We start from the raw sequence: 115,343 nt of genomic DNA, 5'->3' as shown, positions 1-115,343 counted from the left end.
GCCGATAAAACCCCCGACCCCGTCAGCTCTGAAGACGCGCAAAAAGGTAATGCCGAGACCACAAAAGGGCAGACGCTTGAACCTGCGAACCCCAAGACTGAAACCATCGACAAAGTCGTGACGCCGACCTCGATCAAGGACATTGAACGGCAAACGGATGCAATCAACGAGAAACTCAACAACGGGCGTTGAACCTGCTGAGTTGATCGGTGGAAAAGGAACGAGATCCTGTGGCGGCCTGAAAGCTGCCACTGCTATTTTTTATAAAAAAATATAATAATTAGCTTAGATTAAAATGTGCTTTTTATTATTTATGACCATCCCCTAGTCTTGCCTGGAAGTCCCTTAGGTCATCCAGGAAGATTTGCCATGAGTAGCGTCACGCCGATTTCCAGTGTCTTGAGCAATGTGCGCCAGCGGGTCACACCGCAAGAGTGGGAGGTGCGGGTCAAGTTGGCCGCGGCCTACCGACTGGCGGCGTTGTACAAGTGGACCGATCATATCTACACGCATTTCTCGGCGCGGGTGCCAGGGCCCGAGGCGCATTTCCTGATCAATGCTTTCGGGCTGTTGTTCGACGAAATCAGCGCCTCCAACCTGGTCAAGGTCGATCTGGACGGCACCCTTGTCGATGACCCTACGGGCCTGGGGATCAACTACGCCGGCTATGTGATCCACAGCGCCATCCACGGCGCACGCCATGATTTGCAAGCGGTGCTGCACACCCACACCCGCGACGGTATTGCGGTGTCGGCGCAGAAGCAGGGGTTGTTGCCGATCTCCCAGCACGCTATCGCATTCTCGGGGCGTGTGGCTTACCACGGTTACGAAGGGGTGGCGCTGGACCTGGACGAGCGTGAACGGCTGGTGGCGGATTTGGGCGACAAGAGTGTGATGATCCTGCGCAACCACGGCTTGTTGACTGGCGGCGTCAGCGTCGAGCATGCCTTCCAGCAACTACAAAGCCTGGAGCGGGCCTGCAACATCCAGATTGCGGCACAGGCAGCGGGGAATGCCGAGTTGATCTTCCCACCCGCAGAGGTGGTGGCCAAAGTCGAGCAGCAGGCCAAGGTGTTCAGCAATGGCGAAGGCCCGGGCGTGGCGCGGCATTGGAATGCGCTGGTGCGCCAGCTTGAGCGTACCGATACCGACTACAAGAACTGAGTCGAATGGATTGTTCCCACGCTCTGCGTGGGAACACAGCCCAGGACGCTCTGCGTCCCTAAGCGCGACGCGGAGCGGCACACGAGGCATTCCCACGCAGAGCGTGGGAACGATCATCAAAACCTCACGTCAAGGCGATAGTTGACACGTTGCTGTGCGGCCCGACGGTACTGGCTCGGTCTGCCAGGTAACGCGCCGGCGGTTGGCCCATGGCCTTGCGGAACATGGTGATAAACCCGCTGGCATTTTCATAACCCAGGTCCAGCGCCACGCTCTGCACACTCTCGCCGTTGGCCAGGCGCTGCAGTGAAAGGATTACATGCAACTGCCGGCGCCAGCGACCGAAGCTCAGGCCGATCTCTTCCAGCAGCAGGCGGGTCATGCTGCGTTCGCTCATGCCGATGCGCACGGCCCATTCGCCCAGGGTCGATTTGTCGCCGGGGTTGGCCAATAAGCTGGTGGCCAGCCGATGCAAGCGAGGGTCCTGGGGCATGGGCAAATGCAGGGCCTCGAGGGGGGCCAAGGCCAACTCGTCGAGTAACGTCGCCACCAGCCGGCCCGGGGCGCCGTCTTCGTCGTAGAGCTGCGGGAAGCTGACCGCCTTGCCGATCAATTCGTGCAGCAATGGCGACACCGACAGCGTGCAACATTGCCGGGGCAGGGCGCTGGCGGCGTCCGGGCTGGTCAACAGGCAATATACATCTGCTTCGCCAGCGCCACGGGCCGCGTGGGTCACACCGCCGGGAATCCACAATGCGCATTGCGGCGGCACGATCCAGATACCCGCCTCGATCACACAATGCACCACGCCGCGCAAGGTGTAGATCAATTGCCCGTGTTGATGGTGGTGAGGGGTATGTTCCCAGCGTTCGGACGTACTCGAGGCGCCCACTGCAACAATCGAGCGAGGGATCGCGGCGGCGTCCCGGACCCGGCAGGGGTCGTATTGGTCGAGGCGGTGATGAACCATGCTGATAACTGCCTTGGCTGGATTGCGAAATATTCTGGCTATTCTATGCAATGCTGTCCAGCGTCATGCGCCCTATGATGAGAACCAATCTCATCAAAGGAGCTTTGCCATGCGACTCGACAGTTCAACTTTCCCGGTGGTGAAAATCTTTTTCGACGCGCCTAGCGAGGGAGCGCCGGAAGACGCCTTCCTGACATTCGAACGTCTGCTGGCGCGTGAGCAGCCCTTCTTGCTGCTGCACGAAAAGGCCGTGGATGAGAACAATCACGAACACGCCCACGAAGAGCGCAAGCGCGCTTCTATCTGGATGAAGAAAAACAAGGCTGCCTTGCGCGCTTACGTCAAAGGCATGATCCAGGTGGAGCCCAGCGCTGCCAAGCGCCTGGCCCTCAAGCCCTTTGCCGTGACGTTCGGCAAGGCCTGGGGTTACCCGCTGCTGGTGGTGGAGTCCAAGGATCGCGCCTGGGCGTTGGCCCAGGATGTGTTGGATGCAGAAGTGTCGGATGTGGCGTATTTCTGAGCCTGGCCAAAGCTCGACAGCGTCCACAATTGAACTACCTTGATTGACGAGCCTTCCCACTCGGTACTCAAGCATGCGCACTTTATGGACGCGGTACCTGGCGTTGCTGGAAAACGACCTGAGCACGCAGATTTTCGACAATGTTAAAAACCTGTTGGTCTGCGCGTTGTTGTTTGCGGCGGGGACCAACGCGCTGGTGGGACCGCACGAGTTGCTGATCGGTATCTTCGCCTCCAGCGTCGCGGGCTGGGGCTTGATTGTGCTGTCCACGGTGCTGATGCTGTTGAACGTCAGCGACGGCATCCGCCGCCTGGCCAAGTTGCGTTATCACTTGGCGTTGCAACTGTTGTTGATCCTGATCTACGTGGTGATTGCCGAGCGGGTGGTAGAGATTGTGTGGGTGTTGCGCGCCCATTGACGTATCCTCCGCGCCTCGTTTACCACTGATTCGAACAAAGATGACAGGACAAGCTATGCAGGCGCTGCTGGAGTCGATCCTCGCCGAAGTGAGCCCCTTGATCGGCCTCGGCAAAGTCGCCGATTACATTCCCGCGCTGGCCGACGTGCCCGCCAACCAACTCGGCATCGCGGTATACGGCAACGACGGCACGGCCTACTGCGCTGGAGATGCAGACACGCTGTTTTCGGTGCAAAGCATTTCCAAGGTCTTCAGCCTGGTGCAGGCCATCGACCATGGCGGCGAATCCATCTGGGAGCGCTTGGGCCACGAGCCCTCGGGGCAGCCGTTCAACTCCATGGTGCAGCTGGAATTCGAGCGTGGCCGCCCGCGCAACCCCTTTATCAACGCTGGCGCGCTGGTGATCTGCGACATCAACCAGTCACGCTTCGCCGTGCCGATTCTGTCGATGCGCGACTTTGTACGGCGCCTGTCGGGCAACCCGCAGATCCTGGTCAACAGCGTCGTGGCCGAATCTGAAGCCCAGCATGGTGCGCGCAATGCGGCCATGGCCTACCTGATGAAGTCGTTCGGCAACTTTCATAACGATGTGGACGCGGTGCTGCACAGCTACTTCAACTATTGCGCGTTGCAGATGAGCTGCCTGGACCTGGCCCGAGCGTTCAGCTTCCTGGCCAATGAAGGCGTGAGTGCCCACAGTGGCGAGCAGGTGCTGACGGCGCGCCAGACCAAGCAAGTGAACTCGATCATGGCCACCAGCGGGCTTTATGACGAGGCGGGCAATTTTGCCTACCGCGTGGGCCTGCCGGGCAAGAGCGGGGTCGGCGGGGGGATCGTCGCGGTGGTGCCGGCGCAGGTCACGGTGTGCGTGTGGTCGCCGGAGTTGAACGCAGCGGGGAACTCGCTGGCGGGGATGAAGGCGTTGGAATTGTTGAGTGAGCGGATTGGGTGGTCGGTGTTTTGAACTCGGTCCCCCTGTGGGAGCTGGCTTGCCTGCGATAGCGGTTTTTCAGTGCTGGATGTGCTGGCTGACACAGCGCCATCGATCACTGTAGGAGCGAGCTTGCTCGCGAAAAACGCCCAGGCTCTGCGGTCATCCAGGTTGCCCGCGTCATCGTTGACGATCTTCGCGAGCAAGCTCGCTCCTACAGTAGGTCAGTCGCGGGGCCTGTTGAGACGCGGCACGATCATGCCCACCTCACTCTGATAGCACCGATACCGCTCACCAAACAGCGCCACTAAATCCCGCTCTTCGAAACGGGCGCCAATGAACAGATACACCGACATCCCCAGCGCAAACAGCAGATGCCCCACGGTCATATGCGGCGTTGCCCAAAAGGCGATCAGGAAGCCCAGGTACAGCGGATGACGCACGACTTTGTAGAGCATCGGCGTCCTGAATGTCGGGCCCGATTGTGGGGCGTTGCGCCAGCGATCAATGGCCTGTTTCAGCCCGAACAACTCGAAGTGACTGATCAAGCAGGTTGCCAGCACCACGATGCCCCAGCCCAGCCAGAACAGGCCGGTCAGCAGTGCCTTGGCCCAGGCGGCGTCAACCTCCCAAACGGTCTGTGTAATGGGCCGCCACTGCCAGAACAGCAGCGCGAGCATCAGGCTGGAGAGCAACACATAGGTGGAGCGCTCTACCGCTGCCGGGGCGAAGATTGCCAGCCAGCGCTTGAAGCGTTTACGTGCCATGGCGCTGTGCGGGATGCCGAACACCATGATCAGTGACGCGTTGATCAGGAGTGCCTGCGCCCAGTCGATGCGCGCGCTGGAGTCGATGTGTTTGGGTACGACCACAGCCCCCACGAAGCCCATCATGTAAAGCAAGGTGAATAAGAAAACCAGGTAGCAGCAGGTGCTATAGGCCAGGCCAGCCAAGCGTGCCGTGAGGGTGTTTGAAGAGGTCTGCCGTTTCATGGACGATTCCTTTCGCACATGGTGAATGGGTGAGCCAGTCGATGGCTGGCTCGCTCAGACTAACGGCATTCAAGTAGGCAGTAACCTGTTGGAATTGACAGTTGCAAGAGCGATTGGCGATTAACCGACGTTCAACCGATCCAACAAGCTATACCAGGCCACGCCTGCGCCAATGTAGAACCGCTGCAAGCGATGCAATGGCAAGCGCTGCAAGGGCGTTATCGGGTAGGCGAAGTCGGCCGTGCTGTCGCATAGCCGCCCAGCCAATTGCTGACCCAGGCTGGTACACAACGCGATCCCGCGCCCATTGCAACCCAACGCCAAGGTGAGCCCCGGCGCCGGTTCGTGGACATGGGGCATGAAGTCCCGCGTGATCGCGATGCGGCCGGCCCAGCGGTAGTCGAATTCCAATGGCCCCAGTTGCGGAAACAGCAGTGCCAGGGAGCGCTCCAGGTGGGCAAAATCGGCCGGCCCGGTGGGGTCGTTGAACAGACCGCGGCCGCCCATCAGCAGGCGTCCATACGCGTCTTTGCGAAAATACAGTAGCAAGCGTTGCGCGGTCGACACGGTCTCCTGCCCTGGCAAAATGCTTTCGGCTGCGCGGCCACTCAATGGCTTGGTGGCGACGATAAAACTATTGGCCGCGAGAATGCTCTGGGCCATGCCTGGCCATAAGTGATCGCTGTAGCCATTGGTGGCCAGCACCACTTGATCTGCCGTGACCTGCGCGCCGCCGGCTGTCTGCAATTGCCAAACCGAGCCCTGGCGCTGCAAGCCTGTCACCGCACTGTGGCCATGCACCCGTGCGCCGGCCGCCAACGCCGCTGCCACCAACCCGCGGGCATACGCCAAGGGTTGAATGGCCCCGGCACGTCCATCCAGCCAGCCGCCGGCAAACGCCGAGCTGCCCATGCGTGACGCCACCGCAGTGGCGTCCAGGCGCCGTACTGGCACGCCGCGTCGGGCCCATTGTTCGGCCCGTGCATGTAACCCGGCCACCGCCTTTTCACTGTACGACACCTGCATCCAACCCTTGCGCACCGGCGCGCAATCGATGCCATGGCGTTCGATCAGCTTGAACACCAGGTCCGCTGAGTTCGACACCGTGGCGATCAACGGCTCGGCGCGTTCCGGCCCGTACTTCTGTACCAGCTGCTGCGGGTCATATTTGAGCGTGGGGTTGACCTGCCCACCGTTGCGCCCCGAGGCGCCCCAGCCTGGCTCATGAGCCTCCAGCACACACACGCACACGCCACGCTCTGCCAAGTGCAGCGCCGTCGATAAACCGGTATAGCCGGCTCCGACAATCGCCACGTCGACCTTCACCGACTCGTTCAATGCCGGTGTTGGCACCACTGACGGCGCAGTCGCCGACCACAACGACTTCATGGCAGGCTCCGCGTGTTGCCTGTGGGGTGCAGCACGCGCCGCAGGAAGTCCTGGGTACGCGCATGCTGCGGGTTGCCCAGCACCTGTTCGGCGGGGCCGCTTTCGACTATGTAACCGCCGTGCAGGAAGCACACGCGGTCGGCCACTTCGCGGGCAAAGCCCATTTCGTGGGTGACCACGATCATGGTCATGCCTTCATCGGCCAGGGTGCGCATTACCGCCAGCACATCGCCGACCAGTTCCGGGTCGAGGGCTGAGGTGGGTTCGTCGAACAACATGGCGTCGGGTTTCATCGCCAGGGCGCGGGCGATGGCAACGCGTTGCTGCTGGCCGCCGGAAAGTTGTTCGGGGTAGGCGTCGGCCTTGGCGCTCAGGCCGACTTTTTCCAACAGCACAAGGGCTTCTTCGTGGACTTGGCGGGGCGGTTCGCCTTTGACGTACACCGGGCCTTCCATTACGTTTTCCAGCACCGTGCGATGGGGGAACAAGTTGAAGCGCTGGAACACCATGCCCATGCGGCTGCGCAGAGCGTGTACGGTCTTGCTGCCACGTTGTACGGTTTCGCCGAACACGTTGATATGCCCGCCGTCGTAGGCTTCCAAGGCGTTGATGCAGCGCAGCAGGGTGGATTTGCCCGACCCGGAGGGGCCGATCAGGCACACCACTTCGCCCTTGGCCACGTCAAGGTCGACGCCGTGCAGGACGCGGTGATCACCGTAGTGTTTTTGCAACTGGCGAATCTCGATCATGCTTTTTTCCTCCGGCCCAGGTACTGCTCCATGCGACGCAGGCCATACACCAGTGGCAGGCTCATCAACAGGTAGAGCAGGGCGACCAGGGTGTAGACGGTCATGTTCTGGAAGGTCGACGAGGCGATCAGTTGGCCCTGGCGCGTCATCTCGGCGACGGTGATGGTCGACACCAGTGACGAGTCCTTGAGCATCATCACCAGGGTGTTGCCGTAGGGCGGCAGGGCGATGCGAAAGGCCTGGGGCAGAATCACACGGCGCATCATCAGCCCCGTGCGCATCCCTAAGGCTTCGGCGGCTTCACGTTGGCCTTGTTCGACGGCGATGATGCCGGTGCGGAAGTTCTCCGCCTGGTACGCCGAGTAGGCGATGCCCATACCGATCACTCCGGCATAAAACGCGGTGAGATGGATGCCCATGTCTGGCAGCACGAAGTAGATGTAGAACAGCTGCACGATAATCGGCAGCCCCCGGATTACGTTGATGATGGTGCTGGCGGTCCAGGACAGCGCGCGAATCGGCGACAGCTTGAGCAGTGCCAGCACCAAGCCGAGGGCGCTGCTGAGCAGGAACGACAGCACGGTGATCTGGATCGTCACCCAGGCGCCTTGCAGCAGGATCGGCAGGAAGTCCTGGGCGTTCTGCAGAAACTCAGCCAGGTTCATGGGCGCTCCTGGGCGTCCAGCCCCCATTTCTTGAGGATGCTGTCCAGCGTGCCGTCGGCCTTGATACTGGCGATGGCGGTGTTCAGGCGCTCAAGGGTTGCGGCATCGCCCTTGCGCACCACCAGGCACACTTCGCCGACGTTAGTGGGCTTGTAGTCAGGCGCCAGTTTCACGCCTTTGAACAGCTTTTGACGGATCTGGTAGGCCACCACCGGCTGGTCACCCACGGCGGCCTTGATGCGGCCCAGGGACAGGTCGCGAACCATCTCACCGATGGAGTCGTAGGTGCGGATCTCCTTGAAGATGCCCAGCTTGTTCAGTTGGTCGTAGAAGATTGTGCCGGCTTGCACGCCGACGACCTGGCCTTTGAGCGGCATCAGGTCAGGGTAGGCGGCATCGTCGTCGGCGCTGATGATCAGCCCTTCACCATAGGCGTAAACCGGGGCGCTGAAGTCGACCACTTGGGTACGCTCCGGGGTCTTGAGCATGCCGGCGGAAATAAAGTCCAGCTTGCCGGACGTCAGGGACGGGATCAGCGCGGCAAAGTTGGTCTGCTCGATCTGGCTGCTGAACCCGCCGGCCTTGCCGACGGCTTCGGTCACGTCGACCATCACGCCCTGGATGCTGTTGCTCTTGATATCCAGGAAGGTAAACGGCGAACCACTGGCGGTTGCACCGACTTTGTACGAGGACGCACTGCCTGCGTGCGCGACACTGATGCAGAGCGTGGCGCACAGGCCGAAGGCAAGGCGGCGGAACAAGGGCGAAAGACTGTTCATCGGGTTACTCCAGACGGAAAACGGAAAGCCAGTACCGCAAGCGGCTGTCGATGAAATCGCAAGCTCTATGCCATTTCGAATCAAATAAATCGTAAACGATGATAAAAATATTGGAAAATGAACCTGTCGTATCGATATGCGATATTTTATGGTCATTAATCTGCTTTTAAGGTAGAAATATCACCACGCCTGAGCCACCTGCCCGCGAGTTCGCCATGCCCGAAGACCGCAACAGTTTGCACAACCAATCCCTGGAAAAAGGCCTGTCTGTGCTCAAGGCTTTCAGCGCACAGCGCCGTAGCATGAGCCTTGCAGAGGTGGCAGAGGCCGCTGGCATGACCAAAAGCTCGGCCCAGCGCATGGTGTTTACCCTCGAAAGCCTGGGTTACCTTCGGAAACACTCGCGCACACGCCATTACCAACTCACCCCTCGGGTATTGGAGTTGGGCTTCAGTTACCTGGATGCGCATTCGTTGATTGAAGTGGCCAACCCGTTCTTGTCCGAGTTGACCCGATTGACCGGCGAGACGTCGTGCCTTACCGAGCCGGCGGGCTACGACATGACGTACATCGCGCGCTTTGTCAGCGCAGGGTTCGTGCCGGTGCACATGCCGATTGGCTCACGGGTGCCGATGTATTGCACGGCGTCGGGGCGGGCGTATTTGAGTGCGTTGCCGCAGGAGGAGGCGTTGGCGTTGATCGAGAACAGCCAGCGAGTGGCGCATACCAGCCGCACCCTGACTGACGTCGAGGCGATCATGGCCTCCTTGGAGCAGGTGAGGGCGCAGGGCTATGCGGTGAACACTCAGGAACTGTTCCTCGGCGACATGACCATCGGCGCGCCAGTGCTGGGTGGCAATGGCCGGCCCGTGGCCGCAGTGCATGTAGTGGCGCCGACCAGTCGCTGGAGCAGGGCGGATTCTGAGCAACAGTTGGCGCCTGCGCTTTTGCAGTGCTCCAGAGCATTGAGTAACTCTGCGCGGAATCTCGAATAACAAAAGTCTGGGCTGACCTGTGTTTTATCGCCCCTGTTTTTGCGCAAGCCACCTTTGGTCAACAGAGTCCAAGACGTTCCTGCAAGTGATTTTGCATTGATAGCCTTTTGCCAACTGGTAGTCTTTCATATCCTGACTAATCAAGTAGAATTCTCGGCGTTTGTCACGTCTCGATCATGCAAGACCTTTTTTGTTGTACGCCTTGGAGGCTTGTTTGAAAGGATTTCCTATCGACCTTGATCGTCTCAAGGGCTTGGCCGCCACCCGGGGTGGGCGTGTAGCGTTGGCCGGGTTCGAGTATCAGCGTGCCTTTGCGACATTACGAATGGTATCCATGCTGATTGGTCACGTCGTCAAAGGTTCTAGTACGCAAATTCCGGCGTGGATACGTTATGAGTGGGCGGAAGATATCGACGAGTTGGACACCAATGGTGGTGTCACCTTGTGGCAATGCAAGCAAGGTAACGATTGGACCGAACCCGCAAAATTGGCCAAAGTTTTTTCCGGTTTTGCGCCTAAGTGGTTATGGACAGCGGACACGCAGCGCGAGCGCCTGAATCTGCGCCTTGTGACCAACGACGTTGCCTACGCTGAGTTTCGCGACTTGCCAGGAGCATTGAAAAAAAAGACTGAAGTGTATGCACATTTTTTGAACGCTGTTCGGGAGACTGCCGGAAAGGGCAGCGATCTTGCGCAGTGGCAAGATGAGGCTCAAGCGTTCGGCCTTAGAAAATTGTTCAATGAGATGTGGTCAGCAACGCAGGTTCTGTTTGTGCCCGATGAAGCAGCCGCGAGTACGGCAGCACTGTGGCCAGCCGAAGATGATGCTGTGAATGCATTGGCCAGGGCGCACTGGCTGGCACCGGATCAAAACCCCCAGGACGTTATTCACTGCTTGCATGCATTGCTGGGACTTGCGCCTTCGAACACCGGTCTCGGCGGGCAGATTGACCGATTGACTACCACTCCGCTGGGCATCAGGCCGATTGATGTTAACGATCGGCTCGATCCTTTCCGTCGAGAACATGTGAGCTCAAGCTTGTTCCTGCCATTGATTGACCGCACCGCGCTGCAGCAATTGCGAAAACTCCCCCAGAAGCGATATGTCGCACGTCGGCCGGAATGGAAGGATGTGGTGCACGGTAGTGACGCTACCATAGGTTTTTTTGAGCGCAGCATTACATCCGATGTTGTTGATGGTCTGCGCAACGCATTGAACGATTGCCTCCAGTCTCAAGAGAAACTGCGCTTGCAGTTGCTGGTCGGTGCACCAGGTAGCGGCAAAAGCACGCTGGCTATACGTGCAGCGGCACAGTTGGTAGACGAGGGCGTCTGTACTGCTATCGACGCTCGTTTTGCAGTGAATGACGAAGAAGAAGTCCTTGCGGTGGTCGCTACGTTGCAAGGGCGGCAGGATCCCAAGCGGGCCTTGTTGCTGGTGCTGGATGACCCGCTAGGTGTTGCCAGCCTTTGGCCACGTGTGCTGGACAAATTGTCCAAGTTGCGACCGAGAATGGTGGTGTTGGCCGCGACACCTGAGTTTTTGCTGGATCGATATAGTCAGCAACTAAGCAGTTTGCGCTTATTGCCTCCCAGGCGAGTGGAGCGCCCTGACTGCTCCGAGCGTCTAACGCTGGCCCGCTTTTATCCAAAGTCGGATATGACGGAGCTGTCATCGGGTAATGAGGAACTGCTGGTGTTAACGATGCTAGCCGCCACTAATACCCCGTTCGATGAGATCATCGATGGGCTATGGGACAACTTGGCAGAAGGTGCTCGATTGCCACGGACAGTCCTGGGGCGTGAGCTACCGTGGCAAGTAGCAGCACTTTGGCTGGTGGTGTTCTTTAATCGCGCCTACGGTGCGTGCCCGCTACTTCTACTTAAGGCATTTCTGGCTCCGTGGTTTCGTGATGACGAAGAAGTGGGTGAGCGGCTGGCACAAATGAAAAGTGCTCACGGTTGGGGGGTGTTTCAGATCGAGGAATCACCTGCGAGTTTCGCATCCCAAGGCGGTGTGGTTCGTACCATGCATACACTGGTTGCACAAGCTGCCTGGGATCGGCGACCTGCCGCCAGTTGGTCGGTGACCGAGTCTATCGCGAAGGCCAGCTTGCGTTTTCCAATGGCGGCACGGCCTCTGGCGCAAGCGCTGGTAGCACTTCATGAGTTTTCTGCGGCGGAGGCTAAACCGTTGCTCACCGCAGTGGCCAATGCCTGGTGTGCCGCCGATGTAGTCACGCTGGAAACGCGTTACCTGTGTGAGCTTTGTTGGATATGGAAACGTAGTGCGGTGCCAATGCCGCCCTGTATCAATGGGGCGTTACTGCACCGAATAGCGTTGAATGATGAGCAGAGTTGGTTGGCGGCTTACCACGTCCTTTATCTGGGCTCCACGACACAGGTACGCAGTTTGTCCCATGCGTTGCCCTATCGGGACGTGCTGGACTCAGCCGATTTTTTTATCGAGCAGAGTCGCGCAATGGCTCTGTGCAGCGCACTTGTAGATCAGCCTACGCTGCAGGCAAGGTTGCTGGATCACATCTGGTGTGCTTTCGACGACACCAAAGGCGCGAGAATCAGCAGCAATTTTCTCAACTGGATGATGATCCATGGTGGCGCCTGGTCGGTAGTCTCACGCAAAGACGTCATTCGTGCTTGGATCGCACAACACCCTGACGACACTCACGTGCGTGTCGCCTTTATGATGCACCTTAAGCGACTCACTCCGGCTGATTGCACTGCGACGCTCAATGATTTGCGTCGATGGTTAGCCGAACACCCCGAGGATATGGATGTACGCAATAGTTTTCTGGCCCATCTTGGCAAATTCAGTGAGATCGACCAGGCTGCCATTCTAGACGACTACGTGAGCTGGCTTGCCGTTCACCCTAACGATTCAAATGTACGTAATGGTTTTCTCAAGCACATCGACAAGCTCAGTGTTGCGGAGCAGATATTGGTGCTTGATGCTTATTGGGAATGGCTGGCCGACCATCCTGAAGATACGAATGTGCGCGCCGCTTTTCTAAGTCATGTACACAAGTTCAGCGAAGAGAAACAGGCGTTTATTTTCAGTGAGTATTCCGAATGGCTGACTCGTCACTCTGATGACACCAACGTACGTTCAGCTTTGCTGAAATGTTTGCACCAGCATGCACACCACACGTTGCCGAAAGTTATTGAGCAGACACTTGCCGGGCTAAGCTACGAGACACGAGACTTCCACCCTGCTGGAGCCGTGCTTCTGGCTGTGGGGGGGCTTGGCATAGAGCATCTGCAGCTTATTGTTCGCTGGCTTCAATGGCTTGCACAGGTGCTTGAACGCTACAAAGGGATTAAGTCAGCAGCATTTTTCATGAGGGGCTCTCTCACCAACGTTCTCGAGCAGGCACGTGGGCATGCGCAAAGCGATGAATGCCCTGAGCATGACAGGGTATACGCATTACTAGCCATTGAGCATTTGGAGAACTCAATCCGACAGTGGAGAGAGTCTGTCGGTCGACCCGTAACAGCATGAAAAAAATGCGCCCCTGAGGGCGCATTTTTTGCTCGGTCAGCTATGGCCTGTCAGGCCGTCGCATCCCAGGCCCGATCACCGTTCTCGTCTTTGATCCGAGTCGGTAAGCCCATCACATCCAGCGCTTTCAGGAACGGCTCGGCCGGTAGTTCCTCGACGTTGGCCATGTGTTTCACATCCCACTCGCCACGCGCCACCAGCAGCGCAGCGGCTACCGGTGGTACGCCTGCGGTGTAGGAGATGCCCTGGCTGTCGGTCTCGGCATAGGCCTCTTCATGATCAGCCACGTTGTAGATGAACATCTCGCGCGGTTGGCCATCCTTGGTGCCTTTGACCAGGTCACCGATGCAGGTCTTGCCGGTATAGCCCGGGGCGAGCGAAGACGGGTCGGGCAGCACGGCCTTGACCACTTTCAGCGGCACCACCTCCAGGCCTTCGGCGGTCTTGACCGGCTGTTCGGAAAGCAGGCCGAGGTTTTTCAGCACGGTGAACACGTTGATGTAGTGTTCGCCAAAGCTCATCCAGAAACGCACGTTGGGCACGTCGAGGTTTTTCGACAGCGAGTGCACTTCATCGTGGCCGGTGAGGTAGAGGTTCTGCGAACCGACTACCGGCAGGTCGTCGGTGCGTTTGACTTCGAACATGGTGTTGCTGGTCCACTGGCTGTTCTGCCAGCTCCACACCTGCCCGGTGAATTCGCGGAAGTTGATTTCCGGATCGAAATTGGTGGCGAAGTATTTGCCATGGGAGCCGGCATTGACGTCGAGAATGTCGATCGAATCAATGCGGTCGAAATGCTGTTGCTGCGCCAGCGCGGCATACGCGTTGACGACACCTGGGTCGAAGCCCACGCCAAGGATGGCGGTGATGTTCTTCTGTTTGCACTCTTGCAGGTGGTTCCACTCGTAGTTGCCGTACCACGGCGGGGTCTCGCAGACCTTGCCCGGCTCTTCGTGGATGGCGGTGTCGAGGTAAGCCACGCCCGTGTCGATGCAGGCACGCAGTACCGACATGTTGAGGAAGGCGGAGCCGACGTTGATGACGATCTGCGAATCAGTCTCGCGGATCAGGGCCTTGGTCGCTTCCACGTCCAGGGCGTTCAGCGCGAAGGCTTGGATATCGGCGGGAACCTTGAGGCTACCCTTGGCCTTGACGCTGTCGATGATGGCCTGGCATTTGGAGATGTTGCGCGACGCGATAGCAATACGACCGAGTTCGTCGTTGTGCTGCGCGCACTTGTGGGCCACCACCTTGGCGACACCTCCTGCACCAATGATAAGAACGTTCTTTTTCAATTGCTTTATCTCTCCTTTATCCGCCAGCTCAGGACAGGCTGGACAGGTAGTCGTCGTAACCAAATTCACGAACCACCTCGACTGTACCGTCGAGTTGTTTCACTACGATGGACGGCATTTTCAGGCCGTTGAACCAGTTTTTCTTGACCATGGTGTAGCCTGCGGTGTCGATGAACGACAGCCGATCGCCGATGGCCAGCGGACGATCAAATTGATACTCGCCGAAGATGTCCCCGGCCAGGCAGGATTTGCCGCACACCATGTAGGTGTGTTCACCCTCGCTCGGCGCCAGTTTGGCGTTGAGGCGGTAGATCAGCAGGTCCAGCAGGTGGGCTTCGATGGAGCTGTCGACCACGGCGAGGTTCTTGCCGTTGTAGAGAGTGTCGAGCACGGTGACTTCCAGGGAGGCGCTGTTGGTGATCGCCGCTTCGCCGGGTTCCAGGTAGACCTGCACGCCGTACTTCTCGGAGAACGCTTTGAGCCGTGCGCAGAATGCATCCAGTGCATAGCCTTCACCGGTGAAATGGATGCCGCCGCCGAGGCTGACCCACTTGACCTTGTGCAGCAGTTCACCGAAGCGTTCCTCGATGGTGCCGAGCATCTTGTCGAACAGGCTGAAGTCACCGTTCTCGCAGTTGTTGTGGAACATGAAGCCGGAGATCTGATCGATCACGCCATCGATCTTCACCGGGTCCCACTCGCCCAGGCGGCTGAACGGGCGCGCCGGGTCGGCCAGCAGGTAGTCAGAGCTGCTCACCTGCGGGTTCACACGCAGGCCGCGGGTCTTGCCTTCGCTGCGTTCGGCAAACCGCTGCAGCTGGCTGATGGAGTTGAAGATGATCTTGTCGCAGTTCTCCAGCATCTCTTCGATTTCATCGTCGGCCCAGGCCACGCTGTAGGCGTGCGCTTCGCCTTCGAACTTCTGGCGACCGAGCTTGAGCTCATACAGCGACGACGAGGTGGTGCCGTCCATGTATTGCTGCATCAAGTCGAATACCGACCAGGTGGCAAAGCACTTGAGCGCCAGCAGAGCCTTGGCGCCGGACTGTTCGCGCACGTAGGCAATCTTCTGCATGTTGACCAGAAGCTTCTGTTTATCGATGAGGTAGTACGGCGTTTTGATCATTTTTGAGAGCCTGCGGCGGTGCCTGCCAAAAAAGGACACGCATTGTGCCCGCACTTGGAACAGATCGAAAGGTTAGCCGGCGGATTTTGCGCGCCACGTTAAGCATAGGGCGTAAGTATGACCGTTCATAAGAACCATGCCGCCTCCTGTGGGAGCGCTCGAGCCTCAGCGAGGCCGCGATGACGGTGCCCCTGGCACCCCACACATCAACAATAGCGCCGCGAATATCCTGCTTACCTGAACATGAGTAAATCTTGTGATGATCTAGAACAGAATGAGTTTGTCTCAAGACACCCCTCTGCCGACAATGACCGCCATTAATCACACCATCGGAGTTGTAAGTCATGGCAGTCGCTCATTCCCTCGGGTTTCCACGCATTGGACGCGATCGTGAACTGAAAAAAGCGCAGGAAGCGTTCTGGAAGGGTGAGCTCGACGAAGCCGGCCTGCGCGCCGTTGGCCGTGATTTGCGCAGCACCCACTGGGCCTTGCAACAGCAAGCCGGTATCGAACTGTTGCCGGTCGGTGATTTCGCCTGGTACGACCAGGTGCTGACCCATTCGTTGATGTTCGGTGTGGTCCCTGAGCGGTTCCGCCCGGCGGATGGCCAGGCCACGTTGCATACCTTGTTCGCCATGGCCCGTGGCGTCAGTGACAGCTGCTGCGGCGGTGCCCATGCCCAGGAGATGACCAAGTGGTTCGACACCAACTATCACTACCTGGTGCCGGAGTTCAGCGTCGATCAGCAATTCCACCTGGCGTGGGACCAACTCTTCGAAGAGGTTCAGGAAGCCCTCGACCTGGGGCACAGCGTCAAGCCCGTGGTGATCGGCCCGCTGACCTATTTGTGGCTGGGCAAGGCCAAGGGCGCTGACTTCGACAAGCTCGACCTGCTCGAGCGACTGCTGCCGCTGTATGGCCAGATATTCCAGCGCCTGGCCGAATTGGGCGTGGAGTGGGTGCAGATCGACGAGCCAATCCTGGTACTCGATCTGCCCCAGGACTGGAAGAACGCTTTTGAGCGCGCCTATAACCTGATCCAGCGGGACCCGCTGAAAAAATTGGTGGCCACTTACTTCGGCGGCCTGGAAGAAAACCTTGGCCTGGCTGCCAACCTGCCGGTGGATGGCCTGCATATCGACCTGGTGCGTGCGCCGGACCAGTACCCGACCATCCTCGATCGCCTGCCAGCGTACAAGGTGCTGTCCCTGGGCGTGGTCAACGGCCGAAACGTGTGGCGTTGCGACCTGGAAAAAACCCTGGCCACCTTGCAGCATGCCCATGAGAAGTTGGGCGATCGCCTGTGGGTCGCGCCGTCCTGCTCGCTGCTGCACAGCCCGGTGGACCTGGAACGGGAAGACCATTTGGATGCCGAACTGAAAAGCTGGCTGGCCTTCGCCGTGCAGAAGTGCGCGGAAGTGGCGCTACTGGCCAAGGCCGTCGATCAGCCCCAAGCCCCTGGCGTACTCACCGCCCTGGCTGAGAGCCGCGCAGTACAGGCAGCTCGCGCTGCATCGCCACGTATTCACAAGCCTGCCGTTCAAGCTCGTGTAGCGGCCATCACTGCACGGGACAGCCAGCGTCAGTCGCCGTTTGCCCAGCGCATCGTGAAACAGCGAGCCGGGCTTGATCTGCCATTGTTCCCGACCACCACCATCGGCTCGTTTCCACAGACCGCTTCGATCCGCCTGGCGCGCCAGTCCTACAAGGCCGGCAAGTTGAGCCACGCCGAATACGTCGAAGCCATGCACAGTGAGATCAAGCACGCTGTCGAGGTGCAGGAAAACCTTGGCCTGGACGTGTTGGTGCACGGTGAAGCCGAGCGTAACGACATGGTCGAGTACTTCGCCGAACAACTGGATGGCTACGCGTTCACCCGGTTCGGCTGGGTGCAGAGCTATGGTTCGCGCTGTGTGAAACCCGCAGTGATTGTCGGTGACCTGAGCCGCCCGAACGCCATGACCGTGGAGTGGATTCGCTATGCCCAAGGCCTCACCGACAAGGTGATGAAGGGCATGCTCACAGGCCCGGTGACCATGTTGATGTGGTCGTTCCCACGGGAAGACCTGAGCCGCGAAGTGCAGGCCCGGCAACTGGCCCTGGCGATTCGTGACGAAGTGGTGGACCTGGAAGCGGCCGGCATCAAGATCGTGCAGATCGACGAAGCGGCTTTTCGTGAGGGCTTGCCGTTGCGCCAGGCGCAGTGGCAGCACTACCTGGACTGGGCGACTGAAGTGTTTCGTTTGTGCGCGAGTGGCGTGGGCGATGAAACCCAGATCCACACCCACATGTGCTACAGCGAGTTCAACGATGTGATCGAGTCTATCGCCGCCATGGATGCCGACGTGATCACCATCGAAACCTCACGCTCGGACATGGAGCTGCTCGACGCGTTCGAAGCCTTCGCCTACCCGAATGAGATCGGCCCGGGGGTCTACGACATCCACTCGCCACGGGTGCCGGATGCGTCGGAAATGGCCAACTTGCTGCGCAAGGCCGCCAAGCGGATTCCGGCAGAGCGCTTATGGGTGAACCCCGATTGCGGCTTGAAGACGCGGGGCTGGCCGGAGACCGAGGCGGCGCTCATTCATATGGTCACCGCCGCTCGGCAACTGCGTGCCGAACTGGCCTGATTCCTGAGCCTGGCGCGGTTAAAACTGTGGGAGCGGGCTTGCCTGCGAAGACGGCCTGACAGTCAACACAGTTGGACCGTGTACATATCCATTGCTGCGGTAACGGCCACTTAGGGTTCCGCCCTGACGGCGGCTCACTTTCGAAAAGCGCGAAAGTAAGCAAAGCGCTCTTGCCCCACCACTCGGCACCTCGCTTAGGCTCGGTGTGCCCGTAATCCGCCAGTGATTTGGGGGGCCGCCGCCACGCGCCATCCATGGCGCGGGGCGGCTAAACCGGCATCCCTGCCGGTTTACCCCCCAAATCCCTGTCGAATTCCGGCCAGCGTGGTTTAACGGGGCGCCTAAGATCAAAAGCAGATCAAGAGCGGCTCGCTTCGCATCGTGGTTACCGTTGAGCTAACAGAGTTATGTAGATACCTATGCTGCGATAGCGGTAGTCCAGTTAAACATTCAGTGACTGACACACCGCCCCGCACAATTAGCCTGCATCAGGTCAGAGGTATTTGAGCCACGCCAGATCCCGCCGCCGTGCTTTCAGGCCGGCGAACCAACGCACGGGCAAGTACAGGGCAATCGGCAACAGCAGCGCTGCCAACCACACCGCACCGATATCGTCGAAGCCAAAGTAAGTGCCATGGTTGAGGCCAAACAGCGCAACGCAGGCTACATAGAGGATTTTCAATACATAGAGGTGCAACAGATAAAAGAACATCGGCGCCGCGCCGAACACCGCCAGCACGCCGATCCAGCGCTTATGCCCGGCGCGTTCAAACGCCAGCAGCAACAGCAAGCCAATCCCCAGGGTCAACGCCAGGAACAACAGCGAAGGCGGGTACTTGGTGATATTGAAAAAGCTCATCAGCGTCAGCACGCTGCTGTCATACGCCTGCCAAGGCTGCTCGCCATAGCCGTTGAGCGCTCGCAACAACCCAAAGCCCACCAACGCGCCCACCCCTGCGACCAGTAAATAACGCTGACGCACAGCCGGCAGCGTGGCATTGGCAAACCATGGCCCGAGGCCGTAACCCAGGGCAATCACACCGATCCATGGCAGCACCGGGTAGGTGGTGCGCAGGCGTAGGTTTTCAGAGACTTCAATCCAGTTGCGTTCATGCAGGATCGTCCACGGCACATGCAACATCGAACCCGGTGCGAAGTGCAGCCCATCGAGCAGGTTGTGCCCGGCGATAATCACCAGCGCCAAGCCGATCAGCCAGGCACGCGGTAGCCAGACCAACGCGGCGAGGGCGATCATGCTGATGCCGATGGCCCAGATCACTTGCATGTAGATCACGCTGGGCGGCAGTTGGAAGGTCCACGCGAAGTTGACCAGGGTGAATTCCAGCACCGCCAGGAACAGCCCGCGCTTGAACAAGAATGCCGACACGTCGCGACGACCTTGATATTTCTGACCGTACAGCCAAGCCGACAAACCGGTGAGCAGCACAAACACCGGCGCACACAAGTGAGCCAGGGTGCGGCTGAAAAACAACGCAGGCTCGGTGCTGTCTATGCTCATGGGGTCGCTGACCTGGCGGTGCAGCAGGAAGGTTTCACGCACGTGGTCCAGCAACATGAACAGGATCACCAGGCCGCGCAGGGCGTCGATGGACAGCAGGCGTTTGCGTAAAGTCATAGCGTCAGTCATAAGTTAAGGATCACACGCAGGCAAAATATTGACGTTATTCTATAACATTAAGCGAGGCGCTGATGACAAGCATGACCCCACACTCGGCCGAAGCTGTAATCGCGTTCTGGAAACAGGCGGGGCCCAAGCGTTGGTTCGCCAAGGACGAGGGGTTCGATAGGGACTTTCGCGATAGATTCAACGCGGTTCATATGCAGGCTGCACGGCGTGAACTCGAAGGTTGGTTGACCACGGCGGATGGCGCGCTGGCGTTATTGATCCTGCTGGATCAGTACCCGCGCAACGCCTTTCGCGGCACGGCGCATATGTTCGCCACCGACCCGCTGGCGCGGTTTTATGCGCGAAAGATGGTGGACGCGGAATTGGATCAACAGGTTGAACCTCAGTTGCGCGCGTTCTGCTATTTGCCTTTTGAACATTCGGAAGACCCGCAGGACCAGCAACGCTCCCTGGCCCTGAACCAGCAGTTGGATGCCCGCACCTACCACTGGGCCAAGGAGCATGCCGACATCATCGAGCGGTTCGGGCGGTTTCCCCATCGTAATGGGGTGTTGGGCAGGGCGAGCACCGATGAAGAACTCGCCTTCCTCAAGGCCGGTGGCTTCGCCGGTTAGGCGTGTTCTGGCGCCAGGCTCTGCTGGGTGGCGACACGGCGAAACCGCCGCACGCCCTTGAGGTCTATCGCCCACCGCAACGCTTCAGTGGCTGAAGGACGCGGGCCTTGGGTGATCGCCTGTTCATCCTTGCCCAGTGCGTCGAGGTAACCCTGGGCACCGCCGCGTTCGCTCCAATAGTGAGTATGGCTGAGCCAGGACTTGGCCAGCCAGCCTTTGCCGTTGCCCACGGTCACCGGCAAGTCCAGCACGCCGCCGCCCATCACGGGCTTGACCGGGCCGCTGACGATGTCGCCGAACAGGCCGAAGGGGGCAGGGAAGTACAGGTTGGTCCAGCGCGTGACGGCAAAGGCTGCGGCGTGGTGCAGGTAGTGCGGGGTGAAGGGCTTTTGGCCGAGCATCAGCGGTTGGCGAGCGTTGTAGCCGTAGCCTTGGGTGTCTTCGGTCGGCGGGCAGGCCGGGGCTTCGCGGCGTTCCATGCGCTGTTTGAAGTCACTGACGCTGCGGCCCAGCAACAGGCTGGCGTGGGCCATCGGGCTGCCGACCGTGACTAGGTCGGTGATGCGCCAGGGGTTGCCCAGGCCGCGCTGTTCGGCAAAAGCTTCGGTCTGTTGCTGACGAAAATTCAACAGGCTGCTTAGGCTGCCGTCCAGCAAGGCGCCGGCGGCCGGCAGGGCATCCTTGACCACCGGTTGCAGCGGTTCGCGGTTGGCATAACGGGCTGCCAGCTCACGGTTGCTGGGGGTCAGTTGGGTCAGTTTGTCGTGGTACTCATGCCAGAGGTAGCCGACGATGTCGTAGGCAATCACGCTGCCCAAACTGTGGCCCACGACGATGATGCGCTCGTAGTCACCCTGATTGTGCAGAGCGCGCAGCAGGTCGACACCATCAGCACGGATCTGCTCGCGCACCATCACGTTTTGCGGGTTGGGGCTGAGGTAGCGTGCGGCGTCTCCCAGGTAGGCCAGCGCCGAATAGCGCAGCGCCAGCCCCATGGCCGCGAGCAGCAGGGGGATCAACGCGAAGGGGTTGTCGCTGGGGGGCAATTGGCCCCAGGCCGTGGCCAATGTACCGCTGGCAACCAGCAGCAATAACACCAGCACCGTCCAGCGCGTGCTGCGCCAGATCGGCACGATGGCCTCGGGAATGTCGCGACGCGGGCGCTTGAAGATGTCCCACAGCCAGCCCAGCAGATGGCCGAACTTGGTGCCCTGCATCTTGTGGGCCCAGTAGTACTCATAGAAATCCGTCGAGGTACGGCCCGAGGCCTTCAGTACGCGCAGGTCGAAGTTGCGCGACAGCCGATCCGGCTTGCTCCAGTACAGAGGTGTGCCATCGGGGGTGTCCGTGGGGATCATCGCCTCGACAAAGCCGCGCAAGGTGTCCATTGGGCGCTGTTCGCCGATGCCGTGGATAACCACAACTGCTTGTTTCATGTGCTGTTCCTTCCTTGAAAATCAGCGTGAGCCATAATATTGCCACTAGCCGCGCTATTCCTGCCAGGAATGCCCCCATAAAAACCCTGCATTGTCTTTATCGGCCCTGATCTCGTAGCGTGATGCCTCACACCAGGAGATTGTCCATGAGCCAAGGCCCGCTGCACCTCTACGTTGATTCGCTGTTCACCAGCCCCTATGCCATGTCGGTGTTTGTCGCCTTGCGCGAAAAAGGCCTGGCGTTCGAGACCCTCACCCTGGACCTCGATGCCGGGCAGAACCAGGCGGCAGATTACGTCCAACGCTCCCTGACCCAGCGAGTGCCGACCCTGGTAGACGGTGATTTTGCGCTGTCGGAGTCTTCGGCCATCACCGAGTACCTGGACCAGGCCTACCCTGAGACCCGCGTGTACCCGGCGGATGTGCAGCAGCGGGCGAGGGCGCGACAGGTTCAAGCGTGGTTGCGCAGCGACCTGCTGCCGATTCGCCAGGAGCGCTCGACGCTGGTGGTGTTCTGCGGGCAGAAGAGGCCGCCGTTGTCAGCAGAGGCTCAAGCCGCCGCGACCAAGTTGATCACCGCGGCGCAAGCCTTGCTGGCGGATAACCGCGAGTACCTGTGCGGCCAGTGGTCGATTGCCGATGTGGACCTGGCGGTGATGCTCAATCGCCTGATCCTCAACGGTGACGCCATGCCAGCGCAGCTGGTGGCCTACGCGCAACGCCAGTGGCAGCGGCCGTCAGTGCGCGAGTGGGTCGAGCTGCGACGGCCCGCGCTCTAGCTCTGCCTGCTGGGCAACGCGCCGGTCGAGGTCTTCCCAATCGGCCATGCCCAACACGCGCATGGTGTTCAAACCACGCAAGTAGCCGCGCAGTTGCTCGGCGCTGGCGCTGCCTTTTGCGGCGTCGGCGTGTGAGTCCAGCAGCACGGTTTCGTACTCGACCAGGTAGTCGGCGACTCGCTCGCGAAACTCTGGCAGGACTGCCTCGCGGATACGATCGAAGATTTTCTGGTAGGGCTTCATGGCGGGTCCTTATAGATTTTATGGGCGGCCTGACACTATCGGTTCAAATGATAGTCACCATCAAGGATCACAAGTTCTGTTTTTTCGCCAAACGCGCAGAATCTGCACATCTAGACGCAGCCCAAGGAAAATGCGCGATGAGGACGATTATCCAGTTGGCTTTGATGGCCCTGATGCTGGGCACCGCGGCCATGACCACCCCGGCGATGGCCGATGACGTGCGTACAGGCCATTTGCTGCCACTGGTGGGTAGCGTAGACTCTCTGCAGCGTGCCCAGTCGGTGGGGGTGTTGTTCAGCGAAAACACCCGCGACAACCTCAGCTACCTTGAACGCTACCACGCCATGGCGCTGAACGGCGCCCAGGATGCCCTGGATGGGCGGATTCGCGAGGCGTTCGTCAACAGCTCCGACCCGGAACTGGCGATCGACTGGTTGATGCACTCGTTGCAGGGCACTTTTTTCTCGGTGACGGTTTATAGCAGCCTGGATGCCCTGGTGCAGGCGCACCCGGATGTGGTGGTGGTGCTCGATACCCATAACCAATTGCTGACCCAGCGTAATGACCGGGTCGAAGCACGCTTTGTCGCACGCTTCTACGACGCGAACCTGCAGTTTATCGCCAAGGCCGAAGGCTCGGTGGACAAGCACGTGCCGTCAGTGTGGGTGCACGACAAGGCGCCGCCGGAGATTGCTGCACTGATCGAGCAACAACGCGATGTACAGCAAGATGCCCTGAAGCAGTTCGATGCGTCGCTCAAGGCCCTGGTTCGCGCAGGTTGACCCGCGAATGGTTGTGAACCCTATTTGGTTATTTTCAGGAATGTTTATGCGCTCTTTCTTCGCCCCGGCCCTGGCTTGTGCTTCGTTATTGCTGACCGGCTGTATCACGGCGCCCAATGCCCCATCACTGACCCTGCAAACCAACAAGACCCCCGACGGCTATGTGCAATGCGTATTGCCCAAGCTGGAAAAGCACGGCATCACCTCGACCGTCACCCAGAACTCGCGCCACGCCAAGGTGCTGTTGACCAGCAAGGTTGCCGCCGATGATGTGCTGGAGGCCTACAAGTCCCAGGACGGCACCAAGGTCTTCCTGTACGAGCGCAAGCCGCTGGCTTCGGCGATCAAGCCATCGCGGCTGGAGCAGGCCGCACAGGATTGCAGATAAACCCAGGCACAACGCAAATCCAAAGGTGGGCGGGGGCAACTTCTGACACCCTGTAGGAGCGAGCTTGCTCGCGAAAGACGTCAACGGTAACGCGCGCCCCCTGAATAAACGCGGCGCCTATGATTTTTTCGCGAGCAAGCTCGCTCCTACAGGGTATTGGCCCCATTTGGATCAGGGGTTGGCTTCGTTGCTGAAGCTGTCGACAGTCTTGACCAATCCCTGCGCCGCCAATGCCACCAACTCACCGCCTTTCTCCACAGTAGCCAACGCCGGGTCCGAGCCCATGCGGCCGTCAGGGAAGCGCGCCCGGAAGTCCAGGGCCTCGCGGATCGGGCCGGTGTTGGCAATTCGTGGTGAGTAGTCGGCAGACTTGATCGCGTCCGGATACGCCCACTGCGTCACAGCAATTTCCGACGGCGTGGCGTGGCTGCCATGCCCGACCGGGAATTGACGCTGGGCCAGGTCAGTGACGCCTTCCAGGTCCCACCAGTTCACGAGCTTCAGCGCGAACCCGGCCGGGCGGCGGGCGAAGCTGGCTTCGGCGTACAGCTCGGAGAACGCCGCTTCAATCGTGGCGATGTTGCCGCCGTGGCCGTTCAGGAACAGGATCTTTTCGAAACCATGCCCGGCCAACGAGCGCACCCAGTCGCCAATTGCGGCGATAAAGGTGGAAGGGCGCAGGGAGATGGTGCCGGGAAAGCCCAGGTGGTGTTGAGCCATGCCGATATTGAAGGTCGGGCCGACCAGGATGTCGGCGTGCTTCTGGGCGTGGTGGGCGATGATCTCCGGGCACATCCAGTCAGTGCCCAGCAGGCCGGTGGGGCCATGTTGCTCGTTGGAACCGATGGGAATCACCACCGTGCGGTTGCGTTCCAGGAACTGCCCGATTTCGATCCAGGTGGAGGTGTGTAGAAGCATGCGACGCTCTCTTTTATCTATGGGGACAGGCTATCCGCCACGGATTGTACGACTACTCGCCACCTGTTGGGGTTTGCAATTGAGGTAGGTCGACGACTTCAGCCAGCGCTGGTCGGGGTACCACGAAAACATGAACTGCCCGTCCTTGAGCTTGTCCACCACTTGACGGGCAACTTGCGGGCGCACGGCCGGGCAACCCTGGCTGCGGCCGATGCGGCCTTCGCGCTTGCTCCACAAGGGGCTGACGTAGTCGGCGGCATGAATCACGATGGCGCGGTCGCGGGCCTGGTCATTGAAACCGGGTTCCAGACCGTCCATGCGCAGCGAGTAGCCATGGGTGCCCAGGTAGCTTTCTTGGGTGCGGAACAACCCCAGGCTCGACTGGTGGCTGCCCTCGAGGTTGGAGAACTGGGTAGCGAAGTTTTCCCCGGACTTGGCGCCGTGGGCCACCAGGTCGCGCAATACCAGGGTCTTTTTGCGCAGGTCGAAGATCCACAGGCGACGGGCGGTCGAGGGCTGTGAGTAGTCAATAACCGCTAGGCGATCGGAACGTTCCTCGCCGTTATTGACCGCGCACTGCACGGCGCTCAGGGCGCTTTTCAGTACGGTGGGATTGAGTTCTGGAGCCGAGCGCGCCAGGCTGCTATACAGGGAAGGAGAGGTGCCATTGGCGGCGAGCGCAACATTGCTCAATAAAGCCAGGCACCCAGTGATCAAGCCCAGGCTGGTTAGCCTGAGCAGGCGTATAAAAGTCAGCATCTACAGTCGAGTCCCCGCTGTGGAGTGGAGCTAAGTCAATTGTTCAAAAAACACGCATGTTACTTGAGCATTTGCCTGCTCGTTGCACCATTGGTCGCTACAGCCGAAACGCTGCCGGTGGAGCCATTACCCGTCACCACCCCTGCACCGGTCGCGCTGGCGCCACTGCAACAGGCGTTGGCGCAGTTGACCAGTGTCTGCCCGCACCTTGCGCCGCGCATAGATGCCGCAGCGTTGGTGCGCCTGCAAGCCTTTTACCAGCAGCAGGGCGATGCGCCGCTATGGTCGGCTGATGAACGCCGGCAAGCCTTGCACAGCCAGTTGCTGATGCTTGCCGACGATGGCCTGGACCCCATCCACTATAGCTTGCCCGCGGCGGATGCCACGGCCAACGTGCTGTGCAGCGATATCGCCAACAGCCAGCAGTACCTGCAAGCCCTGCAGGATTTGCATTACGGGCGTCTACAGCAATCGCGCTTTGAGCCTCTATGGCATTCACAGCCGCCCAGTGGCGATCCTAATGCCGAGGTACTGGCGTTCGCCGCCACCGGCCTGCAAGACATGGCCCAAGCCTTCGATCAGGCGCGGCCCAGCGCCGATTTGTACCGCAGCCTGCGCAATGCCTACGCCAGCGTGCGCCAGCAACCGCTGCCCCACTGGGACCCGGTCGCCGAGGGCGCGTTGTTGCGCCCGGGGATGAACGACCCCCGCGTGCCGGAACTGGCGCGGCGCCTGCACAGCGGTGGCTACCTGGCTCAGTTGCCCAGTGGCAACGGCAAGCAATACCAGGGCGAACTGGTCAAAGCGGTGAAAGCGTTTCAGCTCAGCCACTCGTTGCAGGCCGACGGCGTGGTCGGCGCCGGCACCGTGGCCGAACTCAATATCAGCCCGGCGGTGCGTCGTGAACAGCTGCGCATCAACCTGGAGCGCTTCCGCTGGCTGGCCCAGGACCTGGAGCCTGAAGGCGTCGTGGTCAATGTGGCCGCCGCGCAGCTGAGCGTGTATCAGAGCGGCATCCCGGTGTGGCAAACCCGCCTGCAAGTGGGCCGGGCCGAACGCCAGACGCCATTGCTCAAGTCGCGCATCACCCGGCTGACCCTCAACCCCACCTGGACCATCCCGCCGACAATCATGCGCGAGGACAAACTGCCCGCCATCCGCCTCAACCCTGAATACCTGCGCCAGCAAAACCTGCAAGTGCTCGACGCCGAAGGTCACCCATTGACCCCCGACCAAGTCGACTGGGCACGCCCCGGCAATATCCTGCTGCGCCAGCAGGCCGGCCCGCGTAATCCGCTGGGCAAGATTGTGATGCGCTTTCCCAATCCGTATTCGGTGTACCTGCATGACACCCCCAGCCAGCCCTTGTTCACCAAGGGCCCACGGGCGTTCAGTTCGGGATGCGTGCGGGTCGAGCAACCGTTGTTATTGCGCGATCTGCTCGTAACGCCCGCCGAACGCACCCGCACCGATGAGCTGCTGGCGACCGGCGAAACCCATGAATTCAGGCTGGCTACGCCGGTACCGGTGCTGTTGGGGTATTGGACGGTAGAAGTGGATCGCCAGGGCGAGTTGGTGTACGCGCCGGATATTTATGCGCGTGACCCGGTGTTGATCAAGGCCATGGGCAGCGTGTTATAGCGTTCAGATGGCTTGATATGAATGTAGGAGCGAGCTTGCTCGCGAAAAACGCCAACGATAACGCGTGCTTCCTGAATGAACGCGGTGTCTGTGAGTTTTTCGCGAGCAAGCTCGCTCCTACGTTCTATTCCGGCATCAGTTGCTGGCGGCATTCCAGCACCAGGCGGGCGCCGCCCAACTCACTGGTGCCGACCTCCAGCTTGAAGCCATGCAAGTTGATAATCGCCGCCACAATCGACAGGCCCAGCCCAAAGCCGCCTTGCTGATCACTCTCATCGACCCGATAGAAACGCTGGAACACCGACGCGCGCTCGGCAGCCGGAATGCCTGGCCCGGAGTCGAGCACTTCGATGCGCGTACTCCCAAGGTCGTTGACTGCTCGCAGGATCACCTTGCCATTGGGCGGGGTGAACTTGATCGAGTTACTCAGCAGATTGGCCAGGGCTTCAAACAACAGCGCACGGTCACCGGTAACCCACGGCAGTGAATCAGGCGCCTGCAGCACCAACTCCAGTTCGCCTTCTTCGGCCAGGGGCAGGTAGAAATCATGCAGTTCGCGCAGCAACGGCAGCGGGTCCAGCACCAGGAAGCCTGAGCGACGCTGGTGGTCTTCCAGTTCCGAGATGCGCAGCAGCCCGCGAAAACGCGCCATCAGCGTGTCGGTTTCGGCGATGGCGTCATCGAGTTTTACCGCGTGGGCCGAGTCTTCCTCGGCTTGTTGCTTGATGCGGTAAAGCTGGGCGCGCAAGCGAGTGAGCGGGGTGCGCAGGTCGTGGGCGATGTTGTCGCATACGCCCTTGACCTCGTTCATCAGTTTTTCGATGCGGTCGAGCATGGCATTGACGATGGCGGCGAGCATGTCCAGCTCGTCGCGCCGGTTGGACAGCGGCAACCGGTGCGTGAGGTCGCCGGCGACGATGGCCTCGGCGCTGGCCTGAATCCCGCGAATGCGCCGCAACGGGCGACGGCGCAGCAGGTGCCAGCCGGCAGCGCCAGGAATGATGGTCAAGGACAGCGCCCACAGCAGGGCGTGCCAGATAATCCGCGTTACCCCGAACAACGAGCCGTTGGCGCGCACCAACACCAGCCAGCGGCCGTCTTCGGTGTGGGTGGCCACGGCATCGCAGCTGTCCTTGGGCAGTTTGGGGTCATCGGATTGCACGCAATTGGTAAGGGAGTAGATCTTGCCATCCAGCGGCAGGTCGGGTGGCACGGCACGGATCGGCCCGCTCAAGGGGCGAAATTGCTCATCGAACAGGCCGTAGGCGTCCACGCCCTTCATGTCGAAGGTCATGCTGGTGGTCAGCGCTTCCACCAGTTCTTCGCCGTCGAAACGCTGGAAAAGATGCTGGCGCTGCAACAGGGAATGGCGCGACAAGTCGCTGAGGTAGCCTGAGACCTCGTAGTACAGCACCCCCATGAGGATGCAACTCCACGCCACGAACAACGAACTGTACAGCGCCAGCAAGCGGCTGCTGGAAGAGCGCCAGCCTTTAGAGGGGTTCAGCAATGACATAGCCCGAGCCTCGTACCGTGCGGATCAGCGGCGTGAGGCCCGGTGGGTCGATTTTCTTGCGCAGACGGCCGATGTGCACGTCGATCAGGTTGGTGCCGGGGTCGAAGTGATAACCCCAGACTTCCTCGAAAATCATCATCCGCGACAGGATCTGCCCGGTGTTGCGCATCAGGAATTCAAGCAGTTTGTATTCAGTGGGCAGCAGGGTCAGCGGCTGGTCGGCGCGGCTGGCTTCGCGGCTGATCAGGTTCAGTTCCAGGTCGGCCACGCGCAGGGCGGTTTCGAATTCCTGGACCGTGCTTTTACGCCGCAGCAGCACCTCGACACGGGCGGCCATTTCATCCGAGGCGAACGGCTTGGTCAGGTAGTCATCGCCGCCGGCACGCAGGCCGCGCACGCGCTCGTCGACATCGGAGAGGGCGCTGATCATCAGGATCGGCGTAGACACCCCAATAGTTCGCAACGTGGTGACGATGGCCAGGCCATCCAGTTCCGGCAGCATGCGGTCGAGGGTGATCAGGTCGTAATCACCACTTACGGCACGGACCAGGCCCTCGCGGCCGTTGTCCACCCAATCTACGTCCAGTCCATGGCTACTCAGCTCGGCGACAATCTCGCGGGCCGTTACGGCGTCATCCTCGATGGTCAAAATGCGGGTCATAGGATTACCTGGTGAGCGTTCACACTAGAAGTGGCGACATTTTGCCAAGAAGTTGCTGAATGTTTCCTAAATAAAACTTCATCTTCTTCAAACCGACATCGCCCTGTGGGAGCTGGCTTGCCTGCGATGGCGGCTTACCTGCTGGCATATTCGTTGGCGGTCATGCCGCTATCGCAGGCAAGCCAGCTCCCACAGGGGAGTGCATTACGCCCGCCTAATATCGCCGTTTATTGCAACCTGCATGATCTGGCTAAGTTCAATTTCAATAAATCATTGAAATTAAAGGAATTTAATTTTAATCGCCGCTGGCACGCTGCCTGCACTGTCCGTTTTGAGACTTGTAACATCATTTTTCGTGCCTGGAGCAAAACAACAATGATCACATCCTCATCCACGCTGCAAGAGTCAAGCACGCTCTCCGGGGTTTCCTGGGGGGCGATTTTCGCCGGTGCCGCTGCGGCGGCTGCATTGTCATTGATCTTGGTATTGCTGGGCTTCGGCCTGGGCTTTTCGGCGGTGTCGCCTTGGACTGACAGCGGTATCAGCGCCAAGGGCCTTGGCATTTCCACAATTGTCTGGCTGGCGTTCACCCAGATCGTTGCGTCGGGCCTGGGCGGTTATATCGCCGGTCGTTTGCGGGTGAAGTGGGCCAATATGCACGGGGACGAGGTGTACTTTCGCGACACCGCCCATGGCTTCCTGGCGTGGGCAGTGGCCACATTGATCACGGCGATGCTGGTGGTTGGCTCGGTCAGCAGTGTGGTCAGCGGCGGCGTGAAAGCTGGCGCCAGCGTGGCATCGGGCGCCGCCAGCGGCCTCACCCAAGCTGCGGGCAGCGCGGCAAAGGGTGCCGACAGTGGTGACTTCGGTTACTACGTCGACAGCCTGTTCCGCGATGATCGCCCAGCGGCGGTCAGCGATGATGCAGCCCACGCCGTGGTCGGTCGTATCCTGACGCGTACGTTGAGCAACGACGGCCAACTGGCAGCGGAAGATCGCGCCTACCTGGCCCAACTGATCAGCCAGCGCACCAACCTTAGCCAGGCCGATGCCGAAGCCCGTATCGACAAGGTCTATGGCGACGCGCGCAAGGCCGTTGAAGACGCCAAACTCAAAGCCAAGCAAGCCGCTGACACCGCTGCGAAAGTAGCGGCCTACACCTCGCTGTGGACCTTCGTGGCCCTGCTCATCGGTGCGTTCTTCGCCAGCTTTGCCGCCACCTTCGGCGGTCGCCGCCGGGATGCCGTGGTGTACGTCGAAACCGAAAACTACGTTCGTTAATTCAAGGAGAACATGATGCGCTCATTACTGCTGTGGTTCCTCGGCGTGCCGATTCCGGTGATCATCCTGATCGCGATTTTCATGCACTAATTGTAGGAGCGAGCTTGCTCGCGAAGAACTGCTAGGCGCCGCGTTCATTCAAAATGGCCGCGGCGTTCTTGCGTTTTTCGCGAGCAAGCTCGCTCCTACAGGGGCAGGGGTAGGGCAGGCCCCGTCAGTCGTCGAACCCAACCTGCTCATGAATCTCATCCACCTTCAATTCCAACCGATACGCCACCGCAATGAACAACGCCTGGCACAGGCACAGCGTGGCGCTCAGCGAGCGGAAAGCAAACGAGGAACCTTCATTGACCAACAACACCGCATTCGCCCGCTTGGCCAGGGGCGACAGGTTGCTGTCGGTGATGATCAGGGTCTTGGCCTGGTGATGCTGCGCGATGCGCAGGCAGTGCTGGGTCTCTTTGCCGTAGGGCGTGAAGCTGATGGCTATCACCAGGTCATTGGCGCGCACGCTGCGCATCTGCTCGCGATAACTGCCGCCTAGCCCCGAGATCAGGTGGATGCGCTTGTTGGTGTGCTGCAGGTTGTAGACCAGGTAGTCGGCCACCGCAAAGGAGCGGCGCACGCCGACCACGTAGATGTTGTCGGCATTGACTACCAGGTCCACGGCTTTCTCGAAGGCAGCGTCGTCCAACTCCAGCCCCAAGCGTTCGATGCCCGACAGGGTGGCGTTGACGCACTCGCGCGCCAGGTCGCCGCCGCTGGCCTTCTGGGACTTGTTGGCGATCATGCTGCGAATGCGCTGCTGGTAGTTTTGCACCGGCGTGGTCTTGTGCGTATACGCCTCGCGAAACAGCGCCTGCATCTCACTGAACCCGCTGAAACCGAAGCGCTGGGAAAACCGCACGATGGCCGAAGGGTGCACTTCGCATTCCCGGGCGATGTCGCTGATCCGGTCGACCATGATCCGGTCACTCTGCTGACTCATGTAGCTGGCGATACGCTTGAGCTGGCGCGGCAGGCTCTCGTATTCGTCGGTGATCAGCTGCAACAGGCGTTCGGCATTGATCGGAGGGCTGGCGATAGTTTCTTCCAGGGTAGTCTCGGGACCGGTGCGGGACATGGGCAATCCTTCTGGCGTGTTCGTCTGATGCGCTGATAGGTGGCGCAAGTCTACAGGGTAGGCACAAAAAAATACCCCGGCATCGCGGCCCGCGTGGCCTGCTGAAACGATGCATGGGCGCTGGCGTGCCACTATCCTGAGGTATTGGAAAAAATATTCCACTAAAAATAATTATGGAATAAATATTGATTGCTGCCAGCGGACGTTCTAGTCTGCTCCCACCAAGAGCGTTTGCCGTCGCCACGGCGGCACAACGCAGGCTGATAAAAATAACAGGAGCCAGCATGGGCCAGACTCGTTTTGCCAGTGGGCGTCAATTGGATCTGATTTGCCTCGGGCGCCTGGGCGTCGATCTTTATGCGCAGCAAGTCGGTGCGCGGCTTGAGGATGTGTCCAGCTTCGCCAAGTATCTGGGCGGTTCTTCCGCCAATATCGCTTTCGGCACGGCCAGGCTTGGGCTCAAGTCGGCGATGCTGAGCAGGGTGGGTGATGACCATATGGGCCGTTTCCTGGTGGAATCCCTGGCCCGTGAAGGCTGTGATGTCAGCGGCATCAAGGTCGACCCGGAGCGCCTCACCGCCCTGGTGCTGCTGGGCCTCAAGGACCGCGAAACCTTCCCTCTGGTGTTCTACCGCGAAAACTGCGCCGACATGGCCCTGCGCGCCGAAGACATCAGCGAAGCCTTTATTGCCTCCAGCAAAGCGCTGTTGATCACCGGTACGCATTTCTCCACCGACGGCGTGTACAAAGCCAGCCTCCAGGCCCTGGATTACGCGGCCAGGCACAACGTCAAGCGCGTGCTGGACATCGACTACCGCCCTGTGTTGTGGGGCTTGGCAGGCAGGGCCGATGGTGAAACCCGTTTCGTCGCCGACCAGAATGTGAGCCAGCATGTGCAGAAGATCCTGCCGCGTTTCGACCTGATCGTCGGCACCGAGGAGGAGTTCCTGATTGCCGGCGGCAGTGAAGACCTGCTCACCGCCCTGCGCACCGTGCGTGAACTGACCCCGGCCACCCTGGTGGTCAAGCTCGGCCCCCAGGGCTGCACGGTGATTCACGGCGCAATTCCGGCGCGCCTGGAAGACGGGGCCATCTATCCTGGCGTGCGGGTTGAAGTGCTCAACGTGTTGGGTGCCGGTGATGCGTTTATGTCGGGCTTCCTCAGCGGCTGGATCAATGACGCCAGCGATGAGCGTTGCAGCCAGTTGGCCAATGCCTGTGGCGGCCTGGTGGTGTCGCGCCACGCCTGTGCGCCAGCGATGCCGACCCCCGCCGAACTCGATTACCTGTTCAACAGCCCCGTGCCCATCACCCGGCCGGACCAGGACGTGACCCTGCAACGCCTGCACCGTGTCACGGTGCCGCGCAAGGCCTGGAAGCAACTGTTCGTCTTTGCCTTCGACCACCGCTGGCAATTGGTGGAGCTGGCGCAAAAAGGTGGCCAGGCCCCTGAGCGTATCAGCGACATCAAGCAGTTGTTTATCCAGGCCATCGAACGCGTGGAGCGCAACCTCAGCGAGCAGGGCGTCGAGGCGGATGTGGGCCTGCTCGCCGACCAACGCTTTGGCCAGGATGCACTCAACGCCGCCAGCGGTCGCGGCTGGTGGATCGCTCGCCCGGTGGAAGTGCAGAACTCGCGGCCCCTGGCGTTCGAGCACGGGCGTTCGATCGGCAGCAACCTGATTGCCTGGCCCCAGGAACAGATCATCAAGTGCCTGGTGCAATTTCACCCCGATGACGAGCCGATGCTGCGCCTGGAACAGGAAGCGCAACTCAAGGCGGTGTACGAGGCGTCGCTGGTCAGTGGCCACGAACTACTGCTGGAAGTCATCCCACCCAAGGATCACCCGTCCACCTACCCGGACGTGCTCTACCGCAGCCTCAAGCGCCTGTACAACCTTGGCATTTACCCGGCCTGGTGGAAGATCGAAACCCAATCGGCCGCAGACTGGAAAAAGCTCGACGAACTGATCCAGGAACGCGACCCCTACTGCCGTGGCGTGGTGTTGCTGGGCCTGAATGCTTCCCCCGAGTTTCTCGCCGATGGCTTCAAGCAAGCCAGCCAGAGCAGCACCTGCCGTGGGTTTGCCGTGGGCCGCACGATCTTCCACGAGCCGAGCCGGGCGTGGATGGCGGGGGAGATTGATGATGAAACGCTGATCCAGCAGGTGCAGGCGACCTTCGAACAGCTCATCAATGCCTGGCTCAGCGCCCGACGGTAAATACGATCAAATGTTGGAGCTGGCTTGCCTGCGATAGCAACCTATCAGTTGCAAATGTACTGCCTGACACACTGCTATCGCAGGCAAGCCAGCTCCCACACAAAGCAGATCCCAGTGAATTCTGAAGATAAAAACAAAAGGTGCAGCCATGCCCGCAATCCGAATTGGCATCAACCCGATCTCCTGGAGCAACGACGACCTCCCGGCCCTCGGCGGTGAGACCCCGCTGAGCACGGCCCTGAGCGAAGGCAAGGACATCGGCTACGAAGGTTTTGAACTCAACGGCAAATTCCCCAAGGATGCCAAGGGCGTCGCTGACGTGCTGCGTCCTTATGACCTGGCGCTGGTGTCCGGTTGGTACTCCAGCCGCCTGGCCCGCCGTTCGGTGGCTGAAGAAATCGACGCCATTGCCGCCCATGTCGAACTGCTCAAATACAACGGCGCCTCGGTGCTGGTATACGGCGAAGTGGCCGACTCGATCCAGGGCTCGCGCATCCGCTTGATTGAGCGCCCGCGTTTTCACAGTGAACAGGCCTGGCAGGGTTACGCCGACAAACTCACCGAACTGGCGCGCTTCACCTTGTCCCAGGGCGTGCGCCTGGCCTATCACCACCATATGGGGGCGTACGTCGAATCCCCCGACGACATCGACCAGTTGATGAAACGCACGGGCCCGGAAGTTGGCTTGCTGTTCGATTCGGGCCACTGCTACATGGGCGGCGGCGAACCCATCGAGGTGCTGCGCAAGCATATCGACCGCGTCTGCCATGTGCATTTCAAGGATGTACGCAAACCCGTGGTGCAACTGGCGCGTAACCAGATGTGGAGCTTCCCGGACTGCATCGTCAACGGCACTTTTACCGTGCCCGGCGATGGTGATATCGACTTCGCACCGTTGCTGGATATGTTGCTCGCGGCGAACTACAAGGGCTGGCTGGTGGTAGAAGCCGAGCAGGACCCGGCCGTGGCGCCCAGCTATATCTACGCGAAGAAGGGTTACGACACCCTGCGTGCGCTTCTCAACCAGAGGACTTGAGTGATGAGCTTGTTGGTCAAAAGCAGCAAACGCGGGCAAACCATGGTAGCGTTGGAAGCCGGGCGCCTGGAATACGTGGGCTTTGCCGCGTACCGCCTGAGCCTGGGCGAAACCCTGCCGGTCAGTGCGGGCGATCAGGAACTGTGCCTGGTGCTGCTCAGCGGTCGAGTGAATATTGAAGGCGAAGGCTTCAATTGGCAGAACCTGGGGGATCGCCAGTCGGTGTTCGAAGACAAGTCACCGTTCGCCGCCTATTTGCCGCCGGGCACTGACGCCCGAGTCACGGCCCTGAGCGATGTGCAGATTGCCGTCTGCGCAGCGCCGGGTGCTACGGGTTTTGCCCCGCGCTTGATCCGCCCCGAGCAGTGCAAGCGCAGTGTGCGCGGCAAAGGCGCCAACACTCGCTACGTCTGCGACATCCTACCCGACAGCGAGCCGGCCCATTCGCTGCTGGTGGTGGAAGTACGCACGCCGTCGGGGCATTCCTCCAGCTACCCGCCGCACAAGCACGACACCGACGACCTGCCGCACCAGAGCTTTCTGGAAGAGACCTACTACCACCAGGTCAACCCGCCTCAGGGCTTCGTGTTCCAGCGCGTGTACACCGATGATCGCAGCATCGACCAGGCCATGGCCGTGGAAAACAGTGACCTGGTGGTGGTGCCCAAGGGCTATCACCCGGTCAGCGTGCCGTATGGCTACGAGTCTTATTACCTGAACGTGATGGCCGGCCCCAAACGTGCCTGGCATTTCCATAACGACCCGCAGCACAGCTGGCTGCTGGACCTGTAAACGGTGTTGCACGGAGAACAAAAACAATGAAGTCGCCGCTACGTTTTGCCCTCAACCGCATGGTCGCCCCCAACCTGTCCCTGCCGGATTTCATCCAGTTGGCGGCGGCTCTCAACTGCGAGGCCATTGAGATCCGCAACGACCTCAAGAACCGTGAAATCGAATACGGCACACCCGCCAGCCGCGTGCGTGAATTGTGCGCAGCGCAGGGCATCAAGGTGTTGTCGATCAACGCGCTGTACCCCTTTGATGTGTGGAATGACCAACGCCGTGCCCAGGCAATCGAACTGGCCACCTACGCCCGTGAGTGCGGGGCCCAGGGCATGGTGATGTGCCCGTTCAATCAGCCTGGCGATACGCGCAACGACGCGCAGCGCGCGGCTGGTTTGCGCACGGCGTTGAGCGAACTGGCGTTGATCCTGCGCGAGTACGGGATTCTGGGTTTTATCGAGCCCCTGGGCTTCACCGTATCCGCCCTGCGCCGCAAGCGCGTGGCAGTGGATGCAATCAAGGCCATCGGCGGCCTGGATGTATTCCGGGTGGTGCACGACACCTTTCACCATCACCTGGCCGGCGAGCATGAGTTCTTCCCGGAACTGACCGGGCTGGTGCACATCTCTGGGGTGGAAGACCGCGAGGCGCCGCTGGAGTCGATCCGCGACGGCCACCGCGTGCTGGTGGGCGAGGACGATATCCTCGGGAATGCGGTGCAGATCGACACCTTGCTGAGCACCGGCTACAGCGGCTATTTGTCGTTCGAACCGTTTGCCGAAAGCGTGCACGGGTTGGCGGATATCCGGCAGGCCTTGGGCAGCAGCATGGCGTATTTGCAAAAGCCCTTGCCATAACGCGATCAAAAATGTGGGAGCTGGCTTGCCTGCGATAGCGGTGTGTCAGGCAATACCTGTGCAACTGATAGACCGCTATCGCAGGCAAGCCAGCTTCCACAGTGAATCGGTGTTGAACATTCCAATTGCATTCATACAAGGTGCAAGTGATGACCACAACAAGATTGACCATGGCCCAGGCCCTGGTGAAGTTCCTGGACAACCAATACATCGAAGTAGATGGCGTACAGAGCAAGTTTGTCGCCGGGGTGTTCACTATTTTCGGGCATGGCAATGTGTTGGGCCTTGGCCAGGCCTTGGAGCAGGGCAGCGGCGACCTGGTGGTGCATCAGGGCCGCAATGAGCAAGGCATGGCCCACGCCGCCATCGGGTTCGCCAAGCAGCACCTGCGCCGCAAGATCTATGCGTGCACGGCCTCGGTCGGGCCGGGCGCGGCCAATATGCTCACCGCCGCAGCGACTGCCACCGCCAACCGCATCCCGTTGCTGCTCTTGCCCGGCGATGTCTATGCCAGCCGTCAGCCCGACCCGGTGTTGCAGCAGATCGAGCAGTTCCACGACCTGAGCATCAGCACCAACGATGCCTTCCGCTCCGTGAGCAAATACTGGGACCGCATCAACCGCCCCGAGCAACTGATGACCGCGGCGATCCATGCCATGCGCGTGCTGACCGACCCGGCTGAAACCGGCGCGGTGACCCTGGCCTTGCCCCAGGATGTACAAGCCGAAGCCTGGGACTACCCCGACTATTTCCTGCAAAAACGCGTGCACCGCATCGACCGACGCCCGGCCACCAGCGCCATGATCGGTGACGCGCTGGCTGCGTTTCGCGGCAAGCGCAAGCCGCTGATCATTTGCGGCGGCGGGGTCAAATACTCCGCCGCCAACCAAGCACTGCAAGCCTTTGCCGAGCGTTTCGATATTCCTTTCGCGGAAACCCAGGCGGGCAAGAGCGCCGTGGTGTCCAGCCATCCGCTGAACGTCGGCGGCATCGGCGAAACCGGCTGCCTGGCGGCTAACCTGCTGGCGCCTGAGGCGGACTTGATCATCGGTGTCGGCACCCGTTATACCGACTTCACCACCTCCTCAAAATCGCTGTTCAAGCACCCCGAGGTGAAGTTTCTCAACCTCAATATAAGCCCCTGCGATGCGTTGAAACTGGACGGAGTGCAAGTGCTGGCCGATGCAAAAGTCGCCCTTGAAGCACTGGCCGATGCCCTGGGCGATTACCGTTCGGGCTGGGGCGAGCAGATCGCCGACGCCAAGGCGCAACTCGACGCTGAAGTGGACCGCGTGCATCAGGTGCACTACCAGGGCGATGAGTTTGTCCCCGAAGTCGACGACCACCTGGACCGTGCCGTGCTGCGGGAATTCATCGAGCTGACCGGTTCGTGCCTGACCCAGAGCGCTGTGCTCGGCGTGCTCAATGCACGCCTGGCCGATGACGCAATCATCGTGGCCGCCGCTGGCAGCCTGCCCGGCGATTTGCAGCGTGCCTGGCGCAGCAAGGGCGTCAACACCTACCACGTCGAGTATGGCTATTCATGCATGGGCTACGAGATCAATGCCGCCCTGGGTGTGAAGCTGGCCGAGCCGAGCAAGGAGGTGTACGCCCTGGTCGGCGATGGCTCCTACATGATGCTGCACTCGGAGCTGGCCACTTCGATCCAGGAGCGCCGCAAGATCAACGTGGTGTTGTTGGACAACATGGCATTCGGTTGCATCAACAACCTGCAGATTGGCAATGGCATGGACAGCTTCGGCACCGAGTTCCGCTACCGTAACCCCGAGAGCGGCAAGCTCGACGGTGGCCTGGTGCCGGTGGACTTCGCCATGAGCGCAGCGGCCTACGGTTGCAAGACCTACAAGGTCAGCACGCTGGAACAGCTGGAAGCGGCGTTGGCGGATGCCCGCACGCAAAGCGTCTCCACGCTGATCGATATCAAGGTGCTGCCCAAGACCATGATCCACGGCTACCTGTCGTGGTGGCGGGTGGGTGTGGCGCAAGTGTCCACCAGTGAACGTACGAATGCAGCGGCAAAAAAACTCAATGAACACCTGGCCCAGGCCCGGCAGTACTAACAACAAGAGGAGTGTTTGCATGTCTTTGAAACTTGGAGTGATTGGTACGGGCGCCATTGGCCGGGACCATATTCGTCGTTGCAGCCAGGCCTTGCTCAACAGCCAGGTGGTGGCCGTCACCGACATCAACCTTGAGCAGGCGGCCCAGGTGGTGGCCGACTTGAAGTTGGACGCCGAGGTGTACCCGGACGGCCATGCGTTGATCAACGCGCCAGAGGTCGAAGCGGTACTGGTGACGTCCTGGGGGCCGAGCCACGAAGAGTTTGTGCTGGCCGCGATTGCTGCCGGCAAACCGGTGTTCTGTGAAAAGCCGCTGGCGGTGACGGCCGAGGGCTGCCGCAACATTGTCGAGGCCGAAGTGGCACACGGTAAGCGCCTGGTCCAGGTGGGTTTCATGCGCCCGTACGACCAAGGCTATCGTGCCCTCAAGTCTGTGATCGACAGCGGCCAGATTGGCGAGCCGTTAATGCTGCACTGCGCGCACCGTAACCCCACGGTGGGCGAGAACTACAACACCGGCATGGCGATCACCGACACCCTGATCCATGAGTTGGACGTGCTGCGTTGGCTGCTCAACGACGACTACGTGTCCGTGCAGGTGGTGTTCCCGCGCAAGACCAGCAAGGCGCTGGCGCACCTGCGCGACCCGCAGATCGTGCTGCTGGAAACTGCCAAAGGCACGCGTATCGACGTGGAAGTGTTTGTGAACTGCCAATACGGCTACGACATCCAGTGCGAAGTGGTGGGGGAGAGCGGCATCGCCAGGTTGCCGGAACCATCTCAGGTGCAACTGCGCAGCGACGCGAAGCTTTCCAACGCGATCCTGATGGATTGGAAGGATAGGTTTATCGGTGCCTATGACGTGGAGTTGCAGGCGTTTATCGACAGCGTGCTGGCCGGGCAGGTTGGCGGGCCGTCGGCCTGGGATGGGTTTGCGGCGGCGGTGGCGGCGGATGCGTGTATTGAAGCCCAGGGCAGTGGGCAGATTGTGAAAGTCAGCCTGCCGGATCGCCCGCGCTTCTACGGCTAACTCACTGCAGAAAAGTGGTTGACACTGTGGGAGCTGGCTTGCCTGCGATAGCGGTCTATCAGTGACAGATTGATTGCCTGACTCACTGCTATCGCAGGCAAGCCAGCTCCCACAGTTGATTGGGTTTCCAAATCAATTCTGGAGTTGAACATGCGAATCGGACTAGTGGGCTACGGCCACGGCGGACGCTTTTTTCATGCGCCGTTGATCGCCACCCTGCCTGGCGCCACCTTTGTCGGCGTGGTGACGCGTTCACCCGAACGTCGCAAGCAACTGAGTACTGACCTTCCGGGTGTCAAAGCCTTCGACTCCATCGGCCAGATCGTCGAAGCCGGCGTCGATGCCCTGGTGATTTCCACCACCCTCAAAGGTCGCCCGGCCCTGGTGCTGGAAGCCATCGAGCACGGGGTGGCGGTGGTCAGCGATAAACCCTTTGCCGCCAACGCCGAACAAGCCCAGGCCCTGATTACCGCTGCCGAACGTCAGGGCTCGTTGCTCAGTGTTTATCAGAATCGGCGCTGGGATTCGGATTACCTGACCCTGCGCAAACTGATCGACGCTGGCGCCCTGGGCACCATCACCCGCTTTGAATCCCGTGTGGAACGTTACAGTCCGCAGGCCGTGGGCAATGCCAGCGGTGGAGGATGGCTGCGTGACCTGGGCAGCCATCTGGTGGACCAGGCGTTGCAACTGTTCGGCCCGGTGGAGCGGGTGTTCGCTCAATTGCACTACACACCAGAACATCCCACGGTGGACCACGGCTTCTTTGTCTCCCTCACCCATGCCAATGGCGTGATTTCGCACCTGTGGGGCAACGCGTTGCAGAACAGCCAGGCGCCGCGATTTCGCGTCAGTGGCAGCCTGGGCTGCTACACCGTCGACGGATTGGATGGCCAGGAAGAAGCGCTGCTGGCCGGCAAGTCACCGAAAACCGAAGGTGAACACTGGGGCGCCGAGGAGCATCGACGCTGGGGCTGGTTTGAGCAAGGGCCGGAGCGTGAGCGGGTGCCGTCGGAGAAGGGCTGCTGGCCCCAATTCTATCGGCAGTTGCAAGCGGCCGTGGTGGGGCAGGGACCGCTGCCGGTCAATGCCTATGACGCCCTGGAAACCACCCGTATATTGGACGCCGCGCGCCTGAGTGCCGAGCGTCAGCAGGTGGTTTCGACGAAAATAGAATAAAATTCTAAAACAGGTTGATATGGAAATTATTTTCTAATACAGTCTTTTCCAGGTTGCATAAAGTACGTCCCGGAACCTACGGGCGACTCAACAAAAACAAGATCAAAAACAACCAGGTACCGTCAGATGAAAATCTTCAACGCTGTACTGCGAGTTTTACGCCCCCTCCAAGCGCCACGCGGACTGCCCCGCGCCCGGCCGTTCTACTTCTCCTTCCTGAATGTGCTGTGCGTCGAAAACCAGGGCGCGCTGGTGTGCTGCATTCCAGGTGCGCCGGTGGTGCGACTGACAGCCGAGTCCTGATCAACGCAACGTCGAAAAAAACCAACAAGAAAGTGGAGACAGACCGTTCATGAAGACCCCGACCCGTTTTACCGCCCTGGCCTTGTCCATGCTACTGGCCAGTGGTGTGGCCGGCGCCGCCGATCTCAAGGTGGGCGTGACGATGTCCGCGTTCGATGACACCTTCCTCACTTACCTGCGCGAGGACATGGACAAGCAAGCCAAGTCCTATCCAAAAGGCGATGGCGTGCAACTGCAGTTCGAAGATGCCCGCGCCGATGTGGTCAAGCAGTTGAGCCAGGTCGAGAACTTCATCAGCCAGAAGGTCGACGCGATTATCGTCAACCCGGTCGATACCGCGTCGACCAAGAACATCATCAGTGCCGCCACAAAGGCGGGTATCCCGCTGGTGTTCGTCAACCGCCGCCCCGACCAGAAAGACCTGCCCAAGGACGTGGTGGCCGTGACCTCCGATGACGTCGAGGCCGGCCGCCTGCAAATGCAGTACATCGCCGAAAAGCTCGGCGGCAAGGGCAAGATCGTGATTCTTTTGGGCGACCTGGCGAACAACTCCACCACCAACCGCACCAAGGGCGTGAAGGAAGTGCTGGCCAAGTACCCGGACATCAAGATCGAGCAGGAGCAAACCGGCATTTGGTTGCGTGACAGGGGCATGACCCTGGTCAACGACTGGCTGACCCAGGGCCGGGAGTTCAATGCGGTGCTGGCCAACAACGATGAGATGGCGATCGGTGCATCCATGGCCCTGAGATCGGCCGGCAAGGAAAAAGGCAGCGTATTGATTGCCGGTGTCGACGGCACGCCCGATGGCTTGAACGCGATCACCAAGGGCGACATGACCGTGTCGGCCTTCCAGGACGCCAAGGGCCAGGCGGTAGGTTCGGTAGAGGCAGCGCGCAAGATGGCCAAGAAGGAGCCGGTCGAGCAGAACGTGGTGATCCCGTTCCAGTTGATCACCCCGGACAACGTCAAAGACTTCAAGTAGCCCCGACATAACAACAAAAGCTGGCAGGGCGGTCACGGCCGCCCTGCAGATGGAGTACCTCCCTATGCTTGCTCAAGCCGCCACGTCTCAGCCCGCCGCCCACCCGGCGCTGGCGCTGGACGAACCCTACCTGCTGGAAATCCTCAACATCAGCAAAGGCTTTCCCGGTGTCGTGGCCCTGGACGATGTGCAACTGCGGGTGCGCCCCGGCACGGTGCTGGCGTTGATGGGCGAGAACGGTGCGGGCAAGTCGACGCTGATGAAGATCATCGCCGGCATCTACCAGCCCGACGCCGGCGAAATTCGCCTGCGTGGCAAGCCGATCACCTTTGAAACGCCGCTGGCCGCGCAAAAGGCCGGGATCGCGATGATCCACCAGGAACTCAACCTGATGCCCCATATGAGCATCGCCGAGAACATCTGGATCGGCCGCGAACAGCTCAACAGCCTGCACATGGTCAACCACCGCGAAATGCACCGTTGCACCGCCGAGTTGCTGGCGCGCCTGCGCATCAACCTCGACCCGGAAGAACAGGTCGGCAACCTGAGCATTGCCGAACGGCAGATGGTCGAGATTGCCAAGGCAGTGTCCTATGACTCCGACATCCTGATCATGGATGAACCCACCTCGGCCATTACCGACAAGGAAGTGGCCCACCTGTTTTCGATCATTGCCGACCTCAAGTCCCAGGGCAAAGGCATCGTCTATATCACCCACAAGATGAACGAAGTGTTCGCCATCGCCGATGAAGTGGCGGTGTTCCGCGACGGCCAATACATCGGCTTGCAACGGGCCGACAGCATGAACAGCGACAGCCTCATCTCGATGATGGTCGGGCGTGAACTGAGCCAGCTGTTTCCGGTGCGCGAAACGCCTATTGGCGAGCTGCTGCTGTCGGTGCGCGACCTGAGCCTGGACGGCGTGTTCAAGGACGTATCGTTCGACCTGCACGCCGGGGAGATCCTCGGTATCGCCGGGCTGATGGGCTCCGGGCGCACCAATGTGGCGGAAACCATTTTTGGCATCACCCCAAGTTCCAGCGGGCAAATCACCCTGGACGGCAAGGCGGTGCGCATTACCGACCCGCATATGGCCATTGAGAAAGGCTTTGCGCTGTTGACCGAGGACCGCAAGCTCAGCGGCCTGTTCCCGTGCCTGTCAGTGCTGGAGAACATGGAGATGGCGGTGCTGCCGCACTATTCGGGCAACGGTTTTATCCAGCAGAAAGCCTTGCGTGCCCTGTGTGAAGACATGTGCAAGAAACTGCGGGTGAAAACCCCGTCCCTGGAGCAATGCATCGACACCTTGTCCGGTGGCAACCAGCAAAAGGCCTTGCTGGCGCGCTGGCTGATGACCAACCCACGCTTGCTGATCCTCGATGAGCCGACGCGTGGTATCGATGTGGGCGCCAAGGCTGAGATCTATCGCTTGATCGCCTTCCTCGCCAGCGAGGGCATGGCGGTGATCATGATTTCTTCCGAACTGCCCGAAGTGCTCGGCATGAGCGACCGGGTGATGGTAATGCACGAAGGTGAACTGATGGGCACCCTGGATCGCGCCGAGGCGACCCAGGAAAAAGTCATGCAGTTGGCTTCCGGGATGACCGCAGTCCACTGATCTACAGAATAAGAAGGTGATGGGTTATGAACGCAATAACAGACAACAAGCCGGCAACCGCACCGGTCAAGAACCGTCGACGCATGCCCACCGAGCTGAGTATCTTCCTGGTGCTGATCGGTATCGGCCTGGTGTTTGAACTGTTTGGCTGGATCGTGCGCGACCAGAGCTTTCTGATGAACTCCCAGCGCCTGGTGCTGATGATTCTGCAGGTGTCGATCATCGGCCTGCTGGCCATCGGTGTGACCCAGGTGATCATCACCACGGGCATCGACTTGTCGTCCGGCTCGGTGCTGGCCTTGTCAGCGATGATCGCCGCCAGCCTGGCGCAGACCTCCGACTTTTCCCGGGCGGTGTTTCCGTCCCTCACCGACTTGCCGGTGTGGATCCCGGTGGCGATGGGTTTGGGCGTGGGGCTTTTAGCGGGCGCGATCAACGGGAGCATTATTGCGGTCACCGGCATTCCGCCGTTTATCGCAACCCTGGGCATGATGGTCTCGGCCCGTGGCCTGGCGCGCTATTACACCGAAGGTCAGCCGGTGAGCATGCTCTCGGACTCCTACACGGCGATCGGCCATGGCGCGATGCCGGTGATTATCTTCCTGGTGGTGGCGGTGATCTTCCACATTGCCCTGCGTTACACCAAGTATGGCAAGTACACCTATGCCATCGGCGGCAACATGCAAGCGGCGCGCACTTCGGGGATCAACGTCAAGCGTCACCTGATCATCGTCTATAGCATCGCCGGTCTCCTGGCGGGCCTGGCCGGCGTGGTGGCCTCGGCACGTGCAGCGACGGGGCAGGCCGGCATGGGCATGTCTTACGAGCTGGACGCGATTGCCGCCGCAGTGATCGGCGGTACCAGCCTGGCCGGTGGAGTAGGGCGCATCACCGGCACGGTGATCGGCGCGCTGATCCTCGGCGTCATGGCCAGCGGGTTTACCTTTGTCGGGGTGGATGCGTATATCCAGGACATCATCAAGGGCCTGATCATCGTGGTGGCGGTGGTGATCGATCAATACCGCAACAAGCGCAAGCTCAAGCGCTGAGTACCTAACCCTGTAGGAGCGAGCTTGCTCGCGAAAGCTGCAAAGATAACGCGGGCTATCTGATTGAGCGCGGTGTCCTTGAGTGCTTCGCGAGCAAGCTCGCTCCTACAACCGTTTGTCTTCTATATAGCTCCACAACACTGAATTTCTTGCTATAAACGCACTCCGATGACCGTTCGCCAAGCCCGTCCTGGTGCTTTTGGGGGTTGATCGGGAAAAAATGCCTGTCTTTTCAGTTGCTGCGCCCTCAAGTCGGCCTTAGACTGCCGCCCCTCGTAAATTGAGTGCCGGGTGGCGCTTGGAATGGATGGCGCCCTTCCGAGACCTGCACAGGTCGGCCGGAACGCTCCCTAATTCGCCTTAATGCACGTATTTTTTATAGAGAAATCAATGACAAAGGAAAAGTTGCTGGCCATGCCGGCGGATGACTACATGAATGCCGAACAGCACGCTTTTTTCGAGAAGTTGCTGCAAGACATGAAGGTGGAGCACCACGAGCGCATTGAGCAGAACCGTATCGCCATTGAGAGCCTGGACACCCCGGCCGACCCGGCTGACGCGGCTTCTGTCGAAGAAGAGCGCACCTGGCTGGTAAACGCCATTGACCGCGACCAGCGCATGCTGCCGCAACTTGAGCGTGCTCTGGAACGCATCAAGGAAGATTCCTTTGGCTGGTGTGACGACAGCGGCGAGCCTATCGGCCTCAAGCGCCTGCTGATCAGTCCTACCACCAAGTACTGCATCGAAGCGCAAGAGCGCCACGAGCAGATCGACAAGCACCAGCGTCAAGCCTGATGCGGTGAAGGGGGCGGCTCTCTAGCTGGCCGCCCTGGATCGGCATTGTTGCTGTTTATGCAATGAAGCTATTCCGTGGATAGCTTTTTCCAACTGGAATAAAGCCGTAGCATGGCCAACATTGTTAGCCAGCTAACTAATGCTGCGGAGAAGCTCCATGCAAAACAAAGTCGATGTGGCCGTAATGATCGGCAGTGGCGTACCCCAAACCCTGCGTGCCCTGGGCCAGCGAGCTTGCTGGGTGGTGTTGCTCAACGGTGAGCAGCGCGGCACTGCATTCGCCAGCCGGGACGAGGCGCAGGAATGCCAGGCTGCCTGGCAAGCGCTATTGCGCAGGGAAGCGTCAGACAGCCTGCATTGATCAAGCGCGGGGAGGCTCATGCAGCAGCGCATTGAGGTCATCCACTGCGGGAGCCCATTCTGCGTCGACCTGCAATTGTTCCCTGAGGAAGTTCGCCTGCTGTTCGCTCCAGAATGGCGCGTCGATGAGTTTTACATCATCGGGCAGTCGATGTTCGGCGGTAAAACGTTCGATGGCTTCCTGGCTGGAATCCAGCCCCAGTTGTTCGAACAGGGTTTCAAGAGTTGGGGTGGTGGTGTCCATAGCGTTCTCCATGCGGGCTTATCGTCATGCATGTGAGGGGCAGGGCACGCCAGAGTTCTATCGGATTGTCAGGTATTGAGCGCGCCGCAATCCACGGCGGTTTTCAGTGCCTTGGCCGCCTCTTTGCCAGCCACGGCCGCTGCGTCGGCGGTTTTGAACCAGCGGTCTTTCTCCACCTGGTGCGCGGTGACCTTGTTCAGCGGTGGTTTGGCTCGCATGATGATGACCGCTTGAAACTCACCGTCTACTTCCCTCGCATCGCCGTGGATAATAAATTCGCCAATATCAAATTCCGTCACGTATGGCTTTCCCTTCAAGGTAACTGCGTTGATGAAACCTGACCCGCGGGGGGCAAACTTCCATGGACAGGCCAGTATGGCAGTTGTTGAGGGGCAGTGGCGCGGTAAAGTCATCCAGGCGACGAAACGATTCCGCCGCCTGAGGCGTATAGCTTGGCTTCAAGGGACTTGGCCAGTTCGCAGGCTTTGATGTGATCGCTGCGAAACCCCTTGATCTTGCCGCTGGGCACTTCAAGAATATGAAAAAAGTTCTTTCCTGCGGGTACAACTTGGTAAAGCACCGAATTGGAGTACCCATTCAGGTTCAGCAGGCAGTAGTATTGCTGTTCGTCGGGACATGGTGAACGAGTGTGGAAAGACGTAGCGTCGTGTTGACGTCGTTGCATGCTCAGCTCCTGTCGATCGATCCGGTTAGCTTGTCTGCGTTGTTTCGGGTGGTTTTCACCCTGGTTGCTGTTCTAGTATTGTCGTCGGTAGTTCGTGACTGGTTCCATGCCCAGATGTTTTTTTGTGTTGGGGTGTCGGAAAACTGCATTTTTAACTGGGTTATTCTCTGAAGTCGGCAGACCCGTATTCTCGGGTCGTTGAACCTGTGATTTGCTGTATCGCGGTTGACTTCCCATGAGGTCCGCCGTTGAGGTTTGTACTAGCCTTACGAGTTCTCTTCAGTTTTTTAATGACTCTGTATCGTGTCGTAACGGCCATTTTTTGTGCTGTTCGCTTTGGCGGCCAGTGCTTTTTTGATGTGGGGGCGTTTCCTTGGCAGTCAGTAATCTGGATATGCACGCGTTATTCGTGCTGGGTGATTTGCGCGCAAAGTTGGTCAAACAGTTTCAATCTCGGTTTGTCTACGTCACTGAACAGACGCCGGAAGGTATTTATATCGCCGAAATCGATACCGAAACGGCGCTGGTCGTGGACGACAAGCCACGTCTGGAACTCAAAGTAGGTGACCATTTTCGCGCAGCGGTATTGCCCAGCCGCGAAGGTGGCAAGTTCGAATTGAGGTTTCGCGATATCAAGTTGACCGTCTACGGCCTCGGCGACTATGCCTTTGTGTCGTCGAACGAAGGCCAGGGTATTGTGTTCAAGGAAGGCCACAGTGTGATGCTGGTATTCGCCGCCCATGAGCAATTGCAGGAAGGGTTGACCAAGACCCTGAAGGCCGTGACTGGCAAAGCCGCCAAATGGCGCAAGGGTGAACTGGTGACCTTCAAGGCCAGCGAGTAGGCGATAAATACGCTGTGCATCTTTGTCTTTTGGAACCTCTACTACAGTTGAGTTGACTTAACTATTCAGAGGCTTCGCGCATTCGCAGCAAAGCCGTTCGCCATGACTGCGAAAACGCGAGGTGCACAGGCATGAAAGGATTGAAGTCACTGCTGGCGGCGGGCCTGACGACCCTGAGTCTGTCATTGCCGGTATCGGCTGCCCAGGCACCGGTGCATTTTGCCGACCTGAACTGGGAAAGCGGCAGCCTGATCACTGAAGTACTGCGTTTTATCGTCGAGAAGGGCTATGACCTGCCCACCGACACCTTGCCTGGTACCACTATTACCCTGGAAACCGCCCTGGCCAAGAATGACATCCAGGTGATCGGCGAGGAATGGGCAGGCCGCAGCCCGGTATGGGTCAAGGCTGAAGCCGAAGGCAAGGTGGCGGGCCTGGGCGATATCGTCAAAGGTGCGACCGAAGGCTGGTGGGTGCCGGAATACGTGATCAAGGGTGACCCCTCCAAAGGGCTAAAACCCCTGGCTCCAGACCTCAAAAGCGTGCAGGACCTGGCGCGCTACAAGGACGTGTTCAAGGACCCTGAATCTCCGGGCAAGGGGCGTTTTCTGAACAGCCCCATTGGCTGGACCTCCGAAGTGGTCAACAAACAGAAGCTCAAGGCTTATGGCCTGGACGACAGCTATGTGAACTTCCGCAGCGGTTCGGGGGCGGCGCTGGATGCGGAGATTGCCTCTTCGATTCGCCGGGGCAAGCCCGTGCTGTTCTATTACTGGTCGCCGACCCCGTTGATGGGGCGCTATAAATTGATCCAGCTGGAAGAACCGCCATTTGATGCAGATGCGTGGAAGACCCTGACTGACGCAGACAATCCGAACCCGAAGCCGACACGCTCATTGGCTTCCAAGCTGAGCATTGGCGTGTCGACGCCGTTCCAGCAGGAACATCCACAGATTGCCCAGTTCTTCGAGAAGGTCGAGTTTCCCATCGAGCCGCTTAACAAAGCCTTGGCGACGATGAGCGAGCACCACACGCCGCCTCGGGAGGTGGCCCAGGCGTTTCTCAAGGAACATCCGCAGGTGTGGAAGGCCTGGTTGACGGAAGATGTGGCGCAGAAGGTCGAGGCGAGCCTCAAGTAACCGGCGGTCTTTGTATCGAGTGAAGATCAAGATGTGGGAGCTGGCTTGCCTGCGATGACTGAGTGTCAGACAACACTTTTTGAAGCTGGCCCACCGCTATCGCAGGCAAGCCAGCTCCCACATGTGACTGTATTCAAGCTTTAGAATTTGGTCTGTACGGCCAGCTCAAAGGTCCTCGGTGATCCCAGATAGTACGCCGGCGACACATGGGCAAACTCGGCATACACCTCGTTAGTCAGGTTACGTACGCGCCCGGTTACCGAGGTATGCGCATCCACCTTATAGCGCAGGAAGGTGCCGAACAGCGTATAGGCCGGTACGGTCTGGGTGTTGGCATTGTCCGCATACACCTGAGCGACATAACGCGCATCCACCCCGCCTTGCCAATTCTCGGCAAAGTCATAGGTCAACCACAGGTTGCCCACGCGCTTGGGCACGTTGGTTGGCGTATTGCCCTTGCGCGACACCACGGCGCCGCTGGCGATTTTCTCGTTGAACTCATCGTACTGCGCGTCCACCCAGGCGAAGTTGCCTTCGGCCAATAGCCTCGGCGTGATGCGCAACGAACTGGCCAGTTCGATGCCCTTGGACGACTGCGCGCCCACCGGGATGCTGCTGGTCGGGTCCAGCGGGTCGGTGACGGCGAAGTCCTTGCGCTCGATCTTGTACGCGGCGACCGTGGCGGAACCGCGGCCTTCCAGGTAATCGAACTTGCTGCCGATTTCCCATTGCTTGCCGGTGGACACGTCGAACACCTGGGTAGTGGTGTTGGGCTGTTCGACGGCGGTGCTGTATTGCACATAGACGTTGGCGGAGGGGATGAACTGATAGGTCAGGCCCACCCGGCCCGTTACCGGCTCCCAACTGCGCTTGAAGTGTCGCGGGTTGGTGGCGGTGATCATACGATGGTTGGTCACGTCCAGATCAATGGCGTCATAGCGCAGGCCGGTCAGCAGCGAGAGCTTATCCGTCAGTCCCAGACGGTTTTCCACGAACAGTGCCTTGGTCGTCACCTGATTGGTCTTGTCCTTGACGAAACCTGGCCGGGTACCGGGAATATCATAGAAGTGCCCCGGGTCGTAGTGGTTTGGGTCTACGGTACTTTTGCCCGGCACGTTCAACGGGCTGTTAGTGGTGCTGTTGATCTTGTACTCAAAACCGCCGGACCAGGTGGTGGCGAGGCCGAAGACGCTCGTGTCATGGCGCAGTTCGAACTGGTTGCCGTCCTGCTCGCCCTGATGCCGCACCTGATAGGCCGTCGAGCGGTTCACCGCGCTGTTGTCGGCGTTGTATTGGTAGGTCTCCAGGTTGCGGTAGTCGCGCTGGCTGTCGAGGTGATAGAGGGTGTTTTTCAGTGTGGTGCTGTCGTTGATCCGGTAGTCGATGATCGAGCGTGCCCAGATCGTACGTTGCTCATAACGGCCGTCGGCAACGTTGTAGTTATTGAAGCGGTTGTGCTTGTCGATCTTCAGCTCACCGGCCTTGGGGTTGAGTACCGGCGTGCCCCAATACGGGCTGTCTTCATGCTCGTCCTGATACTCCAGCGCCAGGGTGTGGGACAGGTTCGGGGTGAGGTCGCTGAGCAGGGAAAACGCCACGCTCCAGGCATCGCGCTGGTCGCGGTCGATGTAGCTGTGATTGGTGTTGCGGCTCACATCCAGGCGGGCGTAGTGCTGCACCTCGGTGCCGGGTTCGGTCAGCGCATGGTTGAGGCCGAACGCCATACCGGCGGTGTCGTAACTGCCATAGCTCAGTTGGCCCTCGATGGCCTGTTCCTCGCGGCTTGCCAGCTTGGTCACGTAGTTCAGCGAGCCACCCACTGAGCCTGCGCCGTTGATCAGGGAGGAGGGGCCGCCTACCAGTTCGACGCGGTCATAGATCCACGCATCCACCGGTCGCGCCAGGCCCGTGGCGACATTGATGCCGTTGAACATCTGGGTGATCTGGCTGCTGGTAAACCCTCGGTACGAGACAAACCCGCCAAACCCAGGCGGCGCGCTGGCGTTGACGCCGGGCAGGGTATTGGCCGCATCGCGGAAGGTCTTGGCGCCGTGGCGCTCGATATCGTTGCGGTTAGCAATGGCCACCGACGCCGGGGTTTCCCGCACGCTCAGGCCCAGGCGCGAGGCCATGCCGCTGGATTGGTCCAGGGCCAGCCCAGGCTCGGCACTTTGCTCGCCGTCAATGGTGGTTGGCGCCAACTCAAGGGCCGAGGCGCAAACAGGCAGGCAGCCGAACAGGCCCGCCAACAGGGGTAAATGTTTCATGGTTGAATCCTGAAAACTTGGCTCGAAAACAACGCACTGCTCCCCGTACTCCTTACGGAAACGAAGCGGTGCAGATCAGAACGCGCAGGGATCAGGCGAAGGCAGGTGGCGCGCGCGGATTAGCCGCAGGCCAGGTGAAGCGGGCGGGAATGTCGGCGGCGAGCACCACCGCTGCGGGTGGCGCATGGGGTTGCGGCAGGACTGCCACATTCAGGTGGGAGTTGAGCGCCGGGCCCATGCCGCCGGTAGAACACAGCGGGCAACCAAACGCCTTCGACAGCGTTGGCAGGCTCTCATCCGTAGAATTGCTGGGCAGGGGCGCCTGGGTACGTGGGTCCACCGTACAGAACTGGCCGCTGATGCCGTTGAGCTGCATCCCCACCATCTGCCCATGACCAATGCTGCAGGCGAACACATTGAACAGGACGCAGCAGTAGAGCGTCCAGGCAATGAGTGAGCGGTCGGCACGGGCGAGTTTCATGGGGCGGCACTTTATCATCAGCGACCGACGAAATGCCTGCAAAAAAACTCAGGGCGGCTATCCTCATTCGCACATTTTTGTGGAGCGCCGACCATGAGCTTTGTGATTGCGCGGTGGATCGTCGGGGTATTTACCTTCATCAGCATGGTGCACCTGTATTGGGCTGCGGGTGGCAAGCTCGGCAGCCTGGCCGCTATCCCGCAACTGCCCGGAGAGTTTGCCAGCGGGCCGCGACCGGCGTTCAAGCCGTCGGCGCTGGGTACTTTTCTGGTGGCGATGGGGCTGGTGGCGATTGCCTTGCTCGTGTGTCTGCGCGCCGGGCTGTATTTCTCGCCGGTGTCCCACGGGGCGTTGCAGTGGGGTATCAGCGCGATTGCCGTGCTGATGTTTGCCCGGGCGATTGGGGATTCGGAGCTGGTGGGGTTTTTCAAGAAAGTCGGCGGGTCGAGGTTTGCTCGCCTGGATACCTATTTCTATTCGCCGTTGTGCCTGGTGTTGGGCGCCGGCTTGCTGGTGGTGGCGTGGAGCTGAGCCTGAGCCCACAGATACCTGGCTGACACCGCGCAATCCAAATGTGGGGGCTGGCTTGCCTGCGATGCAGACACCTCGGTCTACCAGCCAAACCGGGTTGATCCCTTCGCAGGCAAGCCAGCTCCCACCTTCAACCACGCTCGACAGGTAAGCCCGAGCGCCACCAAGCCCCTGTGGCCGCCATTTGATTCACCTCCAAGTATTTCCCAGACAAAAACACACCCCCCGGTTTTATAGCGCTTGACCTTCCCAGTATGGCAAGCCGGATAAAAACCCCACGTGTCGGTTTGTCTTGAAAATTCCAAGGAGGGTGAACGATGTGCACCAAACCAGTAAGCCTCATTACCGGGGCGTTGGCCGTAGCATTGATGCTCGGCGGATGCTCGGACAATGCGACGCCAGCTGCAGCAGCCAAGCCACCCGGCGTGCCGGTCGCCCAGGTGGTGGCGCGTGCGGTGACGCCGTTTGTGGAGTACACCGGTTCGTTGACCGCCATCGACCAGGTTCAATTGCGCCCGCGAGTCAGTGGCTATCTGCAAAGTGTCAGCGTGCCCGAAGGGCAGTTCGTGGCCAAGGGCAGTCCACTGTTTGTGATCGATCCGCGTATGTTCCAGGCGGCAGTGAACGCAGCCAAGGCACGTCTGCGCGAGGCCGAGGCCAATGCGTTGCTGGCCCAGGCCGAGCATGGCCGTGCCGAGCAGTTATATGCCAAGAAGGTGGTGGCACGTGATCGTCTCGACACCGCCGTTGCTTCGTTGAACGCCGGCAGAGCGCAGGTGGAGGCCGCCAGGGCTGCGTTGGATACAGCCCAACTTGACCTGAGTTACACCCGCGTCACCGCGCCTATCAGCGGGCGCATCGACCGCGCATTGGTGACGGAAGGCAACTATGTGACCCGCGGGGAAACACCCCTGACCACGATTGTCTCCATCGACCCCTTGCATGTGTATTTCGATGTGGATGAACGCACCTACCTGCATTCGTTGGCAGCGACGCGGCAACACGCCGGGTCCAAGGGCGAACAAGCCGCCAAGGTCATGGTGGCGATGCTCAACGACACCACCTATGCACGGGCCGGTCGCGTGGATTTTCTGGCCAACTCGGCTGACCGCAAGACCGGCACGGTGCGCGTGCGTGCGGTGGTGGAGAACCCGGATGGGCGCTTGACGCCGGGGCTGTTCGCCAAGGTCAAGCTGGATACCGGCTCGGCGCAACCCCGGGTGTTGATTGCCGACCATTCCATCGGCACCGACCAGGGCCGCCGTTATGTGCTGGTTGTCGGTGAGGGCGACAAGACCGAGTACCGCCCGGTGGAACTGGGCCCGGTGGTCGACGGCCTGCGGGTCATCGAACAGGGCCTGCAACCGGGCGAGCGCATTGTCGTCAAAGGCCTGGTGCGCCCCGGCATGCAGGTAACACCACTGGCTGCCAGCATCGAGGGCAAGCCGCTTGAAGCACCGCTGGCGGTGGGGGGCGTGCAATGAGCTTCCCACGCTTTTTCATTGACCGACCGATCTTCGCCATTGTCCTGTCGGTGTTGATGATGATCGGCGGCATCGTGGCCTTCTTCCATCTACCGTTGAGCGAATATCCCGCCGTCACGCCGCCCACGGTGCAAGTGACGGCGTCGTATCCGGGGGCCAACCCGCAGGTGATTGCCGAGACGGTGGCGGCGCCGCTGGAACAGGTAATCACCGGGGTTGAGGGCATGCTTTACATGACCTCGCAGTCGGCCACCGATGGCCGCATGATCCTGACCGCAACGTTCGCCCAGGGCACCAATGCGGACATGGCCCAGATCCAGGTGCAGAACCGTGTGTCGCGGGCTTTGCCGCGCTTGCCCGAAGAAGTGCAGCGCCTGGGCGTGGTCACGCAGAAAACCTCGCCGGACATCCTCATGGTGGTCCACCTGCTGTCCCCCGACCAACGTTATGACCCGCTCTACATCTCCAACTATGCCTACCTGCAGGTGCGCGATGAGTTGTCGCGCCTGCCGGGGATCAACGATGTGCTGGTGTGGGGCGCGGGTGAATACAGCATGCGCCTGTGGCTCGACCCGGACCTGATCGCCGCCCGTGGCTTGACCGCCGGCGATGTCATCACCGCCGTGCGCGAGCAGAACGTGCAAGTGGCGGCCGGCTCGGTCGGCCAGGCACCGGATTCCACTGCGGCCTTCCAAGTCACGGTCAATACCCTCGGGCGCCTGACGGATGAAGAGCAGTTTGGCGACATCATCATCCGCACCGGCGATAACGGCCAGGTCACGCGCCTGCGTGATGTGGCCCGTATCGAGATGGGCGCCGATGCCTACGCGCTGCGCAGCCTGTTGGACGGCGAACCTGCGGTGGCCTTGCAAATCATCCAGAGCCCGGGGGCGAACGCGCTGGATGTGGCGCAGTCGGTGCGCGATACCATGCAGCGTCTGCAAACCAACTTCCCCGAGGGGTTGGTGTCGCGGATTGCCTATGACCCCACCGTGTTTGTGCGCGCTTCACTGGAGTCGGTGGCCATCACGCTGATGGAAGCGATCCTGCTGGTGGTGATCGTGGTGGTGGTGTTCCTGCGCAATTGGCGCGCGTCGCTGATTCCCTTGATGGCCGTGCCGGTATCGATCATCGGCACCTTTGCGGTCATGCACCTGATGGGCTTCTCCCTCAATACGTTGTCGCTGTTCGGCCTGGTGTTGTCGATCGGCATCGTGGTCGACGATGCAATCGTGGTGGTGGAGAACGTCGAGCGGCATATCGAGAACGGCGAGGAGCCGATGCAGGCTGCGCGACGGGCGATGAGCGAGGTCACCGGCCCTATCATTGCGATCACCTCGGTGCTGGCGGCCGTGTTCATTCCCACCGCGTTTCTCAGTGGCCTGCAAGGCGAGTTCTATCGGCAGTTTGCGCTGACCATCGCGATTTCCACCATCCTCTCGGCGGTCAACTCGTTGACCCTCAGCCCGGCGCTGGCCGGCCTGTTGCTGCGGCCACGGCATGCCGCTGTGGTGCATGACCCGCGCAGCCTGCGTGGTCGTGCCGCACGGCTGTTGGAGGTACTGGGCCGGCCGTTCCAGCGTGCGCCGCAAGCCTATGGCAACACTGTGCGCAAGGTCGTCGGCCGTCGTGGCGTAGCGCTGTTGGCTTACGGCGGTTTGCTCGCATTGACCTGGTTCGGCTTCAACGCGGTACCGGCCGGCTTCGTGCCGATGCAAGACAAGTACTACCTGGTCGGTATCGCCCAACTGCCGAACGCGGCCTCGTTGGAGCGTACCGATGCGGTGGTGCGGCAAATGTCGAAAATCGCCCTGGATGAGCCGGGGGTCGAGAGTGTCGTGGCGTTCCCGGGACTGTCGGTCAACGGCTTCGTCAACGTTCCGAATGCGGCGGTGATGTTCGTCATGCTTGATCCGTTCAAAGAGCGCACCTCGCCGGATATGGCGGCGGTCGCCATCGCCGGGCGTCTGCAGGCCAAGTTTGCGAGCATCCCCGACGGCTTCCTCGGCGTGTTCCCGCCGCCACCGGTGCCGGGGCTCGGGGTAACCGGGGGCTTCAAGCTGCAGGTCGAGGACCGTGGCGGCGTCGGGCTGGAGGCGCTGGTGCAGCAGACCCAGGTACTGATGACCAAAGCCACTGAGTCAGGTCAGGTAGCCGGGCTGATGACCAGCCTGGACGTCAATGCGCCGCAACTGAATGTCGACATCGACCGCACCCAGGTCAAGAGCCAGGGCGTGCGCCTGGCGGATGTGTTCGAGTCGCTGCAGGTCTATCTGGGGTCGCTGTACGTCAACGACTTCAACCGGTTTGGCCGCACCTACAAAGTCACGGCCCAGGCCGACGCGGACCATCGCATGCAGGCCGAAGCCATTGGCCGCCTGCAGGTGCGCAATGCCGCCGGGGACATGCTGCCGTTATCAGCGTTTGTCACGGTCACGCCGAGCTCCGGGCCTGACCGGGTGATTCACTACAACGGCTATCCCTCGGCGGATATCTCTGGCGGCGCGATGCCAGGGGTCAGCTCCGGGCAGGCGGTTGCGCTCATGGAGCGCCTGGCCCAGGAGGTACTGCCCGAGGGCGTGACCTATGAATGGACAGACCTGACCTACCAGCAAAAGCTCGCCGGGTCATCGGCCCTGTTTATTTTCCCGCTGTGTGTGCTGCTGGCTTATCTGATCCTTGCCGCGCAGTACAACAGTTGGCTGCTGCCGTTGGCGGTGTTGCTGATCGTGCCCATGTGCCTGCTCAGCGCAATCCTCGGCGTGTGGCTGGTGGAGGGCGACAACAACGTGTTCGTGCAGATCGGGTTGGTGGTGCTGGTGGGCCTGGCTGCGAAGAACGCCATCCTGATCGTCGAGTTTGCCCGCAGCCTTGAAGCCGAAGGCGCCAGCCCATTGGAAGCGGTGATCCACGCCTGCCAATTGCGCCTGCGCCCTATTTTAATGACGTCCCTGGCGTTTATCGCAGGCGTAGTCCCGTTGGTGTTTGCCAGTGGCGCCGGGGCCGAGATGCGCCATGCCATGGGGGTTGCGGTGTTTGCCGGGATGTTGGGCGTGACGCTGTTCGGTCTGTTCCTGACGCCCGTTTTCTATGTGGTGATGCGCAGCCTGGCGCTGCGCGTGCAGCGTCAGGGGGCGAGTCCGACGGTGCAGCTAAAGGAGAGCGCATCATGAAACAGGCGTATCCAGCTTTTCTGTTGTCGTTGACCCTGCTGGCCGGTTGTGGCTCGGTGGGGCCGGATTATTCCGCGCCAGTGCTGCCCGCTGCGCAGCGGGCGACGAGCTTCGGCGCGCCCATCGCCGGGCTTGGTCCGGGCGAGGTCGAAGTGCAGTGGTGGCAAGTGTTCGACGAGCCGGCATTGAGCCAATTGATCCAACAGGCACTGGCGGCCAACCACGACATCGGCATCGCCGCCGCACGCCTGGACGAAGCCAAGGCGCTGTTGCGCGAAAGCCGCCAAGGCTTCCTGCCCAGCGGCGGCGCCGCCCTGGGCTACGAGCACCGCCAGCGCAGCGAGGTCGAGACTCCCTTCGGCGAGCAGCGCTCTATTGAAACCACCCGTGCGGCGGTGGATGCAGCCTGGGAAATCGACTTGTTTGGGCGCGTGCGTCGCTCGGTGGAGGCGGCCCAGGCCCAGGCGGGGTCGCGTCAGGCGTTGCTGCGCAGCGTGCAAGCGAGCGTCGCGGCGACGGTCGCGGCAACCTGGTTCGAGCTACAAGGGATCGAAGCCGAACAGGCGGTGGTCGCGGATATCAGCCAGAGCCAGCGCGACAGCCTGGGCCTGGTGGGGCAGATGGTCAGCGTCGGCGCCGCCACCGAATTCGACCGGCTGCGTGCCGAGGCCTTGTTGCGTAATGTCGAGGCGGTAGCGCCTGACCTGGAGCGACGTCGCGCCAAGTCAACCAACGCGCTGGCGGTGCTGCTGGGGCAAGCGCCCCAGGGGTTCAAGCCACCGCTGGCCCGGCCTGGGCGTGAAACCTTGAACCTGCGCACGTTGCAGGTGGGAGACCCGGCCGGCTTGCTGGCGCGCCGTGCCGATATTGCCGCGGCCGAACGCACGCTGGCGGCTGCGACCGCGCAGATTGGCGTGGAAACCGCTGGCTTGTATCCGGATATCCAGGTGCAGGGTTCCATCGGTTTGCTGGCCGGAAGTCTCAGCGCCCTGGGCGATGCGGGCATGCAGTCGAACTTTATCGCGCCGGTGATTCGCTGGTCACTGCTGGACACCGGGCGCGTACGAGCGCGGATTGCCGCCAGCGAGGCACGCACCCAGGCGGCATTGATCGCTTATGACCAGACCGTGTTGCGGGCCCTGCAGGAAACCGATGATGCGTTCCAGGCCAACCGTACGGCCGGCAACGCCCTGGGCTTGCGGCTGTTGGAGGCGGCCGCCAACCGTGAGGCAGCCAGCTTTGCGCGCGAGCGGTTTGCGCAAGGCGAGGGCGTGTACCTGGATGTGCTTGAGGCCGAGCGCGCGGACTTCACCAGCCGCCGGGCGTTGACGGCGGCGCGCACGGAACAGCGCTTGGCGGTGGTGGGGATCTATAAGGCGCTGGGTGGTGGGTGGGAGATCTGTGAGAGGGCGGGGCAGGCGTGCAAGGGGGCCACGGTGTTGCGCTAACGTGGACCTGTGGGAGCTGGCTTGCCTGCGAAGGCGGCCCGCCAGCCGACGCCTATCTACCCGACACCCCAACGATCCAACTGTGGGAGCTGGCTTGCTCGCGAAGGCGGCCTGGCAGTCAACACAGCTGGATTGCGTACATATCCATTCCTGCGGTAACGCCCACTTAGGGTTCCGCCCTGACGGCGGCTCACTTTTGAAAAGAGCCCAAAAGTAAGCAAAAGGCTCTTGCCCCACCACTCGGCACCTCGCTTAGGCTCGGTGTGCCCGTAATCCGCCAGTGATTTGGGGGGCCGCCGCCACGCGCCATCCATGGCGCGGGGCGGCTAAACCGGCATCCCTGCCGGTTTACCCCCCAAATCCCTGTCGAATTCCGGCCAGCGTGGTTTAACGGGGCGCTTAAGATCAAAAGCAGATCAAGAGCGGCTCGCTTCGCATCGTGGTTACCGTTGGCAGGCAAGATTTCGCGCCTGGACAGCTCTGCGTCCGTCATACTGGCAAGCATGACTTTCGACTCGCCTCTCGCCGCTTATCAACATGCCATCGCCCAACCAGGTTTCGTCGCCGACGACGCCCAGCGCCGGGCGGTACAAGCCTTGCAAGCCTGTCACGAGGCCTTGCATCAAGGGCGTTCGTCGATTGCCGGCGTTTACCTCTGGGGGCCGGTGGGGCGTGGCAAGACCTGGTTGATGGACCAGTTCTACCAAAGCTTGCGCGTGCCTGCGCGGCGCCAGCATTTTCACCACTTCATGGCGTGGGTGCACCAGCGCTTATTCCAGCTCACGGGGACCCAGGACCCCTTGCAGGCGTTGGCCAGGGAGCTGAGCCAGGCGGTGCGTGTGCTGTGCTTCGATGAGCTGTTTGTAAATGATATCGGTGACGCGATCATTCTCGGCCGCCTGTTCCAAGTGATGTTCGAAGAGGGTGTGGTGATGGTGTGCACGTCCAACCAGCCGCCCGACCAGTTGTATGCCGGTGGCTTCAACCGTGAGCGTTTCCTGCCGGGTATCGACGCGATCAAGCAGCATATGCAGGTGGTGGCCGTGGACGGTGGCGAAGATCATCGCTTGCATCCCGGCGTGGGCATGCAGCGCTATTGGGTGAATCAGCCCGAGGCACTGGCGGCGGTGTTCCGACAGTTGAGCCAAGGCCAAACCGTGACCAGCGGGGTGGTAAGCGTAGGGTACCGCACCATCATGACGGTGCAGGCCAGTGACACCGTGCTTTGGTGTCGCTATGCCGACCTGTGTGAGCAGCCCCTGGCCGCGATGGATTTCATGCTGTTATGTGATCGCTTCCACGCCATCCTGCTAGGAAACGTCCCCAACCTCAGTGCACAGAAACGCCCGGGCCGGATTGCGCGTGGCACTGAGGACAGCGCCGAGCGCGTAGTAGCCGGGGATCGAGAGTTGCCACAGTTGTCGGTGCATGACGACAGCGTACGGCGTTTTATCGCGTTAGTGGACGAATGCTACGACCGCAAAGTGCCACTCTTTATCGACGCCGAGGTGCCGTTGCACAGCCTGTACACCGAAGGCTACCTGGAGTTTCCTTTCCGCCGCACGCTGAGCCGTCTGCAAGAGATGCAGTTGGAACGCTTCGCCACCTAGGAAAAATCGCCGCTCCAAAGCTCTTTGCACGCTTTGATGCGCGCAACCTTCGCATTTTCTGTCAGCGATTTGTCGCTTATCTCCTTCATCTACTGCCGACTCCACGCTTACAATCGCAGCTCTCAAAGGGAAACGATTCCCTGGTTGTCGCTATCGAGGAAGGAAATGGACACCCCAGACATCCTGGTGCTGCAAGCCAGCTATACCAACGCCGTGCACGCCGACGCCATTGGCCTGTTGCTCAACCATTACGCTGAAGATCCGATGGGCGGCGGCCACAGCCTGCCAGCCGATCTCTTGCAGCAGTTGCCAGCCGAACTGGCCAAGCGCCCACACGCGTTCAGTGTGCTGGCGTTCGTCGGGGGGGAGCCAGCGGGATTGGTCAATTGTTTCGAGGGCTTTTCGACCTTCGCCTGCCGGCCCTTGGTCAATGTCCATGATGTGGTGGTGAAAGAGCAGCTTCGGGGGTTGGGGTTGAGCCAGAAGATGCTGCAAAAGGTCGAGGAAATCGCCCGGCAGCGCGGTTGCTGCAAGATTACCCTCGAAGTGCTGGAAGGCAATACTCTGGCGCAGGCGGCGTACCGCAAGTTTGGTTTTGACGACTCAGTGTTTGATCCGGCCCATGGGCGGATGTTGTTCTGGAATAAACCGTTGTAATAAATAACCGGCAAAAAAAAGGCGCCATTAAATGGCGCCCAATAAACCTTTGCCAACGGAGCAGAATGGCGCAGGGTGCTACGGATTAAGTAAGCATTAACTCAGCTGTTCGGTTGCGCCTGTTCAACCGTGTCGGCCTTGACCGACTTGCCATCGGCGCTGGCAACTTGTTGCTCAGCCTTGCCGTGGGTTTTTTCCTGAATGAAGCTGAAGTTGTTGTAGAACTCCTTGGAGCGCTCTGCGCCGCCCTCAGCAAAGGCAGCGGCAGAGGTCAGGGTCATCAGGCTGGCCAGCATCAAGGTCGAGAGTTTCATAGTGGTATCCCCATTAAAGTGATAGGTGTCTGGTCGCTTCGTGATCAGATCATGGGGCGACTATGGCGTTATCTTATTAAGTGGGAATTAACGGGAGATGCCGTTGAAGTTAACAGTTTTGTTAACTTCAATGTGCGAGGCTATAACTTCCAATCCAACGCCAGCGTGACGGAACGCGGCTCGCCCCAATACACCCCGTTATAAAAACCCACGCGCTCGTAATATTTCTTATCAAAGAGATTATTCACGTTGACCGACGCCGAAACCTGTTCGTCGAACTGGTAGCGCGACATCAGGTTGACCACGGTGTAGCCCTGTTGCGTGATTTTCGCCCGGGTGGTTATTGGCCGGCCTTCGCTGTTGCGCTGCCCGGTCGGGCGGTTGCTGAAGTCGTAGGTTTCGCTCTGCCAGTTCACGGCGCCGCCCACCGTCAGTTTGCGCCAGGCGCCCGGCAGGCGATAGGCGCTGGAGATCTTCACCAGGTTCAAGGGTTGGCTGGTGTTGTTGCGTTTGTCAGAGCCATTGACCGAATGGGTGTAGGTGTAGCCGGCGGACAGGTTCCAGTCCGGCGTGATTTCACCGGCGGCTTCCAGCTCGAAGCCGTTGACCTTGTTACCTTTGCCGCCGGATTTGTAGTACTCCTCTCCCGTGACTGGGTTGGGCGGGACTGAGTCATCCCGCTCGGCGACGTTGTCCTGGGTACTCCAGAAGTACGCGGCGGCCAGGTTCAAACGCTCGTTCAGCACACTGCCCTTGAGGCCCACTTCGTAGTTAATGCCGACCACGGGCTCCAGGTACTTCTTGTTGGCATCACGGTAGTCCTGGGGTTTGAAGATGTCGGTATAGCTGGCGTAGACGGTGTACTGCGGCGTGATGTCGTAGAGCAGGCCGGCGTAGGGCGTCCACATATCATTGTGGGTCTGGCTGGTTTTGCCCGAAGCGGTCAGTTGGTCGTTGGCATCGTATTTGGGCTCTGCGCTTTCCAGCTCCCAACTGCCGTAACGGCTGCCCAGTACGGCGTGCAAGCGGTCCGTGAGGCTCAGCCTTGTGGCCAGGTAACCGGCTTTCTGTTGTTTCTTGCTGTGCTCGCCTTTCAGATCGGTCACCTGGTCGGTGAACTTGCTGATGCCGCCCATGTGCTTCCAGTCCTGAATGGGGTAGTAGCTGGCTGGCAGGTCGCTGCGCATGAAGGGCGAGACATCCCGTTGTGCGGCTTCGCCATAGCCCATCATCAGCGCGTGTTCGCGGCCCAGCAGCGTGTAGCTGCCGGCCAGGTTGAGGTCGATGGCCTCCATGCGCGAAGTGCCGCGCATATGGCTGGCCCAAGCCGTCATGCCGCTGCGGTCGGGGTTGGGGAAACCGGCGCCGCCGTAATACACCTTGCCATCGGTGTCGCTCTGGCGATGGGTATAGGCGGCCTTCAGGTGCCAGTCGCCGCCGAGCCGATGGTCGAGGGTGGCGAAGGTGGTCTTGTCGGTCAGCGGCCAGGAACTCCAGTGCGCCGCCATGTTGGTGGAGCGGGGTAGCCTGGCCTTGCCGCCCTGGCTGTTCCAGTAGGGCACGGTGCCCCAAGACGTGCCTTGCACCTGTTTGTCCTGGTAATCAAAGCCTGCGGCCAGCACGGTATCGTCGGAAAGGTCAGCCTCGAGAATGCCGTAGCCCACCGCCCGCTGCAGCCCATAGTTGTCACGAAAAGACTTGCTGTCGCGGTAAGCCAGCACGCTACGCCCGCGCAGTTTGCCGTCGAACGCCAGCGGGCCGCCCACGTCAACGTAGCTGTAGTAGTTGTCATGGCTGGCGCCACTGATGCCGGTCTTGGCCTGCCACTGGGCGGTAGGGCGCTTGCGCACCATGTTGACGGTGGCCGAAGGGTCGCCTGCGCCCGTGGTCAGGCCCGTCGCGCCGCGCACTACTTCGATGCGGTCGTAGATGATGGTGTCGGCGTCGGTCTTCATGTAGCCGAAAGTGTTGAGCATCCCGTCAACCTGGAAGTTGCTGATGCCATAGCCTCGGGCGGAGTAGTAGACACGATCGGAGTCGTAATGCTGAACGTTGACGCCCGTGGTCTGGCGCAACACATCCGTCAGGGTATTGAGATTGAAGTCGTCCATCTGCTGGCGTGTGATCACCGAGATCGATTGCGGGGTTTCCTTGACGGAGAGGTTCAGCCGCGTGGCGGTGCTCATCGAGCCAGTAGTGTAGGCGCCGGTGTGCTCGGTGGTGGCGCCCAGGCCGTCGGCGCTGATAGTGGTCGCGCCCAGTTCCAGGGCTTTGGCGGGGGCTGTATCGGGGTCGGTGTCGGCCCGCGAATCCGGGCTCAGCGCCAGGCTGAACAGGCCGAGGGTGAAGGTCATGGAACGGGTGAAGGGCGCAAACATCGCTGCAGACTCCTTGTCGTCTTTGATACCTCCCCAGGCGGGGAGGGCTTGGTTCAAAGACGAAAGGAACTGCGGAACTTTAGGCTCAAACGAGAATGATTGTTATCTTTCTGTTACAAGGCCCTGGCTTACTTGGCCACCACTTCGGCGCCGTCGGCCTTCTTGGGCTTGATCAGGCTGAAGTCGATCAGTGCCTTCTGCTTGGTCTCGTAAGGGTTGCCGATCAACAGGGGGCGTGGCTTGAAGCTGTCGCTCACCAGGCTCTTGCTGTGGTCCAGCTCATCGAAACTCAAGCCTGCCATGTCGGCCCAGGTGTGGATCAACTGCGAACTGCTGTAAGGCCGCTGCAAGTCGCCGGCGAAGCTCCAGTCGTGACTTTCGCGCCATTTTGGCGAGGCGTAGGCCATGAACGGGATGGTGTACATCGGCGCGGTCGGCTTGCCTTCGTTACGGCCCAAAGTGTCGTGGCCGGCCGAGTCGAACACGTCTTCGCCGTGGTCCGAGAGGTACAGCAAAAAGCCGTTGGGGTCGGTCTTTGCGTAGTCCTTGATCAGGCTGGAGACTACGAAGTCGTTGTACAGCACCGCGTTGTCATAGCTGTTGTAGGTCGGCAACTGCGCATCGCTGACACCCGCCGGCACGCCCTGGCGGTCGGTGAACTTGTCGAAGGTCTGCGGGTAGCGGTACTGGTAGCTCATGTGGGTGCCCAGCAAGTGCACCACGATGAACTTGCGTTCGGCGGTATCGGCCAGGGCCTTGGAAAACGGCGCCAGTACATCGCCGTCGTACTGACGGGCGTTCTGGTTGCGGTTGTTGTTCAGGTACACCTGCTCGTCGGCCTGTTCGGAAAAGGTCGTGAGCATGGTGTTGCGTTTGGTCATGGTCTGCTGGTTGGTGATCCAGAAGGTCTTGTAGCCAGCCTGTTTCATCACGCTGACAATCGACGGTGTCTTGAGGTACAGGTCCGGGTTTTCTTCGTCAGCGAAGGTCAGCACCTGTTGCAGCGCTTCAATGGTGTAGGGGCGCGGGGTGATGACGTTATCGAACACGGCCAGTTGGTCGCGCAGCTTGTCCAGCTCCGGCGTGGTGTTGCGCGGGTAGCCGTAGAGGCTCATGCGCTGGCGGTTGGTCGACTCGCCGATGACCAAGACAAGTGTGGACGGCTGGCCGGCCATGCTGTCCTTGAGGTTGTTCAAGGGCGGGATCTTGCTTGCACTGGTGAGCATGCCTTGCATGTTGTCCAACTGCTCGGTGTAGCGACGATAGGCGACGATCATCTGCCAAGGCACGGCAGGCTCGATGCGGGTTTCGAAACGGTCGATGGCCAATTCCATGGTTTCGCTGGTGGCGATCTGCTTGACCAGTGGGTAGCCCACCACCGCCAGGACGATGGCAATGGCTGCCACGATGGACTGGCCGCGAGGCAGATACACCGGGCGCAAGCGCGTCCACAGGAAGATGGCGAAGGCGGTGTGGGCAATGAACGCCAGCACGATCCACCAGGCAAAGTATTGGGTGGCGTATTCGCCGGCTTCAGAGATGTTCGACTCGAACATGATGAAGATGACGCTCTGGGAGAATTCCTGCTGGTAAATGAAGAAATAACCCAGGCTCGCCATGGAGCAAGCCCACAGCACCACGCCGATCAAGGCGGCGAGCAGGCGCGTACGACGCGGGAACAGCAGCATCGGCGCCAGCCACAGCGCACTCATAAAGAAGGCCTGGCGGAAGCCACTGAAGCCGGAGGTGCCGGTCAGCTGGATAAGAAGTTGGGTAATACCCGAGAAATACCAGAAAAACAGGAATAACCAGCCAAGGCCGGCCCAATCAAAGCCTTTCGCAGTCGTCGTGCTGCGTTTGAACATCGCCATCCAGCGCCCCATCAGAAAAAGATTGTCGCGCGCAGGCGCGCAACATCGGGCCGCCCAGGAAGTGAGCGGCATCGCGGAACGGGAGTATCAAGAGGGGAATGTGAAAACTTTGTGAGTTTTCTGTAGGTATTGCCTTACAACGCGTTCGGCACGGGCATCAGCACAGGGCTGGCTTGGCATCCGACGGCTGATCGAGATGGGCTTGAAGGTGCAAGCGCAGGCGCAGGACTTCCTGTTGCAACTGATCGCGCTCGTCTTTCAACTGGCGCAGTTCATCGCGACGGAGGGTGACGTAGAGGGTCTGTGGCGGACGGGTCATCTGTGCTGTGCTCATTGCTTACCTCGCAAATAGCCGGTAGATCGCGGTGCCAAAACAGGTTTCTGGCAACAGTCGGAAGCAAGTTTGAATTCTTTTTCGCAGCAAGGGAACTTTTTTATTTTTGGTGGTCGTGTGACTTTTGCCGGGGTGATGGTGAAACGATGGCAACTTTTTTGCCATGAAACTACACGGATCCGCTCTGGACTAACCCTCATTAGCCTCATTGCGCTATAAACTATGTCACACATTTTTTAGAAGTTAGGAGCATCAGCACATGCAACTGGGGATTATCGGACTAGGCCGCATGGGCGGTAACATTGCGCGGCGCCTGATGCTCAATGGGCATACCACCGTTGTATACGACCGTAACGAAGCCTTCGTCAAAGCCTTGAGCGAGGAGGGCGCCACCGGCGTCGCCGACTTGAAAGCGCTGGTGGCCGGCCTGCAAAAGCCCCGTGCTGTCTGGGTCATGTTGCCGGCGGGCGCGCCCACCGAAGACACTATCAACGCACTGAGCGAACTGCTGGAAGACGGCGATGTGATCATCGACGGCGGCAACACCAACTACAAGGACGACGTGCGTCGCGGCAAGGCCCTGGCTGAAAAGGGCCTGCACTATGTGGACGTGGGCACCTCGGGCGGCGTCTGGGGCCTGGAGCGTGGCTATTGCATGATGATCGGTGGCGACACCGAGACCGTGAATCGCCTCGACCCGATCTTCAAAAGCCTCGCGCCGGGCCTGGGTAACATTCCGCGCACCAAGGACCGTTCGGCCTCTGCCGACCCACGTGCCGAGCAGGGCTACATTCACGCCGGCCCAGCGGGTTCCGGGCACTTCGTCAAGATGATCCACAACGGCATCGAGTACGGGATGATGCAGGCGTTTGCCGAAGGTTTTGACATCCTCAAGACCAAGAACTCGGAAAACCTGCCGGAAGACCAGCGCTTTGACCTCAACGTTGGCGACATCGCCGAAGTCTGGCGTCGTGGCAGCGTGGTGTCGTCCTGGCTGTTGGACCTGACCGCCGACGCCCTGGCCACCGACCCGAAACTCGACGGCTACTCGGGTTCCGTGGCCGACAGCGGTGAAGGCCGTTGGACCATCGAAGCAGCCATGGAGCAGGCGGTGCCGGTTCCGGTGTTGTCGACCTCGCTGTTCGCGCGTTTCCGTTCCCGCCAGCAGAGCACCTACGGTGACAAAATGCTGTCTGCCATGCGCTTCGGCTTTGGCGGCCATGTGGAGACTTCCAAAAAATGACCGCCAACGGCAAGAAACCCAAGGCCGAACCTGCTCCACCCACCACATTGTTTCTGTTTGGCGCCCATGGCGACCTGGTCAAGCGCTTGCTCATGCCGGCGCTGTACAACCTCAGCCGTGACGGGTTGCTCGGTGATGGCCTGCGTATCGTCGGCGTTGATCACAACGCCATCAGCGATGCGGACTTTGCCAAGAAACTCGAAGATTTCATTCGTACCGAAGCCTCCAGCAAAGTCAGGGGCAATGCCGAGAACGCCCTCGACCCCGCGTTGTGGGCGCAACTGGCCAAGGGCATCAGCTACGTCGAGGGCGATTTCCTCGACGACAGCACCTATGCCGATATCGCCAGCAAGATCGCTGACAGCGGCACCGGCAATGCGGTGTTCTATCTCGCCACTGCACCGCGCTTCTTCAGTGAAGTGGTGCAGCGCCTGGGCAGTGCCGGTTTGTTGAATGAAACGGACGAGGGCTTTCGGCGCGTAGTTATCGAGAAGCCGTTCGGCTCCGACCTGGCCACCGCCGAGGCGCTCAACGCCTGCCTGCTCAAAGTGATGAGCGAGAAGCAGATCTACCGCATTGACCATTACCTGGGCAAGGAGACGGTGCAGAACATCCTGGTCAGCCGTTTCTCCAACGTGCTGTTCGAAGCGTTCTGGAACAACCACTACATCGATCACGTGCAAATTACTGCCGCTGAAACCGTCGGCGTTGAAACCCGGGGTAATTTTTTCGAAAAAACCGGCACCTTGCGCGACATGGTGCCCAACCATCTGTTCCAGCTGCTGGCAATGGTCGCCATGGAGCCGCCGGCAGCCTTTGGTGCCGACGCGGTGAGGGGTGAGAAGGCCAAAGTGGTCGGTGCGATCCGCCCCTGGTCGCTGGAGGATGCGCGGGCCAACTCGGTGCGCGGCCAATACACCGCTGGCGAAATCGCCGGCAAGCCATTGCCCGGCTATCGCGAAGAAGCCAACGTCGCGCCGGACAGCAGCACCGAGACGTTCGTCGCGCTAAAAGTGATGATTGATAACTGGCGTTGGGTCGGTGTGCCGTTTTACCTGCGTACCGGCAAGCGCATGAGCATCCGCGACACCGAGATCGTGATCTGCTTCAAGCAGGCGCCTTATGCACAATTTCGCGATACCGAAGTCGATGAACTCAAGCCCACTTACCTGAAAATCCAGATCCAGCCTAACGAAGGCATGTGGTTCGACCTGTTGGCCAAGCAGCCTGGGCCGACCCTGGAGATGGCCAATATCGAATTGGGCTTTGACTACAAGGACTTCTTCGAGATGCAGCCGTCGACGGGTTACGAAACCCTGATCTACGACTGCATGACCGGCGATCAGACCCTGTTCCAGCGCGCCGACAACATCGAGAACGGTTGGCGTGCGGTTCAGCCGTTCCTGGATGCGTGGAAGGAAGATGATGGTATCCAGGCCTACAAGGCCGGTGAAGATGGCCCAGCGGCGGCCGATGCCTTGCTGGCCCGCGATGGCCGCGCCTGGCATAGCCTCGGATGAGTGACGTGACGATTCATCCCATCCGGTTTGTCCTCAGTGATGTGGACGGGACGCTATTGCATCCCGACCACAGCCTCAGCCAACGCACCGCCGATGCCATTCGCGCTATGCGCGAGGCTGGGGTGATTTTCAGCCTGGCCAGCGGGCGTCCGCCCAAGGCCATGCGGCATTTGATCGAGACCTTTGGCATCGATGTGCCGGTGGCTGGCTTTAATGGCGGTACGTTGGTCAACCCGGATGGCAGCATCCTGGTTGCTCATCATCTGCCGGCGGAAGCTGCACTCATCACCCTGGCGCTGTTTTCCGCCGAGCCGGACGTGGAAGTCTGGGTGTTTGCCGATGGCGACTGGCTGCGCCGTGATCCGCCCGGGCCCATGGTGCAGCGCGAAGCCGATGGCTTGGGCTATGGGCCGATAGTGGTGGAGAGTTTCGAGCCTTACCTGGACAGGGTCGACAAGATCGTCGCCGCCAGCAACAACACCCAGTTGTTGGTGGAGCTGGAAGCACAATTGCAGCCGAAAGTGCAGGGGTTGGCCCAGGTGTCGCGTTCGCAGCCGGTGTATCTGGACGTGACCGCGATGCTGGCCAACAAAGGCGAAGCCTTGAAAACCCTGGCTGAACACCTGGGCGTACCGCTTGCACAAACGGCTGCGATTGGAGACGGTGGCAATGACCCGGCGATGTTTCATGTGGCGGGGTTGTCGATTGCCATGGGCCAGGCCGAAGAAACCGTCAAGCGCCAGGCCAATGTGGTAACCGGCAGCAATGTCGAAGACGGCGCTGCCGAGGCGTTCGAACGCTTTATTCTCGCCGCACGTTAAGCGTGCAAGTATGACTGTACAACTTCCAGCTCAAGTTTTACTTGGGCTGGAAGTTGCTGCATTGCATTACTTTGGCATCGCCCAGTGTTGCAACTGGTGGCCATCTTTATCGAGCTCGGCACGGGCCTGCAATAGCAGGTTTTCAAGTTGGGCCGGGTCGGTATAGGCAGTCGACGGCAACTGTTTGCTGCCGATGCGGGTGTTGGTGCGGTCGATGACGCTCAGGCTGAGGGCGCCGACGCCATCGTGCCAGGCCACGCATTGAAAAGGCTGGAAGGCACGGTCTGCAATCAAAAGAGCTTCGTTGATGCGCAGCGGAGCGTTCATTTGGGTCTTCTCTCTGTATGCCCATTCAAGTGAGTACCGGCGGTTGGGCGGACCGTGCGGTGGGTTACTTGTACTGATGCACGATGGTGGGGTGCGGGTCACATGCTAGGGCAAGAAATTTTAATGTTCCCTGATTGACGTCATGTAAGCGGCTGTTTTGAAAGCGCAATAAACCTTTGACTGGCGAGCAACTTCTGGCGCGCTACGAAACAGGCATGGCTTTTTGCCCACGCTTATAGCGAAAGGGTACAAGGTAAGCGTCAAGATCTTGCTAGGGTTACCAACAGTCGACACAAACTGTTGTTTCTAAATAACTTTAACAATATTGGCGCCAAGGAACAGTCATGGTTGCGACACCCGCCCAACGCCGCTTACTGGTGGTCGACCCCTGTGACGATTGCCACGGGTTATTACCCGGCTTACGCACCGCCGGCTGGGAAGTGGACAGCTGTGCCTTGGAGGCGGTAGGTGAGCGCTCCTGCGATGTGGGCCTGCTGCGTTTGCAACGCGATCACCTGGAACGCCCTGAAGCAGTCAAGGAGTTGATTGGTCGCAGCGGCACCGAGTGGATCGCCGTGCTCAGCCAGGATGTACTGCGTTTGCAGAACGTCGGCGATTTTGTCTGCGAATGGTTTTTCGACTTTCACACCTTGCCCTTCGATGTATCCCGGGTGCAGGTGACCCTGGGCCGTGCGTTCGGCATGGCGCGCCTGCGTGGCAAGGGCTACGCCCCGGTGGATGAGCCCCATGAATTGCTGGGCGAAAGCCGTCCCATCCGAGAGTTGCGCAAGTTGTTGTCCAAGTTGGCGCCTACTGAGTCCCCGGTGTTGATCCGCGGTGACAGCGGTACGGGCAAAGAGTTAGTGGCCAAGACTTTGCACCGCCAATCCCAGCGGCACGCCAAGCCGTTCGTCGCGATCAATTGCGGCGCCATTCCTGAACACCTGATCCAGTCCGAGCTGTTCGGCCACGAAAAAGGCGCGTTCACCGGCGCCCACCAGCGCAAGATCGGACGTATTGAAGCGGCCAATGGCGGCACCCTGTTCCTCGATGAAATTGGCGATCTGCCGATGGAGCTGCAAGCCAACTTGTTGCGCTTTCTTCAGGAAAAACACATCGAACGCGTTGGCGGCAGCCAGCCGATCCCGGTGGATGTACGCGTGTTGGCTGCCACCCACGTCAACCTCGAGGCCGCGGTGGAGAAGGGCGCTTTTCGCGAAGACCTGTATTACCGCCTGAATGTGCTGCAAGTGGTCACCGCGCCGTTGCGCGAACGCCATGGCGACGTGGCGATGCTGGCCAACCACTTTTCGCGTTTCTACAGCCAGGAAACCGGACGGCGCCCGCGCAGTTTCAGCGAAGAGGCCTTGGTGGCGATGGGGCAACACCCGTGGCCGGGCAATGTGCGTGAACTGGCCAACCGCGTGCGGCGCGGCCTGGTGCTGGCCGAAGGGCGGCAGATCGAAGCGGTTGACCTGGGGCTGCAAGGCCAGCAAGTCATTTCGGCGCCGATGGCGACATTGGAAGACTACAAGCACCGTGCAGAACGTCAGGCGCTGTGCGATGTGCTCAACCGGCACAGCGACAACCTCAGTGTCGCGGCGCGCGTGCTGGGGATTTCCCGGCCAACGTTCTACCGGTTGCTGCACAAACACCAGATCCGCTAGGGCGGGTAAACCCAATGTGGGAGCTGGCTTGCCTGCGAAGGCGGTGGTTCAGCTAGAGATTCAGTGACTGACACTCCGCCTTCGCGGGCAAGCCCGCTCCCACAGGTGATCTGTGCCAGGCGTTGATTCTGTGGGCAATACATGGCCAATGTGGGAGCTGGCTTGCCTGCGAAGGCGGGAGTGCAGTCACCGATGCAGCAACTGACATACCGCCCGCAGGCAAACCAATCAGAAGTAATACGGGAATTTCAGGCTGAACGTAAAGTCCGGTGCATCATCGGTCATCCCAATCGCCAGGTTCGGCACGATGGTCAGGTTATCCGAGGCGGCAATCGTCATACCCACGTTGAAGTAGCCCGCGTTGGCATCGCTGGACACCACCGATTGCCAGTCGCCGCCATCCGGCTTGAGCTTGCTCTTGCGCTGCACCAGGTCGGAAACCGAGAACGACATGCTCATCTTCTCGTTCAGGGCAAAGGCGACGCCGACCCCGAATTGGAAGCTGTCGCCCAGGCGCACCTTGCCTCCCACCTTCTGATTGACTTGACTGCTGATGTCATCGAACGAGTCTTCAAAGTTGTGGGTGTACGACAACGAACCGAACAGCACGGCCGGGTCGAAGGTCTTGACCAGGGAAATGCCCGGTGTGACCGACCAGACCCCGTTGCCCGTGGGCAGGCTTTCGGGCACGTAGAGGTTGTCGTTGTTCGGTTGCTGGACCAGTTTGATACCAAAAGGCTCCTTGCCCGTCGGTGCCTTGACGCGCACGGATACCACCGCGTCCGGCAAGGTCGAGGTTTCGTCGAGGAACTTGTACGCCACGCCAAAGTTGACATCGCCGATGGTCGGGTCACGAGTCACGGAACCTTCGGAGGTGGCGGTGGCGTCGTTGCCGGCGCCGCCCGACTGGTAGGTGGACTCGCGGTACACCACCGGCACGTTCAGGTCGAACTGCCAGCGGTTGTCGACGTTGTAGCGCCCGGTGAGGTCCAGGGTCCAGCTGTCGGACTTGATCCGGTCCAGGTTGATGTTGCCGAGGAAAATCGAGTCCAGCGCCAGGAAACCATTGAGCGTCAACTGGCGCGCGTCATAACGGGCATAGGTGATGCCGGTTTCCACGCTGAACTTGCCATTGCCGAAAAAGCCGCTGGCTTCGTTGTACAGGTTGCTCACACTTTGCGCAGGGGCCGAGTCGTCCTTGAGGGACTGGCCGTAGGAGCTGCCACCCCCGCCAGCGCCACCGGATGCCGCGGCTGCGCCCGTACCACTAGCCGCGACAGTTTTAGCGCCGTTCTTGAAGTCAGCCGGTGATTTGGCCAGGCGCCTGGGGGCGGGCGTTGCCGGTTGGTCCTCGACCTGGCGCACGCGCTGCTCCAGTACGGCCAAGGCTTTTTGCTGCACGTCGTAGCGTTGCTTGAGTTCCAGGAGTTCCTTCTTCAGGGTTTCGATGTCAGCGTCTGGCGCGGCATACAGCACGGATGCGGGCAAGAGCGTACTCAAACAAATCACCGCACGTAGCGATAACGATCGATGCATGAAATAAGCCGTCCTTTTCTAATGCGTAAGTGTCGAGGGTCAGCGTAGTTCAATAACCGAGCGTGCGTAGGCCTTTGAGTTGATCCAGATTGCAGTTCAACGCGGCGTTATTCAGCCCGTTATTGTTCATCACGACATTGATCTGGGTGATGTTTCTGACAAGGTTGCTATCGCCGGTCAATACCGTGCCCTGCAGCACATTCCCCGCGCCGATCTGTTGCAGGCTGTTGCCCTGGTTGTGATTGGCCTGGATGGCCATCTGCACGCCGCCACTGTTGGCCGATACGCTGACACGGCCCGCGGCGCTGTCCCCGGTCACTGTGCCGCCCGCCACCAGCACCTGGCCGGACTGCAGGTTATTGGCGGGGGTAACCCCATTTTCGACGTTGATGCCCACATTGTTGTAGGCGGCGTTGCCATCGCCGGCGGCACGTACACTTTGGGTCACGCCCTGGCCGCTGCCGAGGCCGGCACCACCGACCACATTTCCGGTGCCGGTGTTGGGGCGCGTGCCGGTACCGGTCGAGCCGGTGGTTTGCACGTAGAACTGTGGAGTAATGGTGGTCTTGTCGATGTGCATGTTGGCCGTGCCGGTGATGTTGTCACCGACGGCATTGGTCCAGGTGCTGCTCATGACAATGCCAAAGCTGATGATGCGCCCCGGCATCACGTAACGGCCACGCAGCTCGGCCATTTCGGCGTCCTTGAGTTCGATGGGCTTGAACCCCGAGGACGCATAAGCAGGCATTGAGGCGGCCAGACACAAGACCGTCAGCCAACGGGAAGTGTTCATTTGCTGCTCCTGGGGCGTCCTGCCCCTTATTGCGCTTCTAGAAGAAGTCGCTCTGGATAAAACCGAAATCCATCAGCTCGGCATCGGCCACAGGCCGGAACTCATTCATCTGGCTCTTGGCGGTCAGCGGCAGGGGCGGGTCGAGCAAGACGTTGGCCTTGTCGTAACCCTCGCCCAGTACGGCGAAGACAATGCCATTCCAGCCTTTGACGAAATCGTCATGGGAATAGCGCTTGTGGCCCAATACGGGGTCACCGATGTACACCCAGTCCTTGTCGGCCCGCTGCAACACCACGAAGTGCTTGTAGCCGCGGATTTCCAGCAGCACCACCACGGGGATTTTCACGGTCAACAGGGTCTCGGGCGCGATCTTGTAGCCCCGGGCACGCATGCCGATGCTTTCGAGGTAGCGCTTCATATCCAGCATGGAAAAGCCCTGGGTTCGTACCAGGTCCTGGTCGGCAGTGACCAGCATGCCTTTGATGATGTGTGCTTCGTCGACGTCCAGCCAATAGGCCTGGCGCAGGATGGTGGCGAGTGCCGCGGCACCGCAGCTGAAATCGGTTTTCTGTTCCACCAGGTTGGCGAACCGGCGCTCGCGAATGCTCTCCACCTTCTTGAAAATCACCGCACCGCCGGGCATGGCGGAAATCGCCATGGTGCCTGCCCAGGTCGTGCCGGTGAGTAACATCAGGAGGGTGAGGGTCGCGATACGCATGATCGAATGACCTGTTGGACACTGGAATAAAAAAGGGCCTTGTCGCCAAGGCCCCGTTGGATCAGAAGCGCACGCCGCTGGCGCAGACGCTGCAACCTTGGCCGATCGACAGGCTGTTGCTGCCTTGGTTGCCCGCACCGGATTGCAGGTTGACGCCTACGTTGCCGGAGTTGCGGTTAACCGAGTTTTCGAGGCTTGCGTTGTTGGACACGTACTGAGGCTTGCCATAACCATGGCTGCTGGCGGCCGTGTTCAGGTAGCTGTTGTTGAGCGAGTTCTGCTCGGTGTTGGAAGCCGCTGCGATGTTCTTGCCGTCAGCGGTGGTGATGGCCAGGTTGTTTTTACCCTGGTTGCCCTGGCCGGCCTGGCCGTTGTAACCCACGTTGCCGGAGTTGCCGGTGATGGAGCCCTCTAGAGAGGCGTTGTTTTGCGTGCCTTTATTGACGAAGTTGTTATGCGAGCTGCCTTGGTCGACATCAATCACGGCAAACACGGTGGCGAAGTCGCCTTTGGCACTGGAGATGGCGCCGGCGTTGTCAGCCTGGTTGCCGGAGCCTGATTGTGCGTTGGCCCCGACATTACCGCTGTTGCTATTTACCGAATTTTCGGCTGATGCATTGTTATCGGTGTTGGTGTCGTCGAATTTGTTGTGTTCGCTTTTTTGTACGTCAGTGACCACAGCGGCCACGGTACCGGTGGGTTGTGGGGTTGGATGCCAGCCACCCGCTTGAGCAGCAGCAGCCATGAGTGCGGCGAGAGCGAAAACCATTGGTTTCAGAGCCATTTGAGGTTTCATGGTGTTTCTCCTTGCTTCTAATTAGTTGGTTAAGTGTTGGTACGGTCTAACGAACGTCTACCAAGCGGTTACTTGATAGTGATGCCCAGGGTGTTAGCCACTCGGTTCCCCACCCCGGCACTCTGGTTCACCTGTGTCACTCCTCGGCTGCCGGTGAAGGCCTGGTCGCTGGTCACGACCTGGCGGCTGCCAGTGGTGGGGGTGAGCCCTGAGTCGGTTGCCAGCGTCGTCGTGTTCTGTTGCAACAGGACGCTGTCATCGATGCTCTGCGGGCCAGGGTTGAGGCTGATCCGCACAGCGTTGATGGATTGGTTATTGGCCCCGGCAGACTGGTTGATGCCCAGCACACCGTTGCCACTGCTGAATGAGTTGCCCTGGATCGCGGCCTTGGCGTTCAGGGACGGGTCGACCTTGCCGTCGACGCGCTGGATGTCGAGGTTGGTGGCCTGGCCACCGAGCGCGATGGCGCGGCTGTTGGACATTTGCTGCCCCGTGCCGGCGGCCTGGTTGATCGACAGCACACCGTCGTACTGCTGGCCGCTGTGGTTGATCACCGCGCTGTTGTCGGCCATTGCCGAGGCGCAGCCCAGCAGGGCGAATATCAACAGGGCGCGCTTCATCACTTGCCCCCCATCATGCTGCCGAGGTTGTTGAGCGGCGCCATGCCACGCTGGACCGAGTCGCTGATCTGCCCGCCCATGCCGCCGCCGCTGCCCGCACCGTGGCCGGCCGCTGCGCCAGCGCCAAGTGTCGACATGCTGTTTTGGGTGGCGCCCAGGCCCGACAAGCTGCCATTGGGCTGAAGGGTGCGGGCGAGGCTGGAACCACTGCTGATGCCGCCGATGTCCCTGTCACTGAGTTCGCCGGTCAGGGCGCTGTTGATCTCTTTGCTGGGGTTGGCGTTGGCGGTATTGGGGTAGGGGTCGGGCAGGGAGGTGCGCCCGTACATGTGGCCCTGCACCGTACGCCCGGTCACGATCACACCGTCACCCGCCTGGCTCGTCAGGCTGACACCTGCACTGAGCACGCAACTGATCAGCAGTACGTTTATCGACGAGGTGTGTGTGAGTGTGTTCACGGCGGCAGTCCTTATTCTTAACGCTGACCCTAAACAGCGTTGTCAGAGAAAGAGCAGAAGGCGTGCCGCTTTTTATTAGATGTTGATATTCAAGGGGTTGGGATTAAGTCGGGGCAAAGTGATGGCAACTCTGTTTCAGGGTTGAAACAGTCCTGAGCGCTTGAGATATGCCTGTGCTCGCCTCACGCCGTCTCAGCCATGTAACACTGCCTGTGACAGAACCATGAATCCGCACACGGCGGGCGATGCAGGTGAGCGAGGTGTTTCAAAAATGGACACCCGCGGCCCAAACGTATCGCTTGGTGCGAGCGGGCTCAGCCCTTGGGGGTTTTACGCGGAATGGAATTGAGCACGGGGTTGCCGTCCTGGTTTTGGGTCAGGTAGACCGGCAACACCTTGGGCAGGGAGGGCACGAGGTTGTTGACCTCGTTGATGTTATAGATACCGCCGACGCGAATCGCACCGGTACTGGCGTCTGCAAGCATCACCGGCTTTTTCAGGTAGCGGTTGATCAGGGGCAAGGCGTCCGTGAGGGTCAGGTTGTCGAGCACCAGCTTGCCCTGGCGCCATGCCAGCGCGGTGTCATCGGGGTTGATAGCGGCGACCTGCGGGGTGGCGTCACCCTGGCGGAAACTGGCTTGCATGCCTGGGCTAAGCGGCACACTGGCATGCTCGCCGTCGCTGGAGATCTGCACCGAGCCCTCCAGTAACATCACCCGCACCTGATCTTCATATTCCCAGACATTGAACTGCGTGCCGGTCACTCGCACCTGGCCTTCGCCGGCCCGCACGATAAACGGGTGGTTGCTGTCGTGCGTGACGTTGAAGAACGCTTCGCCCTTTTTCAGGGTGACACGGCGCTGATCCTTGTAATGGCTGTATACCAACTCGGTACCCAGGTTCAACTCCACTTGGCTGCCATCGCCCAGGGTGACTTTTTTCAAGCCATTGGCTGCTTCGAACCGTTCATATGAGCTGGGCAACCAGCCCGCTTCCCAGCCGGTGAAGGCGGCAAGCGGCAATGCCGCCAGGCACACCGCTGCGGCCACCGCGTAGGTGCGCAAGCGGCTGGCCGGCTTCTTGATTGGGACCACCACCGCCTCAGGCTTGTCGCGGGGCAGGTGGTCGGCCACGTCCCAGATTTCGAGCATGGCTGCATATTCGAAGGCGTGCAGCGGATGGCCATCGTGCCACTGGGTAAAAGCCTGACGTTCGTCCGCCGTGCAATCTGCTGCATGCAGGCGCATGCACCAATGCGCGGCGGCGTCGGTGATGGCGTCATATTCGGTTTCTGAAAGGGGCTTTTCGCTCATTAACTCATCCTGATTTCCCACATTCTAACCTCCCAAGGTAGACGGCGAGAACCGCATCATGGCGATTGCACATCAATTGGAACTTATTCTTGTTTGTGTGCGCCTAAAAAATCAGGAATTAACCTGTCGTCCACTATGGAGTACGAAAATGTTGAAGAAAACCTTGATCGCCCTGTGTGCTACTTCCGCGCTGTTGAGCGCTGGCGCCGCCATGGCCGACAAGCCGGGTGCAGGCTGGATCACCATTGAGAAAGCCATCGAGGTGGCGAAAACCAAGGCCGGCTACATTGAGGTCTACGCCGCTGAAGCGGATGACAATGGCTATTGGGAAGTCAAAGGTCGCAAGTCCGATGGCATCGTGTATGAGGCGCGCATCGACGGCGCTTCCGGTAACGTGCTGCGTGACCAGAAAGACTGATGCACTCGCCGGGGGCCGTTCAGGCCCCCGGCTCCAGCTGGCGGCCAAGATGGGTGATCAGGTACGTCACCGAGTCGGCGTTGGCCAGGATGGTGTCAATACGCTTATCAGGGACTGACATGAAAATGATCCTCGCGTCCTGTAGGGTCTTGGCGCCAGTGGCCTTGAAAATTTTCTTTTCAATTGCAGAACCAGGCTTAAAGTCTTCCCACAATTCGGTGAGGCTGTCTTGAGTCTTGAACAGCATCGTTGCAGGCGTCATCGTCGATAACGCGGTGCTGCGCAAATCTTCCAGGGTGGTTTTAAGCACTTCGGCGCCGGGCCTTGCGATATTGATCAAGTCTGGGAAGGGTCGCATGCTGTCCAGGTAGGCGATGTCCACGGTGTCGAGCTTCAAGTGCGATAATTCGTGAATCAGCGTGCTGGCCCTGGCGTGCGTCGATATGTTGAACGCCACATTCTCCAGCAGACGGTTCTGGTAGACGTCCAGATTGGGGTCGAAGAATCGGCTCAGCAGATACAGCTTGCGTTCTCTGTCGGCGGGAATCATGAATGCATAATCCGACGCCGGATCCTGTCGGCTGGTGCCCGCGACAAAGCGCATGGAGTTCGGACCGGTCAAGCTGGGGTCGGTGAGTTCATCGATTATCTCGTCGATTATTTTTGTGACTCTCAAGACCTGGTCCGGGGTCAGTGTGACGACACCAAACATTTCCCCTAAAAATCGCCCAACCCGGCTGTCAGGGTCGCGTTGTACAGCAAAACGCGCAACGTTGCGGCGGCAGTTCAGCGCGTAATAAGTCGCAAAGTTCAACGCTTCAGTGATGGCTTGGGCTTTCCAATAGGTCAACGCGCCAATATCGCGGATACCGACCGCTTCAATGTTGATATCCCGTACTTCATTGCGCCACGTCTTGAGGTACGACTGAGCCCTGCCGAAGCGCGGCTCCTGGCCGCCCAGCTCCAGTACCCATATGCCCTGCGCATTACGGCCGATGTACGGCCCCACCTGCTCGTCGTTGGCGAGGCGCCAGTGTTGTGCGGCTTTCTTGACGCTATACACCTTGCCGGCCAGCGGAACATAGTATTTCGAGTTTTCCTGGTCTTCATACACCTGGCTGAGCGTGCTCTTTTTCAGGTCTTGCAACGCCACATCCTGTGCCTCGAACGGCTGCAGCCGGGTGCGCGAAGGGCAGGTGATATGCCAGGTGGCGAGGGTGGTGGCTGCGGGCAGTGACTCATCTGTCAGCTCGGCCAGCGAGCGCTCCTTTTCAGTGGGTGGGGCAATGGCGGTGCCGTCCAGCGCACTGCGCAGGGCGGCCATTTGCGCCACGCCCCTGACGAAATCCTTGAATGCAGCCTTCCACTGGTGTAGCTGCAAGGCTTCGGCCGAGCGCTTGAACAAGGTGTAGCTGCGCCATACCACCAGCGGATAGGCGAGTTTGCCGGCCATGAACTGCACCGCCGTCGGGATGTCCTTGCCGAACAGACGCGTTGCGTGATCCCACAGGGTCTTGGCGCCTTCTTCGAATTGGCTGCCCAGCACCTTGAGCAACATCAATGTGTTTTCACTGAACAGGTAATGCAGCACATTGCCCGTCACTGCCGAAGCGGCTAGGCGGATATCGGGCGGGCTATGCTGGTTGTTTTTCAGCAAGTGGCGGTAAGTGGCCTGATGCGGATCTTCCAGGTGCATAAGCACCCAGTCCTGCAGGGCGCCTGGCCCTTGTATCTCATCCAGTAAGCCCGTTTCATCCGCGTATTCCTTGAACACATGCTGTTCGCTGTACGGCGCGTAGAGCACCCATGGACCCTCGCCGGGAAACTGCGGGCCGATCAGGTACACACCCAGCACCTTGGCGGTACTGGCGCCTTCGGTGGCGATCAGTTCCAGCGGTCGAATCGTCGCCGTGGACCCGCTGAGTGAAGCTCGGGCCACGGCGTCCGGCATATCGAAAATCTGCTGGACCAGGCTCAAGGCTCGCGTGGAAAGCTGCTCCTGCAACCTTTGCTCGTGGGCGTGTTGCAGCGCTTGCCACGGCAACTGACGGCAAAACAGACGCCTGCGTTGGCGTGCATCATCGGTTTGCGCCTCAAGGTGGCTTCGCACCTGTTGCTGATAAGCGCTTTTGAGATCCAGCTGGCGCACCATTTGTATCACGGCACTTGCGTCCAGGGCTTGCGGTAATGGCTTTGCCGTGCGTGAACGCGGGCGGATGTGTTGAACGGTCAGATCTGGCCAGTGCCGCAACGCAAAGTCGGTCAGGTTGTCGACATTCACATCGAGCACTGCATCGGTGGGGATCAGAATGTGATCGGGGTTGAGCGCCTGGCCGGGAAAGCGCGCCTCAAGCAGCGCCATCAGCGTGGTGAAGGCATAAGCACGCAGGGGTTGGATGTCATGCAGGTAGTCGTGTTCATCGTCGGCGTTGTTGCAGTATTGCTCCAGAAGCTCGGCCTGGTGGATTTGGTCCTGGGCCGGCGCCATCCCCAGCCACAGTGGCAGTGCCTGCTGGTTGACCATGGTATCGGCCAGTGTGATTGCCCTGCCAAGGTTGGTGGGCGGAGGCTGTTCGATGACGGCGTCCAACCGGTCCTGCAAGGCACGGGCGCGCAGGCCCATGGATTGCAGGTGATCCACGCCTTCCATGACCGCGTCGTTGTAGCTGTCTACTCGGTCATTCAACAGGTCCTGATCAATACGTTGCAGCGGGCCCTGGCTAAATGCCTGATGGGGCTCGCGCAAGCAGAACGGCAGATTCTCCAGCAGGCTCAAGCTGTTGAGTGGGTGCGCCAGGCGCTGGGTGATTTCATCGCGCAGGGCGTTGATCGAGGCAAAGACTTCGTAGCCCAGGCGCGGGGTCCAGAGCAGCGCCTGGCCCGAGCGCTGCGGGTCGATACCGCCGCGCTCAGTGATCACGAACGTATTGGCCAGCGGTTGTGGCGTATCGACGGCGTTCAAGTCCAACGTCAAGCCATAGGCATCCGGCAAAAATCCGTTAAGGCCATGGCGTGTCAAGCGCGACAGACTGTCGGGCTGAAATAGCGTGTCGAGAATGGCCTGGCTTGTGGGCGCCAGGGTTTTATCCAGCGACCTCAGCTCGGCTTCGCTGCGTAACCCCACCAGCATCGAGTGGGCGTGTTTGGCGTGAGTCTTGACGAGAAACTCATGGGGTTGCTGGCGCATGGCGTGCTTGGAAAACAGCAGCAGGACGCGCTCGATGACGGTGTTGAACGTCTTGAGCGTCATGCTTGGCAATTGCATGAAGACATTGCCTTCGCCCCGTGTATAGAACTTCGTCCTGGACGAGAAGGGCACCGCAGGCGCCTCTTGGGCCAGGCGTTCAATGAAGTGCTCAAGCATGCTCAATGACTGCACTGCCGGACGCTCTTCACGCTCCTGGGCACGCGTGGCGTAGGTATTGATATACACCTCCTCGGCTTTGACTGGCTGTTGCTGCAGTTGCAGTTCAGCGTTGAGCGTGTCAGCGACGATGCTACGTAAGGTCGGGTGATGCGCGCGCTCCATCGCCAGCGCACGCTCAATCGCTCGCAGGTTCTGAAGCTGCAGCCGGGCGCGCTCGGCCTTGACGGTCGAAGGGCGGCCATTACCGCGGGTGACCGGATGCAAGGTCCAGCGCCCGTTGGTCTCCAGTGTGGCCAGTTGATTGTCCAGCAAGGCACGTACGTCCAGGGCACTGTCGAGCAGGGCTGCGAGGTCCACTTGGCCATCGCTGCGCCGGTAGATTTCCAGGGCGTGGTTAAGGTTCTCCGTTTGCTTGCGCGCAATGTCTTGTACCAAGGTCACGAACACATTGCCGGGTATCGGCCTTGCCGCGACGGCGATCGGGTCCAGGCCGAGCAGCGTGTCGCGCTCATCCAATGAGAGGAAGTTGAGCCATTCGTCCTCGTAGCCTTCGGCCTTGAGCATGCTCAATAACAGGTCTTTGAGGTCGTCGAGGTTTTCCAGCACCTGTAACCCGCGCGATTGGGTGTAGAGGTACGCGTGGTGCTCGGTGATCATCAAGGTGCTCGCCGGTTCAACGTAATGTTGATGGGGGGCATAAAGGCGCACCTTTTCCACGCTGAGGTTTTCGGCATGGGCGCTGCGGGCGCTTTGGTCGCTGAGGAGCAGGGCCTGAAATGCGTGGCTTTCCTCGGCGGTAATTATCTCGGCCTGGCGCTTGAGCAACACATCGAGGCGAAACTTCTGCGCCACGACCTGGGCAAAAAAATCCACGCGCGAGGTGCCGCTGTCGATATCTTCATTCCAGTAGGTCTGCAGCAGGCTTTCCAACAGCTTCGAGAAAGTACTGGAGCTTTGTTCGATCAAGGCTTCCCAACGCTGGTGATCTTCTTCCCGTTCGGAGGCGGTGAAGCCAGTGGTGTCATGTTTTGGGTTCGAGTATTCGCGTGTCTGCCCTTTGGGCCACCCATGGCGCACATAAAATTGCAGCAGCGCTTCGCTCAAGGTCAGCGAGTTGACCCAACGTGGCGTTGCTTGCTCAGCTTCGCGGGTGAAGACATTGACCCGTGTGTCCCGTTGATCCAGGTGTTTGAAATGGGGGCGGGCCATGACGCTCAGCAGCGTGTCGAGCATGTCAGGCAAGGTCGGGGTTTTTTGCAGGTGGTCGAGCATGGCCTTGACGTTATCCAGCTGGCAGGCCTGGAGCATGCGTGCTTGCTCCGGCATGACTTCACCCTCGATGAGCTGAGTGGTCAACACCATGGGCGTGTCAGCGCCCAGCGCATTGCGTTGGTCCATCGACAGGTAGCTCAGCAAAGGGGCGCTCTGCAGTGGGTCTTCCAATTGCTCGATCAACTCGCTCAGCAGGGCGGCGTGGCTGTCATAGACCTGTATGCCGTTATCCGGGGTGTAGAGCAACGCCTTGGCGGCGTCGGGTGTCGGGCTGATCGCGAACGCGCCGGCAAGGGGGATGGGGGGCTTGCCGGAAATGTTGATCAGGACCTTTTCAACGCGCATGGGGTGATCGTGCCGGCTTGTGTCCTGCCGAGACTCGTCGGTAGCCAGGTAAAGGTTGTACAGCCAGTCAAGGTCTTTGGCGGTGAGCCCTAGCGTGCGTTCACGAGCGGTGGGCGAGGCTTTGCCTTGGGGTTTGAGAAACTCAGGGAAGAAATACGGGGGGGTTAAGCGAACCACAGCCTGTCTCCGGCGTGCCAGGAAAAGCACAGGGTAGGCAGGCGCCCGTGGTGCAAGGCGGTAAATATTCAGCGCTGCGCACGTTGACAACGCAGGAGCGTGCGTGGTGTTTAATCGAGGGTCTGGATGTCCCATTCGTTACCCCTTCCAATCATAAAAACGGAGCTTCAAATGTCTGCGCAGTCGACAGTTGCCACCGCTTGTGCCTCGATCCGCTTTGCTGAACTGGTGGAGTTACTTCAACAGGTCTTCGTCCGGCACGGCACATCGCCGCAGGTTGCTGCGATTCTTGCGCACAACTGCGCAAGTGCCGAGCGTGACGGTGCCCACAGTCACGGTATTTTTCGCATCCCCGGTTACCTTTCGACGCTGGCCAGTGGATGGGTCAACGGCACCGCCGTCCCCAGCGTGACCGATGTGGCCTCAGGCTTTGTGCGCGTCGACGCGGGCAATGGTTTTGCCCAGCCGGCCCTGGCAGCGGCGCGCCCGTTGCTGGTGGAGAAGGCACGCAGCGCCGGCATCGCGTTGCTGGCGATCCATAACTCCCATCACTTTGCAGCCCTGTGGCCGGACGTCGAGCCGTTTGCCGAGGAGGGGCTGGTGGCACTCAGCGTGGTCAACAGCATGACTTGTGTGGTGCCCCACGGCGCGGATCGCCCGTTGTTCGGCACCAACCCCATCGCGTTTGCGGCACCACGGGCCGACGGTGCGCCGATTGTGTTTGACCTGGCCACCAGTGCCATCGCCCATGGCGACGTGCAAATCGCCGCACGCAAAGGCGAGCGGTTGCCACCGGGCATGGGCGTCGATAGCCTCGGTCAGCCGACCCAGGACCCTAAAGCCATTCTGGAAGGCGGCGCACTGTTGCCATTTGGCGGGCACAAGGGTTCGGCACTGTCGATGATGGTCGAGTTGCTGGCGGCAGCGTTGACGGGCGGCAACTTCTCTTTTGAATTCGATTGGACGGACCACCCCGGCGCGCGTACGCCGTGGACAGGCCAGCTCCTGATCTTGATCGACCCGAGTAAAACCGCAGGGCAAAGCTTCTCCCAACGCAGCCAGGAGCTGGTGCGGCAGATGCATGCGGCGGGGTTGCGTCGATTGCCGGGGGACCGACGCCATCGTACGCGGGCGAAGTCGCAGGAAACCGGGATCGAACTGGACGCGCAGGCGTTGCGCGAGTTGAGGGCGTTGGCGGCGGGGTGAAACAGGCTGCGCGATGCGCAGCCTGAATGGATCAGTTACGGCGACCCAGCAACAGGCCGACCACCAGGCCAAAGCCTGCGGAAATGGCCACGGTCTGCCATGGGTGCCCACCGATGTAAGTCTCGGTGGCATCCACAACCGGCTTGCTGCGTTCACGCACGTTGGACACCGATTCCAGGGCTTGCTTGAGTTTGATGGCAACCTGCTCGCGCAGGGTTTCACCTTCCTCGCCCACCAGGGATGCGCTGCTTTTAAGCAGTTTGTCCGACTCTTCGATCAATGCGCTCAGTTCGCTGAACGCTTGGTCCTTGATTTGATCTTCGACAGCTTGGGCGGCGGTTTTGCGGGCCATTGAGTGACTCCTTGCAGGTGGATGTGGCAGTGAACAATGGAGTATCGGGCGGTGGCAAAAGTTGCAGTTTTTTTGCCGGCGCGCTCATCCGAGGCAAAATCCGGATCGGGAACTTTGGGCCTACAGTGTAAGATGTCACCTATTTGTGCAGCAGGTAATTCAACATGAGCTTCAATCTCGCCAACAAGACCCTCGCCGAACGCGCCGAGCTGGAAGATGAAAAGTCGCGCCTCTACGACCTGTGGCAAACCAACCTGGGCAAGGCCAAAGGCGAAGCCGCGCGCTTGTTCGGTGAGCGCGCCAAACGCAAGGGCAAGTGGGCCGAATGGGTACGTGCCGAACTCGATGGCATGTCGCCGCCGGAGTTTTCCAACATGGTGCGCAGTGAAGTCAACAAGCTGATGGCGGCGGCAAAGTAAAGCACGCCACAATCGCTTCGCGCACCTTGAGCAGCAACGGGTCCAACTGAGCCTGGGTGCGCCAGCCCAACTCCACCGGGTAATGCGGTAGCGCCAGCGGGCAGGGCAGCACGCGCAGGCCGGTCATTTGCGCAATGACGTGGGCCGCATGCCCGGGAATGGTTGCTACTGCGGTGCTGCCTTTGAGCAGATACGGCAGCGCGGCAAAGTGGCTGGTGGACGCGCACACGTGGCGGCGCAGCCCGTGCGCCGCCAAGCCTTCATCGGTAATGCCGATAAACCCGCCTGACGACACCAATACATGTTCCCGTGTGACAAACCCTTGCAGGTCGATAGTCTCCTCGCCCGGCGCCAGGCTATGGGGGTCTACCAGGCAACGATAGTCACCTTCCCCCAGCACCTGTCGGCTCAGCCTGCGCTCGGTAAAACCGCCGGCGGTAATGGCCAGGTCCAGCGTGCGGTCGAGCAGGGCGGCGGCGACGATCTGGCTGTAGGTCTGGCGAAAGATCACCCGTAGCTTGGGCAGGCGCAGTGCGATGGCCTCCATCAGGCTTCGGCCATAGGCAATCTCGAAGTCATCTGACAGCCCCAGCACCACCGAGCGGCCCTCGTAGTGCAGGTTTTGCGGGCTGATCATCGCCAGGCTCTGGCGGCAGCGATCCAATGCCTCACTGATCACCGGTTTCAACTGGTTGGCACGCAATGTGGGCGCCAGGCCGCGTCCGGTGCGCACGAACAAAGGGTCACCATACAGCTCGCGCAAACGCCGCAAGCCCGCGCTGATCGCCGACTGCGTCACGCCCAAACGCAGCGCCGCACGGCTGGCACTGGACTCGTCGTGCAGGGCTTCAAAGGTTTTGAGCAGGTTCAGGTCAACCTGGGCGATATTCATTTGGCTCATATCATTTAGCACTGAGGTGGGCTTTATTCATGATCGAGTCTGGCTGGAGAATGGGCAACCCCTATCTATCGGAGTGAGCCTGATGCCCGTATCGACTGTCGCAGCCCTGCAAATCGGCGCCTTGCCTGGCGGCAAGGCTGAAACCCTGGCGCAGATCCTGGCCTATCAGGATCAAATCCAGCGCAGTGGCGCGCACTTGGTGGTCATGCCCGAGGCGTTGCTGGGCGGCTATCCCAAGGGCGAAAGCTTTGGCACGCAATTGGGTTATCGCCTGCCCGAGGGCCGGGAAGCCTTTGCGCGGTATTTTGCCAATGCCATTGACGTGCCGGGGCCAGAGACCGAGGCGCTGGCCGGGATGTCGGCGCGTACCGGTGCCAGCCTGGTGCTGGGCGTGATCGAACGCAGTGGCAGCACGCTGTACTGCACGGTGTTGTATTTCGAACCCTCGCACGGCCTGGTGGCCAAGCACCGCAAGCTGATGCCGACCGGCACCGAGCGGCTTATCTGGGGCAGGGGCGACGGCTCGACCCTGCCGGTGATCGACTCCGCGGTGGGGCGTATCGGCGGCGCGGTGTGCTGGGAAAACATGATGCCGTTGCTGCGCACCGCGATGTATGCCAAGGGCGTTCAGGTGTGGTGTGCACCCACCGTGGACGAGCGCGAAATGTGGCAGGTGAGCATGCGCCATATTGCCCATGAAGGGCGTTGCTTTGTGGTCAGCGCCTGCCAGGTGCAGGCATCGCCCGAAGCCTTGGGTGTGGAGGTTGCCAACTGGCCGGTGGAACGTCCGTTGATTGCCGGCGGCAGCGTGATCGTCGGGCCCATGGGCGATATTTTGGCGGGGCCGTTGGTGGGCGAGGCGGGGTTGTTGACGGCGCAGATCGATACTGATCAGTTGGTGCGGGCCCGCTACGACTACGACGTAGTGGGGCATTACGCCCGGCCGGATGTTTTTGAATTGGTGGTAGACGAGCGCGCCAAGCCAGGCGTTCGCTGTATCACTGACTAAACGCAATCAACCTGTGGGAGCTGGCTTGCCTGCGATAGCGGCGTGTCATTCAATTCCTCTGTAACTGACGCACCGCCATCGCAGGCAAGCCAGCTCCCACATTTGGTTTTCAGCCACTTACCAGGTGGCGGTGTTCGGCAAGTCCAGGGTGCCACGCTCTACAAAGCGCATGGTGCCAAACAGGCCTCCCGCCAGTTTGCCGCGCAGCACGTAGGGCAGGTTGTTCAGGCTTTGGGTCTGGCTCAGGCCCAGGGTCTGGCGCAACACCGAAAACGCCGAAACGCTGACCGGCACCATCAGTACGGTTTCAGAAAAGCGTGGGATGCTGCCAGCCTGATCGCTGACGCCAGAAGCGAGTGGCCGGCCATTGACCTCCAGGTCCAGGGCCACGCCGTTGTAGTCGATTGCCGCTTCATTGGGGTTTTGCACCCGCAGTTTCACGGCAAAACGCACTTCCAGGTCCTGGCTTTGCAGCGGCTCGATGCCCACCACATTGATGTTCACCGGGTCGCGGTTGGGAAACAGTGCACAGGCGCTCAAGGTCAGCAGCAACAGCGATAGAACCATGAGCTTGCGCATAAAGAAATGCTCCTACTTTTGGGTGACGTCCGGGTCCTGCATGACCTTGAGGGTAGAGGACTCCGGCTCGAATTCATCTTCTTCCAGCTCTATGAACTCTTCGGGCAGGAAAATGTTCAGCAGGATTGCACAGAATGCACCCACGGTGATCGGCGATTCGAAGATGTTGTGCAGCGCCTTGGGCAGCTCGCGCAGCACTTCGGGCACCGCGGCGACGCCCAGGCCCATGCCTAGGGAAATTGCCACGATCAGCACATTACGCCGATGCAGGCCCGCTTCGGCGAGGATCTTGATCCCGGCCACGGCCACGGTGCCGAACATGATCAGGGTCGCGCCGCCCAATACGGGCTTGGGCATCAGTTGCAGCACCGCGCCGATCATCGGGAACAACCCCAGCAGCACCAGCAGGCCAGCAATGAAGTACGCCACGTAGCGGCTGGCCACGCCGGTCAATTGGATCACGCCGTTGTTCTGGGCAAAGGTCACCATCGGCAGGCTGTTGAAGGTGGCGGCCATCGCGGAGTTCAGGCCGTCGGCCAGCAGGCCGGACTTGATGCGCTTGATATACAGCGGGCCCTTGACCGGTTGCTGGGAAATCATCGAGTTGGCGGTCAGGTCACCGGCGGCTTCCAGGGGCGAAATCAGGAAGATCACCGCCACCGGGATAAACGCCACCCAGTCGAACGAGAAACCATACTTGAACGGCACCGGCACGCTGATCAGCGGCACCTGGGGCAGGGCGGCCATGTCGACGCGGCCCAGCAGCCACGCCACTACGAAGCCCAGGGTCAGGCCGATCACGATCGAACCCAGGCGCAGGAACGGGTTGTTGAAGCGGTTGAGTACCACGATGGTCAGCAGCACCAAAGCCGCCAGGCCCATGTTGCCTGCGGCGCCGAGGTCGCTGGCGCCATAGCCGCCAGCCATGTCGGTGACTGCCACCTTGATCAGCGACAAGCCCATCAAGGTGATGATGGTGCCGGTCACCACCGGGGTGATCAGTTTGCGCAGTTTGCCGATGAACTGGCTGAGCACCACTTCGATAAACGCCGCGAAAAAGCAGATGCCAAAGATCGTCGAGAGGATTTCATCGGTGCCGCCGCCCCGGGCCTTGACCATGAACCCGGCGCTCAAAATCACACTGATAAAAGAAAAACTGGTGCCTTGCAGGCACAACAGCCCCGAACCCACCGGCCCGAAAGTGCGCGCCTGCACAAAGGTGCCAAGCCCCGATACAAACAGCGCCATGCTCACCAGGTACGGCACTTCGCTTTCCAGCCCCAGTACGCCGCCGACGATCAGGGTGGGCGTGATGATGCCGACAAAACTTGCCAACACATGCTGCAACGCGGCAAAAATCGCGGCGGTGAAGTGCGGGCGGTCTTCGAGGCCGTACATGAGGTCGGATTTATAGCGCGGGCGGGGGGCTTGAGCGTCAGACAAAATGATGGCTCGGGTCAGAAAATGGAGGCGCAGGATGCCAGAAAGTGCCAGGCGCCTGAAGTGTAAAAAAATATTTATAAAAACCCTGCGCTAAAGCCGTGGCCCAGCCGATATCAAGCATAGGCCCACACTACAACGACAACAGTGGTGACCAAGGTCTGGGCAGCGCGTTGACGCTGACGGATCGTTTCGCGGCAAGGATGCTCGCAAACACTACTTCTGAGAGCAGCCCTATGTCCCTCCGTCACCTGAATATTGCCCCTCGTGCGTTTATCGGTTTTGCCTTCATTGCGGTTCTAGTGGTGCTGTTGGGCGTGTTTGCGGTCAACCGTATGACGCAAATGCGCCAATCCTCCCAGGACATGAGCGCGAACCAGCTGCCCAGCATGACTCACCTGGGCACCATCACCGAAAACGTGCTGCGCATGCGCATCCTGTCGTTTCGCGTGCTGGTCAACCGCGAGCCTGCCGCCCTGCAGGAAGCCGAGACGCGCATTGGCGTGCTGGCTGACAAGGTCAAGACCGCCCAGGCCAAATACGCCACGCTGCCTGCGGGCGCGGAGGAGGCTGCGCTGTACAAAGCCTTCGGCGTCACCCTGGACAACTACCTCAAAGCCCAGGCCGAGATGGTGGCATTGTCCAAGCAGGGCAAGGTCGATGAGATGCGCGCCCTGATCAACAGCCGTATCAAGGACGGCACTGACCAGATGGGCGAGCAACTGAACAAGCTGATCGCCATCAATGCGGCCGACGCCAAGCAGGCCGACGAGGATGCTGGGCAAAGCTACGAGGGCGCGATCACCGGCGTGGTGGCGGTCTCCGTGGTGGCGGCATTGCTCACCGTGCTGCTGGCCTGGTTGTTGACCCGCAGCATCGTGACCCCGCTGCGCAAGGCCGTGGAAGTGGCCGAGACCATCGCCGCCGGCAACCTCAGCAAAACCATCGAGGACGATGGCAAGGACGAACCGGCGCGGTTGCTCAGTGCGCTGTCGACCATGCAAGCCAGCCTGCGCCAGACCATCCAGCACATCGCGGGTTCGGCCACGCAACTGGCTTCGGCGGCGGAAGAGTTGAGCGCGGTCACCGAGGAGGCCTCCCGTGGCCTGCAACAGCAGAACAATGAAATCGACCAGGCCGCCACGGCCGTCAATGAGATGACGGCGGCAGTGGAGGAGGTGGCGCGTAACGCGGTTTCCACCTCCGAGGCGTCCGGGCAGTCCAACCAGGCGGCGCGGGAAGGCCGTGATCGGGTGATGGAAACCGTCGGCGCGATCCAGACCATGACTCAGGACGTGCAGAACACCTCCGCGATGATCGAGGGCCTGGCCGCTCAGGGCCGGGATATCGGCAAGGTGCTGGATGTGATCCGCGCGATTGCCGAGCAAACCAACCTGCTGGCGCTCAACGCAGCGATTGAAGCCGCCCGTGCCGGCGAGGCCGGAAGGGGCTTTGCGGTGGTCGCCGATGAAGTGCGCGCCCTGGCCCATCGCACCGCGCAGTCGACCCAGGAAATCGAGAAAATGGTCGCCGGCATCCAGAACGGTACCGGGGAGGCGGTGCAGTCCATGCAGCAGAGCAACCAGCGCAGCCAGACCACCCTGGAAATGGCACGCGCAGCCGGCGCCTCACTGGAGCAGATCACTGCATCCATCAGCCTGATCAACGAACGCAACCTGGTGATTGCCAGCGCTTCGGAAGAACAGGCCCAGGTCTCCCGCGAGGTGGACCGCAACCTGGTCAACATCCGCGACCTGGCCACCCAGTCGGCGGCGGGCGCCAACCAGACCAGCGCGGCCAGCCATGAACTGTCGAGGCTGGCGGTGGATTTGAATGGGATGGTGGCGAGGTTCGTCGTCTAACTGCTGCCACAACACCCTGTGGGAGCTGGCTTGCCTGCGATAGCAATCTTACAGTCGGCACATCATGGGTTGGCTTACCGCTATCGCAGCATAGGGATCTACACAACTTGGGCCGGTGCTGGACCTGTGGCGAGGGCGCTTGCTCCCGTGACGGACTGACAGCCGACGCTGATCTAACTGACGCGCCGCAATCCAAATGTGGGAGCTGGCTTGCCTGCGATGGCGGCCTTACAGCCGACCAGGATGTTGGATCTGACCGCGTACATATCCGTTCCTGCGGTAACGGCCACCTATGGTTCCGCTCTTACAGCGGGGCACTTTTGGAAAGGCCCAAAAGTAACCAAAAGGCCTTCGCCCCACCACTCGGCACCTCGCCTAGGCTCGGTGTGCCCGAACGCAGGCTTGAAGTCGTGGGCCGCCGCCACGCGCCATCCATGGCGCGGGGCGGCTAACCCGGCGTCCTGCCGGGTTGCCCACGACTTCAAGCCTGCGTTCGGCCAGCGTGGTTTGACGGGGCGCTTCAGATCAAAAGCCAGATCAAGAGCGGCTCGCTTAGCATCGTGGTTACCGTCGATCGCTTCAGAGTTGTGTAGATACTTATGGCTATCGCAGGCAAGCCAGCTTCCACCTTTGCTCTTGTGTTGTGTCAGTGCCGCCATGCCCCTGGATTCACCAGGTTTACCGGCTTTTCGCCAGCCAATGCCGCCAGGAGATTCTCCACCGCACACTTGGCCATCGCCTCCCGCGTCTCATGGGTGGCCGAACCAATATGCGGCGTGGCTACCACATTGTTCAACCGCAACAACGGCGACGCGTGATCCAGCGGCTCCTTCTCAAACACATCCAACCCCGCCGCGCGAATAGTGCGTTGCTGCAACGCCTGCACCAGTGCCGCCTCGTCCACCACCTTGCCTCGGGAGATATTGATAAAAATCGTCTCCGGCCCCATCAGCGCGAATTCCTCGGCGCCAATCAACTTCTCGGTCTCAGCGGTCAACGGCAGGGTCAGGCAGACAAAATCAGCCTCTTTGAGCAAGTCCTGCAAGCTGCGGTACTGCGCGCCAAAGCGCGCTTCAACCGCCGGCTTGGGCGAGTGGCTGTGGTAGATCACTGGCATGCCGAAGCCACAATGCCCGCGTTGGGCCAGGGCTTCGCCGATGCGGCCCATGCCGATAATGCCCAGGGTCTTGCCATGTACATCGCTGCCAAAATGCGCCGGGCCGATGTTTTTGTTCCATTGGCCGGCGCGCACCATGTCGGCCAGCTCGACCACGCGCCGGGCGGTGGCCAGGATCAGCGCAAAGCCGGTGTCGGCGGTGGTTTCGGTGAGTACGTCCGGGGTGTTGCTGAGCAGGATGCCGCGTTGGGTCAGGTAATCGATATCGTAGTTGTCGACGCCCACCGAGACGCTGGCCACTGCTTCCAGCTTGGGTGCCAGGTCGAGCAACTGGGCATCCAGGCGCAGGCTTGCACCCAGCAGGCCGTGGGCGGTGGGGAGGGCATCGCGCAGCTTGGCCAGGCCGGTTTCATCCAGTGCGTCAATCAGCGTGACGTCGACCTGTTCGTGCAGGCGAGCCATGAGCGGCGTGGACAGTTTTTTGTACAGCACGACAGATTTTTTCATGAGGTTTTTACCTTCAACTCCAGGGTTGGCGTCGGCGAGCGGTCACTGGCGCCGGGCTTGAGGAAAATCGTCAGCACCACGGAAAGCAGCAGCGCGCCGCTCATCAGCAGGTACGAAGCGCCGGGCGAGCCGGTGCTGCTGTTGAGGTAGCCCACCAGGTATGAGCCACCGAACGAGCCCAGGGCGCCCATGCTGTTGATCAGCGCCATGGCACCACCGGCGACGTTGGCCGGGAGGATTTCCGGGACGATGGCGAAAAACGGGCCGTAGGGTGCATACATGCAGGCCCCGGCGATCACCAGCAGTGTGTAGGACCACCAGAAGTGTTCGGCGCCCAGCACGTAGGACGCGTAGAAGGCAATCGACGCAATCAATAGCGGCGGCCAGACAAAACGCTTACGTTTCTGCAGCTTGTCCGAACCCCAGGACACCACGAGCATGCCAATCACCGCCGCCAGATAGGGCAGGGCCGAGAGCCAGCCGGCTTCGACCATGTCCATCTGCAAACCGGCCTTGAGGATTGATGGCAACCACAGCACGAAGCCGTACACGCCAATGCTCCAGCAGAAAAACTGCAACGCGAGAATGATCACCTTGGGCGAACGGAACGCCTCGGCGTAGTTTTTCACGGCCTTGATCCCCACCTGCTCGGCGGCGAGGGCGGTTTCCAGGCTGTGCTTTTCGGCGTCGCTCAGCCACTTGGCATCCTTGGGGCGCTCATCGGCCAGCTTCCACCAGATAAACGCCCACAACACCGCCGGCAGGCCCTCGATGATGAACATCCAGCGCCAGCTGAAATGCTGCACCAGGTAGCCCGACACCACCGACATCCACAGCATGGTGACCGGGTTGCCGAGGATCAGGAACGTGTTGGCCCGTGAGCGTTCGGCACGGGTGAACCAGTGGCACAGGTACACCAGCATGGCCGGCATCACGGCGGCCTCGACCACCCCGAGCATGAAGCGGATGACGATCAGCATGTAGGCGTTGGACACCACGCCAGTCAGTGTCGCCAAGCCGCCCCAGAGGATCAGGCTGACGAAGATCAGTTTCTTGACGCTGCGCTTTTGCGCGTAGATCGCCCCCGGCACCTGGAAGAAAAAGTAGCCAAGGAAAAACAGCGCACCGAGCAGCGAAGACATGCCTGGCGTGATCATCAGGTCTTCGGCCATGCCGGACGCGGCGGCGAAGCCGTAGTTGGCGCGGTCGAGGTAGGCCAGGCTGTAGGTGATAAACACGATAGGCATGATGTACCACCAGCGACGGGTGGCGAGTTTCACGGTTTCCATGGGGTTGCTCCTGAGCTTGTTGTAGTTGTGGCAACAGGTAATGGGTCACGCAACGGATCGGGTGGGTAATTCAGCGCGGGTCGGCAAACCTTCCATATCGCCACGGCTCTGCACGGCGCGGCTGCCGATCCAGTTACCGCGCTGTACGGCCTCGGGGAAGCTCAAGTTTTCCAGCAGGGCGCTGATCATGCCCACGGCAAAGCCATCGCCGGCGCCCACGGTATCCACGACCTTGGCCACCGGTACGGCGGCGACAAAACCCTGGTCCATATGGGTGCGGTAATAGGCGCCCTCGGCGCCGAGCTTGATCGCCACGGCTTCGGCGCCCTGGTCGAGATAGAACGCGGCGATGTCTTCCGGGTCGTCAAAACCGGTCAGCAGGCGACCTTCGCCCAGGCCCGGCAGGACCCAGTCGGCCAAAGCAGCCAGCGCATTGATTTCGCGGATCATCTGCGCCTGGCTGGCCCACAGGGACGGGCGCAGGTTCGGGTCGAACGACACACTGCGTCCGGCCTTGCGCATTTGGGTCATCAGCTCGAACGACAGTGCGCGAGTGGCATCGGACAGCGCTGGCGGAATGCCGGTGGCGTGCAGATGGCGGGCTTGCAGCAGCGTCGGATGGATGGCATCGATGCACAAGTGGCTGGCCGCCGAGCCTCTGCGAAAGTACTCCACTTGAGGGTCGGCGCCGGCCTCTTCCCGGGATTTGAGTTGAAAGCCGGTGGGGTTCAGCGGGTCGACGGCCACATGGTGGCAATCGAGTCCTTCTTTAGTCAGGGTATCGACCACAAAACGCCCGAGGGAGTCGTTACCCACGCGGCTCAGCCAGGCCACGTTGAACCCCAGGCGCGACAGGCCGATGGCGACGTTGCTGTCGGCGCCGGCAATGCGTTTGTGAAACTGCCCGACCTGCGCCAGGTCGCCGGTCTGTTCGGCGACAAACATCGCCATGGTTTCGCCAAACGACAGGATATCGATCTCAGACATGGGCGTTCTCCACATGGGGTTGGCCAAGGCGGGCCAGGGTCGCGACCTGTTGCGCGGTGACTTCGATCAGGTCATCGCCCTGCAACGGAAATTCCACTGCCCGGGTAATACCTTGAGTCATGTGTTTAAGCAGTTGTTCCCACAGATGCAGGTCGGTGGCGCCCGGCGGCAAGGCGACGAGCTTGCCATCGGCGCGACGGGCCACGGCCTTGCAGTGCAGGTAATCCACATGCCGGCCCAGCAACCGCGCAGCAGTGAGCGCGGACTGGTCTTGCCACTGCCAGTTACCGATATCGAAGGTCATTTTCACCGGCAGGCCCAGGCGTTCGACTTCGGTAAAAAACCGTTGCATCGGTTCAATGCGCCCACCGTGCAGGGTCTGGTCGTTTTCCACCAGCAGCTTGACCGGGTGGCGATTGAGCAAGGCGTGCAGGCTTTCCAAGTCGTTTGTGTCGGTGAAGTAACCGAGGGACACCTTCAGCCAACCCGAGCCAAAGGCCTGGGCGCGGTCCAGGGTAGCGGCCAGCTCGGCATTGGGCTGGGCTCGGCCGGCGACCCAGAGTTCCAGGGGCGAGGAAAACACGCTGTCCAGGCCTTGCGCGGCAGCGGCCTGGGCCAGGGTGGCGGGGTGTTCTTCGGTCAGCAGCTCCTCACGCCATTCAATGCGCTGGGCACCGGCAGCGCAGAGCAGCGCGACAAAACTCAATTGGCCCTGCTGGCGAACCAGGTCGGCGCCGTAGCTGGAAAGGCTGATGGAGACGGGGTATTTATGCATTGTTGTTTACCTCTGAAACCGGTTTCATTTTTATCAACAAGAACACACTGACTGTTTGTGGCGAGGGGGCTTGCCCCCGTTTGACTGCGCAGCAGTCACCGGCTCTTGGCGGCGCTTCGCACCGCAGCGGGAGCAAGCTCCCTCGCCACAGTAAAGCCAGGGTCATAAGGGGGCGTCGAGCCGCGGATAATCAGCTCGGGTAAGAAATCCAGGGTTCGGGTGGGGGCGGTATCGCCGCGCAGGCGCTTGAGCAAACAGTCGAAGGCGCTGGCGCCAATCGCTTGCGTCGGTTGGGCGAGGGCGGTGATGCCGTTGCCCACCAGCGGGTACCAGTCCAGATCATCCAGGGCGATCAAGCCCACCTCGCCGAACAGGTCGCAGCCCAGCGCCTTGAGCACCCGGGTGCAGGCCAGTGCGGCCACGCCGTTGGCGCAAAACAGTGCCTTGGGGCCGGGGTTGGCGAGAAAGGCTTGTAGACGCTTTTCCAGGTTGCCATCCAGTTCAACCACGGCGCCTGTCAACGCCGGGCGCTTGGCAATTTCGTGATTGAAACTCTCCAGGCGCTCCAAACGTGAACTGGTGCCGTCGGTGGTCTCGCTGACGAGCAGCACGTCGCGGTAACCCTGCTGCTCAAGGTGTTCCACCGCCATGCGCACCGCCGCCGGGTTATCCAGGCCCACCAGGTCGCTGTGCAGCGGCGCGACCTTGCGGTCCACCAGCACCAGAGGCATTTCCTGTTGCAGCTCCAGCAGTTGGTCGAGGTGATGGCCCAGGGTGTTCACGATCAAGCCTTCGATGTTGTACGAGCGCAGCGCCGCCAGGTGTTGGCGCTCTTGCTCGTCATCACGGTCGGTGTTGCACACCACCAGGCTGTAGCCGTGCTGACGGCAGGCGGTTTCGACGCCGTGCATCACGGCGATGGAATAGGGGTTGCGGATATCGGCCACCAGCATGCCGATCAGGCGGGTGCGGCCACGTTTCAAACCACGGGCCATCTGATTGGGGCGGTAGCCAAGCTGTTCGATGGCTTGCTCGATGCGCAGCGCGATCGCGTCGGAGAGCAGGGCGCGGTCATCGCCGATAAAACGCGACACGCTGGCTTTGGACACGCCGGCGCGTTGGGCGACGTCGAGCATGGTGACACGGGTGCGCTGGGCGGCGGAAAAAGGAGTCACGGTCGCGGGCCTTTCTTATTGGAGTTTTCTGGGCCTCAGTCGGGAATACCCGGGCTGAAACCGGTTTCAGGAAACCTCAAGTCAACCGTTTCGTCAAGCATCCGATGTGGGTGGAATCAGCTACCAAGCGACGAATGGCAGTGCCTACCTGTTAGTTCTGACAGTATTCGATACCGCAGATTGCGCGTTTAATTGGTCGCAAGCACGCCTTTGGGGTGTAGGTACAAGCGGTCTGACGGGAGAGTCTGATGAGCGCTCAAAAAACCACTGGAAGTAGACTTTCACGCAACGGCATTTTCCGATTGGTCGATATAGAGGTGCCCATCCTGGATGATGCTAATCCGCCGATTCCTGAGGGTTATATACCTCATCAATATCTTGATACCGATCTTGTTGTGCGCATTCCGCAACTGTGGGATGACGCTGCGCAGGCCGGTGAATTCAATATTGTCGAAATCGTTTGGTCACGCAGCGGAGGCGAAGGTGTCCCTCCTTTCAAGGAGCGGTGGGATGGCCCCATTACCAAGCCTTTCCCTTTTTCCGTCACCGTGCCGCGCGACTATCTGGAAAATGACGGTACCGTCCGGCTGGCTTATCGGATCACCGACGAAACCGGTATACCCACAACCTCGGACTTCCGTACCCTGGTAATTGACCGGACGCCGCCAAACAATAACGTTACGCCGCCAACGCCTGCCTTCCCGGTGGGTACGATAGATGAGGACTACGCGGCCCGGCATCGCACAGTCGATTTGGTATTGTCTGCTTACCTCGGCCGGCGGGCTTATGACAGGGTTTATTATTATATTTCGGACCAAAGTCCTCCACCTGACAGTGCACCGAGTGGCTATGTAGAGTTTCCCGACGAAAATAGCCCACTTGTTATTCCCATTCTTGTGGATTTGTTTCGCCTGTACCGCAACGGAACTCAATACGTTCACCTGCGCCTTCAAGATCGCTCCGGTAATCGAGGCCCCAGGTCCGACCAGTCGCCCGTTGAAGTCCGATTAAAGGAAGCGCCCTCAGACCTCAAACCTCTTGTCATCCCTGCCATGGCAAGTGGCTTGATCAATCGGCACGATGCGCGGATTGGTGTGGTGGCCAACGTTCAGTATGACAACTGGAATGCTCGCGATCTTGTCACCATTCGGTGGGGCAGTACCCTGCTTGATGCGCAGGAGGTTACCGAGATGCCGTTCGGCGCCGGTATCCCGTGGTCGAAGTTGATAGCGATGGGCATGGGGTTCGCAGAAGGTTCGGCCACCTACACCATTACACGGTACGGCAGCAATACGCCCACGTTGCCCAGCCCCCCTACGTTAATCCGTTGGGACTTCAGGGTTGCAGGGCAAGACCATATCAACGCCCCCGCGTTGCTTAACCTCGACTTGCCAACAGTGACTGTGTTTGGCGAGGGCTCGAAGACGGACAACCATATTGATATACGTGATAAGGATCAGCGCGTATATGCCAGCGTCCTGCTTTATCACCAGCCTCGTGATGGTGAGGTGTTGGAGTTGTTCTGGGGTGGCTTCCCCAGTATGGATAAGCCGGTGGCAAGTTATATTGTGGATACCGGTAGTGGCGATGCTGAAGGCGTACGCGTGACGTTCAGTGATATTCCCTGGCAGGTGATTGTCGATGCAGGGAATGATGAAAAACTACGAGTGTACTACTCGACATTCAACGGCGTTAATGAGCAGCTTTCCAATTTTACTGAAGTCATGGTCGATGTTGTCCCTCCACAGGTATTAAGGCGTGTTGAGTTTCCAAGTGCCAATAGCAATATGTTTATAGGCTGTGACGCTAACCCGGCTATGTGGGATCACATACCTGTCCAGATTCTTCCGGAAACGGTCTTTCGCAAAGATGACGATCTTGTCGTGGAGTGGCAGGGCTATGAAGAGTTTGCGGGAGGGGGACAGGCGATTACATCAACTGCGGATACCCTGACGCATCGGCTGACTGAAGAAGAGGCGAAAAAAGGTTATACCTTCGAACAACGCAACTATGACGAGAAGATTAAACCCATCAAGTCACCAGATCCCCAGAGCCCGGGAAGTTCGGTGTCGGTTATCTATACGTTGTGGCGCAAAAACAGAGTGATAGGTTCCTCAAGATTACGCTATGCAAAAATTGATCGTAAAAGAGTGGGCAATATCTATTGCGGGCCGAATGGTGATGGCCCTGAAGACTAGAGGTATAAGCCGACTTGAGTAGTTGGTCGTCGATGTAAGTTGCAGCGTTTGGCAGTGGCAGCGCAACAGTTGTTCTATTTGAAACGTGTCTTGTTTCGAAGGCATGTGTTTGTTCGATTGTCTTGGTGTTACTCAGTGCAAAAGGAGAATACAGATGGCAACGTTGAGTAAGAAACAAAAGGCCGCCATTGCATCGCGCAAGGCCAATAAAGAACTGCTGTGCCAGCGCAGAGCGGGTGTGCTGGCGATGCCCCTGCCCACGTTTGATGCGTTGAATAATGATGGGTTGATTACTAAGGAGGCGTCGAAGAAACCGCTTACTGTAACCTTCGATATTGGGCAGTTTGCAGATGACGAAGGCATTGACCCGGCAATCACCAGACTCGCAGTGCATATGCGCGGTAAAGGCGCAACGAACTGGGGGGCGCCGATGTACATTGTAGACTTTAATCCAGCTTTTCCTGGCCACCAACCTATTGGTCAACCGTTCACCCGTGATATTCCGGCGGCCCGTTTGGTGGAAGGGGAGCATGAGGTCGGCTATGTCATTCATGAAGGTAACTCGCAGACGGGATTGTTAAGAGGTGCTCCCCTGGAGGTCGACCTTACCCCGCCAGAAGACCCCAGGCACCCGGCAGCGCCCTTGTTCCCTGCTTATTTGGAGTCGAAAGGTGAAATTACTGAGCAGGATGTGGACGATCACCCAGCCGGGATGGAATGTACATTTCGCGACTATCCCATCTCTCGGCGCGCCGGTGATGATATCGAAGTCTTTTTTTCATCGGAATTTTCTTCACAGCTGTCTGAGCCTATTGACACCTTTCCTGTGGACGACTCGTTGAGTTTTACGCTGCCGTGGAACCTGATTACTGGTAATAAAGGAGGGCAGAACTACTTGTTCTACCGCCTGTGGGATCTTGCAGGGAATGTCAGCAAAGACTCGGTACCTGCGCGAATTGAGTTGAACCTGACACCAGCCCCTGATCCGCAGGAAGCCTATGTGCCGTTGGCGCTTCTTCCTGGTGACGGGCTGCTTGATTTGCAAGACCTTTATGAGCCAAACGGGGTTTTCATTGCTATTCCAGAATATGAAAATAATTTAACCGACATTGACGTAATCGAATTGACCATCGGCACGCAGGCTCCGGAACGTTTTGACGTTAAGCTTTATCTGCCTTTCCCGTTAATGCTGCCTGTCGGCAGTGATACTCTTTTGGCCCATTACGGTGGAGGTGCTGGCGAGATTCCCATGACCATCGACTATTTTGTTGATCGCAATGGGACATCAACCGATGCGCCTACTCACACTATTGATGTCGATTTTTCTGCGCCTGGCCCTGCTCCGGGTGAAGATCCGGAAAACAGTTTGCTCGCGCGCGTGCGGGTCTTCGGCGTTGATCCGACTAAGGAAAATGAGCTCACAGACGCTGACTTCAATAGGGACGCGACTATCGAGACCGTGCTTTGGAGCACCCCTCTTCCCGCGCCGGGTACGATAATCAAATGGTATTGGGGGGATCTGGCCCACCAGTTTGATGAGTTGACACTGACGAACGAAGGGGGCGGTGACACTCTTACGCGAACGGTGCCTTGGTCAATCATTCGTGAAGTCGGCAATAGAACGCTCCCAGTGTTCTATACGCTGGGATGGCCGACTAATGACAATACCCAGCGCTCACTTGCGCAGAATGTAGTTGTGGCGGCCAACAAAGTCGTATTGGAAGAGCCAAGGTTCGTCAAGGCGACCGCATTTTTGGCGTGTACCGACCTCAATCGAGCGACTCGCGAGGCGACGGTCAGGGTTCCTGGTAATACAGTGTATTTCCAAGAGCACATGGTCGTTCGATGCGAATTCCGCGTATTCAGTGACATTACCGGAGACACTCAGTTGGGCAATACACTGGCCCTAAGCTCGTTGCCGCTGACGCCCGATATGGTTTCCAACGGTTTCGACATAAAGATCCCCTATACGGCCCTTCGGCCAGCGGCGCGCAATTCGGTGGACTTTCACTATTTTGTGCCGATCCCGGGAGAAGGAGAGCAGCCTTCGGTAAGAGCCTGGACCCGTACACGGTTCACCGACTTGAACGGGTTTTTTTGCGAGGAGCAACCACCCACTGCATTGGAAGACGGCCTGGTAGAACAATAGACTGCGGACTGCGGGGTGCTTCGGCACCCTTCGGTTGCACTGCACGCGCTTTGCACTTTCACACAGCTAATCTCCCCATCTCTACCCTTATGTTCGGATTAATCCTACATATTAGGGTAAGCCTGATCTGTAACTTTGCGGCCTTGAATGGCCTGGCTCCACCCCTCTGGAAATAGGCCGAACAGTTCCGTTCTGGAATGCCTGTTAAATGAGTGGTGTCTTGTGAAGATCAATTCGTACTTTAAATTAAAACCCTTGGTTGCAATGATGCAGGTGCCATCTGTTGTGACCTTGTTGCTTCTGGCGCCAAATGCTCATGCTCGGTTGATCGAAAATGGCACCGAAACCATCCGGCACGATGATTATATCGATACCTTTGAATTGCAAAATGCCACGCTTAACGTCATACGGGGCTGGACGCAGGCCATTTATGCTAATGCCTCGAACCTGAATGTCAGCGCGGACAGTACGATCCTGGGGACGGTTGTCGCTCAGAACGGCTCTAATGTGGCTGTCGATAACAGTCGTATCACTGCTTCCGGGGCTTACGAAACTGGCGTAACGCTGCTCAGCAGCACTGCGCAGATCAACGACAGTATGATTTCCAGTGCCGATTACCATGGTTTACTGGTGAGCAAATTTACAAACTCAACCGATATATCCACCGCGACGGTCAATGGCAGTGTCCTGGTGGGAGCAACCGGTGGTGCAGTTGTTACTGGTGGCAGTGCGTTGGAGTTGGTGCGCAGTCAGTCAATCGGCACGGGCGCCGACAGCTTTGGGTTGAGGTTGGAGAGCTCGGCGGCACGGGCGTCTGGGAGCAATATTTCAGGCGGACGTAACGGTATTGAAATGTCGTTTGACCGGCATGCGCCCGGGCCTAATACCCTTATCCTGGACGATTCTCATGTCACCGGTACCACAGGTGCTGCGTTGCTCGTAGACGGTGCTCGGGGCCAGGGTGCGGTGGCGAATATCGAGGTACGCAACGGTTCGACGCTCACCGGTGGTAATGGCAACTTGCTGGAAGTCAAAGGCGGCTCGACGGCGAATATGAATATCGCCAATAGCCAGCTCAAGGGCGATGTCGTTGTCAGCAGTGGTAGCCAGGCTCACCTTCAGCTCACTGATCTCGCCTCATTGACTGGCCGCCTGGAAAACGTTTCGTCGTTGAGTCTTGGCGAGCAGTCCATGTGGGTCATGACCGGCAATAGCCAGGTGGGTGATTTGCGCCTTGCCGATAGCACGGTCAAGTTTGGGGATAGCGATGCGTTCTATCAACTTGACCTCAAGAGCTTGTCGGGCCAAGGCACTTTTGTGATGGGCACTGATTTCGCTCAGGGCCTGACGGACTTCCTGAACATTACGGGTGACGCAACCGGCCATCACGACCTGTTGCTTACCAGCAGCGGTACAGAACCGGTAAACCCAGGTGATGTGCATATCGTTCACACGGGTGGCGGTGACGCACAGTTTGCGCTGGTAGGCGGTAATGTGGATGTTGGGGCCTGGTCCTATGGCCTCCGGCAAGACGGTAATGATTGGTTCCTTGACCCTAATAATCGCACTGTCAGCCCAGGCACCCGGTCGGTATTGGCCTTGTTCAACACTGCACCAACCGTGTGGTATGGCGAGATGACATCTTTGCGTAGCCGCATGGGAGAGATTCGGCATAACGGCGCCGCAGCCGGTGGTTGGTTGCGTGCCTATGGCAATAAATATGAGGTCAGTGGTGGTGATGCGGGTGCCTATGAACAAAGCCAGCGCGGGTTCTCCTTGGGGGCGGATACCCCCTTGGGAGAAGGCCAATGGCTGCTGGGGGTAATGGCGGGCCATAGTACTTCTGATCTGGATCTCAGTCGGGGTACTTCGGGTAGTGTGCAGAGTTACTACGCAGGTCTGTATGCCACTTGGTTGGATGAGGAGAGTGGTTACTATTTTGACGGCGTCATCAAAGCCAACCGCTTGAACAATGATTCCACTGTCGGTTTGAGCGACGGCAGGCAAGCGAAGGGCAAATACAGTACAAATGCCTTGGGTGCGTCTGTGGAAGCGGGCCGTCATATCAAGCTGGATAATGATTTCTTTATCGAGCCTTTCGCCCAAGCGTCCGTGGTTACAGTACAAGGCAAGAGCTATAGCCTGGACAATGGTCTCAAAGCCAAGGGTAGCCACACCGACTCCGTGCAGGGCAAGTTGGGGGTGACAGTAGGCCGCGACTTTATGTTGGATGACGGCAGTATGCTTCAGCCTTACTTGCGTGGTGGCGTTGCCCACGAATTTGCCAAGAGCAACAAGGTGTCGGTCAATAACCAGACATTTGACAATAATCTGTCGGGGTCTCGTGTCGAGGTCGGAGTGGGTGTCGCCCTGACACTGTCCCAAAATATGCAATTGCATGCAGATTTTGACTACGGCCAAGGCAAGCACGTGGATCAGCCATGGGGGGCAAATTTCGGCGTGCGATATAGCTGGTAATCAGGCTGTGCCACTGGATTTCAACGATGCTTGAAAACGCCCCGAGGTTCGGGGCGTTGACTTTCATGCCGGGGTTTATCGAGGTTGAACGGTATTGACACGGGTAGGTCTGCGCCGCGTGGTTCTATCGAGGCTGAACAGCATTTGCACACGCAGTTCTTGGTTGTTGACATCCATAAGATAGACGTCGAGTGCGCCCGTGACCGTATGGTCGTCGGAATTATGAAAGAATTCGACGGTGCCTCGATGTGCTTGATAAGCCGGGAGGGGCGTTTCATTAATGGTCATCAGGATGACGGCTAACTGATGTTCGTCACTGTCTTTCTCCAACTGATAACGGCCGGAGTCCGTGGTAGTGGGGTACTTGAAAATGACCACCTGTCTTGACGTTTCTGTGGGCGGTATCTTCATGGCGCCTTCCGCCAGCCAGAAGTTGTTTTTCAATTCATGTTTGCGAAAGTCCGCCTTGAAGTTCTCGCTTCCGATCGAACCTTGAAAAAAACGTTCTGCGGATTTCTGGCGGGCAGCTTTTCGGGCATTGGCATTGCTCATGGTACGGTTCTCCTGCGATGGGCGGTACGTGTGTGTGCGATGAGGGCGGTTTTGATTAATCGTTGGCACGGGGGCTGATTTCAGGGACAGGTTGTCAACCACGAGGAAGGTGGTGCCTATCACTTCTAAGGTGATCTCAGTCACGCCTGCAGGGATGGTCAGCGACGACGTGTAATTATCCCAGTCGCCCCCCCCCCGAAGTTCTATCTGTGGCGTGTTACCGGGTGCAATATGGAACATCGCGAAACCGTGCCCTCCGGTTGGCGTCATGGCATCGATGGAAAAATCATAGGTCTGGCCGGGTGTGATCGCGATCTCTTGTTCGATGGACCCCCCGAGGTTTGCCTGGCACTCGTTGCCGGAAAATGTCACGGAGGAGCCCACTGGCCGGTTGGCTATCCAATGATCGCCGTTGTCGGCGAAATCACCGTTACGGATCAACTCGACAGGGACGACCACGCCGCCGTCTTCAACCAGTTGGAGGCTATCGAACCAGACGTCGCCAGCATTACCCATCAGTTGTAGCGTCAGGCCGGTGGTGCCGGTAGGTGGGCGAAAGGTGCTCACATGATGGGTCCAGCCATGGTTCCCTGTTAGCGTGATTGTTTCAGTCGCCCCCGAGGGCTGCCATACCAGTCGGGCTGACCCGGCGCCGTTATAGGTAATCAACGTGTATAGGCTGAAGGAGTAGGCGGCGGTATCGGAAACCGATATGTCTTGTTCCGCCCGGCCTCGCCCCGTGATCACGCAATGCTGGCGGGAAAAATCAACTCGGCCTGGAGCGGTGGCAGTAACGTTCCAATAGCGTTCACGATGGGCGAAGTTGCCATTGAGCACCAAGTTACTGTTCATTGGTTGTGTTGACATGGATCAGCCCCGTGCCCTTGGATGGGTTGGTTGTGAGCGATTCAATTCAGCGCCATAAGCACGCGCTGCACAACTGTCAGAACTAACAGGTTTGCCGGTCCATTCGTCGGTTTTCTTTACCCATACGCTTAGCCAGGCCTAGCCAAACAACCCTGCCGCAATATTGATAGAGAACCCCAGGATCGCGGTGTTGAACAGAAACCCGATCAACGATTGCCCCAGCACCACTTTACGCAAGCTACGGGTGGCAACACCCACGTCCGAGGTCTGCACAGCCACGCCGATGGTGAAGGAGAAATACAAGAAGTCCCAATAATTGGGGGTGAGCAAGCCCTCGGCAAAGCGCAGCGCCGGCTCCTTGCCTTGCCAGGTGTAATAGAGCCTGGCGTAGTGCACGCTGAAAATCACCCCGATCAGCAGCCAGGAGCCGATCACTGTCAGCCCGGTAAAAGCGTAATGCAGCAGACGTTCGGAAGTGGCCAGGTCCTTGCTGCCCACCAGTTCGAAGGTGATGGTGGCCAGGCTGGCGATGGCGGCGATGCACACCATGAAGAGCACCAGGCCGGCGTTCTCGTCTTCGACTTCGGCGATGCGCTTGACGTCTTCGGCCTTGGCGCGAATGGTCAACCAGAGCATCAGTATCAGGTAGGTCCAGACCCCGGCGTTCCAGCCGATCAGGATTTTGCTGGCAAGGGTGTCGGCCGGCACCAGGAGGCCGACCGCAAGGCCCAGTACGGCGGCGGATGAGAGGCGAGGGTGGGTGCGGGCGAGGAAGGGCATGGTGGCTCACAAAGAACGCTGGAAACCATAGCCTATCCCTGTAGGAGCGAGCGTGCTCGCGAAAAACTTCAAAACACCGCGTGCATCCAGACGGCCCGCGTTATCGTTGACGATCTTCGCGAGCAAGCTCGCTCCTACAGTGTGGGCATTACTGGCGCTTGCGCACCAGCTTCATCACCACCACGAAGAACACCGGCACAAACACCACCGCCAATGTCGCCGTGATCATTCCGCCAATCACACCGGTGCCAATCGCCTGCTGGCTGGCCGAGCTGGCCCCCGTAGCAATCGCCAATGGCACCACGCCGAGGATGAATGCCAGGGACGTCATGATGATCGGGCGCAGTCGCAACCGTGCCGCTTTCAAGGTGGCGTCGATCAAATCCTCGCCCTGGTCATACAGGTCCTTGGCGAACTCGATGATCAGGATCGCGTTCTTCGCCGACAGGCCGATGATGGTGATCAAGCCGACTTTGAAAAATACGTCGTTGGGCATCCCGCGTAGCGACACGGCCAACACCGCACCCAGTACCCCCAGCGGCACCACCAGCAACACTGAGGTGGGAATCGACCAGCTTTCATACAGCGCGGCCAGACACAGGAACACGATCAGCAGCGACAGGCCCAACAGCAGCGGGGCCTGGGAACCGGACAAGCGCTCCTGCAACGACAAGCCCGTCCATTCCTGGCCCAGCCCGGCGGGCAGTTGGCTGACCAGACGCTGGATTTCGTTCATGGCCTCGCCAGTGCTGTGCCCCGGCGCCGCTTCGCCGCTGATGGCGATGGCCGGGTAGCCGTTGTAACGGGTCAACTGCGTGGGGCCCTGGGTCCACTTGGCTTCGACGAAGGCTGAGAGCGGCACCATCTTCCCGGCGTTGTTGCGCACGTGGATTTTCATCAGGTCGGCCACCTGGCTGCGCTGGTCGCCTTCGGCTTGCACCACCACGCGCTGCATACGGCCCTGGTTGGGGAAGTCGTTGATATACGCCGAACCTATCGCCGACGACAGCACGTTGCCTACGTCGGCAAACGACACACCCAGGGCGTTGGCCTGCTTGCGGTCCACTTCCAGCTGCACTTGTGGTGCTTCAGCCAAGGCGCTTTCACGCACGTTGGCCAGGATCGGGCTTTTCGCTGCAGCGTCCAGCAATTCGGTACGTGCGGCCATCAACCCGGCGTGGCCGACGCCACCGCGGTCCTGCAAACGGAACTCGAAACCACTGGAAGTGCCCAGGCCGTCTACCGGTGGCGGCAGGATTGCATAGGCAATCGCGTCCTTGAGCTCGCTGAAGGCTATGTTCGCGCGATCGGCGATCGAGGAAGCGGAGTCATCGCTGCCACGTTCTGACCAATCCTTGAGCGTGGTAAACGCCAGCGCGGCGTTTTGCCCGGAACCCGAGAAGCTGAAGCCCATGATCATGGTGGTGTCACCCACCCCAGGCTCGCCTGCGTTATGCGCCTCGATCTGTTCGGCCACCTGCACTGTACGGTTCTTGCTGGCGCCCGGCGGCAACTGGATATCAGTGATGGTGTAGCCCTGGTCTTCCACCGGCAGGAACGAGGAGGGCAGGCGGCTGAACAACAGCCCCATGCCCACCAGTAATACCAGGTAGATCAGCAAATAGCGGCCGCTGCGCTTGAGGGCATAGGCCACCCAACCTTCATAACGGTTGGTGAGGTGCTCAAAGCGCTGGTTGAACCAGCCGAAGAAACCACCCTTGGCATGGTGCTCGCCCTTGGCAATCGGCTTGAGCAAGGTGGCGCACAGTGCCGGGGTCAAGGTCAGGGCCAGGAAAGCGGAGAACAGGATCGAGGTGGCCATCGACAGTGAGAACTGCTGGTAGATCACGCCCACCGAACCCGGCATGAAGGCCATCGGCAGGAACACCGCCACCAGCACCAGGGTAATACCGATGATGGCCCCGGTGATCTGGCCCATGGCTTTCTTCGTCGCCTCTTTGGGCGACAGGCCTTCGGTGGCCATGATGCGCTCGACGTTTTCCACCACCACGATGGCATCGTCCACCAGGATGCCGATCGCCAATACCATGCCGAACATGGTCAGCACGTTGATCGAGAAGCCCAGCAGCAACATGGTGGCGAAGGTGCCCATCAGCGCGATCGGCACCACCAGCGTGGGAATCAAGGTGTAGCGCACGTTCTGCAGGAACAGGAACATCACCGCGAACACCAGCGCCATCGCCTCCAGCAAGGTGTAGATCACCTTGGTGATCGAGACTTTGACAAAGGGCGAAGTGTCGTAGGGAATCTTGTATTCCACATTGGCAGGGAAGTAGCGCGACAACTCGTCCATTTTCGCCCGCACCAGCGTTGCGGTACTCAATGCATTAGCGCCGGGCGACAGTTGCACGCTGACGGCGGTGGACGGCTTGCCGTTCAGGCGGGTGGAGAACTGGTATTCCTGGCTGCCGACTTCCACCCGTGCCACATCGCCGATGCGCACGGTGGAGCCGTCGGGGTTGGCCTTGAGCACGATGTCGGCAAACTCCGCCGGAGTGGACAGTTGCCCCTTGACCAGCACCGCCGCGGTGATCTCCTGGGTGTGGGTGCCCGGCAAGTCACCGATGCTGCCCGCTGAGACCTGGGCGTTCTGGGCGCTGATCGCGGCGTTGACGTCGGCCGGCGTGAGGTTGAAACCGATCAGCTTCTGCGGGTCGATCCAGATACGCATCGCTCGCTCGGCGCCATACAACTGGGCCTTGCCGACCCCGTCCAGGCGCTTGAGCTCGTTCATCACGTTGCGCGCCAGGTAATCACTGAGCGCCACGTCGTCAAGCTTGCCGTCGTTGGACGTCAATGTGACCAGCAGCAGGAAGCCGGCGGAGACTTTTTCCACTTGCAAGCCTTGCTGAGTCACGGCCTGGGGCAGACGCGGCTCGACGACCTTGAGGCGGTTCTGCACATCCACCTGGGCCATTTCCGGGTCGGTGCCCGGCTGGAACGTGGCGGTGATCGTCGCCGAACCCAGGCTGCTCTGGGATTCGAAATACAGCAGGTGATCGGCGCCGTTGAGCTCTTGCTCGATCAGGCTGACCACGCTCTCATCCAGGGTCTGGGCCGAGGCACCGGGGTACACCGCGTAGATTTCCACTTTGGGTGGCGCGACGTTGGGGTATTGCGCCACCGGCAATTGCGGGATCGCCAGGAAGCCCGCCAGCAGGATAAACAGGGCCACCACCCAGGCGAAGATCGGGCGGTCAATAAAGAACTGCGGCATGACGGGTTATTCCTTTACGAGCGGGCTGTCGTCCACTTCAACTTTTTCACCGGGGCGTGCGTGTTGCACGCCCTCGACGATAATGCGGTCGCCGGGCTTGAGGCCGCTGGTGACGATCCAGCGGTTGTCGATCACCGCACCCAACTCCACCGGTTGCTGGCTGACGGTCTGTTCGGCGTCCAGCAGCAACACCATCGGGATACCGGCGCTGTCACGGGTGATGGCGCGTTGCGGCACGCTGATACCTTGTTTGTCCACGGCCTGTTCCACGCGCACCCGCACAAAGCTGCCGGGTAACAGGTCGAGGTCCGGGTTGGGGAACTCGCTGCGCAGGATGATCTGCCCGGTGCCCGGGTCGACGCTGATGTCAGCGAAGAGCAATTTGCCTGGCAACGGGTACAGGCTGCCGTCGTCCTGAATCAAGGTGGCCTTGGCCTGGTCCTGGCCGACCTGCTTCAAGCTGCCGGCACGAAAGGCGCGGCGCAGGTCGTTCAGCTCACGGGTGGACTGAGTGAGGTCGGCGTGGATCGGGTCCAGTTGCTGGATAATCGCCAGCGGCGTGGCTTCGTTCTGGCCGACCAGCGCGCCTTCGGTCACCAGGGCGCGGCCGATGCGCCCGGAAATCGGCGCGGTCACGGTGGCATAGCCCAGGTTCAGCCTGGCACGCTCGACGGCGGCCTTGTTGGCGGCCACTTCGGCATTGGTCTGGCGCAGGGCGGCGCGGGCGTTGTCGTACTCCTGGCCGCTGATGGCGTTGCCTTCGACCAGTTGGCTGTAGCGCTGCTCTTGCAGGCGCGCCTGGAACGCATTGGCCTCGGCCTTGCTCAGGTTGGCCTGGGCACTGTCCAGGTCGGCCTTGAACGGCGCCGGGTCAATACGGAACAACACGTCGCCTTGCTTGACGTCGTGGCCTTCGTTGAACACCCGTTGCATGACCACCCCGGCGACCCGGGCGCGTACTTCGGCGATACGCGGTGCGGCGATGCGCCCGCTCAGTTCGCTGGTAATAGAGAGGGGCTTGGCCTGCAGGGTTTCGATCCGTACTTTGGCCAGGGGCATTTGTGGCGCCTCGTCTGCCGACTGACCACACGCGCTCAGCGCCAGTGTGAGGGCCAACAGGCAAAACGGCGCAAACAGATTCTTCGACATGCTCTTATCCCAATATTGACTGGCGCATCCTAGGGGCACCTGCGCCGTGGTGCTGTGAAGCTGTGTAGCGGGTCTGTGAAGAAGTGTAAGGTACGGCGCGCAGGGCGTCGGGGGCGTATATCCTTGCACAATCCTGCAACACACCAACAAACAGCATTATTTGGAAACACCATGCCCAACATCCTCCTGGTGGAAGACGACGCCGCACTCTCCGAGCTGATTGCCAGCTACCTGGAACGCAATGGCTACCACGTCAGCGTGCTCAGCCGCGGCGATCATGTACGCGAACGTGCACGCCTTAGCCCGCCGGACCTGGTGATCCTCGACCTGATGCTGCCGGGTCTCGACGGCCTGCAGGTGTGCCGTTTGCTGCGCGCCGACTCGGCGGGGCTGCCGATCCTGATGCTGACCGCCCGCGATGACAGCCACGATCAGGTTCTGGGGCTTGAGATGGGCGCCGACGACTACGTGACCAAACCCTGCGAGCCGCGCGTATTACTGGCCCGGGTGCGCACATTGCTGCGTCGCAGCAGCCTGTCCGAACCCCAGGTGGCCAGCGACCAGATCGTCATGGGCAACCTCTGCATTGATCTGTCCGAACGCACCGTGACCTGGCGCGAACAGGCGGTCGAGCTGTCCAGTGGTGAATACAACCTGCTGGTGGTGCTGGCCCGGCATGCCGGCGAAGTGCTCAGCCGCGATCAGATCCTGCAACGCCTGCGCGGTATCGAGTTCAACGGTACCGACCGTTCGGTGGACGTGGCCATCTCCAAGCTGCGACGCAAGTTCGACGACCATGCGGGCGAGGCGCGCAAGATCAAGACAGTGTGGGGCAAGGGGTATCTGTTCAGCCGTTCCGAGTGGGAATGCTGAATCATGTTTCGCGTACTGCTGCGCCTCTACCTGATCACCATCGTCACCTACAGTGCGGCGATTTACCTGATTCCCAAGCTGGTGATCCAGTTGTTCGAACACCGCTACATGGACTACAACATCGAACAGTCCCGCGGCCTGCAAAAACTCATGGTCAAGCAGTACCAGCGCGCACCGGTGGAGCGCTGGTCCCAGGTGACCGACCAGTTGAGCCACGATTTTGCACCCTTGAAAGTGCAACTGTTGCTTCGCCAGGACGCCCGCTACACCCCTGAGGAAGAACAGCTGCTGGAGCAAGGCAAGCCAGTGATCCGCCTGGGCGAATGGGGCTGGATGGAGGAAATCAGTTCGCCGATCAACCAGCAGTTCGCGGTCAAGCTGACCGTACCACCAGACCCGTTGGACATGAACCTGCTGTACTGGTCGATGAACGTGCTGGTCGGTGCCGCCTTGCTGGCGTGCCTGCTGGTGTGGCTGCGTCCGCACTGGCGTGACCTGGAGCGTTTGAAAAGTACCGCCGCGTTATTGGGCAAGGGCCATCTGGAGGCGCGTACGGGGCTCGCACCCAGCTCCAGCATCGGCGGCCTGGCGGCGGTATTCGACACCATGGCCGACGATATCGAGCGCCTCTTGAACCAGCAGCGCGATTTGCTCAATGCGGTCTCCCATGAACTGCGCACACCGCTCACCCGCCTGGATTTCGGGCTGGCCCTGGCGCTTTCCGAAGACTTGCCCCCGGCCAGCCGCGAGCGCCTGCAAAGCCTGGTGGCGCATATTCGGGAGCTGGATGAGCTGGTGCTGGAATTGCTGTCTTACAGCCGCCTGCAAAACCCGGCGCAATTGCCCGAGCGGGTAGAGGTGGCGCTCGACGAGTTTATCGACAGCGTGTTGGGCAGCGTCGACGATGAGCTGGAGAACCCCGATATCGTCATCGATGTGGTCCTCGATTGTGCCGTGGAGCGCTTCAGCCTCGACCCGCGCCTGACTGCCAGGGCCTTGCAGAACCTGCTGCGCAATGCGACGCGCTACTGCGACAAACGCATCCAGGTGGGCGTGCGGGTATGCCCCAAAGGCTGTGAAATCTGGGTGGACGACGATGGCATCGGCATACCGGCGGAGCAGCGCGAGCGCATCTTCGAGCCGTTCTACCGCCTGGACCGTAGCCGCGATCGCGCAACCGGTGGCTTTGGCCTGGGCCTGGCGATCAGCCGGCGCGCCCTGGAGGCCCAGGGCGGCACTTTGACGGCCTTGGCGTCTCCCTTGGGCGGGGCGCGGTTTCGTGTGTGGCTACCTAACCTTTCGTGATCAAAGCACTTTGACTGCGCGGCCGATCCCGTGGATCGGCCCGGTGGGTTTGCCGGTGGGCGAGCCATTGGGTCCTTCCAGCGTCAGTTCAAACAACTGGTTCGGCGCCAGTGGCGGCAGCTTGTCCAGCGGCACCGACAAGGTCTGCCCCGGCTTGACCAGCCCCAGGGATACGGGCCCCTGCCAGCCATCGGCCTTGGTCCAGAACTCCAGGGCTTTGTCGGCAGGAATCTCCATCACCCCCAGTGGAATCAATTGGATCTGCTGATTATCACTGGCCTGCACCACCCAGCCCGGTGCCTGGCTTTGCGGCGCCATCAGCACCACCACGAAGCTGGGTGTGGTGATGGGCGGGCGCGTCAGTAATAGAGCCGCCAGCATCACGCTTGCCATCAGGCCCGCGGCAGAAAGCCCGCGCCAGAACGCCAGCAGGTTCCACCACGCCACGCTCGTTTCGGGGGCTTTGATGCGGCGTTCAATGCGCCGCCACAGCTGTGCCGAAGGCGGCACCGGTTGTGCCAGCGCGACCAGAGGCAACAGACGCTGCTCCCAGGCATCCACCGCTGCACGCAGTGCCGCATCATGGGCCAGGCGTTGTTGCACCTCAGCGCGCTGTTCGGCGGGCAGGGTCCCCAGTACGTATTCACTGGCCAGTTCATCCAGGCTGTCGTTCATGCCATGCACTCCCGCAAGGCGGCGAGGCTGCGTTTGATCCAGGCTTTGACGGTACCCAGCGGAGTACTGAGTTTTTGCGCAATTTCGCTGTGGGAGTAACCGTCCACATAGGCGTGCAGGATGCAGGTGCGGCGTGTCGGGTCGAGCCGCTCCAGGCACTGGTGGATCTGCCCGGAGCGTGCCGCAAACTCAACGGTCTGGGCAGGCTCTGCCATCGGCTCGTACTGATCGTCCAGCGGCACGTCACGCGCGGTGCTGCGTACAACGTCCAGGGCCAGGTGGCGAGTCACGCTGAACACCCATCCCCGTGCGGAGCCTCGCAGGGGGTCGAAACTGCGTGCGCCGTGCCAGATCTTGATAAAGGCGTCATGCACGATGTCCTCGGCCAGGGCCTTGTTGCGGGTAATGCGCAGCGCCACACCGAGCAAGCGGCTGCTGTCCTGCTCATAGAGCTGGTGCAGGGCGCGATGATCGCCGCGGGCGCAGGCTAACAGGCACACTTCATAATCAAAGATGAGTTCAGCCAAACCAGAATTCCTGCCACTGAGGAGACGTCTACGCATGGTAGGCGCGAGGTTGCTCGCGCCTACCTGGCCAGCGTAGCTGAGTTTGCTCAGTTGGCGGCCCAGAAGATGTAGTCCGCCTGGTATTTCACCACTTCCTTGGCGCCTTTGTTCGCGGTGGTGCATGGCGTAGCGGGAGCGACTCCGCCTTTGAGCGCAACCCGCTGGATATACGCCACGCCACTCATCGCACCTTTGCCCTCGGCCGGGTTTGCCTTGACCAGTTGATAGGGCAGGTTACCGGGGCTCGACGGCGCCACGGCCAATTGCGTGCCGGTGATGGTCGAGCCGTCCTTGGCCTGCCATGTGGCAGGTGGGCCGAAGTAGGTGCCGACCTGCTGTCCATTACGGTCGTTCAATACGGCTTTGGGGCCGACGAAGGTCCACTCGGTCTGGCCGGCAGCGTTGGCCTTGTCGCGGCATTCATAGGTGATTTCGCCGACCCCGGTGGTTTGCATCGCCACCTTGTGGCCATCCGGCACCTTGATGCTGTCCGGCAGGCCCGCCTGGGCAAACGCCGACGGTGCGGCGAGGAGCAAGCTGGACAGGCACAGCAGTGTTTTAGCGTTCATGGTGTTTCTCCATTGGGTAGAACAGCAGGGTTACGTTGATGACTACGGCCCAGGCCCGCCCATTGGATGCAGGGCTTTGCGAAAAAAGTGAAGATTTCCAAAAAAGCATAAACTCAGATCGCATCGGTATAAGTGGTTATAAGAAAAATCGCTATCCTGCGGCCAGAAATTTATAAGGCCTCGGGTAGCTGGAATGGATGTAGGTAATATTGGTTTCGTGGTTGCCGGCCTGATCGTGGGTTTTATCGTGGGCATGACGGGGGTGGGCGGCGGTTCGCTGATGACCCCGATCCTGCTGTGGTTTGGCATCAACCCAGCCACTGCGGTGGGCACCGACCTGCTGTACGCCGCGATCACCAAGTCTGGTGGTGTGCTGGTACACAGCAAGAACAAGAACATCGACTGGACCATCACCGGCTGGCTCACCCTGGGCAGCGTGCCGGCGGTGTTGCTGACGTTATGGTTCCTGGCCAGCCTGCACACCGACCCCAGCGCGATGAACGCGGTGATCAAGCAGGCCCTTGGCGTGGTATTGCTGCTGACGGCCCTGGCGATCCTGTTCAAGAAAAGCCTGTTGGCCTTTGCCCAGCGTCATGCTGGCGATTCCTACCATCTGCGCCCGCGCAATCTGAATGCGCTCACTGTTGTGACAGGTGCGATCCTTGGCACCATGGTGGCCCTGACCTCGATCGGCGCCGGCGCCCTCGGCACGGTGGCGCTGTTTATCCTGTACCCGTTCCTGGCCACGCGGCGCCTGGTTGGCACCGAGATCGCCCATGCGGTGCCCCTGACATTAGTGGCGGGCCTGGGCCATGCCAGCATGGGGAACATGGACTGGCATCTGCTGGGCTTTTTGCTGATGGGGTCGCTGCCGGGGATCTACGTTGGCAGCCATATGACCGGCAGGATTCCCGACGGGGTACTGCGGCCGTGCCTGGCGGTGATGTTGATGGCGGTGGGTTATAAGTTGGCGTTCTGAGCACGTGGCCTGACACCCCACGCTCCAAATGTGGGAGCTGGCTTGCCTGCGATAGCGGCCTGACAGCCGACACAGGTGTCAGACCGAGTACATATCCATTCCTGCGGTAACGGCCACTTAGGGTTCCGCTCTTACATGAACTGCCCCCCGAATGTTGGACACCTGACCCCCTCGGGAGGGTGTTCCATGACGAAATACAACCTAGCACTCAAGCAATCACTGATTGAAGAGTGTCTGTCTGCCAGTAGCGTTCATGAGGTGGC

At 60.0% G+C, this 115,343-nt stretch carries 100 protein-coding genes (1 of these 100 running past the window's edge); 50 read left to right on the top strand and 50 right to left on the bottom strand.

Translation table 11 applies throughout. The annotated features are described in order from the left end of the window. Together GIV26_RS01960 and GIV26_RS01955 are read left to right on the top strand one after the other, a co-directional pair. Positions 1-192, top strand: the 3' portion of a protein-coding gene (locus GIV26_RS01960; RefSeq protein ID WP_054897760.1) for a hypothetical protein. Its footprint begins 18 nt before the window's first position; the window shows 192 of its 210 coding nt (coding positions 19-210); the start codon falls outside the window, past its left edge; its stop codon occupies positions 190-192. Between the two features lie 177 nt (positions 193-369). Beyond that, positions 370-1,164, top strand: coding sequence for a class II aldolase/adducin family protein (locus GIV26_RS01955; protein ID WP_236279386.1), 795 nt, complete (start codon positions 370-372; stop codon positions 1,162-1,164). A gap of 124 nt (positions 1,165-1,288) precedes the next feature. Here GIV26_RS01955 and GIV26_RS01950 read toward each other — a convergent pair whose 3' ends face one another. Next, the gene (locus GIV26_RS01950) at positions 1,289-2,134 is read right to left on the bottom strand and encodes an AraC family transcriptional regulator (RefSeq protein ID WP_236279385.1); all 846 of its coding nucleotides are present in this window, start codon (positions 2,132-2,134) and stop codon (positions 1,289-1,291) included. A gap of 109 nt (positions 2,135-2,243) precedes the next feature. Here GIV26_RS01950 and GIV26_RS01945 point away from each other — a divergent pair, with 109 nt between their 5' ends. The 3 genes from GIV26_RS01945 (at position 2,244) to glsB (ending at position 4,036) form a co-directional block, all read left to right on the top strand. Beyond that, the gene (locus GIV26_RS01945; RefSeq protein ID WP_034125714.1) at positions 2,244-2,654 is read left to right on the top strand and encodes a hypothetical protein; all 411 of its coding nucleotides are present in this window, start codon (positions 2,244-2,246) and stop codon (positions 2,652-2,654) included. Positions 2,655-2,727: 73 nt separating this feature from the next. After that, entirely contained in the window at positions 2,728-3,072 is a 345-nt protein-coding gene (locus GIV26_RS01940) for a hypothetical protein (RefSeq protein ID WP_034125713.1), read from the top strand. Positions 3,073-3,127: 55 nt separating this feature from the next. After that, positions 3,128-4,036, top strand: a complete 909-nt coding sequence (gene glsB, locus GIV26_RS01935) for a glutaminase B (protein WP_236279432.1) — start codon at positions 3,128-3,130, stop codon at positions 4,034-4,036. Positions 4,037-4,227: 191 nt separating this feature from the next. Here the strand turns inward: glsB and mddA are convergent, their stop codons facing one another. The 5 genes from mddA to GIV26_RS01910 form a co-directional block, all read right to left on the bottom strand. Beyond that, positions 4,228-4,995: a methanethiol S-methyltransferase gene (gene mddA / locus GIV26_RS01930; protein ID WP_236279384.1), complete on the bottom strand. Its 768-nt coding sequence runs from the start codon at positions 4,993-4,995 to the stop codon at positions 4,228-4,230. 120 nt (positions 4,996-5,115) lie between these two features. Next, positions 5,116-6,384, bottom strand: a complete 1,269-nt coding sequence (locus GIV26_RS01925) for an NAD(P)/FAD-dependent oxidoreductase (RefSeq protein ID WP_236279383.1) — start codon at positions 6,382-6,384, stop codon at positions 5,116-5,118. After that, positions 6,381-7,133, bottom strand: a complete 753-nt coding sequence (locus GIV26_RS01920) for an amino acid ABC transporter ATP-binding protein (RefSeq protein WP_054897765.1) — start codon at positions 7,131-7,133, stop codon at positions 6,381-6,383. The genes GIV26_RS01925 and GIV26_RS01920 overlap by 4 nt, the downstream gene beginning before the upstream one ends. Then, positions 7,130-7,798: an amino acid ABC transporter permease gene (locus tag GIV26_RS01915; protein WP_003191710.1), complete on the bottom strand. Its 669-nt coding sequence runs from the start codon at positions 7,796-7,798 to the stop codon at positions 7,130-7,132. Before GIV26_RS01915 ends, GIV26_RS01920 begins: the two co-directional genes overlap by 4 nt. After that, positions 7,795-8,577 (bottom strand): ABC transporter substrate-binding protein, encoded by a 783-nt coding sequence (locus GIV26_RS01910; protein ID WP_054897767.1) that lies wholly within the window; start codon positions 8,575-8,577, stop codon positions 7,795-7,797. Before GIV26_RS01910 ends, GIV26_RS01915 begins: the two co-directional genes overlap by 4 nt. A gap of 215 nt (positions 8,578-8,792) precedes the next feature. Here GIV26_RS01910 and GIV26_RS01905 point away from each other — a divergent pair, with 215 nt between their 5' ends. After that, positions 8,793-9,572: an IclR family transcriptional regulator gene (locus GIV26_RS01905; protein WP_054897768.1), complete on the top strand. Its 780-nt coding sequence runs from the start codon at positions 8,793-8,795 to the stop codon at positions 9,570-9,572. Positions 9,573-9,786: 214 nt separating this feature from the next. After that, positions 9,787-13,092 carry an ATP-binding protein gene (locus GIV26_RS01900; protein WP_198716729.1) on the top strand — a complete coding sequence of 1,102 codons (3,306 nt, stop codon included), beginning with the start codon at positions 9,787-9,789 and terminating at the stop codon, positions 13,090-13,092. 50 nt (positions 13,093-13,142) lie between these two features. Here GIV26_RS01900 and GIV26_RS01895 read toward each other — a convergent pair whose 3' ends face one another. Both GIV26_RS01895 and GIV26_RS01890 read right to left on the bottom strand, forming a co-directional pair. After that, on the bottom strand, positions 13,143-14,387 hold the full coding sequence (locus GIV26_RS01895; RefSeq protein WP_032901677.1) for a saccharopine dehydrogenase family protein: 1,245 nt from the start codon (positions 14,385-14,387) through the stop codon (positions 13,143-13,145). A gap of 28 nt (positions 14,388-14,415) precedes the next feature. Continuing rightward, on the bottom strand, positions 14,416-15,513 hold the full coding sequence (locus tag GIV26_RS01890) for a carboxynorspermidine decarboxylase (RefSeq protein WP_005787689.1): 1,098 nt from the start codon (positions 15,511-15,513) through the stop codon (positions 14,416-14,418). 344 nt (positions 15,514-15,857) lie between these two features. On the opposite strand from GIV26_RS01890, the gene metE reads away from it, so the two are divergent. Next, positions 15,858-18,146 (top strand): 5-methyltetrahydropteroyltriglutamate--homocysteine S-methyltransferase, encoded by a 2,289-nt coding sequence (gene metE / locus GIV26_RS01885; protein WP_236279382.1) that lies wholly within the window; start codon positions 15,858-15,860, stop codon positions 18,144-18,146. A gap of 493 nt (positions 18,147-18,639) precedes the next feature. Here metE and GIV26_RS01880 read toward each other — a convergent pair whose 3' ends face one another. Beyond that, positions 18,640-19,794, bottom strand: a complete 1,155-nt coding sequence (locus tag GIV26_RS01880; RefSeq protein WP_236279381.1) for a DUF1624 domain-containing protein — start codon at positions 19,792-19,794, stop codon at positions 18,640-18,642. A gap of 71 nt (positions 19,795-19,865) precedes the next feature. Here GIV26_RS01880 and GIV26_RS01875 point away from each other — a divergent pair, with 71 nt between their 5' ends. Continuing rightward, positions 19,866-20,408 carry a DUF924 family protein gene (locus tag GIV26_RS01875; protein WP_236279380.1) on the top strand — a complete coding sequence of 181 codons (543 nt, stop codon included), beginning with the start codon at positions 19,866-19,868 and terminating at the stop codon, positions 20,406-20,408. On the opposite strand, the gene GIV26_RS01870 is transcribed toward GIV26_RS01875, so the two are convergent. Then, complete coding sequence (locus GIV26_RS01870) at positions 20,405-21,844, bottom strand: lipase family protein (protein ID WP_236279379.1); 1,440 nt, start codon at positions 21,842-21,844, stop codon at positions 20,405-20,407. The two genes, GIV26_RS01875 and GIV26_RS01870, sit on opposite strands and share 4 nt — an antisense overlap. A gap of 146 nt (positions 21,845-21,990) precedes the next feature. Between GIV26_RS01870 and yfcF the strand changes: the two genes are divergently transcribed. After that, entirely contained in the window at positions 21,991-22,623 is a 633-nt protein-coding gene (gene yfcF / locus GIV26_RS01865) for a glutathione transferase (protein WP_054918525.1), read from the top strand. Here the strand turns inward: yfcF and GIV26_RS01860 are convergent. Then, a complete protein-coding gene (locus GIV26_RS01860; RefSeq protein WP_034125707.1) occupies positions 22,582-22,866 on the bottom strand; it encodes a hypothetical protein in 285 nt (94 codons plus the stop codon). The genes yfcF and GIV26_RS01860 overlap by 42 nt on opposite strands. A 137-nt stretch (positions 22,867-23,003) precedes the next feature. Between GIV26_RS01860 and GIV26_RS01855 the strand changes: the two genes are divergently transcribed. Then, entirely contained in the window at positions 23,004-23,648 is a 645-nt protein-coding gene (locus GIV26_RS01855; protein ID WP_236279378.1) for an ATPase, read from the top strand. Between the two features lie 46 nt (positions 23,649-23,694). Beyond that, entirely contained in the window at positions 23,695-24,036 is a 342-nt protein-coding gene (locus tag GIV26_RS01850; RefSeq protein WP_236279377.1) for a hypothetical protein, read from the top strand. 171 nt (positions 24,037-24,207) lie between these two features. On the opposite strand, the gene GIV26_RS01845 is transcribed toward GIV26_RS01850, so the two are convergent. After that, a complete protein-coding gene (locus tag GIV26_RS01845) occupies positions 24,208-24,954 on the bottom strand; it encodes a creatininase family protein (RefSeq protein ID WP_236279376.1) in 747 nt (248 codons plus the stop codon). A gap of 30 nt (positions 24,955-24,984) precedes the next feature. After that, the gene (locus GIV26_RS01840) at positions 24,985-25,713 is read right to left on the bottom strand and encodes a murein L,D-transpeptidase catalytic domain family protein (protein ID WP_060764826.1); all 729 of its coding nucleotides are present in this window, start codon (positions 25,711-25,713) and stop codon (positions 24,985-24,987) included. A gap of 39 nt (positions 25,714-25,752) precedes the next feature. Between GIV26_RS01840 and GIV26_RS01835 the strand changes: the two genes are divergently transcribed. Continuing rightward, positions 25,753-27,354, top strand: coding sequence for a L,D-transpeptidase family protein (locus tag GIV26_RS01835; protein ID WP_236279375.1), 1,602 nt, complete (start codon positions 25,753-25,755; stop codon positions 27,352-27,354). A 124-nt stretch (positions 27,355-27,478) separates the two neighbouring features. Here the strand turns inward: GIV26_RS01835 and GIV26_RS01830 are convergent, their stop codons facing one another. Continuing rightward, positions 27,479-28,870: a sensor histidine kinase gene (locus tag GIV26_RS01830; RefSeq protein WP_236279374.1), complete on the bottom strand. Its 1,392-nt coding sequence runs from the start codon at positions 28,868-28,870 to the stop codon at positions 27,479-27,481. After that, entirely contained in the window at positions 28,848-29,531 is a 684-nt protein-coding gene (locus GIV26_RS01825; protein ID WP_003191687.1) for a response regulator transcription factor, read from the bottom strand. The genes GIV26_RS01830 and GIV26_RS01825 overlap by 23 nt, the downstream gene beginning before the upstream one ends. A 375-nt stretch (positions 29,532-29,906) precedes the next feature. Between GIV26_RS01825 and GIV26_RS01820 the strand changes: the two genes are divergently transcribed. Next, positions 29,907-30,812, top strand: a complete 906-nt coding sequence (locus GIV26_RS01820; protein ID WP_127881323.1) for a hypothetical protein — start codon at positions 29,907-29,909, stop codon at positions 30,810-30,812. 214 nt (positions 30,813-31,026) lie between these two features. Here GIV26_RS01820 and GIV26_RS01815 read toward each other — a convergent pair whose 3' ends face one another. After that, positions 31,027-31,935, bottom strand: coding sequence for a MurR/RpiR family transcriptional regulator (locus tag GIV26_RS01815; protein ID WP_054897778.1), 909 nt, complete (start codon positions 31,933-31,935; stop codon positions 31,027-31,029). Positions 31,936-32,219: 284 nt separating this feature from the next. Between GIV26_RS01815 and GIV26_RS01810 the strand changes: the two genes are divergently transcribed. From GIV26_RS01810 to GIV26_RS01750, 13 genes are all read left to right on the top strand, one after another. Next, complete coding sequence (locus GIV26_RS01810) at positions 32,220-34,157, top strand: bifunctional 5-dehydro-2-deoxygluconokinase/5-dehydro-2-deoxyphosphogluconate aldolase (RefSeq protein ID WP_236279373.1); 1,938 nt, start codon at positions 32,220-32,222, stop codon at positions 34,155-34,157. Between the two features lie 148 nt (positions 34,158-34,305). Next, on the top strand, positions 34,306-35,193 hold the full coding sequence (gene iolE, locus GIV26_RS01805) for a myo-inosose-2 dehydratase (RefSeq protein WP_236279372.1): 888 nt from the start codon (positions 34,306-34,308) through the stop codon (positions 35,191-35,193). Between the two features lie 3 nt (positions 35,194-35,196). Further along, positions 35,197-35,985: a 5-deoxy-glucuronate isomerase gene (gene iolB / locus GIV26_RS01800; protein ID WP_019817190.1), complete on the top strand. Its 789-nt coding sequence runs from the start codon at positions 35,197-35,199 to the stop codon at positions 35,983-35,985. 26 nt (positions 35,986-36,011) lie between these two features. Next, positions 36,012-36,833 (top strand): TIM barrel protein, encoded by an 822-nt coding sequence (locus GIV26_RS01795; protein WP_236279371.1) that lies wholly within the window; start codon positions 36,012-36,014, stop codon positions 36,831-36,833. 149 nt (positions 36,834-36,982) lie between these two features. Continuing rightward, positions 36,983-38,914, top strand: coding sequence for a 3D-(3,5/4)-trihydroxycyclohexane-1,2-dione acylhydrolase (decyclizing) (gene iolD / locus GIV26_RS01790; protein ID WP_236279370.1), 1,932 nt, complete (start codon positions 36,983-36,985; stop codon positions 38,912-38,914). 19 nt (positions 38,915-38,933) lie between these two features. After that, positions 38,934-39,944, top strand: coding sequence for a Gfo/Idh/MocA family protein (locus tag GIV26_RS01785; RefSeq protein WP_072447792.1), 1,011 nt, complete (start codon positions 38,934-38,936; stop codon positions 39,942-39,944). 150 nt (positions 39,945-40,094) lie between these two features. Then, positions 40,095-41,123, top strand: coding sequence for a Gfo/Idh/MocA family protein (locus tag GIV26_RS01780; RefSeq protein ID WP_054897784.1), 1,029 nt, complete (start codon positions 40,095-40,097; stop codon positions 41,121-41,123). A gap of 126 nt (positions 41,124-41,249) precedes the next feature. Continuing rightward, the gene (locus GIV26_RS01775) at positions 41,250-41,426 is read left to right on the top strand and encodes a hypothetical protein (protein ID WP_003191673.1); all 177 of its coding nucleotides are present in this window, start codon (positions 41,250-41,252) and stop codon (positions 41,424-41,426) included. 49 nt (positions 41,427-41,475) lie between these two features. After that, the gene (locus GIV26_RS01770; RefSeq protein WP_236279369.1) at positions 41,476-42,411 is read left to right on the top strand and encodes a sugar ABC transporter substrate-binding protein; all 936 of its coding nucleotides are present in this window, start codon (positions 41,476-41,478) and stop codon (positions 42,409-42,411) included. Positions 42,412-42,475: 64 nt separating this feature from the next. Then, positions 42,476-44,029 carry a sugar ABC transporter ATP-binding protein gene (locus GIV26_RS01765; RefSeq protein ID WP_034125691.1) on the top strand — a complete coding sequence of 518 codons (1,554 nt, stop codon included), beginning with the start codon at positions 42,476-42,478 and terminating at the stop codon, positions 44,027-44,029. Between the two features lie 26 nt (positions 44,030-44,055). After that, positions 44,056-45,078, top strand: coding sequence for an ABC transporter permease (locus tag GIV26_RS01760; protein WP_003191668.1), 1,023 nt, complete (start codon positions 44,056-44,058; stop codon positions 45,076-45,078). A 390-nt stretch (positions 45,079-45,468) separates the two neighbouring features. Next, the gene (locus tag GIV26_RS01755; protein WP_003191666.1) at positions 45,469-45,873 is read left to right on the top strand and encodes a TraR/DksA family transcriptional regulator; all 405 of its coding nucleotides are present in this window, start codon (positions 45,469-45,471) and stop codon (positions 45,871-45,873) included. A gap of 157 nt (positions 45,874-46,030) precedes the next feature. Next, complete coding sequence (locus GIV26_RS01750; RefSeq protein ID WP_034125690.1) at positions 46,031-46,234, top strand: hypothetical protein; 204 nt, start codon at positions 46,031-46,033, stop codon at positions 46,232-46,234. Here the strand turns inward: GIV26_RS01750 and GIV26_RS01745 are convergent, their stop codons facing one another. The 3 genes from GIV26_RS01745 to GIV26_RS01735 form a co-directional block, all read right to left on the bottom strand. Beyond that, on the bottom strand, positions 46,235-46,477 hold the full coding sequence (locus GIV26_RS01745; RefSeq protein WP_034125689.1) for a DUF2789 domain-containing protein: 243 nt from the start codon (positions 46,475-46,477) through the stop codon (positions 46,235-46,237). A gap of 68 nt (positions 46,478-46,545) precedes the next feature. Continuing rightward, positions 46,546-46,776, bottom strand: a complete 231-nt coding sequence (locus GIV26_RS01740) for a hypothetical protein (RefSeq protein WP_034125688.1) — start codon at positions 46,774-46,776, stop codon at positions 46,546-46,548. A gap of 110 nt (positions 46,777-46,886) precedes the next feature. Continuing rightward, entirely contained in the window at positions 46,887-47,162 is a 276-nt protein-coding gene (locus GIV26_RS01735; protein ID WP_032872432.1) for a hypothetical protein, read from the bottom strand. 394 nt (positions 47,163-47,556) lie between these two features. Here GIV26_RS01735 and GIV26_RS01730 point away from each other — a divergent pair, with 394 nt between their 5' ends. Next, positions 47,557-48,006, top strand: coding sequence for a hypothetical protein (locus tag GIV26_RS01730; protein WP_052199932.1), 450 nt, complete (start codon positions 47,557-47,559; stop codon positions 48,004-48,006). Positions 48,007-48,137: 131 nt separating this feature from the next. Then, positions 48,138-49,145, top strand: coding sequence for an ABC transporter substrate-binding protein (locus GIV26_RS01725; protein WP_236279368.1), 1,008 nt, complete (start codon positions 48,138-48,140; stop codon positions 49,143-49,145). Between the two features lie 140 nt (positions 49,146-49,285). Here GIV26_RS01725 and GIV26_RS01720 read toward each other — a convergent pair whose 3' ends face one another. Together GIV26_RS01720 and GIV26_RS01715 are read right to left on the bottom strand one after the other, a co-directional pair. Next, positions 49,286-51,412, bottom strand: coding sequence for a TonB-dependent receptor (locus tag GIV26_RS01720; protein ID WP_236279367.1), 2,127 nt, complete (start codon positions 51,410-51,412; stop codon positions 49,286-49,288). 91 nt (positions 51,413-51,503) lie between these two features. Then, the gene (locus GIV26_RS01715) at positions 51,504-51,893 is read right to left on the bottom strand and encodes a DUF2946 domain-containing protein (RefSeq protein ID WP_034125684.1); all 390 of its coding nucleotides are present in this window, start codon (positions 51,891-51,893) and stop codon (positions 51,504-51,506) included. Positions 51,894-51,986: 93 nt separating this feature from the next. On the opposite strand from GIV26_RS01715, the gene GIV26_RS01710 reads away from it, so the two are divergent. The 6 genes from GIV26_RS01710 (at position 51,987) to GIV26_RS01685 (ending at position 60,796) form a co-directional block, all read left to right on the top strand. Then, entirely contained in the window at positions 51,987-52,424 is a 438-nt protein-coding gene (locus GIV26_RS01710) for a DUF3995 domain-containing protein (RefSeq protein ID WP_034125683.1), read from the top strand. Positions 52,425-52,741: 317 nt separating this feature from the next. Continuing rightward, on the top strand, positions 52,742-53,908 hold the full coding sequence (locus GIV26_RS01705; RefSeq protein ID WP_236279366.1) for an efflux RND transporter periplasmic adaptor subunit: 1,167 nt from the start codon (positions 52,742-52,744) through the stop codon (positions 53,906-53,908). Then, complete coding sequence (locus GIV26_RS01700) at positions 53,905-57,081, top strand: efflux RND transporter permease subunit (protein WP_034125681.1); 3,177 nt, start codon at positions 53,905-53,907, stop codon at positions 57,079-57,081. Before GIV26_RS01705 ends, GIV26_RS01700 begins: the two co-directional genes overlap by 4 nt. Next, complete coding sequence (locus tag GIV26_RS01695; RefSeq protein ID WP_032901662.1) at positions 57,078-58,529, top strand: efflux transporter outer membrane subunit; 1,452 nt, start codon at positions 57,078-57,080, stop codon at positions 58,527-58,529. Before GIV26_RS01700 ends, GIV26_RS01695 begins: the two co-directional genes overlap by 4 nt. A 503-nt stretch (positions 58,530-59,032) precedes the next feature. Next, complete coding sequence (gene zapE, locus GIV26_RS01690; protein ID WP_236279365.1) at positions 59,033-60,139, top strand: cell division protein ZapE; 1,107 nt, start codon at positions 59,033-59,035, stop codon at positions 60,137-60,139. A gap of 165 nt (positions 60,140-60,304) precedes the next feature. Next, a complete protein-coding gene (locus GIV26_RS01685; RefSeq protein ID WP_236279364.1) occupies positions 60,305-60,796 on the top strand; it encodes a GNAT family N-acetyltransferase in 492 nt (163 codons plus the stop codon). A 101-nt stretch (positions 60,797-60,897) separates the two neighbouring features. On the opposite strand, the gene GIV26_RS01680 is transcribed toward GIV26_RS01685, so the two are convergent. The 4 genes from GIV26_RS01680 to GIV26_RS01665 form a co-directional block, all read right to left on the bottom strand. Further along, positions 60,898-61,110 (bottom strand): hypothetical protein, encoded by a 213-nt coding sequence (locus GIV26_RS01680; protein WP_034127722.1) that lies wholly within the window; start codon positions 61,108-61,110, stop codon positions 60,898-60,900. A gap of 140 nt (positions 61,111-61,250) precedes the next feature. Then, positions 61,251-63,488, bottom strand: a complete 2,238-nt coding sequence (locus GIV26_RS01675; protein ID WP_236279363.1) for a TonB-dependent siderophore receptor — start codon at positions 63,486-63,488, stop codon at positions 61,251-61,253. 128 nt (positions 63,489-63,616) lie between these two features. Next, entirely contained in the window at positions 63,617-65,359 is a 1,743-nt protein-coding gene (locus GIV26_RS01670) for a phosphoethanolamine transferase CptA (RefSeq protein WP_032892095.1), read from the bottom strand. A gap of 157 nt (positions 65,360-65,516) precedes the next feature. Continuing rightward, on the bottom strand, positions 65,517-65,693 hold the full coding sequence (locus tag GIV26_RS01665; protein WP_254914296.1) for a DUF6026 family protein: 177 nt from the start codon (positions 65,691-65,693) through the stop codon (positions 65,517-65,519). Positions 65,694-65,952: 259 nt separating this feature from the next. On the opposite strand from GIV26_RS01665, the gene gnd reads away from it, so the two are divergent. From gnd to GIV26_RS01650, 3 genes are read left to right on the top strand one after another with little or no spacing between them, the layout of a single operon-like run. Then, complete coding sequence (gene gnd, locus GIV26_RS01660) at positions 65,953-66,936, top strand: phosphogluconate dehydrogenase (NAD(+)-dependent, decarboxylating) (protein WP_019817573.1); 984 nt, start codon at positions 65,953-65,955, stop codon at positions 66,934-66,936. Continuing rightward, positions 66,933-68,456, top strand: a complete 1,524-nt coding sequence (gene zwf, locus GIV26_RS01655) for a glucose-6-phosphate dehydrogenase (protein ID WP_034127720.1) — start codon at positions 66,933-66,935, stop codon at positions 68,454-68,456. Before gnd ends, zwf begins: the two co-directional genes overlap by 4 nt. Then, positions 68,453-69,277 (top strand): HAD family hydrolase, encoded by an 825-nt coding sequence (locus GIV26_RS01650; RefSeq protein ID WP_096144303.1) that lies wholly within the window; start codon positions 68,453-68,455, stop codon positions 69,275-69,277. The genes zwf and GIV26_RS01650 overlap by 4 nt, the downstream gene beginning before the upstream one ends. A 66-nt stretch (positions 69,278-69,343) precedes the next feature. On the opposite strand, the gene GIV26_RS01645 is transcribed toward GIV26_RS01650, so the two are convergent. Beyond that, positions 69,344-69,604 carry a hypothetical protein gene (locus GIV26_RS01645; RefSeq protein ID WP_034127718.1) on the bottom strand — a complete coding sequence of 87 codons (261 nt, stop codon included), beginning with the start codon at positions 69,602-69,604 and terminating at the stop codon, positions 69,344-69,346. A 344-nt stretch (positions 69,605-69,948) separates the two neighbouring features. On the opposite strand from GIV26_RS01645, the gene GIV26_RS01640 reads away from it, so the two are divergent. Beyond that, on the top strand, positions 69,949-71,271 hold the full coding sequence (locus GIV26_RS01640; RefSeq protein ID WP_034127717.1) for a sigma-54 dependent transcriptional regulator: 1,323 nt from the start codon (positions 69,949-69,951) through the stop codon (positions 71,269-71,271). Positions 71,272-71,499: 228 nt separating this feature from the next. On the opposite strand, the gene GIV26_RS01635 is transcribed toward GIV26_RS01640, so the two are convergent. From GIV26_RS01635 to GIV26_RS01605, 7 genes are all read right to left on the bottom strand, one after another. Beyond that, complete coding sequence (locus GIV26_RS01635) at positions 71,500-72,807, bottom strand: hypothetical protein (RefSeq protein WP_236279362.1); 1,308 nt, start codon at positions 72,805-72,807, stop codon at positions 71,500-71,502. Between the two features lie 49 nt (positions 72,808-72,856). Further along, positions 72,857-73,600, bottom strand: coding sequence for a hypothetical protein (locus GIV26_RS01630; protein ID WP_060764666.1), 744 nt, complete (start codon positions 73,598-73,600; stop codon positions 72,857-72,859). A 37-nt stretch (positions 73,601-73,637) separates the two neighbouring features. Further along, positions 73,638-74,318 (bottom strand): C39 family peptidase, encoded by a 681-nt coding sequence (locus GIV26_RS01625; RefSeq protein WP_236279361.1) that lies wholly within the window; start codon positions 74,316-74,318, stop codon positions 73,638-73,640. Between the two features lie 61 nt (positions 74,319-74,379). Beyond that, positions 74,380-75,114, bottom strand: a complete 735-nt coding sequence (locus GIV26_RS01620; RefSeq protein ID WP_236279360.1) for a hypothetical protein — start codon at positions 75,112-75,114, stop codon at positions 74,380-74,382. A 68-nt stretch (positions 75,115-75,182) separates the two neighbouring features. Further along, positions 75,183-75,734 (bottom strand): adhesin, encoded by a 552-nt coding sequence (locus tag GIV26_RS01615; protein ID WP_236279359.1) that lies wholly within the window; start codon positions 75,732-75,734, stop codon positions 75,183-75,185. Continuing rightward, the gene (locus GIV26_RS01610) at positions 75,734-76,192 is read right to left on the bottom strand and encodes a hypothetical protein (RefSeq protein WP_236279358.1); all 459 of its coding nucleotides are present in this window, start codon (positions 76,190-76,192) and stop codon (positions 75,734-75,736) included. The genes GIV26_RS01615 and GIV26_RS01610 overlap by 1 nt, the downstream gene beginning before the upstream one ends. A gap of 314 nt (positions 76,193-76,506) precedes the next feature. Beyond that, positions 76,507-77,505: a FecR family protein gene (locus GIV26_RS01605; RefSeq protein ID WP_198716536.1), complete on the bottom strand. Its 999-nt coding sequence runs from the start codon at positions 77,503-77,505 to the stop codon at positions 76,507-76,509. Between the two features lie 148 nt (positions 77,506-77,653). Between GIV26_RS01605 and GIV26_RS01600 the strand changes: the two genes are divergently transcribed. Continuing rightward, positions 77,654-77,923, top strand: a complete 270-nt coding sequence (locus tag GIV26_RS01600) for a PepSY domain-containing protein (RefSeq protein ID WP_014718736.1) — start codon at positions 77,654-77,656, stop codon at positions 77,921-77,923. Positions 77,924-77,942: 19 nt separating this feature from the next. Here GIV26_RS01600 and GIV26_RS01595 read toward each other — a convergent pair whose 3' ends face one another. After that, entirely contained in the window at positions 77,943-83,084 is a 5,142-nt protein-coding gene (locus tag GIV26_RS01595; RefSeq protein WP_236279357.1) for a dermonecrotic toxin domain-containing protein, read from the bottom strand. A gap of 171 nt (positions 83,085-83,255) precedes the next feature. On the opposite strand from GIV26_RS01595, the gene GIV26_RS01590 reads away from it, so the two are divergent. Further along, a complete protein-coding gene (locus GIV26_RS01590; protein ID WP_236279356.1) occupies positions 83,256-84,290 on the top strand; it encodes an Ldh family oxidoreductase in 1,035 nt (344 codons plus the stop codon). Positions 84,291-84,321: 31 nt separating this feature from the next. On the opposite strand, the gene GIV26_RS01585 is transcribed toward GIV26_RS01590, so the two are convergent. Further along, positions 84,322-84,642 (bottom strand): DUF883 family protein, encoded by a 321-nt coding sequence (locus GIV26_RS01585; RefSeq protein ID WP_019817806.1) that lies wholly within the window; start codon positions 84,640-84,642, stop codon positions 84,322-84,324. Positions 84,643-84,806: 164 nt separating this feature from the next. Here GIV26_RS01585 and GIV26_RS01580 point away from each other — a divergent pair, with 164 nt between their 5' ends. Then, a complete protein-coding gene (locus GIV26_RS01580; RefSeq protein WP_003190904.1) occupies positions 84,807-85,061 on the top strand; it encodes a hypothetical protein in 255 nt (84 codons plus the stop codon). Here the strand turns inward: GIV26_RS01580 and GIV26_RS01575 are convergent. After that, positions 85,033-85,953, bottom strand: coding sequence for a LysR family transcriptional regulator (locus tag GIV26_RS01575; protein WP_236279355.1), 921 nt, complete (start codon positions 85,951-85,953; stop codon positions 85,033-85,035). The genes GIV26_RS01580 and GIV26_RS01575 overlap by 29 nt on opposite strands. Before the next feature lie 91 nt (positions 85,954-86,044). On the opposite strand from GIV26_RS01575, the gene GIV26_RS01570 reads away from it, so the two are divergent. Next, a complete protein-coding gene (locus GIV26_RS01570; protein ID WP_236279354.1) occupies positions 86,045-86,971 on the top strand; it encodes a carbon-nitrogen hydrolase family protein in 927 nt (308 codons plus the stop codon). Positions 86,972-87,088: 117 nt separating this feature from the next. Here the strand turns inward: GIV26_RS01570 and GIV26_RS01565 are convergent, their stop codons facing one another. Together GIV26_RS01565 and GIV26_RS01560 are read right to left on the bottom strand one after the other, a co-directional pair. Next, positions 87,089-87,550, bottom strand: coding sequence for an LEA type 2 family protein (locus GIV26_RS01565; RefSeq protein ID WP_003190908.1), 462 nt, complete (start codon positions 87,548-87,550; stop codon positions 87,089-87,091). Positions 87,551-87,562: 12 nt separating this feature from the next. Beyond that, the gene (locus GIV26_RS01560) at positions 87,563-88,993 is read right to left on the bottom strand and encodes a nucleobase:cation symporter-2 family protein (RefSeq protein ID WP_032901653.1); all 1,431 of its coding nucleotides are present in this window, start codon (positions 88,991-88,993) and stop codon (positions 87,563-87,565) included. A 200-nt stretch (positions 88,994-89,193) separates the two neighbouring features. On the opposite strand from GIV26_RS01560, the gene GIV26_RS01555 reads away from it, so the two are divergent. Further along, entirely contained in the window at positions 89,194-90,852 is a 1,659-nt protein-coding gene (locus GIV26_RS01555; protein WP_442962894.1) for a methyl-accepting chemotaxis protein, read from the top strand. A gap of 646 nt (positions 90,853-91,498) precedes the next feature. Here the strand turns inward: GIV26_RS01555 and GIV26_RS01550 are convergent. From GIV26_RS01550 to GIV26_RS01530, 5 genes are all read right to left on the bottom strand, one after another. Then, complete coding sequence (locus GIV26_RS01550; RefSeq protein WP_200582859.1) at positions 91,499-92,476, bottom strand: 2-hydroxyacid dehydrogenase; 978 nt, start codon at positions 92,474-92,476, stop codon at positions 91,499-91,501. Beyond that, positions 92,473-93,765, bottom strand: a complete 1,293-nt coding sequence (locus GIV26_RS01545; RefSeq protein ID WP_034127684.1) for an MFS transporter — start codon at positions 93,763-93,765, stop codon at positions 92,473-92,475. Before GIV26_RS01545 ends, GIV26_RS01550 begins: the two co-directional genes overlap by 4 nt. A gap of 45 nt (positions 93,766-93,810) precedes the next feature. After that, positions 93,811-94,752, bottom strand: a complete 942-nt coding sequence (locus GIV26_RS01540; RefSeq protein WP_236279353.1) for a sugar kinase — start codon at positions 94,750-94,752, stop codon at positions 93,811-93,813. Beyond that, on the bottom strand, positions 94,745-95,527 hold the full coding sequence (locus GIV26_RS01535; RefSeq protein ID WP_236279352.1) for a sugar phosphate isomerase/epimerase family protein: 783 nt from the start codon (positions 95,525-95,527) through the stop codon (positions 94,745-94,747). The genes GIV26_RS01540 and GIV26_RS01535 overlap by 8 nt, the downstream gene beginning before the upstream one ends. 95 nt (positions 95,528-95,622) lie before the next feature. Further along, positions 95,623-96,702: a LacI family DNA-binding transcriptional regulator gene (locus tag GIV26_RS01530; RefSeq protein ID WP_329610231.1), complete on the bottom strand. Its 1,080-nt coding sequence runs from the start codon at positions 96,700-96,702 to the stop codon at positions 95,623-95,625. A gap of 248 nt (positions 96,703-96,950) precedes the next feature. Here GIV26_RS01530 and GIV26_RS01525 point away from each other — a divergent pair, with 248 nt between their 5' ends. From GIV26_RS01525 to GIV26_RS01515, 3 genes are all read left to right on the top strand, one after another. Further along, positions 96,951-98,900 carry a hypothetical protein gene (locus tag GIV26_RS01525; RefSeq protein WP_054897471.1) on the top strand — a complete coding sequence of 650 codons (1,950 nt, stop codon included), beginning with the start codon at positions 96,951-96,953 and terminating at the stop codon, positions 98,898-98,900. A gap of 154 nt (positions 98,901-99,054) precedes the next feature. After that, entirely contained in the window at positions 99,055-101,049 is a 1,995-nt protein-coding gene (locus tag GIV26_RS01520; RefSeq protein ID WP_236279351.1) for a hypothetical protein, read from the top strand. Between the two features lie 222 nt (positions 101,050-101,271). Then, positions 101,272-103,527 carry an autotransporter outer membrane beta-barrel domain-containing protein gene (locus GIV26_RS01515; RefSeq protein ID WP_306109891.1) on the top strand — a complete coding sequence of 752 codons (2,256 nt, stop codon included), beginning with the start codon at positions 101,272-101,274 and terminating at the stop codon, positions 103,525-103,527. Positions 103,528-103,602: 75 nt separating this feature from the next. Here the strand turns inward: GIV26_RS01515 and GIV26_RS01510 are convergent, their stop codons facing one another. The 4 genes from GIV26_RS01510 to GIV26_RS01490 all read right to left on the bottom strand — a co-directional run bounded on the left by GIV26_RS01510 (position 103,603) and on the right by GIV26_RS01490 (position 110,113). After that, the gene (locus GIV26_RS01510) at positions 103,603-104,946 is read right to left on the bottom strand and encodes a hypothetical protein (RefSeq protein ID WP_236279350.1); all 1,344 of its coding nucleotides are present in this window, start codon (positions 104,944-104,946) and stop codon (positions 103,603-103,605) included. Positions 104,947-105,084: 138 nt separating this feature from the next. Continuing rightward, a complete protein-coding gene (locus tag GIV26_RS01505; RefSeq protein WP_054897468.1) occupies positions 105,085-105,726 on the bottom strand; it encodes a DUF1345 domain-containing protein in 642 nt (213 codons plus the stop codon). Positions 105,727-105,874: 148 nt separating this feature from the next. Then, positions 105,875-108,964, bottom strand: coding sequence for an efflux RND transporter permease subunit (locus GIV26_RS01495; protein ID WP_236279349.1), 3,090 nt, complete (start codon positions 108,962-108,964; stop codon positions 105,875-105,877). A 6-nt stretch (positions 108,965-108,970) separates the two neighbouring features. Further along, the gene (locus GIV26_RS01490; RefSeq protein ID WP_034127674.1) at positions 108,971-110,113 is read right to left on the bottom strand and encodes an efflux RND transporter periplasmic adaptor subunit; all 1,143 of its coding nucleotides are present in this window, start codon (positions 110,111-110,113) and stop codon (positions 108,971-108,973) included. Between the two features lie 171 nt (positions 110,114-110,284). Between GIV26_RS01490 and GIV26_RS01485 the strand changes: the two genes are divergently transcribed. Together GIV26_RS01485 and GIV26_RS01480 are read left to right on the top strand one after the other, a co-directional pair. Beyond that, the gene (locus tag GIV26_RS01485; protein WP_054897465.1) at positions 110,285-110,986 is read left to right on the top strand and encodes a response regulator transcription factor; all 702 of its coding nucleotides are present in this window, start codon (positions 110,285-110,287) and stop codon (positions 110,984-110,986) included. A gap of 3 nt (positions 110,987-110,989) precedes the next feature. After that, a complete protein-coding gene (locus GIV26_RS01480; protein ID WP_054921468.1) occupies positions 110,990-112,291 on the top strand; it encodes an ATP-binding protein in 1,302 nt (433 codons plus the stop codon). Here GIV26_RS01480 and GIV26_RS01475 read toward each other — a convergent pair whose 3' ends face one another. The 3 genes from GIV26_RS01475 to GIV26_RS01465 form a co-directional block, all read right to left on the bottom strand. Next, the gene (locus GIV26_RS01475; protein WP_236279348.1) at positions 112,292-112,966 is read right to left on the bottom strand and encodes an anti-sigma factor; all 675 of its coding nucleotides are present in this window, start codon (positions 112,964-112,966) and stop codon (positions 112,292-112,294) included. Further along, positions 112,963-113,493 carry a sigma-70 family RNA polymerase sigma factor gene (locus GIV26_RS01470; protein WP_236279347.1) on the bottom strand — a complete coding sequence of 177 codons (531 nt, stop codon included), beginning with the start codon at positions 113,491-113,493 and terminating at the stop codon, positions 112,963-112,965. The genes GIV26_RS01475 and GIV26_RS01470 overlap by 4 nt, the downstream gene beginning before the upstream one ends. Positions 113,494-113,579: 86 nt before the next feature. After that, a complete protein-coding gene (locus tag GIV26_RS01465; protein WP_034127670.1) occupies positions 113,580-114,101 on the bottom strand; it encodes a DUF3455 domain-containing protein in 522 nt (173 codons plus the stop codon). A gap of 193 nt (positions 114,102-114,294) precedes the next feature. On the opposite strand from GIV26_RS01465, the gene GIV26_RS01460 reads away from it, so the two are divergent. Continuing rightward, on the top strand, positions 114,295-115,080 hold the full coding sequence (locus tag GIV26_RS01460) for a sulfite exporter TauE/SafE family protein (RefSeq protein ID WP_054921460.1): 786 nt from the start codon (positions 114,295-114,297) through the stop codon (positions 115,078-115,080). Positions 115,081-115,343: the final 263 nt, after the last annotated feature.

Source organism: Pseudomonas sp. PA-1-3F (assembly GCF_021609665.1).
Lineage (GTDB): Bacteria > Pseudomonadota > Gammaproteobacteria > Pseudomonadales > Pseudomonadaceae > Aquipseudomonas > Aquipseudomonas paracarnis.
The sequence above is the reverse complement of the archived record's forward strand: the minus strand, read 5'-3'. Positions and strand labels throughout refer to the sequence as shown.

Coding starts and splice junctions, on each gene's coding strand:
- GIV26_RS01685 (WP_236279364.1), top strand. CDS start 60,305: ATGGACACCCCAGACATCCTGGTGCTGCAAGCCAGCTATACCAACGCC.
- GIV26_RS01725 (WP_236279368.1), top strand. CDS start 48,138: ATGAAAGGATTGAAGTCACTGCTGGCGGCGGGCCTGACGACCCTGAGT.
- GIV26_RS01635 (WP_236279362.1), bottom strand. CDS start 72,807: ATGCATCGATCGTTATCGCTACGTGCGGTGATTTGTTTGAGTACGCTC.
- GIV26_RS01550 (WP_200582859.1), bottom strand. CDS start 92,476: ATGAAAAAATCTGTCGTGCTGTACAAAAAACTGTCCACGCCGCTCATG.
- GIV26_RS01465 (WP_034127670.1), bottom strand. CDS start 114,101: ATGAACGCTAAAACACTGCTGTGCCTGTCCAGCTTGCTCCTCGCCGCA.
- metE (WP_236279382.1), top strand. CDS start 15,858: ATGGCAGTCGCTCATTCCCTCGGGTTTCCACGCATTGGACGCGATCGT.
- GIV26_RS01575 (WP_236279355.1), bottom strand. CDS start 85,953: ATGAATATCGCCCAGGTTGACCTGAACCTGCTCAAAACCTTTGAAGCC.
- GIV26_RS01755 (WP_003191666.1), top strand. CDS start 45,469: ATGACAAAGGAAAAGTTGCTGGCCATGCCGGCGGATGACTACATGAAT.
- GIV26_RS01480 (WP_054921468.1), top strand. CDS start 110,990: ATGTTTCGCGTACTGCTGCGCCTCTACCTGATCACCATCGTCACCTAC.
- iolE (WP_236279372.1), top strand. CDS start 34,306: ATGCCCGCAATCCGAATTGGCATCAACCCGATCTCCTGGAGCAACGAC.
- GIV26_RS01715 (WP_034125684.1), bottom strand. CDS start 51,893: ATGAAACTCGCCCGTGCCGACCGCTCACTCATTGCCTGGACGCTCTAC.
- zwf (WP_034127720.1), top strand. CDS start 66,933: ATGACCGCCAACGGCAAGAAACCCAAGGCCGAACCTGCTCCACCCACC.
- GIV26_RS01880 (WP_236279381.1), bottom strand. CDS start 19,794: ATGACTGACGCTATGACTTTACGCAAACGCCTGCTGTCCATCGACGCC.
- GIV26_RS01815 (WP_054897778.1), bottom strand. CDS start 31,935: ATGTCCCGCACCGGTCCCGAGACTACCCTGGAAGAAACTATCGCCAGC.
- GIV26_RS01845 (WP_236279376.1), bottom strand. CDS start 24,954: ATGCTTCTACACACCTCCACCTGGATCGAAATCGGGCAGTTCCTGGAA.
- GIV26_RS01735 (WP_032872432.1), bottom strand. CDS start 47,162: ATGCAACGACGTCAACACGACGCTACGTCTTTCCACACTCGTTCACCA.
- GIV26_RS01810 (WP_236279373.1), top strand. CDS start 32,220: ATGGGCCAGACTCGTTTTGCCAGTGGGCGTCAATTGGATCTGATTTGC.
- GIV26_RS01915 (WP_003191710.1), bottom strand. CDS start 7,798: ATGAACCTGGCTGAGTTTCTGCAGAACGCCCAGGACTTCCTGCCGATC.
- GIV26_RS01830 (WP_236279374.1), bottom strand. CDS start 28,870: ATGTCATTGCTGAACCCCTCTAAAGGCTGGCGCTCTTCCAGCAGCCGC.
- GIV26_RS01825 (WP_003191687.1), bottom strand. CDS start 29,531: ATGACCCGCATTTTGACCATCGAGGATGACGCCGTAACGGCCCGCGAG.
- GIV26_RS01745 (WP_034125689.1), bottom strand. CDS start 46,477: ATGGACACCACCACCCCAACTCTTGAAACCCTGTTCGAACAACTGGGG.
- GIV26_RS01525 (WP_054897471.1), top strand. CDS start 96,951: ATGAGCGCTCAAAAAACCACTGGAAGTAGACTTTCACGCAACGGCATT.
- GIV26_RS01710 (WP_034125683.1), top strand. CDS start 51,987: ATGAGCTTTGTGATTGCGCGGTGGATCGTCGGGGTATTTACCTTCATC.
- gnd (WP_019817573.1), top strand. CDS start 65,953: ATGCAACTGGGGATTATCGGACTAGGCCGCATGGGCGGTAACATTGCG.
- GIV26_RS01770 (WP_236279369.1), top strand. CDS start 41,476: ATGAAGACCCCGACCCGTTTTACCGCCCTGGCCTTGTCCATGCTACTG.
- GIV26_RS01475 (WP_236279348.1), bottom strand. CDS start 112,966: ATGAACGACAGCCTGGATGAACTGGCCAGTGAATACGTACTGGGGACC.
- glsB (WP_236279432.1), top strand. CDS start 3,128: ATGCAGGCGCTGCTGGAGTCGATCCTCGCCGAAGTGAGCCCCTTGATC.
- zapE (WP_236279365.1), top strand. CDS start 59,033: ATGACTTTCGACTCGCCTCTCGCCGCTTATCAACATGCCATCGCCCAA.
- GIV26_RS01600 (WP_014718736.1), top strand. CDS start 77,654: ATGTTGAAGAAAACCTTGATCGCCCTGTGTGCTACTTCCGCGCTGTTG.
- GIV26_RS01665 (WP_254914296.1), bottom strand. CDS start 65,693: ATGAGCACAGCACAGATGACCCGTCCGCCACAGACCCTCTACGTCACC.
- GIV26_RS01940 (WP_034125713.1), top strand. CDS start 2,728: ATGCGCACTTTATGGACGCGGTACCTGGCGTTGCTGGAAAACGACCTG.
- GIV26_RS01925 (WP_236279383.1), bottom strand. CDS start 6,384: ATGAAGTCGTTGTGGTCGGCGACTGCGCCGTCAGTGGTGCCAACACCG.
- GIV26_RS01605 (WP_198716536.1), bottom strand. CDS start 77,505: ATGAGCGAAAAGCCCCTTTCAGAAACCGAATATGACGCCATCACCGAC.
- yfcF (WP_054918525.1), top strand. CDS start 21,991: ATGAGCCAAGGCCCGCTGCACCTCTACGTTGATTCGCTGTTCACCAGC.
- GIV26_RS01720 (WP_236279367.1), bottom strand. CDS start 51,412: ATGAAACATTTACCCCTGTTGGCGGGCCTGTTCGGCTGCCTGCCTGTT.
- GIV26_RS01850 (WP_236279377.1), top strand. CDS start 23,695: ATGCGCTCTTTCTTCGCCCCGGCCCTGGCTTGTGCTTCGTTATTGCTG.
- GIV26_RS01565 (WP_003190908.1), bottom strand. CDS start 87,550: ATGCGCAAGCTCATGGTTCTATCGCTGTTGCTGCTGACCTTGAGCGCC.
- GIV26_RS01700 (WP_034125681.1), top strand. CDS start 53,905: ATGAGCTTCCCACGCTTTTTCATTGACCGACCGATCTTCGCCATTGTC.
- iolD (WP_236279370.1), top strand. CDS start 36,983: ATGACCACAACAAGATTGACCATGGCCCAGGCCCTGGTGAAGTTCCTG.
- GIV26_RS01840 (WP_060764826.1), bottom strand. CDS start 25,713: ATGCTGACTTTTATACGCCTGCTCAGGCTAACCAGCCTGGGCTTGATC.
- GIV26_RS01730 (WP_052199932.1), top strand. CDS start 47,557: ATGCACGCGTTATTCGTGCTGGGTGATTTGCGCGCAAAGTTGGTCAAA.
- GIV26_RS01680 (WP_034127722.1), bottom strand. CDS start 61,110: ATGAAACTCTCGACCTTGATGCTGGCCAGCCTGATGACCCTGACCTCT.
- GIV26_RS01620 (WP_236279360.1), bottom strand. CDS start 75,114: ATGAAACCTCAAATGGCTCTGAAACCAATGGTTTTCGCTCTCGCCGCA.
- GIV26_RS01640 (WP_034127717.1), top strand. CDS start 69,949: ATGGTTGCGACACCCGCCCAACGCCGCTTACTGGTGGTCGACCCCTGT.
- GIV26_RS01510 (WP_236279350.1), bottom strand. CDS start 104,946: ATGTCAACACAACCAATGAACAGTAACTTGGTGCTCAATGGCAACTTC.
- GIV26_RS01555 (WP_442962894.1), top strand. CDS start 89,194: ATGCTCGCAAACACTACTTCTGAGAGCAGCCCTATGTCCCTCCGTCAC.
- GIV26_RS01695 (WP_032901662.1), top strand. CDS start 57,078: ATGAAACAGGCGTATCCAGCTTTTCTGTTGTCGTTGACCCTGCTGGCC.
- GIV26_RS01625 (WP_236279361.1), bottom strand. CDS start 74,318: ATGCGTATCGCGACCCTCACCCTCCTGATGTTACTCACCGGCACGACC.
- GIV26_RS01820 (WP_127881323.1), top strand. CDS start 29,907: ATGATCACATCCTCATCCACGCTGCAAGAGTCAAGCACGCTCTCCGGG.
- GIV26_RS01795 (WP_236279371.1), top strand. CDS start 36,012: ATGAAGTCGCCGCTACGTTTTGCCCTCAACCGCATGGTCGCCCCCAAC.
- GIV26_RS01540 (WP_236279353.1), bottom strand. CDS start 94,752: ATGTCTGAGATCGATATCCTGTCGTTTGGCGAAACCATGGCGATGTTT.
- GIV26_RS01780 (WP_054897784.1), top strand. CDS start 40,095: ATGCGAATCGGACTAGTGGGCTACGGCCACGGCGGACGCTTTTTTCAT.
- GIV26_RS01860 (WP_034125707.1), bottom strand. CDS start 22,866: ATGAAGCCCTACCAGAAAATCTTCGATCGTATCCGCGAGGCAGTCCTG.
- GIV26_RS01580 (WP_003190904.1), top strand. CDS start 84,807: ATGAGCTTCAATCTCGCCAACAAGACCCTCGCCGAACGCGCCGAGCTG.
- GIV26_RS01505 (WP_054897468.1), bottom strand. CDS start 105,726: ATGCCCTTCCTCGCCCGCACCCACCCTCGCCTCTCATCCGCCGCCGTA.
- GIV26_RS01545 (WP_034127684.1), bottom strand. CDS start 93,765: ATGGAAACCGTGAAACTCGCCACCCGTCGCTGGTGGTACATCATGCCT.
- GIV26_RS01650 (WP_096144303.1), top strand. CDS start 68,453: ATGAGTGACGTGACGATTCATCCCATCCGGTTTGTCCTCAGTGATGTG.
- GIV26_RS01570 (WP_236279354.1), top strand. CDS start 86,045: ATGCCCGTATCGACTGTCGCAGCCCTGCAAATCGGCGCCTTGCCTGGC.
- GIV26_RS01890 (WP_005787689.1), bottom strand. CDS start 15,513: ATGATCAAAACGCCGTACTACCTCATCGATAAACAGAAGCTTCTGGTC.
- GIV26_RS01945 (WP_034125714.1), top strand. CDS start 2,244: ATGCGACTCGACAGTTCAACTTTCCCGGTGGTGAAAATCTTTTTCGAC.
- GIV26_RS01785 (WP_072447792.1), top strand. CDS start 38,934: ATGTCTTTGAAACTTGGAGTGATTGGTACGGGCGCCATTGGCCGGGAC.
- GIV26_RS01775 (WP_003191673.1), top strand. CDS start 41,250: ATGAAAATCTTCAACGCTGTACTGCGAGTTTTACGCCCCCTCCAAGCG.
- GIV26_RS01910 (WP_054897767.1), bottom strand. CDS start 8,577: ATGAACAGTCTTTCGCCCTTGTTCCGCCGCCTTGCCTTCGGCCTGTGC.
- GIV26_RS01490 (WP_034127674.1), bottom strand. CDS start 110,113: ATGTCGAAGAATCTGTTTGCGCCGTTTTGCCTGTTGGCCCTCACACTG.
- GIV26_RS01670 (WP_032892095.1), bottom strand. CDS start 65,359: ATGGCGATGTTCAAACGCAGCACGACGACTGCGAAAGGCTTTGATTGG.
- GIV26_RS01855 (WP_236279378.1), top strand. CDS start 23,004: ATGAGGACGATTATCCAGTTGGCTTTGATGGCCCTGATGCTGGGCACC.
- GIV26_RS01905 (WP_054897768.1), top strand. CDS start 8,793: ATGCCCGAAGACCGCAACAGTTTGCACAACCAATCCCTGGAAAAAGGC.
- GIV26_RS01750 (WP_034125690.1), top strand. CDS start 46,031: ATGCAAAACAAAGTCGATGTGGCCGTAATGATCGGCAGTGGCGTACCC.
- GIV26_RS01630 (WP_060764666.1), bottom strand. CDS start 73,600: ATGAACACTTCCCGTTGGCTGACGGTCTTGTGTCTGGCCGCCTCAATG.
- GIV26_RS01955 (WP_236279386.1), top strand. CDS start 370: ATGAGTAGCGTCACGCCGATTTCCAGTGTCTTGAGCAATGTGCGCCAG.
- GIV26_RS01590 (WP_236279356.1), top strand. CDS start 83,256: ATGTCTGCGCAGTCGACAGTTGCCACCGCTTGTGCCTCGATCCGCTTT.
- GIV26_RS01495 (WP_236279349.1), bottom strand. CDS start 108,964: ATGCCGCAGTTCTTTATTGACCGCCCGATCTTCGCCTGGGTGGTGGCC.
- GIV26_RS01520 (WP_236279351.1), top strand. CDS start 99,055: ATGGCAACGTTGAGTAAGAAACAAAAGGCCGCCATTGCATCGCGCAAG.
- mddA (WP_236279384.1), bottom strand. CDS start 4,995: ATGAAACGGCAGACCTCTTCAAACACCCTCACGGCACGCTTGGCTGGC.
- GIV26_RS01950 (WP_236279385.1), bottom strand. CDS start 2,134: ATGGTTCATCACCGCCTCGACCAATACGACCCCTGCCGGGTCCGGGAC.
- GIV26_RS01645 (WP_034127718.1), bottom strand. CDS start 69,604: ATGAACGCTCCGCTGCGCATCAACGAAGCTCTTTTGATTGCAGACCGT.
- GIV26_RS01870 (WP_236279379.1), bottom strand. CDS start 21,844: ATGAAACAAGCAGTTGTGGTTATCCACGGCATCGGCGAACAGCGCCCA.
- iolB (WP_019817190.1), top strand. CDS start 35,197: ATGAGCTTGTTGGTCAAAAGCAGCAAACGCGGGCAAACCATGGTAGCG.
- GIV26_RS01535 (WP_236279352.1), bottom strand. CDS start 95,527: ATGCATAAATACCCCGTCTCCATCAGCCTTTCCAGCTACGGCGCCGAC.
- GIV26_RS01920 (WP_054897765.1), bottom strand. CDS start 7,133: ATGATCGAGATTCGCCAGTTGCAAAAACACTACGGTGATCACCGCGTC.
- GIV26_RS01485 (WP_054897465.1), top strand. CDS start 110,285: ATGCCCAACATCCTCCTGGTGGAAGACGACGCCGCACTCTCCGAGCTG.
- GIV26_RS01675 (WP_236279363.1), bottom strand. CDS start 63,488: ATGTTTGCGCCCTTCACCCGTTCCATGACCTTCACCCTCGGCCTGTTC.
- GIV26_RS01875 (WP_236279380.1), top strand. CDS start 19,866: ATGACCCCACACTCGGCCGAAGCTGTAATCGCGTTCTGGAAACAGGCG.
- GIV26_RS01705 (WP_236279366.1), top strand. CDS start 52,742: ATGTGCACCAAACCAGTAAGCCTCATTACCGGGGCGTTGGCCGTAGCA.
- GIV26_RS01765 (WP_034125691.1), top strand. CDS start 42,476: ATGCTTGCTCAAGCCGCCACGTCTCAGCCCGCCGCCCACCCGGCGCTG.
- GIV26_RS01615 (WP_236279359.1), bottom strand. CDS start 75,734: ATGAAGCGCGCCCTGTTGATATTCGCCCTGCTGGGCTGCGCCTCGGCA.
- GIV26_RS01585 (WP_019817806.1), bottom strand. CDS start 84,642: ATGGCCCGCAAAACCGCCGCCCAAGCTGTCGAAGATCAAATCAAGGAC.
- GIV26_RS01760 (WP_003191668.1), top strand. CDS start 44,056: ATGAACGCAATAACAGACAACAAGCCGGCAACCGCACCGGTCAAGAAC.
- GIV26_RS01460 (WP_054921460.1), top strand. CDS start 114,295: ATGGATGTAGGTAATATTGGTTTCGTGGTTGCCGGCCTGATCGTGGGT.